Below are 93,387 nucleotides of genomic sequence, written 5' to 3' on the forward strand. Positions count from 1 at the left end.
GTTGACGAGCCTCAGGACTCGTCAACCGCGCACGGGCAGCGGAGCTGCCTACTTCAGTGCCTGCTCCACATCGGCGATGAGGTCCGCGGCGTCCTCGATGCCGACCGAGAGCCGGACCAGGTCGTCCGGCACCTCGAGCGCGGAGCCCGCGGTCGACGCGTGGGTCATGGCGCCGGGGTGCTCGATCAGCGACTCGACGCCGCCGAGGGACTCTGCGAGCGTGAAGATCTCGGTCCGCGAGCAGAAGTCGAGCGCGGCCTGCTTGCCGCCCTTGAGGCGCACCGAGATCATGCCGCCGAAGCGACGCATCTGCTTGGCCGCGACCTGGTGACCCGGGTGCGACTCGAGCCCGGGGTAGATCACCTGCGAGACCGCGGCGTGGCCGGTGAGCAGGTCGACGATCTTCTCGGCGTTCTCGCTGTGCCGCTCCATCCGCAGCGCGAGGGTCTTGATGCCGCGCATGGTCAGGTACGCGTCGAAGGGACCGGGCACCGCGCCCGCGCCGTTCTGCAGGAATGCGAAGGCGGTGTCGAGTTCCTCGTCGTCGGTGACGAGGGCGCCGCCGACGACGTCGGAGTGCCCGCCGATGTACTTGGTGGTCGAGTGCAGCGCGATGTCGGCGCCGAGGCCGAGCGGCTGCTGCAGGTACGGCGACGCGAAGGTGTTGTCCACCACAAGCTTTGCCCCGGCCTCGTGCGCGACCCCGGCCAGTGCCTCGATGTCGCCGATGTTGAGCAGCGGGTTGGTCGGGGTCTCCACCCACACCAGCTTGGTGTTCGGGCGGATAGCGGCCCGGACCGCGTCCACATCGGACACCGCGGCGGGGGTGTGCTCGATGCCCCACTGGGTGAACACCTTGTCGATCAGCCGGAAGGTGCCGCCGTAGGCGTCGTTCGGGATCACCAGGTGATCGCCTGGACGCAGGACCGAGCGCAGCAGGCAGTCCGTGGCCGCCATGCCGGACGCGAACGCGCGACCATAGGTGCCCGACTCGAGGGCGGCGAGGTTGGCCTCGAGCGGACGCCGGGTCGGATTCCCGGTGCGCGCGTACTCGAACCCGCTCCGCATGCCGCCGACGCCGTCCTGGGCGAAGGTCGAGCTGGCGTAGATCGGCACGTTCACCGCGCCGGTCAGCGGATCCGGCTCGTACCCGGCGTGAACGGCCCTGGTGGAGAACCCCTGCTCTGCGTTGCTGTGCTCGCTCATGCCGGTAAGCCTAGCGAGCCGCTATTCGGTCAGTAATCGGGCAACCGACACCAGCGCGTCGATGTACTCCGATTCCGTGTACCCCCGGCTGCCGTGACTGCCTGCATCGACACTGCGACCGGCCATCGTCAGCGTGTACACGGTGTCGTTGACCTTGATCACGAGCCCACCGAGCGCGTCGGCGCGCGGCTCGTCGACCACGCCCAGGCTCGTCTTCCCCCTTGAGGCCTCGAGCATCGCCTCGGTGAAACCGTTGGCCTTGACGCTGACGAAGAGATTGCGCTGGGCCCCGGTGAAGTCCCCCTCCGACCACAGGCAGAGTGGGTCGGTGGAGCCAGGCAGCGTGGTCTGGTTCGCCAGCGGCATGCCTGCCACCAGGCCGCCCAATGCCCCGGCCATCGTGGCGCAGTCCGGCGCCTCGCCCGCGGACAGCGCCACCGCCGCACCGCCGTCCGAACCCTCCGACTCCGCGACCGGTGTTCCGCTGGTCACCGTCGAACATCCGGACACCAGCACCGTGACCGCCGCGGCGACCAGCCCCACCCGAAATCTCATCTCCCCCATGCGTGGATCCTAACGGCAGCGGGCGGGGGGCCGCCCGGCTCGAGCTATCCCCCGGCGCTGAGGAATCCGAGCAGGTCGTGCCGGGTGATGACGCCGACGGGCTTGCCGTCGTCGACCACCATCAGCGCGTCCGAGTCTCCGAGTGCCTTGGTCGCGGCGCTCACCGGCTCGCCCGAGCCGATCAGCGGGAACGGCGGGCTCATGTGCTTGGCGACCGGATCGGCGAGCTGCGCCCGACCCTCGAACACCGCAGAGAGCAGGTCCCGCTCGGTGACGCTGCCCGCGACCTCGCCCGCCATCACCGGCGGCTCGGCGCCGACGACCGGCATCTGCGAGACGCCGTACTCGCGCAGGATCTCGATCGCGTCGCGCAGCGTCTCCGACGGGTGCGTGTGCACCAGATCGGGGAGCTCGCCCGACTTGCCCCGCAGCACGTCGCCGACGGTCGGCTCGTGGACCTTGCCGTCCAGCGGGGTGCGCAGGAAGCCGTACGAGGCCATCCACTTGTCATTGAAGATCTTCGACAGGTAGCCGCGGCCGCCGTCGGGCAGCAGCACCACGATCACCGCGTCGGGCTCACGCTCGGCGACCCGAAGCGCGGCCACCACGGCCATGCCGCAGGAGCCGCCGACCAGCAGGCCCTCCTCGCGGGCCAGGCGCCGCGTCATGTCGAACGAGTCCGCATCGGAGACCGCGATGATCTCGTCGGGGATCGAGGGGTCGTAGGCGGTGGGCCAGAAGTCCTCGCCGACGCCCTCGACCAGGTACGGCCGACCGGTGCCGCCCGAGTAGACCGAGCCCTCCGGGTCCGCGCCGATGACCTTGACCTTGCCGCCGGAGACCTCCTTGAGGTAGCGGCCGGTGCCGGTGATCGTGCCGCCGGTGCCGACGCCCGCAACGAAGTGCGTGATCTTGCCCTCGGTGTCCCGCCAGATCTCGGGACCCGTGGTCTCGTAGTGGCTCGCCGGGCCGCCCGGGTTGGAGTACTGGTTGGGCTTCCAGCCGCCGGGCAGCTCCCGCGCCAGCCGGTCGGAGACGTTGTAGTAGCTGTCCGGGTGCTCCGGTGCCACCGCGGTCGGGCACACCACGACCTCGGCGCCGTACGCCTTGAGGACGTTGCGCTTGTCCTCGCTGACCTTGTCCGGGCAGACGAAGACGCACTTGTAGCCGCGCTGCTGCGCGACGAGCGCCAGCCCGATGCCGGTGTTGCCCGACGTCGGCTCGACGATGGTCCCGCCCGGCTTCAGCTCGCCCGACGCCTCGGCGGCGTCGATCATCTTGACCGCGATCCGGTCCTTGGAGCTGCCGCCCGGGTTGAGGTACTCGATCTTGGCGGCCACCAGTCCCGAGCCGGGCTCGACCACCGAGTTCAGCTTGACCAGCGGAGTATTTCCGATGAGGTCGACGACATGATCCGCGATGCGCATGCCTACATGGTCCCAGAGCGCGCGACGGGGGCAACACCAGGTCCCTTCTCGAGGGTCGCTCCGCCCGCTCCGATCTTGATGTCGGGTCCCCCGGCACAGACCCAACGCCGCGCGGGCTTTCGCACTAGATTTGTGGCCGGTAGCACTCGCGACGAGCGGAGGGTGGATCCGGTGCCCACCAGCGGATGGAAAACGGCCGCGAAAGCAAGCGCGGCCGCGGTCGTCGCGGGGTCCTCGGCAGGCACCGCTTCGTGGGCGCTCTACAACTACCTGATGGGCCAGGCCACCGCCGCGCGCGGCGTGATCGGCCGCAACGTCGCCAAACCACCCGAGGCCGACGGCATCTACACCGCCGGGTGCGGGGCCCCCGAGCGCTGGCGGCTGGGCGCGGAGTTCGACATCCACCTGATGATCTTCGGCGACTCGACCGCGGCCGGGGTCGGCTGCGCGGTGCCCGACGAGGTGCCGGGGGTGCTGATCGCGCGCGGCCTCGCCGAGGAGACGGGCAAGCGGATCTGGCTGTCCACCAAGGCGATCGGTGGCGCCACCTCGAAGGGACTCAAGGGTCAGGTCGATGCCATGTTCATCGCGGGCCCGCCGCCGGACGCGGCGGTGATCCTGGTGGGCGCCAACGACGTCACGGCCAAGAACTCGATCCACTCGTCCGCCCGCCGGCTCGGCGACGCGGTGGCGCGGCTCCGTCAGGCAGGCGCGGTGGTTGTCGTCGGCACCTGTCCGGACCTGGGGGTGGTCACGGCGATCCCGCAGCCGCTGCGGTCGGTGGTGCGCGAGTGGGGCCACCGGCTGGCCCGCGCACAGGCGGCGGCGGTGCTGCGGGCGGGCGGCCATCCCGTCGCCCTCGCAGACCTGCTCGCGCCGGAGTTCCTGGCCGCCCCTGACACCATGTTCTCCGCCGACCACTTCCATCCCTCGGCCGCCGGGTACGAGCTCGCGGCGCACCAGTTGCTGCCCGTCCTCGCCACCGCGCTCGGGGAATGGGAGGGCGGTCCGCTGCCCGATCTGCCAGAGGTCTCCGAGGCCGCCGAGTCGCGCCGGATCGTCGCCCGGATCACCGAGGCCGCGAACCGGTTCCTGTGGCGCCGGGACACCGAGCGCCGGGCCAGCAGGGGCGAGCCGGGGACCGATCAGGTGGCCCCGGAGCCGACCTCGGGAGTGCTCAAGATCGTCGATGACCGACGGCGCCGTCAGCGCGCCGCGAGCGCCACGTAACGTCTGAGACAAATCGTCAATCACGCGTCGACCACGACGCACCGAAATCACAAGGAGTTCTCCATGCCTGAGGCAGTCATTGTCTCCGCCGTGCGCTCGCCCATCGGCCGCGCCGGAAAGGGTTCCCTCAAGGACATCCGTCCGGACGATCTGGCCGCCCAGATGGTCGCCGCGGCCCTCGCGAAGATCCCGGAGCTCGACCCCACCGAGATCGACGACCTGATGATGGGTTGTGGCCAGCCGGGCGGACAGTCCGGCTACAACATCGCCAAGGTCGTCGCCACCGCGATCGGCTACGACTTCCTGCCCGGTGTCACCGTCAACCGCTACTGCTCCTCCTCGCTGCAGACCACCCGGATGGCGATGCACGCCATCCGCGCGGGCGAGGGCGACGTCTTCATCTCGGCGGGCGTCGAGTCCGTCTCGTCCTTCCCCAGCGGCACCGCCGACGGCTGGCCGAACACGAAGAACGCCCTGTACGCCGACGCGCAGGCCCGCACCGAGCTGGCCACCCAGGGCGGCATCGCGTGGAAGGACCCCCGCGAGGACGGCCTGACCCCCGACATCTACATCTCGATGGGCCAGACCGCGGAGAACGTCGCCTCGCTGACCGGCATCAGCCGCGAGGACCAGGACCGCTGGGGCGTCCGCAGCCAGAACCGCGCGGAGGAGGCCATCAACCGCGGCTTCTTCGCCAACGAGATCACCCCGGTCACCCTCGCCGACGGCACCGTCGTGTCCACGGACGACGGCCCGCGCGCCGGCACCAGCTACGACAAGATCAGCCAGCTCAAGCCGGTCTTCCGTCCCGACGGCACCGTCACCGCCGGTAACGCCTGCCCGCTCAACGACGGCGCGGCCGCGCTCGTCATCATGAGCGACACCAAGGCGAAGGCCCTCGGCCTGACCCCGCTAGCGCGCGTCGTCGCCACCGCCGCGAGCGGCCTGTCCCCCGAGATCATGGGCCTCGGCCCGATCGAGGCCGTCAAGAAGGCCCTCGGCTACGCGAAGATGACCACCTCGGACATCGACCTGTACGAGATCAACGAGGCGTTCGCGGTGCAGGTCCTCGGCTCCGCCCGCGCGCTCAACCTCGACGAGGACAAGATCAACATCTCCGGTGGCGCGATTGCCCTCGGCCACCCGTTCGGCATGACCGGCGCCCGCATCACCAACACCCTGCTCAACAACCTGCGTGAGCAGGACAAGACCTTCGGCGTCGAGACCATGTGCGTCGGCGGCGGCCAGGGCATGGCGATGGTGCTCGAGCGCCTGAGCTAGTCCTTCTGCACCACCGCGAACGGGCGGTTACCGGGACAACGGCCGTGAGGCCAACCCGGTAACCGCCCGTTCTGGTCAGGCGTGCGGTGACTAGTCGCTGTTGAAGTAGCTCAGCAGTCGGAGGATCTCGACGTACAGCCACACCAGGGTGACGGTGAGACCGAACGCGACGCCCCAGGCCGCCTTCTCCGGCGCCTGGGCGCGGATCAACTGGTCGGCGGCATCGAAGTCCAGCAGGAAGCTGAACGCGGCGATACCGATGCAGACGAGGCTGAAGATGATCGCGAGTCCGCCGCCGTCGCGGAGGCCGAGGCCACCCGGGGTGAAGAAGCTGGCGATCAGGTTGCCGAGCGACAGCACCACGACACCGATCAGTGCGCCGATGATCATCCGGGTCAGCCGCGGGGTGACGCGGATGGCGCCGGTCTTGTAGACCACGAGCATGCCGAAGAACACACCGAAGGTGCCGAGCACCGCCTGGGCGATGAGGGTGGAGCCGCCGGTGCCGCCGAACGTGATGTCGGTGAACATGAACGACAGCGCGCCGAGGAAGACGCCCTCAGCCGCTGCGTAGGCCAGCACGATCGCCGGGTTGTCCATCTTGCGGCCGAAGGTGGCTACCAGGACCAGGACCAGCCCGATGAGTCCGCCGCCGATCACGAACGGCGTCGCGAGGTCGACGTTCGAGTTGACGAGAACGTACGAGATGATCGCCGAGACCGTCAGCACGCCGAGCGTGATGCCCGTCTTGGTGACGACGTCGTCGATGGTCATGGCCCGCTGGGCAGGACCTGTCGTGTACGGCTCAGCCTGCGTGTACTGGGGCTGACCGAACTGCTGTGTCATCTGCCCCGCGCCTGCCGCGGCAGAACCGAACGAGGCGTATCCGCTGCCCTCCTGCTTGGGGAGGTTGCGGAACACCGGGTTGCTGGTGGTGCGCACCGTGCGTGTCCCTTCTATAGGTGGATCCCTGGGGATCCTGCCGTGCCGCTGTGGCCCGACCGCGACGGGATATCCCGTTCTGTTGGTAAAACGTCTCACATGTGTCCGTAAGTTCCCAGCGCTTCGAAGCAAACGAGTCGTCAGCCGGAATAGTGGGGACTCTACCGGGCCGAGATCGCGCCCGCCTCGCACGAAAACGAGGTTCACCTGGCACGACAATGCACCGAACGGTGGCATCATTGACACATGAGCACCGAGGACGGTCCCGGCCAGACCCTCAACGCCAGCGAGTCGCTCGACTCGGACGAGGTTCGCAACGACGACGGTGACGATGTCGTGGACGCCCCCGATCACTGGAGCGAGGCCGATCGCTTCGGTACCACGGCGGCCGAGGCCGCCGCGGGCGAGACCCTCGACGAGCGACTCGCCGAGGAAGAGCCCGACACCCCGCTCGACGACGACGGTCCGCAGCCGGGCGATCCCGAGTCCGTTCAGGCCGAGATGGTCGACGGCATCATCATCGAGGACCTCGGCATCAACCGCGACCAGTTCGACGGCGACCCGATCGGCGGCGGGCCCGTCAAGTAGCGAGCCGAGCCGTCACACCCCTCTGACCGACCGGGCGACGGTGAACTTCGGGTTCCGTCCGATCAGTTCGGTGGGGCCGACCGACTTCCTGAGCGCACCGCGATACCCCAGGTGTGAGTTGTAGACGGTCCACAGCTCACCCCCCTCGCGCAACACCCGGCCTGCGCCGCGGAACATCGACAGTGCCGCCCCGGTGTGGACGGCCGCGCCCACGTGAAACGGCGGATTGCAGAGGATCAGGTCGGCGGTGGCATCGCCGAGGGTGGACATGACGTCGTCCCGCAGCGCGGTCACCCGCTCGCCGACCCCGTTCGCGCGCGCGGTCGCCGCCGTCGACGCGACCGCCGCGGCGGACTGATCGGTCGCGATCACCCGCAGGTCGGCGCGGGAACGCGCCAACGCCACGGCGAGAATCCCTGTGCCGCAACCGAGGTCGACCGCCGAGCGCGCATCCGGGTTCATCCGGGGCAGGTAGTCGAGCAGGAACCGGGTTCCGATGTCGAGCTTGGTGCCCGCGAAGGCGGCCCCGTGCGCGACCACCTCCATGTCGAGCTCGGCCAGGTGCTCGCGCAGCGGGTAGGTCGGCTCGGCGGGCGGCTCGAGGGGGCCGCGGGCGACGAGCACCCGGGACTTCTGCCTGCCACGGGTGGCGTGCACGTCACCGAAGCTGCGGGCGAGCACCTCGTTCATCGCGGGGGTGATGTGCTTGTCGCGGCCGCCCGCGTAGATCACCACCTCCGGGTCGGCGTGCCGGGCGACGACCTCGGCGATCTCGGCGAGGGCGGCCAGGGAGCGCGGCAGCTGGACCAGCACCACTCGCGCTCCCGAGAGCAGCGACTCGTCCAGTCCGCAGGATCGGTAGGCCTCGCCCAGTCCGGCGCGCGCGGCGTTGTGCGACAGCGCGAGTTCGCCGGTGAGCGGGTCCTGGTGAACTCGGACGTCGGTGACGCCGAAGCCCGCGATCGCCCCGAGGGTGAGGGCGCCGTAGTGGTCGCCGATCACCGCGACCGACGCGGTCGCCGCGCCCTGCAGGGACGGGCCCGCCTCGTCGAGGATCAGCCGATCCGCGCCGTCGACGGCGAACAGGTTCGGCGCCTCCACGTCGGGGAACCGACGCAGTCGGGACAGGACTTCTTCGGGGACCGGCACCGCTCGATTGTTCCAGGTCCCGGCCCCGACATGGACGAGCGACCACCTCGACCGTCCTCCCCGTGACTGGACAAGTGACAAGTAGCGGAGCGATACACGAACGGGTACAACAAGTTCGACAGAATCCACAACCCGACCGGGGCAGCGGTCGAGAATCCAGGAGGGCCGCCCATGCCGCTGTCTATGTCTCCCGCCGACTCGATGTGGCTGATGGCAGAATCGCGCGAACACCCCATGCACGTCGGCGGTCTGCAGCTGTTCGAGCCGCCGGAGGGCTCTACCGCCTCCGACGTCCGCGCGGCGTTCGATGCCGCTCTTGCGAATGACACTGCTGCACAACGATTCCGACAGCGACCGACGCGGTCGTGGTCCTCGCTCGGGCAGTGGGGCTGGGAGGAGGACGACGGGTTCGACCTCGGCTATCACGTGCGCCACGATGCCCTGCCGCAACCAGGTGGCATGCGCGAACTGCTCGACCTGTGCTCACAGCTGCACGCGGCGCCCCTGGATCGCCACCGTCCGCTGTGGGAGATGCACCTGATCGAGGGCCTGAGCGATGGCCGATTCGCGGTGTACACGAAGTTTCACCACGCGTTCGCCGACGGGGTCTCGGCGATGCGGCTGTTGGCACGGTCGCTGAGCGAGGACCCGACGGACCGGGCGATGCCCGCAGTCTGGGACATGGCGGCGGCCCCGGAGCCGGAGCGCCCCGCCTCGGAGGACCCGGCCGCCGAGACCGGCGACAGTGGCGGCGTCCTCGGGCTGCCCGCCGCCGCGGTCCGCGGGGCCGCGACCTTGCTGGGAGAGGCGGCCGGGCTCGGCTCGGCGCTGGCGGGCACCGTGGTCCGCGCACTCCGCGAACAGGGCGGCTCACTGTCCTTCGTGGCCCCGAACACGATCCTCAACGTGCCGATCGCCGGGGCACGGCGCTACGCCGCGCGGTCCTGGCCGATCGAGCGACTCCGCCTGATCGCCAAGGCGTCCGACACCACCGTCAACGACGTGGTGCTCGCGATGTGCTCCGGCGGCTTGCGCACGTATCTGCAGTCTCAGGAGGCCCTGCCCGAGCTCCCGCTGGTCGCCGCCGTGCCGGTGTCGCTGCGCGGCGGCCCCGACGAAAGCCAGGCGGGCAACTCGTTCGGCGTGCTGATGTGCAACCTCGCGACCCACTCCGCCGACCCGGCGCAGCGGCTCGAGACCGTGCGAGCGTCGATGCTCGAGGGCAAGGAATCGCTGACCGGCAAGCGTCCGTCGCAGATCCTCGCGATGAGCGCGATCGGCATGGTGCCGGCGGCGCTGCACGTGGTCGCGGGCAGCAGCGGGGCAGTCCGGCCGCCGTTCAACATCGTGATTTCCAACGTTCCCGGCCCCCGCACACCGTTGTACTGGAACGGGGCCCGTCTCGACGGGCTGTATCCGATCGCGTTCCCGCAGGATGGACAGGCCCTGAACATCACCTGCACCAGCTCCGACGACGCGATCGCGTTCGGACTGACGGGCTGCAGGCGGGCATTGCCGGACCTCGAGGCGATCCTCGGCCACCTCGACGCCGAGCTGCAAGCACTCGAGACGGCCGTCGGCATCTGAGACGCCGAACGCGCGGGGGCGTGAGCATCGCTGTCTTCCGACAGCGTGCTCACGCCCCGCGCGTGGTGGTCCTCAGCCTCGTGGGCGCCTAGCCTGCCGCGGCGCTGCCCCAGGTCACCGCGACACCGTTGGCCGCCAGCCACTCGCTCGGGTCCTGCTGGACACCGTTCGCGTCCCACACCTCGAAGTGCAGGTGCGGCCCGGTGGACTGGCCGCGGTTGCCGACGGTCGCGATCTGCTGACCGGCCTCGACGCGCTGGCCGACGTTGACGGTGTACTCGTTGACGTGTCCGTAGACGGTGACGGTGCCGTCGTCGTGACGCACGCGGACCCACAGCCCGAAGCCGGAGGCCGGGCCCGCGGAGATGATCTCGCCGTTGGCCGCGGACAGGATCGGGGTACCGAGGTTCGCGCCGATGTCGATTCCGCCGTGATGCGAGCCCCAGCGAGCGCCGTAGCCGGAGGTCATGTGGCCGTTGACGGGCTGAACGGTGCGCGCCTTGAGCGGTGCGACAGACCCGCCGGGGTTGAGCGCGCGGAGCTGGTCGTTGACCCACTGCTGCGCGCCGGTGATCTCGGGCAGCGGGGCCGGTGCGGCGGGGGCTCCCTGCGGCAGCAGCTCCTGCGGAAGCTGGAAGGGCACGGCGGCGAAGGCCTGGTGATCGATCGGCGCAGCGGTCGCGGTGGCGGATCCGAGCTGCATGCCGCCGACCAGGATCGCGCCGGTCGCGACGGCGACCGTGGCGCCCTTGAGGCGGCGCGCGGTGGTGATCGAGCTGGAACGATTGAACGTCCTGCGGAGAGTTCCCACAGTCTTTACCTCATCTTCGTTGGCTTCTTCGTCGCACCTTTTGGGCCGTGCAACCTCGGACCCCCACAACGAAGGTAACGAAACGATATCGATACGTCCAACGTGATCGAATCTTTATCTAAATACGATCTTGATCCGGCAAACCGCGGTTGCCGCACCGCGACGGTCACCCGATCCGCGGGACGCGACGCACCGTCCCACCTGCGGCAAGTCGTCGACGCCGACAGGCGGACGAGCAAAAATAGGTGGTCAGGCACAGAAACCCACTCGAGACGGTTTGAGTAACGACGAGATAACAAACCGGCCGGTTTTGCGTCAACCAGGGACAGATCCGGCCCGGATCCGAACATCGAGCGGCCACAGAATCACAGTGACCGACGTCACCGAATCCGCCTGGCCCGCTTTGCCCGGATCGGGCCATCGGGGTGCTAGGCACCCCCGTCGCCGAAGAGACCGATATCGGAGGCCGACCGATCTGGGCGGTACGTTCATCGCCCGGGAGGACGTTTCGGTCCGAAGGGGGAGGCACCATGCAGGTCGATCCGCGGGACGCGGTGTTCGCGTACGTCGAGACAGCGTCGGCGAATCAGACCACCGTCTCGACATACGCCTTCGACTCGGGTGAGCGCCCCCGACCGAGCAGGGACGAGCTGCTGCGGTGGATCACGGAACGGGCCGGCCGGATCGGCATCCTGCGCCAGCGCATGATCAGAGTTCCCTTCGACCTCGACCACCCGTACTGGGCCGAGGATCCCGCATTTGCGGCCGAGGATCACGTCGTCTTCCACGACGGGCGCGACTGGGAGGAACTGCGGACCCTGCTCGCGGACATCCAGCGGCGGCCACTGAACCCGTCGCGGCCCCTGTGGGAGATCCACGTCGTCACCGGGGTCGCCGGGGTCGCCGAGATCCCAGGCGACGCCACCGTGGTGGCCATCAAGATGCACCATTCGATGGCGGACGGCGGGCTCGGCGCCCGGATCTCCCGACAGTTGTTCACCGAGAACCTGCCGACCGATGAGCGCCCTGCCACCGTGGCCGCGATTCCTTCCCAGTACTCGATGGCCGCCGCCGCGCTTTCTTCCCTGCCCCGGAATCTCTACCTGCTCGCAGGCGTCATACCCCGGGCGCGACGGGTCCAGCGACTGATGCGGGCGGAGCGGGCGCAGGGGATGTACGAGGGCCCAGCCGCGCTGCGCCCGCGCACCGTGCTGAATCAACCCCTGGGCCAGGAGCGCGTCTTCGACGCCGTGTTTTTCTCTGTCCCCGAGCTGCGCGCCATGCGGAGCGCGATCGGCGGCGTGACCGTCAACGACCTGATGCTCACGATCGTCGGCTCGACCATGCACAGATATCTGTGCGAGGTCGGCACCGCGCCGGACGGATCGCTGGCTGCCGGGGTCCCGCACTCGACCCGCGACACCGCCGAGGCGACCTCCCGAAACCGGTTCGTCACCCTCTCCGTTGACCTACACACAGACCTCCCCGACCTCGTCGAGCGCGCTCGGGCGATCCATCGCTCGGTGCTGATGGACACGGTGCGCAAGACCGGCCCCGGCGAGACCCAGTTCGACGCGCTCGCCAATTCGATCCCGGGATTCGTGGTGCGGAACGGTCTCCGCGTCCTCGGCGCGCTCCCCGCCCGGCAGTCGTCGACCATCCGGCTCGCCAACACCTTGGTCACCAACGTGCCCAAGGGCCCAGCCGACATGGTGCTCTGTGGATCCACCGTCGCCGCCAACTTCGGGGTCGCCCCGCTGGTCGGCCTCGGCGGCGTGGTGCACTCGGTGAGCTCGATCGGCGATTCCCTGGCGATCAACATCACCGCGGACCCGCAGCAACTGCGCGATGACCGCCGCTACGTCGAGTTGCTGCGCGAATCGTTCGAGGACCTGAAGGCCGCCGTCGACTCGTGACCCGGCCGCCCGGCGGATTTCTTCCGGACACGTCGAACCCGTGAAAGTCAGCCGAGCATCGCCCTGTACTGCGGCACTTGCCAGCTCGTTCACGCGTCGCCACAATGGCCGCCGTGCGCGCAAGAATCGCTGACCCCGCCTACCAGTGGGCTGCCCTCAAGCCCTGGATCCTCGACTGGGATGTGTCGGCGGAACCCGACGCGGTCGTGCTCGGACAGTGGGAGGCCGGCCTCGCCGAGTCGGCGACCCGCATCGACGCGGGCGTGGTGTGGTGTCCGCGCAGGGGCGTCGTGATCACGCCCACCGGATACTCGGACCGACGGGTCACCGATCTGCTGCGCCAGTCCACCGCCGCCTTCGCCGGCATCGACGAATCCTGATCTGGTCGCCCACTGCCGCTCGCCCTCACAGCGACGCGGCGAGTCGAGCACGCCACCCCCGCACGCGGGACCTTTTGTGCCAACTCATGTAGCGGGAGAACACGTTTCACCTCGGTGGATACCAAGCGTTCTATTGGTGGTCAACGTGTGTGACGTGGAATACGGTTGCCTCCGCCGCCTCATCCAGGTGGCTCGCCAACCAGGGAGAACCGTCGCCAATGGCATCGCAAGTAACACCCCACATCAGGTCGGCCGCAATTCGCGCAGTGGCGGTAGTCGCCCTCGCGACCGGCCTGGCCGCAGCCGCGCTCAAGAGATACGGCCTGCCCGCCATGCGCTGATTTTCCACAGCGGTTCTCCACAGCCTGCCCAGGACGGCGTCGATACGATCGAACGGTGCTCGGGATACCCATGGCGGTGGCCCGATTCAACTACCGGTTCGCGCGTCTACCGTTTCAGCTGATCGAGGACATCGGCGCGACAAGGCTCAACGAAGGCGCGACGGTGAGACTGGGGTACGAGCGAATGCTCATTTGTTGCGACCGGGCCGCCGCATATCTACTGCATGACGAGTCCGCTGCCATGCGGGCCCGCGATCTGCGCGAACAAACCAACCCGGCCCGGATCGCCCTGGCGCAAGAGCAACGTCAGGCCGAACAGCAGGAGCAGGGCAAGGACGTGGCCGATGCGCAGCTCCTCCGCGGGCACCGCGCCAAGTTCGTGCACCGCCACCAGGCCTACCACGGCGAGACTCCGCCGGGCTCCTGACGGGCGATGCCTCAGCCTGCTTCTTCGATCTCGCCGGGTTGCCAGGCCTTGTCGAACCATGGCTGGAGCGGGCCGTAGAGGCGGAGTAGTGGGAACCAGCTCTTATGGGCGACGGTCTGTATCCAGTTCGATTCCCTGCCTTCCGGCGCATTCGGCCCGAACCACAGCACGATCGACCCGTCCCGCTCCTCCTGGACGGTGCCGCTGAGGCTCATCAGGCTCGGGTAAGGGTTGTCCGTCTGTAGCAGCGACCGGGTCTGGGTGTCGTACACATCGACCGACCAGAAGTTCTTCGCCGGCGGATTCGGAGGGAGTACGAGCCGGTAGGTCTTGGCGCCGTCGAGCAGGCGTCCCTGCGAGTCCTCGGCCGTGTAGGCATAGGCGGAGCCGGCACCCACCTGGGCATGGGCCATCGCCGGCGTGATGACGGTAGCGAAGTAGTGGAACTGGGTTCGGGCGTCGAGCAACCGGGCCTGCCCGCGGAGGAACTCGTAGCTGCCCCCTACGAATCCCTCTTTCCAGGATGCTCCGTCGAATACGAAACTCTCCGCGCCGCGGGGGAAGTAGACGAGCGCGCGGCTCATACCTGCGCCCGTTTTCGCCGCCGCATCGAGGATTGCCGTCAGACGCTCGTCCGGTGCGAACGGACGTCCGCGCTCGATGCCGATCGCGGCGAGCTGACCCGCTCGCTCGGGGTCGAGTGAGCCGGGTGGCTCCTCCTGGATCAGCTCGTTGACCTCACCGAAGAAGGAGATGTCGTTGGAGTGGATGGTGTTGAACGTCTCATCCGCAATGTTGACGAAAGTCATCTCCGGCGGATTGGCCGCCTCGGAGAGCCGGTAGACGCGGGTCTGCTTGACCGCATCCACACCGCCGAGTGCCCGAAACACCACCCAGTTGGTGAAGGTGGGAGTCCGATAGACGTAGTAGCCGTCATCGGGCACATCGCCGTCGTAGCCGGGCGGAAGGAACAGGTACTTCCCACCCTGGCCCTTGTCGGGCCCGGCGATGCCCATATCCGCGACGTACCGGAACCAGAAGTCGTCGACGACGCACAGGGAGTTCGTCGGCGGTTCGATGACCACCGGCCCGTCGTTGAGGTCGATGAACATCGTCCCGTACGCGGTCTCGGTGTTGGGGGTCAGGAAGTAGCTTCCCGAGTTCGCTCGGGGATCGGTGATGCCGAGGACGTTGAGGCCATCGACCCCGATGCTGCGGAATCCGCGCCTCATCGCCACCAGGGACGCTCCGGGTACGGCGTTGAGAAACGCGTCGATGCCTCGGACGAAGTCCAAGCCGTCGTACAACGTGCGGGTCGACTCGGGTAGAGGTACGCCGTCGAAGAACTCGAAGGTGCCGAGCGGTGTCTCGACCCGGTCCGGGACACCGATCCCGGTCAGCGCTGCGGTCAGATCAACGGTGCCAGAACCATCCATGCCGTTTCTCTCCTCAATTCGACCGATCGACGAATTCAGGTTTTCTCGGTCGCGCCACCGACACCTCATCCGACATGGGTGAAACCGACTAGGACGCCGAGGAGGCCAACGTGGTCGAGCGCGATCGGACCGGAGTGACTTTCGTGTCGAACATCCGTTCCGCCCATCGGCCGCACCTGGCGGACCGTCCAGTTTTGTACGCGCGAGTAACGACCTGCGCCATCTACGGTGAGCTCGCGCCGGCATCCCTCGATGACGGCGTAGGCCCCGTCGACAAAGCCCCCTGCGTCGGCGGGGCCGCCTTGGTAATCCCGCCAGAACTCCCATCACTGACGGGCGCACGCAGTCCTGAGGAGAAGGCGCATGAAGATTCCGGTGTGGATCGGCACACCCCTGGTGCTCGCATTGGCGACGACCGACGCAGTCTTGGACCTCCAGACTCGCGCCGTAGGCGCGTTGACGCGAGCCGTGATGCGCCGAATGTTCATCGCCATCTCCATCGAAGCGCCCCACCAAACGAGCGCGACGGACGACATCCGCCGGTCGGCATAGCACTACGCCCGACGGGGAGGGGCTCACCTGTTCGGCTTACCCATGACCAGTGCCCCCAGTCGGACTCGAACTATCCGCGGACCACTGGTCAGGCGACCGAACCAGCGTTGACCTGCTATTTCTATCCGAACGACTCCGCTTCTTTCCGGCCCTTTGTGAGTCATTTGTGGGCAAAGTGTGGGCACAGGCGAGACCCCAGATTGGTCCGCCCGGCCTGAAGAACACCGCGATTGGAGCGAAGATATGACCATCCAGAGGCCGCTCAATACCAAAGATGTTGCCGAAGTATCTCGGCGCGGCGTGAATCGGGTGCGGAATGCCGCGAACACCGGTGCACTCAAATCGCTCCCCCGAGCGGCAGTCGGTGCCCCGCACTACTTCACCGAGGCGGCCGTGCAGGACTGGATCGACCGAGGGTCACCCGAGTTCCCATCTAGTAATCGGAGGGCCCGTTGAAGTTGGAGGCGCCCAATCATGCCAGGCGTGTCTGGTATGGATACCGAATGAAGAAGACAATCATCGTTGCAGCGGCGGCAGGCGTAATCGCGCTCAGCGGATGTGGATCCGAGTCGAGCGTCGCCGATTCGTCATCGACTCCGGTGGCCTCAGCAACTGCGATCCAGACCTCTGTCGCGAAGGCCGTATCCGAGAGCGCCCCGACTGAAGCAGCCGATCCCCAGTCGACTCGAGTCGCTGAGTCTGGCCGCGCCCTCTACATGAAGATGTGCGCAGACATGTCGGAATTCTTCTCGTCCTTCGAGGAGCTCGGCACCGAGGTCGGTCCAACAGATCGGGCCAAGGCGGCCGAGGAGTTCGCCAAGGAGATGCAGGCGTCACCCGAATGGGATCTGTACAACGAAGCTGACCAGAAAGTGATGCTGGACGGCTTGGCCGCCGCTTCGGCGGGCGACTGTTAGCCATAGGAGAATGTCATGTACCAGCCGAACCAAATGCGACCATCGTTCGCGGCGCGGCACCCGATCTGGACGACGTTCGGCGGGCTTGCCGCTATCGGTCTCGTCGCGAAGATCTGGCCACTGCTGGTCCTCGCTGGTGTTGCGTGGGTGGGGTGGAAGCTGTGGAAGCGACACCTCGGGGCGGTGGAACGGCAACGCGCGGTCGACGTTCTCGTGGCGGCGCGCGCCGACTACGAACACCAGGAGTACCTAGCCGGCAACCGCGTCGGTATCTACGGGCAGTACCCGCCCGCCGCATAGGCATCCGAGCTACTTGTTGTCCGCCTCGCCCTTTTCGGACTTTCCGTTCTCGGGTGGGAAAAGGTAGTTCGCGATGATGTAGGCGATGCCAAGGACTTCCACCACAGTGGCGCTGATCCACGCGATCATGACCGGATCAGAGACGCTGCCCCACTGCGAAATGATGTACGTGACGAAGATGCCGAAGTTGCCGACCAAGCTTCCGATGACTGTGAGCCCGGCCCATTTGAAGTAGCGCTTCCGGAGCTTGTTCTGCTGCTTCGCCTTCTTCAGCTCGGCGGCCTGCAGCTTCTCAATGTGTGTCTTGCCGTCTTCGGCCGAGCGCATGAACCGCGCAGGTTCCTTCGCGAGCTCCGCGAACTCGACGTCGTCAAACGGCCACTGGTAGTCGTCGTTTGGTGGAGTGTCTGGCCTCTGACTGAGCCATTCCTCGATGTCCTCATCAGCCTCGTCTGGCCGAGCGGCATTCTCGTCAAGCACTAGGTCGGCCCGAGACGCCTCAGGCGCGTCTGCATGGCCGGCAGGGAAACGTCGAACCGCTTCGCCATCTCGATCACGCTGAGTCCACGCTCGCGGAGCTGCTTGACCGCGCCGGCCGGCATCAGCAGGTTGCCCGCAAACTCGTCCGCGTAGAACTCGTGGAGGTCTCGGGACGCGGTCGTGTCGCGGTAATCCGTGAATGAGAATGACCCTTCCGGGTCACGCTTGACTCGCTCAACGAAATGGCCGATCTCGTGTGCGCAGGTGAAGTTCTGGCGCACACGCGAGTCGTTCTCATCGAGGATGATCTCGGGGTCGCTCCCCTTCTCCCTGATGAGCATTCCGGACACGCCGGGGTCGAGGGACATGAACCGCACGTCAATGCCCATTTCCTCAGCGATAGCAAATGGATCGATTGGCAGTTGAGTCCCCCAGTGCGCGCGTCGAGCTTCTTCAGCGTTCTTCTTCGCGACGTCCTTGACGAGTGGCATACCTCCCCCTTCCAGCGTTTCGTTTATCCACAGTTGTAGCTAAGTTATCCACAGGGTTGCGGCCGTTGTCCCCAGGCTAGTCCACAGCGCAGATTGCACTGTACCGGCAGGCCACGACAGATCAGTCGCGTCGCTCCCGAACGGCGAGATCCTGCGCTCTCCCTATAGTTCGACGGATCACGTCGTACTGCCAGGGATCGAGGGGCACCTTGTAGTTCTCCACCTGCTTCGCGAACGCGGCTTCGTAATTCGCGGGTGCGTTGCCCGGTGCGAGCGGCCACACCTCCGGGTCGTACACGGGCGGCTTAGGCGGATTCGACTCGGTCACCACTATTTCCAGGTGTGTTGTAGGCGGTCGGGGTCGATGCCGGCGTGGCCGCGGCGGGATGTCGGCTTCACGGTGACGTGGTCCAGGAGCACCGACACGACGTCCCGCTGGCGGCGCTTCGACGCTTCCTCCCACCACTGCACAACCTGCGCCACTGTCGGTTCGGGTAGGTCGTCGAGGACCTCGCGGCGCTGCACCTGGAGCTCGATGGTCGCCTTCTTCGCTCGGATGCGCTCGGTCCCGGCGCGCATCGTCTCCCGCTCGATCAGCCCATCGGCGAAATCCTCACCCAGCGTGGTGAACCGGGCTTCGAGGTCGGCCAGCTGCTTCGCCGCGTCCTCACCGGTGGCGAGCGCGTTGATCTCCTTGGTCAGCTTGCGGCGGAACTTCGCGTCGGACAGGCGGGCGAGGACCCGCTCGATGGTGTCGGCCTCGAGGTCCTCGGCCTTCACGGAGATGCGGCCGCAGCCCCCGGTTCGGATGGAGCAGGCGTAGCTGTCGGCGCGGGTGCTGCTGGTGTTCGCGTAGAGGGCGCTACCGCACACGCCGCAGCGGGCGATGCCGCCCCCGAGCAGGTGGATTCGGGTGCGGTCGCCGGTGAACCTGGAGCGCTCCGGCGCCTGCAGGAGCTTGATGAGCCGGTTGTACGTTCGCACGTCGAGGATCGGGGCGGCCTCCGCGCGGACGAGCTTGTCGCCGCTCTGCCGCTTCCCGATGATGCGGGGGTTCGTCAGGGACCGCTTGATGGTGATCGGCTGCCATGTCTTCCCTGTGGCGGTCGCAATCCCCTGCTCGGAAAGTCGAGCCACGAGACCGCGGAGAGTACCGCCGTCGAGGAGCTCGGCGGCCATCTCGCGGAGCACCTCGGCTTCGCTGTCGACGATGGCGATTCCGTCGTCAGCCCATCCGTACGCTCGGCTCACACTGTCTCCTCCGCTGGTCTGTATCCACAGTCACTCTAGCGGAGCGGGGCAGCGCCAGGAGGCCAGATCACCAGTCGCGGCGGTTGAGCCGGTCCGCGCCCGCCCATGCATACGTCATGCTCGTGCCAGGGAATAGCTGAGAGGCGTACGACACGTGCGGTCCATATGGGGCTGGCGCGCAGTACCAGAACACGTCATCGGCGGCCTCGGCGTACCGCTGCCAGAACCGGGGATTCCAGAACTGCCAGTACTTCTCGCGGGACTTCCGCTCGGCGAGCTGCTGGTCCAGGTTCACGGTGCCGAGGCGTGCGCCTTCGACGAGCGAGAACGACGAGATGACGGGCGACAGATCGCGGACCGGTGAGTCCCAGGCCGCGGCCGTGATCATGTCGTGCGGGTTCGCCAACTCGAGCACCGGGATGTGCGCCGGGCCGAGGCCGCGCTGCCCGTGGATGCCGAACCCGGCAGCGACGTTCCCGATGCTCTCGCCTTCACGGCGGCCCGGGTTCGCGATGTTCAGGACGAACGAGATCTCAAGATCCGCGTGCTGGCCCGCGCGCATCTCGGTGAGGAGCTGGTTCGCGACCAGGCTGCCGAGCGAGTAGGTGATCAGGCCGGCCTTGTTGGGCGTGCGGCGCAACGCGGCAACGCTGTTCGTGACCCCGACCCGAACCGAGGTGTCGAGTGAGGCACCGAGGAGGTGCGGGACGGGGCCGATGCTGGCCGGGTAGTCCACGCTGATCGGCCGGAATCGAGGGTCGAGCAGCCGGGTGACCGAGCTGATGACGCCCGACGGGACCGGGGTGAATGGTTCCCCGGTCCCGCGCAGGCAGAAGACGTCGATCGTCATCAGCGGTCGAGGGTGACCAGGGTCGGCAACCCGACCGTGCCGAAGTTCTTCGACACCAGCGACGTGATCACCGACAGCAGCGCGGCGGTCGCGGCGAGGGAGAACGCTGCACCCCAGTCGACGTCGGTGAACCCGCCCGTTGCGGGGATGGCGCCGACGAGTGTCCCCGCGAACGTTCGCGCGCCCCGGTCCGCGAGGTCGACGAGGAAGTTGCCCGACGTGATCGCGGTGGCGGTCGACACGGCAAGGAGGAACGACACCAGTGCGGCCAGCCCCGCGGCCTGCAACAGGGTCGGCCAGGACACCGTGGTGATGGTCGCTCCGACGGTGAAGAACAGGGCGACGTTCTGGAGGAATGTCTTCCCCGTGCGCTCGGCGACATCGAGCCAGAACGCGCGACTGTCGATCGAGCCGAGTTCTACAGAGACATCAAACGATTCGGTCATGATCTCTTGCCTTTCTTCGAGGGTGAGGTATCGAGCGAGACCGGCCGCGCCCACCCACAGGGAGGTGAGGAAGGCGAGGCCGGTGAGCATTAGGCGCTCTTTGGTCCTTCGGGTGATGTGTCTCGTGTGCGTGGCACATCGGAGTTCGCGGCGATCGCGGAGGTGAGGTCATAGAGGGTGCGGCCGCCGCCCTGGGAGAAGCCCTGGAAGGGACCGCCCGCGACGTCCTTGCCGAGGAGCGCGTCCGCGGTCCCGAGTCCGGCCAGCTGGTCGAGGGCCGCGGCGAGCAGCAGCTGGTTCTGGCGCAGGATCTCGGTGTGCGCGTTGACGGTCTTCTCGATGCGATCCGAGCGGCCGTCGATCCACGACAGCATCTCCCACGCCTTCGTGGTGCTGCCGAACTGGTTGGGTAGCGGGGTATCCCAGACAGACACGGGTGCCTCCGGTTTCGGTGCGGGGGGTGCGGTCGGGCCGCCGGTCGGCGGTCCGTAGATGCCGAGATGGCCGGCGTTGAGCTTGTCGGCGAACGCCTTGAGCCGATCCGCGTTGACGCCGATCTGGTAGTGCATCTCGTCGACGCGGGCCCAGTCGCGGCCCCAGAAGATGCACCCCTCGAAGAGGCGCAGGCCCTCGCGGACCTTCGCCACTCGCGCGGCCGGCATGGTGAGGCGGGTCCAGGGGTACTGGGTGGCGTTGATGTCGACCGCGGTCCCGGACAGGTGGTTCGAATTGGGGACGTCGTTGTCCCAGGAGAAGCCCCAGTCATCGCGCGGCTTGAACCGGTCGATGGGTTCGACGTTGCGGTGGTACCAGATCATCCAGCCGACCAGCACGGTGGCGACGTCGCCGCGGCGCAGTTCGATCTGCTGGGTGGTGCCAGGCACGGTGACCGAAACGATCTCGGCCGTATCGACTATCGGCCAGCCGTTCTCGGATTGGGTGTATCCAGCGTAGGAACGGAATCCCATGGTTGGGCCACCTCAGCGTGTTTGCATGATGTGTGCCCGGCCCACAGCCAGCAGCAGTTGTTCCCAGGATATACGCGGCTACTGTTAGGTGGACTCATGCTAGGGGTCGGGAGATCCAACTGCCTGTTGGTTTGGATCAGCTGGCGCCTCCCAGATTTCGCCGCGAAACTCGGCAGCTTCCTTGTTCACGAGGTCTCGCCAGTACGGGTCTTCGAGTGCTCGCTCTCGGGCCGCGGCGTTGCGTAGCGCGGCGATCAGCGGCGCCGGGTCGACGTCGGGCACGCGTGCCTCTGCGATGAGTTCGTGTGCGTGAGCGACGATCTCGTCATCGCCCATGGTCGAGACGTCGATATTCCTGATCGGGGCTTCTTTGCTCATGACGTCTCCGTGCTTCGCTTCTCGACGGACATGCCGTTCCAGACGTTTCCACCGCGGCTGCCGCGACCGAAGGCTGCATTGCCCCACAGTTCGACGTAGTAGCCCGCGGACGGAACCACGAACGGCACATGGACTAGCAGGGACTCTCGGCTAGTTGTGTCGGCCTCCGCGATCCGCTGCGCATGGAGCGTCCCTGACGGGGAGTAGACGCGGATCTGGATGTTCATGTAGGTCGAGCCGAGGGCGGTATATCCCTCGGCCGACAGCTGCGCATCCGCAACCCAGAGGCCCTTGCTACTCAGGTAGATCGCGCCATTCGCGATCGTGGCACCGACGATCGGGCCGATCTGGGCGTCGATCGGAATGCGAATATCGCCAGCGATCGAGTTCGATGAGCCGCCGAGCGAATAGGTGTGGCAGTACCCGACGACGCCTTCAAGCTTCTGCGTCTTGTCCTGCAGGTCGATGACCGCCGGTGAGCCGGCGACCCCGGCGAAGAGGTTCGTAAACCCGTTGAGCAGGTTCGCAATCAGTTTGTTCCGCACAGCCTCCCCCCACCCATGCAGGTCGCCGTTCTTCGCATGCGCCTGAGCCTGCGGGTCGATGTTCTGCATCTGCGCGACCGTCGACATCTTGTACGCGACCGAAGGCGTGTACTCCGGAACGAACGACGGATCGTCGGAGACAGGCATCAGAGCTCCCCGTTCTCGCGAACGTGCGGGTCGGCCTGCTCGAGCAGCTTGTCGGCGATTTCCCGCTGCCGAATCTGCGCCTTCATCGCCGCGATCTGATTCGCGTCGTACCCCGAAATATCTGCGACGATCACGGTCTCGTGCTCCCCCGGCGCCGACCGCCTCGCGCCCTTCTTGATCGGAACCCACAACACGCCGGCGGTGCCTGTCGACGCGCGCTGTTCTGGGTTGTCGATCGGCTCGTACAGCGGATGGGGTGGCGCCAACGGAAAGCCGAGGTTGTCGAAGAAGTGGATTGCGAGGATGTGCTCAGCCTCAACGGGAAGGTTCATCCCCGGCAGGCCCTCACCCATCGGCACCGATCGGAACATGTCCGCGCCCGGATGACGGTTCTCTCGGGCGATCACGATCCCGGTGTCCGGGTCCCGGACGATGCCGTCGACTGCTCTACGTCGTCGCACCACCACAAACTCCTCTATTTCGCGGGTACTGAGTGACAGTATCCACCGATACTGGGATCACGACGAGACCCCGATCGCCTGAATGATGCTCTTCACCTGCGCGACCTGCCGCGCGAGCATCGCGCCTGGCATGTCCTCGGCGCCGTCGTTGCCGATGGAGATGTCGAACCGCGGGTCGTGCTGGCGGTCCCACGAAACCTTGAGCGCGTACACGTGGTCGATGTAGTAGCTGCCGCGCTTCCCGACCTCGACCGCGGTGCGGTCCCCGAGGTCGAAGTGGCGGCCGACCCACCAGGGCGCACCGTTTCGGACGGAGATCTTGTAGCTGCGGTATGCCTTGGTGCGGTCGAAGCCGGTCCGGATCGCCTGCAGCGCACTGAGACTGAACCCGGTGCCGCCAGTCGATTCCCAGTACTCGCCGTAGCCTGGGCCGCGGATCCCCATCTTGTGTTGTCGGATTGGGTTCGGGACGCGGTGGAACGCCAGCACAACGTCTTCGATCTGGGAGTCGAAGATCCCGAGCGCGAGCCCGGCGTTGCCGAACATGGCGCCGATGTACCCCAGGATCGCGTTCGCGATGAGCTTCAGGCCAGCGTTCACCCAGTCCGGCGAATGGCCGCCAGTCACGATCGCGCCGGCCAGCGCCTTGTGCACGGTCGCCTGCCAGGCGCCGATCCCGGTCAGGCCGGTGCGCTGCGCGTTGCGCCAGGTCACGAACGGGTGCGACGGCTTCGTCCCGAGGAACCCGGACAGCGAGTACTCCTCGGGGTTCGGGACGTTCGTGAGCTCGGTGACGACCTCGTTGATCAGGTCGTCCGCGATGTTCGTGACCAGGTGCATGAGCCCGTCGAGGACGGTGCCCGTCAGGCCGCGGTACCCGGACTTGTCGACGACGTCGATCACGAGGGTCGTCTTCGTCAGGATGAAGTGCTGCGGTGCCGGCTGCGGCATGCCGGGGAACCAGCGCTTCACCACGACCTGCAGGCCCGCATCCGAAAGGGTCGGTGCGATGACGTCGTGCAGGTTTCCGAATCGGGTCGAGAGCACCGACCACATCGAGGTGTCCGTCAGGAACTTGCCCGGCATCACGACGATCGGCCAGTTCGCCGGGTTCAGGTTCCCCGCCCACGACGCCGGGTCGAAGATGTTCTCCGGCAGCGCCCACAGCGGCCCGAATCGGCGCATCAGGTTCAGGAACATCAGCGTCTTGATGCCGAAGATGCTCGGGCCCGCGAACGCCCACAGCTTCGGGTACTGCAGCTCCGCAGGGAGCAGCGGGTTCGAGTAGCAGATGATCTTCTTCACGTGCTCGTACTCGTGCAGGAACTTGATCTCGATGAACTCGAAGCCGCGCTCGTCGCCGCGGTTGGTGATCGTCGACGCCTTGCCGGTCCACTCCTTGCCGTGCATCTCGACGCGGATGTGGACGTCTTCTTCGTCGTCGAGTTCCTCGATCAGCCACTCGCGCGTCGCGTGGTTGCCGAACAGGGTGAGGTTGCCCTCGCCGGTGTCGTTCAGCTTCTCCTCGAACGACGCCTGAATCTCCCCGACGAGCGGGACCGGGTTCTCCCAGTTCTTGTCGTAGAGGGTGAGCTTCGGCCGGGATCGCATGATCGCGACCCGGTCGATGGTCCGCTGGGTGATCGTCGCGCGGACCTCGTCGCAGGACATCAACGGAGGCACAGGGCACCGCCTTCGTATACGTGGACACGGCTATCCGTGCCCCAAGGCACTCGGCGCACGGTCACAGCGCTTCACCGCCCCACATGCGGTCCCACCGTTGCACCGCGTACACGGCGAGCTGGGTCTGTGCGGTGCCGCCGACGAGCTTGACGGGCAGCTGCGCGGCGACGGTGTGCGGCGGCAGGGCGTGCTCGAACTCGGTGCCTCGCAGGTTCGCGACCTCCTGGGAGTCGTCCATCGTCTCCAGGGAGATCTGCATCGGGTTGGTCTGCACGAGGAACGACTTCCCGGCGCCGAGGGGCGGCAGGGTCCGCAGGATCCGCTGGCCGGCCTGTGGATGCCCGGTCGGGTACAGGCCGAGCCCGTCAGGGATCGTGAACGTCGACGTGGTGGTGAGCTCGTTCGATGCGAACTCGAGCCAGGACTCCTGATCGGCGGGGTTGTCGACGACGAGGGTGCGGTTGCTGACTCGAGTGGAGCCTGAACCGGTGCCGGTGTCGAAGGTGACGGTGTCCTGCAGGGTTTGGCTGTACCAGAACGGATCACATGCGAGGGCGGTGATGTCCCATGCCTGCCGGCGCATGTGGCCGGGCGCCCACTTCCAGTAGTCCTTCGGTGCGCGTTCGAGCCGGATTTTGATCTCGCGCCAGTCGTCGGCGCCGGGCCCGTAGTACAGGCGGAGGAAGAAGTCGCGCGGCTTCCCTTTTGCGGGCTTCATCACGTACCAGAGCAGGGTTTCGACCTGCATAAACTCGGTCCAGTTGCTGCCCTGGGTGCCGATCCGGAAGTCGAGGATTCGCTCCTCGACCCGCGGGTAGTCCGACGGTGTTGAGCCCTCTTGATAGGCGTAGTTCTCGCGGATCTGGGTGATCGGGGTGTGGTAGAAGCCCGAGAGCCCCTCGAGCAGCGCGATGCCCTGCCCCTCCATGTCTGGTCCGTGGATCGGGAGGGTGATCAGGTCCTGCCCGAACGTCGGGCTCTTGGCGTCGAGGTCCCGGCAGATCAGTTGGATCGGGAACCCGCTGTTGAATGCCGAATCGCAGGGAGCAGTCATGGGCTATCCGTTCCTGAACGTGTCTGCGACAGGGGCCATTCGCTGCATCAGCGAGCGCTCCCATTCGGCGATCATTTGCTGCGGAGTGCCCTGGTAGCCGACGAAGGTGTTGTTGATGGTCGTGTCCCCCCGAGGAGCTGGAGGCGCTGCTAGCGATGCGGCTGAGCGGTCCACGAGGCCGCCCCACGCACTGTCGAGGCCAACCGGCTCAGCGAACTGACCGCCGACCTCCTTGAGCGCGTTGAGGCCCCACTCGTTGGCCTGCGATTGGAAGTCCTGCCGCGCGAGCCACGCGTTCGCGCCGTCGACACCGCCGCGAGCGATCTGATCGTCGTAGTAGGAGTCGTCGTAGCCGGTGTTGTTCGGGTCGAATGCGGTGGACGGGACCCCTGCCGCAGCCGCGGACACGACCACCGGCGGTGGAATAGAGGCTCCGCTCGCGAATGCGGCGGTCGACGCCGCGGAGGTGACCGCCGAGCCCGTCGCCCCGAGCCCGCTGGGCCAGTTCGTGACGCGCACATCCTGCGTGCCAGCGGCACCCGGTGACGCGGCCGGGCTACTCGCCGACGCCGCCGCTCCCTCGGCTTGGCGGCGATCCGAATCTGCATACAGGTCAGCCGCCTCGGTCATCTTGGCCTGGTAGTTCGAGCCGTCCGCGAACGCCGAGCGCTGCACAGCCTGGGCCGCTGCCGCGGGGTCCATGTTCTCGTAGTCATGCTTCGCGAGCTGGTCGTAGAACATCCCCGCGGAACGAGCCGGATCCATCCGATCGGCCGCGGTGCCCCAAGCGCCGTTGTTGCGCTGCTGGAACAGCCCCGAGCTGTCGTAGTCCGTGCTGACCGCATCGTGCGCGTACTGCATCGAGTCCGCGTCAGACTCGTTCGCGTACATGACGCCGTCCGATTCGGCGAGCATCGCCGCGATCGCGGTCTTGATGCCCTTGTCGGAGATCCCCCGGCGGCGCCCCTCCGCGACGATCTCGTCGACGTACCGCTGCTTGTTGGTCCGCGTGTCAGGCGCCCCGGCTTGACCGGACTCATCGGGCCCGGGTGCGGCATCAGACGGCGCACCCAACGGGGAGGTCGCGGCGGCGTGCACGTGATTCTCGTGCTGGGCCATGATGTCGGCACCGTAGAACGAAGCAGCGACGATCTTGCCGTCCTTGATATTCCGGGTGAAGCGCGGATCGCTGTAGATCAGCTCGGCGAGCTGCGATTGGTAGTTGTCGGCGAGGAAGTTCGCCCAGGCCAGCTGCTCGTCGGAGTTCCCGGAACCGTTCGAGTAGTCCACCGCCATGCCCTGGCCGTGGTAGTCGTTCGTGGACCGCTCTGCGGACGTGAGGGTCAGCCCCGGCGCGTACTGGGCGGCGAGGTCCTGGAACGACCCGACGACGCCACCGCTGGCGTACCCGGGGAGCCCGCCGCCGAACACCATCGCGCGCAGGAAGTCCGAGGATGGCACCCAGCCGCGGCGGAGCGCCTCGAGGACCGGGAGTGTCTTGGCATTGACGGCGGCCTCTGGAGTGACCCACTCCCCGGCAGACACGCGCGCGGTCGGCATCCCGTCGGCGCCAAGCGCGAGAATCGAATCCGAGATCCCAGTGCCCGGGCCGTAGAGCAGACCGTTCGCTCGGCGGCCAGCCGAAACCGCGCCGCCAGTTGCGCGCGTTGGTGTGTTGCTCCAGTCGACGAGGCTCTTTCCGGTCCGTTCAAGGTCCTCGCCATGTCGCCCTGGTGCCCACTTGATAGCGGAGCCAGCGCCTTTGATGATGTTGCCGATCACGCCGACGGAACGCTTGATCGCGTTGACGATTCCATCCCAAATGATGCTCACCGCAGATCCGAGCCCCTCGAAGAAGCCCCTCATCCCATCGACTGCTCCGCCGATGAAGTCCTTGGCGTCTTGGAGGACGGTTTTGATAGTGGTGAAGCGGTCCCCGAGGGTGTCCGCCATGATGCGGATAGCGTCGACGACAAGCGGGAAGACGTTCCTCGCGAGCCACTCGAATGCGGTCACCAGCGGCGGCAGCACGTTGTCGACCACGTAGATGAACAGTTCGATGAGTTTCGGCAGGTAGTCGGCCCAGATCGTTAGGAGCTGGGGCAGGAATGGTGCGATCGCGGCGATGATCCGCGAGAACCCGTCGATCAGCGTCGGGAAGATGGGCGTCAGCTGGGTGATTGCGGCTGCGAGGACCGTGCCGATCTGCATCGCCACATCGGCCAGGATCGGCGCCAGCTGATCGAACACTGGACGCAGCTGCTCCACCAGCTGCGTGATGACCGGCGCGAAGGCGTTGAAAATGGTGGTCAGCGCCGGCGCGAGGGAGGTGACGAGCATGCCGATGACTTCGGCGACGAGCGGCAGGATCGGCGCCAGCGCGGAGACGAGCGCCGCGAAGGCCTCGCCAAGCGGACCGATCGCGGGCGCAAGGGCATTCACCGCGTCCACGAGGGCGATGCCGACAACCTGGAGAATTTCAGACAGCGGCGGAATCAGCGGCATCAGTGCGTTGCCCACCGCGACGAGCAGGTCCGCCAGGATCGGCATGATCGGCGTCAGCCCGTCCGCGATCATGGAAATGAACTGCGACAGAACCGGCAGAACCTCGATCAGTCCCTCGCCGAAGGCGACACCAAGCTGCCCCAGCGACGGACCGAGCGCCGCAAGCGACTCGCCGAGGGTCTCGAACAACGGGCCGAGGACCGGACCAACAACGTTGCCGAGATCGATCAGTGCAGTCAGGAGCGGCCCGAGACCTTCGGCCAATCCGTCGATGACAGTGGAGAACGTCTCGAAAAGTTGAGTGAGGGCGCCCGATTCGAAGGCGTCAGTGAAGACTTGCCCGATCGTGCCGACGAGCCCGCCAAGGGATTCGCCGATCATGCCCATGGCAGGTGCAGCGGCCTGACCAAGGTCGAGTAGACCGGCGGTGAGCTGTGCGAGACCCGGCTGCATCGAGGTGATCAGGTCCGCGGTCCCGGCGAAGATCGCGTTCAGCGCCTTGATCGCCTCAGGCTGGGAGAAGAAGGCTGCGAAGTCCTTGGCGGCGCCGTTGATCGCGCCGCCCACCCCTGTCAGCCCGTCTTTCAGCTGCGGCAGCACGGTTTTCGCGAGGTCGGAGTACACGGCGCCTAGGTCCGCGAACACTGCGTCCTGCACCGCGTTCTTCAGATCGTCGAACACGGGCTTGGTGGCCATCATCGCCAGCACGAAGTCGCGGGCGTTCGGAGACAGCTTCGCGAGGGCCTGCGCCGCCTTGTCCGCACCCGACGACGTGCCCGTCAACGCGTCCTGCAGCTCCTTCTCCGCATCGGTGACAGCCCGATGCGCGTCCGCGACATCACGCTGGGCGTCCGTCACATCGCGCTGTGCATCGCGCACTCCGCGTTCGGCCACCGCGACCTGGTCGTTCGCATCAACGAGTCGTTCCTTCGCCGCGACTACCTGATCCGAACCTGCGACCCCCTTCGTGTTCGCTTCCGCGGCCTCGTTCTGAAGGTCGGTGTTGCGGCGCAGGGTTTCTTCCTGCCGGCGCAGCGCCTTGTCGACCCCGAGGGCGGCCTCCGCGCGATCGAGCGCAGACGCCTTGGGGTCGGAGAACGCCTTGTCGTACGCCTCCCGAGCGCGCGCGACTGCCAGCTCGGCGTCGCGCTCGTCGATCGCGGTGCCCTTGAGTGCGAAGTTCAGGTCCTCGATCTGGCGTGTCGCGTCCTTGCGTGCGGTGGTGAGATCACGCTCGGCGGACAGGACGTCCTTCTTCGCATCGAGCACGTCCTTCTCGGAGTCTCGAAGTCCCTGGTTGGAATCGTCGAGTCTGCGGTTCGCGGTCTCCACGCCGCGGTGCGCCTGCTCAAGTCCACGTTCTGCCGCGGTGACCGCTTTCGCCTGTGCGGCTGCGTCCGGGCCCGCGGACGTCGCAGCGTCGCCCAGTGCGGAGAACGCATCGCCGACGCCCTGCAACGCGAGGACCGTGGTGCCGATGCCGACAGTTCCTGCGGCCGCGACCCCCGCCAATCCGACGCCCAGAACTCCGACCGCGCCGGCTGCCAACCCGGCGGCGCCGCCGATCGCGCCAATCAGCGACGCGATGCCCGCGGTCTTCAGCCCGGCGCTGGCGACCTTCCCGAGGGACAGTGAGAGGCGGTCGGGACCGAAGCTGCCGCCGCCTCCTCCCCCACCTCCACCTCCGTGGGTCTGGATAATCACGTGCTGCGTGACCGGCTGAGTCAGCTGCGCGATATGCGCACGGAACTGCGCCTCGTTCGCGACCTCCAAGAACACCGGTGCCGTGATCTTCGCGGCCCGCAGCCGGTTCTCGATATCGGCGACGAACGGCTGAATCGCCCCAGAGTCGAGAGTGACCTTGACTTTCGCGTCCGCTAGACCTTTCACCGCATTGCGCACATCAGCGTGAAAGAGTCCGGTATCCGCCCGCAGTCGCACATCCGCAGTCAGTGATGCTCTGTCAAGGATCGACTGCGTGACCTGCCGGAACTTGCCGGTGTCCGCATCGAGGTGAACATCTGCTGCGAGCTTGATGCGATCTAGATGCTTCTGCGCCGCCTTGACTGCCCGCTCCGTGGCGCGAACAACATTCCGCTCGAACTCGGCGTCGATGTCATCCCATTTGAGGGTCGCCTGGACGACAGCGTTCGCGTACGGGGCAGTCACCGCGCAGGGCCTCCAGGCTCACACATCCTCGTGTGCCCGGCCCACAGCCAGCGGCGATCTACTAGAAGGGTATCGGGCTTAGCCCCGATCAGCCGCCGCCGCTGGCCTGTGTTGCCGTGACCAGAGCCAGCGCCTGGTTCCAGTCGAACGCGGCTTCCTCCGCCTCAACCTCGCGGTGCTGTTCGCCGCGGGCCACCCGAGGCGGCGCAGTCTCGAGGTCGTGGCGTAGCTGCTCGCGCCGATTGTCGTCGCCGGCCACCCATTTCTGGAGCAGCGCCCGAACGGTGCTCGTCGCGCGCTGCGGCGACATCTGCAGGATGTCAACGCCTCGCAAGGCGAGGTTGCCATCGACATCGGCCCACTGACCGATCGCGCGCCACCACAGCTCCTGGACTGTCCAGCGGGGCAGGCCGAACCACTCGAGCACCAGCGCGTCCGCGACGTCGTCGAGGAGGTCGTTGTCGACTTCGGAGGACTTGTCCATGACCTGGGCGTAGAGGTACTGCCGGTCGTCTGGGTCGCGGAGCGTTCCGAAGACGACGTGGATCGGGGTGTACCCCATCACCAGGCCGATGAGTTGGATGAGCGGCGGCCGGGTCACATGCATGACCCGGCCGTCGAGCGTCCAAGCGGTGGGGTCGCGGCCCCACGGTGTGGCCACTGGCTATCGGCGGGCCCGGGCGGACGCGCGGCGCTGCGCCCGGTTCAGGTCGGGAGTCCACCTTTTGATCAGACTGACGACAATCTTCTCGAGGAACGCCTGATCGAAGGAGTCGCCGCGGGCCATGAGTCGCTCCTTGATGTACATCAGGGAGGCGTCGTCGAAAACGTGGTTGACCAGGTCCATGACCGCGTAAGCCTTGTCGGATGCGGTGGCGGACTTCGACATCGCACCGATCAGCAGGTTCCATGCTGCCGGCTCAGGCTTGAATGCGATCAGCTCGTGGCCGTCGACGGACAAGACCTCGGCCTCGGCCTCGCTGCGGTCCACGGTTGGGGTACTGCCGGTGGTGAACTGGAGCTCGTCGGGAATCGGGTTCTCGTCGTCGTCGACAAGCGCGAGGGCCTCGAGTTCGGCGTCGGTCTTGTCGAGAACATCGAGTGCCGCAGTGACCTCAGCCTCGGTCGGTTCGCCGGTGGCCTGAGACGGCTTCGTGGTGGCGGGCTTGCGGGTACGTGGGGGCATGGTGGTCCTTCCGGAGGGCTACTGGGGGTTGCGGGTGGTGACGCGCGCGGTGCCGAAGACGTCCTTGAGGGCGTCGGTGAGGAACGGATTCGGCGGGGAGCCCTTCACAGACTTCGCGAACACGAAGCCGCGCTTCCCTTTCGGCGCATGCTTCACGCCGGCGGGGAGCGGGCCGATCATCTTCGGCGTCTGGAACTTCAGCGCCTTCGCCGAGACCGGGACGATCGGCTTCTTCTTCGGCCCGTAGATGCCGGTGCCCTCATGGACGTAGCGGGCGTAGTTGAGGGGGGAACCGACACGGAAGCTCACACTCGACGGACCCATCCGCACGGTGTGCGAGATCGACGACCGGAGACGCCCCTCGTCGACAGGGCTGCGGGCCTTCGCCCGGTTGACGACCTGCCGGCCAACGCTGTTCGCCCACCTTCCGGCGTCAGTCGTGAGTGCCGCGCGCATCCGCGCGTGGTGCACCTCAACGTGGCTAGGCATCATCTTGTTCCTGCGCACCTCGCCGTCGAGCAGGCGTGCTCACGGGCTTGATCGGCGCGGCCTCCCCGTCGGCTCCGGGCGCCGGCTCCCCCTCGTCTCCGGCGTCGACCGTCTCGCCGTCGCTGTCCAAATCGCCGACCTCCTCGAGGACAGTGAGTCGTCCGTCGGCGATCAGCATGTCGAGGAACGGAGTCCGCTCCACTGCGAACTCGGCGCCCTGCTCCCAGTCGACGGTCGTCTGCTCTGCACGAACTCGCACTGTGGCCATTGCCCGAGGATACAGTGAACACACCCCACAGCCAGTGATGCTAGGCAGGGAACCTCGGATCCCCGAACACTGGCGGGACCATCGCGTCGAGCTGCGGCGGCTCACTGTCGCAGCCGCACGCCACGTCCACGAGGACTGTCACCGCCATGACGCCGCCATGGATTCCACCAGAGGGTCCGCGCGGCTCCCACATCCCCGGCACCGCCTGAACACTGCGATCGAACGCACACATCGCGGCGCGACGCATCGCCGCCGCGTCGTCCATCGCGTCCCGGGCCGCCGAGTCGAGCTCGCCCGGTGTCGGCATCTCGTTCTGCTCGGGCGACGGATAGCAGCGGTCGACGCCCATCTCAAGGGTGACCGCCCAGACGATCGGCGCGCCAGGCTGCGGGATCACGTACGGCTCAGGGAAGTTCACCGACGGATACATACCCACCACCCGGACCCACGCCTGCCCCTCCCCCGTGCCGCAGCCGCACCCGTACGCGGGGACCGTGTCCCCGGGGTGGACCGTCGCGAAACGCACCGCGCCCGCCCTCGTGTCCTCGAGCTGCGCCGACAACTCCCCGACCAGCGTCGCCGCCAACTGATACACACCGACATCCATCAGCGGAGCCTCTCCACACGACGAGCGTCCGGCGAGAACACAGCCGGCCGGGACCGAACCTTGTGCGGGTTCACCGTGGCGATCCATTGATCGACCGACGCGACCCCGGTCAGGCCCTGCTCGAACAGGACCTGCGCGTCGACCATCTGGATATCGATGCCCTGCCGGGACACGGAGATTGCGCGGTCTGGAAGCTTGCAGCGGCCACCCTTCCGCGCGCGGAGCAGCTCCACGGCGAGATCCCCGGCTGCGAGGCGCCCGGCGAGCGGTACCGCGATTCCCTGCTTGTAGGTCACGGTGAACGCACCGTCGGCGTCGTCGGCCGCGGTGAGGTCCTGCGACTGGGGCCATGCCTGTCCGTCGACGCGGATCAGCCAGCGACTGTTTCGGATCTGGTAGGCCGATGGCGGCACCACCTGGCCGTCGACGGTGACCTTCACAATCGAGTGCACCGGCCCGGGGAGCGCGACCTCTGATGGGCCAACGCAGTCACATGACCGGGAGCAGCCGCACCCACCGACCGCCCATGTCTGGCTGATGAGGCCGGGCCACCAGTAGGCGTCGCGCCCGACTCCGGATTTCCCCTGGTACGTCGAGCCGTGCTCACGTGGCCCGAAGCATGGCCGCACTGTTGCCTCGCACGGCCCGAACACGCGCCCGGTCAACGACCACAGGATCGTCGTCGCGAGCTCGGTTGCGACAGCCCGCTCGTCAGGCTCGGCGGCTTCCCATTCTGGGCTGCTCGATTCGATGGTCCACTCGCATGGTCCGCTCACGGCGCCTCTTTCGATCGTGACGTGGCGGGCACCAGCACAGTGCCCGCCACGTCAGCTGGAATCGTCACGCAGTCAGTGCGACCGCACCGGCCGTCGGCGCCGGCGGAGCGACTGCGGTCGGCTCCATGTGCAGGTGCTGATCCGCGGCGATCACGGACAGCAGCTTCCCCGCTGCGGGCTCGGTGGCCGGAGGGACGATCGCGTTCAGGACGACGTTGTACGGGCCCTTTGCCCACGGCGAGTTCGCCTCGGTGCGACCGGAGATGGTGAAGTTCGCGAGCGCGTTCTCGAAGGAGAAGTCACCGAGCCGGCCGCCCTTGAGGTACGGCAGGAGCGCATACCCGTACAGCTTCCCGTCCGGGCCGCACGAGGTACCGGGGACGTCGGTCCACGTCTCAACCGCGACGTTCGTGTCGATGGTGGCGCCGAGCCGGATACCGGTGGCGGCTCCGGAGTGATCGAGGACGATCGGCTGCCCGGTCACGATGTTGAAGATGTCCGGGTCGACCTTCGCGAACACGATCTCGACGTTGATGTACTTGAGCTGATCGGAGGCCTTGTCGACGACGATGAGCTTTCCGCCCGCGTTCTTCTGGTTCGTCTCCTCGCCGTCCTCGTACTGGGGGGACAGCTTGATGGAGATGTGGCCGTCGGACACGGCAGTGGACTTGGGGCCGATGGCGGGGGCGCCGCAGGCGTCGAGCTTCGTGGTGCGGACGACGTGGGAGCGGATGCTGGGCCAGATGGTGGTGGGCATGGGGACCTCCGAATGGAGCGGGGTGCCCGGCCCACAGCCAGCAGCTCTCACCGGTCAGGATAGTCCGTGACAACATTGAGGCGGGGTCACGGAAACAAATCGACACGACCGATGTCGTGATTGGATCCTGAGCATGGGAATCGTTCGTACCTCCACCACGCGCACTTTGGCCCCGTTCGATCAGACATTCAGCGCTATTGGCGCCGGCATGCATGCGGCTGGGCTGGAGGTCTCGGCCTCTAGCAACCCGATCACGGGCACCGCGAAACGCTCGATCATGAAGAACCGGTGGGCAGCCACGGTCACTGCTGGCGTGCGGCAAGAGTCCGCCTCGACGACGCTCATCGAGTGGTCGGTTGACATGCAGGGGGACAAGCACAGCGCCGTCCTGTCCGAGATTATGGAAGCGATGCCGGGAATCGCGATCGACGACCTGGGTGTAACCGATGCGCTGGGCCGACTCGGCAAAGTGGGGCGCTTCTTCGGTTTCCGCGAGGCCGCAGCACTGACCCAGTTCATCCACGTCGATGAGCGTGTCGTCGAACTGGCTCAGGGTATCTACGACGGTAACCAGGGAATGCTGGTCCTAACCACGCAGCGACTCTTCTTCTTCAACAAGTCCATGCTCGGCGCGCAGGTCGAGGAGTTCGACATCTCAGCGATCGGCTCACTCGGTCACGCACAGAAGCTGGGAGGTGAGGTCATCAGCATCTCGATTTCCGGCCGTGCCGCGGAGATCAAGCAGGTCGCCCCAGGGCGAGGTGAGACATTCATCCAGGCGTTCCGGCAGGTAAAGGCGAATCTGGGTGGCGCGTCGGCCACGGTTGCTGCGGCTGCCTCTTCGGCGGCGCCGGATCTGGCGGATCAGATTCGGAAGCTCGCCGAGCTCCGCGATCTGGGAGTGCTGAGCGAAGAGGAATTCGCAGCGAAGAAGGCCGAGCTCCTCGCTCGAATGTAGGCCCGTCACGTCGTCCACCGCGCGCCCAGCGGCCGCGGCCCGGCGCACGGCTGGCACCAAAGCCCGCTCTACGGGCGAGGCCGTCGGCGTCCTGACACACCGGCGGCCTCTCGCGTGCATGCACGGCTGTAGGGAGTGCGGCTCACGCCGTGCACGCGTGGTCCAGCAACCAGGCTTCACCGACGCCTCTTCCGACGCAAGAGGTGGAACGAATTCCACAACGGTTATCCACAGCCTGCATCACGGCGCCGCCGATACGGTAGGACCGTGCTCGGCCTCCCGATGGCGATGGCCCGATTCAACTACCGGCTCGCACGCCTTCCGTTCCAGCTGATCGAGGACGTCGCTGTCGTGCGGCTCCCCGAGGAGTCCGCGGTGCGCCTGAGGTTCGAGCGAATTCTCATCGATTGCGACCGCGCGGCCGCCGACCTGCTGAATGACGAGTCGGCCGCGGCTCGCGCCTGCCGACTCCACGAGCAGACTGCCCCGGCGCGCGTCACCCGCGCACTCGAACTACGCAGGGTCGAGCAACACGAAGAGGCCGTGCATGCGGCAGAGGCGGAGCTCCTCCACGGGCATCGCGAGAGATTTCTACGCCGCCTGCGCGAACACATCTCCCAGAGCCCGCCGAGGTGACGACGAGGCATTCAACCGGCTACCAGGCCCGGATCCGGCTACGGTGTGATACGCCGCTCCCGAGGCGGCGAAGGCCCCGCCTGGCACTCCCCCCGGTGCGCCTTGCGGGGCCGACCCCATCGATCAGCAATCGTCAACCAGCGCTAACCAGGACGGCGACCCCATCCGGCGACATTCCTCGACCGCCAGCCGGAGGGAACCGAATGTGCGAAACCGCCGCCGAGTGCCGGTGACGTCCAATGCGCGGTCGACGCAGTGAGGACCTCCGACCAGGAGCAGGTCCACGCCTTCGCATCCGGCACGCCAGCGCGCTGCCGCGAGCGCCTCGACCCCAGAAACGGACAGGAAAGTCACCTTGGACAGGTCCACCACAAGACAGGGTCTCGCCTTGCGAATCCCGGCGTCGAGCTGGGCGACGAACTCCGGCAGCGATGCCGCATCTACCGGACCCACGATCCATATGACGCTCGCATCGATGCTGTGGTCCCTCGTGCGGGTCTCACGAACCGTTGAATTTCTGGATCCTGGGCGTTCGGACCGAGTGGGCGAGCTGCGCATGGTGAACCTCCGGGCGCCGACGAACCCCCGCACAAGAGGGCGATCTGAGGCTGTGGACTCAACCGATTCTCGTTCTATCACCGCCGATGGGTGCTGTACAGAGCTGCGGGTCCAACGCCAATGAGGGCGGGGTTACCCATTGGCCGCCCACCGGTCCCGCTGCGGCGCGGCCCCGGCACACGGCGGCGTGCGGATCGTGATGCCGCACTCGCGGCAGTAGTGCGTTCGGTGCCCGCCGCGCCAGGCGTTGGCGCACGCGCATTGCTCCCAGCCGACGAGGCATCGACGCGGGCCGAGCAGGTGGCCATTCGCGCAGTGAGTCGGCCTGGGCTCGACATGCACAGCCATGCCCCCAGCTTAGAACTATTCGCACAGCCGTTCGATAGTTGCTAGGGTCGATGGCGCGGGCCGGTGGAGCAGCAGCTCGGGAAGCACCGGCCCGCATCAGCCTTCCTGACGGCACTGCTGCCACCACTGCGACCTTCAAGGAGGCCGTATGAGCACCGACATCACCGCCGAGAAGTACCGCGCATACGCCCAAGTGTTGGACGCCTGCCCTGACGTGCCTGACGCTCAGGAGGCTCGAGCGATCGCCAACAGTCTCGACGCCGCCCAGGCCCGCGACGCCCTCGTCGAAGAGCTGTTCGCCGTGTACCGCAACGAGGTAGCCGGCCACGAGATGGACCCGGCGACCGCAACACGGGACGGCATCTACGCCATCCTCGACCACCTCGTCGCGCAGGGCCACCTGATCCCCGATGGCGCGGACCTTGCCACTCAGGCCAAGTAGACGCAGAGCCCGACTTTGAGGAGACTTTGGGGATGCCTACAATCTTTTACTTGACTCAAACTAGACTCAAAGCATGACACCACTTACAGCGTTCCTCGATCGCATCAACAGCGGAACGTCGGCAGACAAGTGCGAGTCAAGCACCCTAGATTTCAAAACCGAGAAGGGCAGCCTGAAGGAAACCGCTGTTGACATTGCGGAGGCGGCAGTCTGCTTTGCGAACGCTGGTGGCGGAACGGTCGTACTCGGCGTCAGGGACACTCCGGGTGGGCCCGATGCACTCATTGGCACTTCCATCGACGCCGATCTGCTCCGGACCAGACTCTATGACCTAACGACGCCGCACCTCCTCGTGTCCGTCGAAGCGGTCGACTACAACGGCGCCCGCCTGCTGGCGATCACGGTCCCGGAGGGGGTTGAGGTCTACGCGACATCTAAGGGCGCCTACACCCAACGTCAAGGCGACAAATGCCGACCTATGAATCCGTCCGAAGTCAGCCGGCTCGCGGACGAACGCCGAGGGCGCGACTGGTCTTCGGGCCCGTCTGATAGCCGGATTGACGACATCGATCCTGGTGCACTTGACCGCGCCCGCGAACTTCTCCGCGAATCGGGCGATGAAGCCAAGCAACGGTTGGCTGTCGCTCCACCCGCCGAGCTTCTCAATCGCCTGGGTTTGGTCTGTGACGATCAGCGGCTAACTCGCGCAGGTGAACTTCTATTTGTATCGCGAGCCCCAAGTGGCCCACAAGAAGTTCTTGTGTACCAGCACCGAAAAACGAAGTCGGGCGAAGCTGACTACAGTCGTCGATGGACGACACCATTGATCACATGCTTCGCGGAAGCGTACGACGTAATCACGGCGAGGCTAACGATAACGCCTGTGAATCTCGCAAGTGGACATCAACTTCGAATCGAGGACTATCCCTCCGTTGCCCTGCGTGAGGCGCTAACTAACGCACTGACCCACCGCGACTACCGCGAAAACCGACCAGTTCTAATTCGTCACTCTCCATTTATCCTTGAAATCGATTCGCCCGGCCCCCTGGTGGCCGGAGTAACACCAGAAAACATCCTGACCCGTGGAACGAAACCTCGATACCCCCTCCTCGCTACTGCATTCAACACCTTCGGCTGGGGTGAGTATCTAGGTCAAGGCGTCAACCGCATGTTTCGCGAGATGGCACGCAGTGGGAGGCCATTGCCTGCAATTTCCAGCGACTCAGAACAGGTCGAGGTCGTCTTCAGGGGCGATCCACCCAATGCGAACATTGCCCGACTTGTCGCTGAGCTCCCCATTGGACTCAAGGACGATACGGACACGCTGATCATTCTTCTAACGCTATGCACCAAGAGGAGTGTCACTGCTTCCCAGATCGCCCCATTAATTCAGCGAGATACCGCCGATGCCGAAGAGTCGCTACGCCATCTGTCGAACTCAGACATCGAACTTATTGAACCGACATCCGGAACGCGGAACCGCCGAAACCCAAACTATCGTTTCCGCGGTGAAGTTCTCGCGCGTCTTGGTCCTGCTGTTACGTATCACACGCGCAGCAGTGGCGAGGTAGAGAAGAAGGTAATCGACCATGTCCGCGAGTATGAATCTGTCAACAATGCAACGATCCAGCGATTGTTCGACCTCGACGTATATGCTGCTCGAGACATTTTGCGCGAGCTTGTTGGTAGAGAGATAATTACCCGAACGTCGACGCAGAAGCGGGGTAGCGCTGTTCGCTACGGCAAAGGGCCGCGGTTTCCGGAAAATAGCCCGAGGCGCAAACGGAGCGAAGTCGTTGTCGAACATCCCGAAACCCTGTTCTGATTCTCCTTAGATCAACGACATCATTTCGTTCCGAGCTGGCGCAGGTCCCACGCGACGAGATCGAGCGCAGCCAGCACCCGAGCGCACTCGGGATCCTGCCGGGCCGCGGCGAGCACCGCGGGGCGGCCGTCGGCGTGCAGCTCCGCGAGCAGGACGAGCTCGGCTGGACTCATGCAGGGTTGGACGCGCCGGAACGCGGCGCGGTTCCCCGGCTAGGCGGGAGTCGCTGTCAGGTAGGTGGATTCAGGGTCCGAGAGAACGGTCCGTGTCGCCGAGGGAAACAGGATCTTCATCGTGAGGATGTCCCCATCGGCGAAGGTCACGCCGGATTCAGTGCCGGACAAGGTGAGGACGGACGATCCTCCCGAGCTGGCCCCGGAGCCGACCCACACCCCGTTGCGATAGAGCTTGATCTGTACAGCCGCGCTGGACCCGGTGGACTGCTTGTAGGCCAGGTTGTAGGTCCCGGCCCGCATCACAATGCCGTCCGACCCCTGAACGGTTCCAGGGAACCCCTCTCTGGAGTACCAGCCGATGAGCAGGGTCTCCACACCGCTGGGGATCGTCTGGTCGCCATACTTGTCCAGGCCCATCTTCTTGGGGCCGGGCTCGGACGGAGTGGCCACGAGGTAAGTTCCAGCGCCGCCGAGGATGCTGTTGCTCGTCGCGGTCATGGACTGGAGGGTGAGGAGGTTGTCCGGGTCGGTCACGTTGTAGTTCGGGAGCGAGACCCGGAAGACCGACACGGACTTCCCGGAGGAGGACTCGGCCACCATCGTCGACCCGAGGTAAAGACGCTGACCCATCACGCGGTTTGACCCGCGAGTGACTTTGCCCTCGATGTCGTACTGCCCCGACTGTATTCGGATGCCGTTGCTCTCCTGCACGGTCTCGCCGAACCCGGACTTGGTACCCCATCCGGTGACCAGCACCCAGGCCCCGGAGCCTGAACTCTGGTCGCCGATCTTCTCCAGGCCCATCGCGATGGCATTGGCCCAAATCTGCACGCAGGCCGAGCCTGTGCCGACCATGATTCTACGGACGGCCGCGACAGCCGAGCCGGTGCCGACCATGACCTTCTTGAGCGGGTTCGACGCCGACCCGCTTCCGATCCTGACCCCGGCCATCAGTAGATATGCCCGATGAAGCCGAGCGCGTTCTTGACCCCGGATGAGAGCGCGTCGAATGCCGCCTGCGTGCCGACCCACACCATGTTCGTCTGGCCGGACGCATTCGCCGCGCGGCCGCCGATCGCGGCGGCGTTGGCTGCCTGGGCGCGGGCATCGGTGTAGTACTTGTTCGTTGCGCCCTCAGTAACCGAGTCCGTCGAGCCCGGAGAGGGACTGATCTCGACGTACGCCGAACCCGACCACCGGTAGATCTTGCCGGTGTCAAGGACGACGAAGATCTTGCCCGTGACGCCGGTCCCGGGCAGTGCGCCGAGGTTGGCGTACTCGAGGACGTCGTCGACGTACGACGGGAGGTTCGCGGGCGGGACGAAGCCATTCGCGTCCAGCGGCGCGTAACCGTTTGCGGCCCCCTTCGCGTTCTTGTCCTCCTTGTTGCCCAGCGTCGCGACCAGACCGGTGACGTCTGCTTGGGGATGGGTGTGACCTGGCTGCGATGCACTTTCCGCCTTGGCGAGGCTGGATTGCACTGCGCTTGCCAGCTTGGGCCCCGTGACGGCACCGTCGACAATCTTCGGTGTCGTGACCCCTCCGTCAGGCACAACACCGGCGGCGGCGTCGGCGACGATCTGCTCCGCCTGATCTCGGAACTCCAGCGTCTCGCCACGTGCCGTGACCGCAACATCCTTCGCAGCGACAGTGTCGACCCGAGCGGTGTCGATCTCGCCCTTTATGGTGTCGATCTGGGCCTTCGTAGTGTCGACCTGACCCTTCGCGGTCGCGGCCGCACCGGCAGACTGGCCCGCCGCGTCGGCGTGCCCCCCGGCCAGTGTCGCGGATTCTGCCGCGTCGTCGGCCTCGTCCCGAGCCCGGTTCGCCTCGGTGGTCGCCGTACCTTGCGCGCCGAGCGCCGCATCCCGCGCGCCTTCGGAGACGCCTTGCGCAGTCACGGCAGCGGCCGCCGCCCCCTCAGCGGCAGCCCGGTCTCCCTCGACCTCAGGCGCCACGGTGGTCTGGAGAAACTGGACAAACTGCTCGACCTGGTCTCGCCAAGCCTGTGCGTCCTCCAGTGCGGGGACTGCACGGGTGATGTCCGGGCCGGCGGTCATGTCGAACACGAGATTGGTTCCGGAGACGGTGATGTTGGCTATGCCCACACCGCCCGGTCCGGTCGGGCCGGTAATCGAGATCCCGGATGCCTGCGCGGGCCACGCAGTCCCGTTCCACACGTAGGCGCGGCCATTCTCCTGCACGACGTAGACCATGCCCGGCGTGAGCCCAGTCGTCGGCAGCGATGCGTAGGTGGCGGCGGTGCCGTCGACCTTGAGCGCGACTACGACCCCGGGCTCCATTGGGTCGTAGATGTCGGCGTACCCGTGCTCGACGAGCTGCTGAAAGTAGGCGGACCAGGTGAACCAGCGGACCTGCCCAATCGCGAGGACGGATGTGTTGATTCGGCCGATCAGCGGGACCAGTGAGCCGTACGCGGGAATAGCCATGGTCAGTGTCCCTTCGGATGTCGGCGCTGCGGGATGTCAGGCAGGGTGATCCCCTGCGCGGCCGCCTCGACCCTCGCGTCGTGCCCCCACGCGGCCATCGCGGTGGAAAACTCGCGTTCGATCTCGAGTTCGTCTTCGACTGTGTCGAGGCGCTGCTCGAGGGTCCTCACGTTGGTGGTGGCTACGGACTTCCACACGGTGATGAGGCCGCCGACCATGATGCCGACGCCGTTGATCGCTGCGAGGACGATCCCGACGGTCTCATTCATTTCACCCCTAGGTCGGACCAAACGCGGATCATCGCGAGGTGCAAAGCGGAGGCGCCGATCGCAATGCCGCCGGTCAGGATCGGGGCGGGCGGTTCGGCGTACACGGCGGACAGGAGCACCGCGGATCCGTAGAAGCCCCACACGCCGGCCACGATCGCGTGTGCGTATCCGACGAACCGGCGCGTGTGTGCTGATGCAGCGAGAACGATTGCGGCGGCGAAGAACACGATCGGCCATACCGGGCCCCATGATTCGATCGCGACGACGATGGACAGCTGCCCGTCAGGCATCGGCCGACGCACCCAGAAGCTGGGGCCGACGTACAGCAGGCCGGTGAACGCGGCGATGACCGCCAGGGTTTTCGAAACCCTGGCGGCCCCCACCATCGGCTGTCCCTCGCCCATCAGGCGTCCTTCGGTGCAGCTCCGGCCGCGGTCGTCGCGAGGTCCCACTTGGCGATGAGCTCGTCGCGCTTGTCCGAATCGTCGTAGGCGAAGCCCTTGACGTCGAGGAACTCGCGCCACGCCTTCAGTCCGGACCCGGCTCCGTCGCGCGGCGGCTCGTCGGCCACGGTCTCGGTCTCGGGCTCGGTCTCGGGCTCGGGCTCGGTCTCGGGCTCGGGCTCGGTCTCGGGCTCGGGCTCGGTCTCGGTCTCCTCAACGCCCGCAGACGGACCGCCGAACCCGGCCTTGGCCGCGAGTTCGTCGGACACGGTGAATGCGACTGTGCGTCCGGAGGTGTCGGTGATGACCTCGTCCGGGGAGTCCGCGGCGTCGAGGAGTCGGCGGGCGATCTCGCCGGCCTGCTCGGTGGAGGTGGGGATGATCGAAGGCATCGTGGTTCTCCTAGGTGAGAGTGACGAGGGCGGCGGCCTGGACGCATTCCCAGGACACGACGTAGGTGCGTTCGGCAATCGCGAACACCTCGTTGGTGCGCCGGTTCACGGCTTCGGCGAACGTGACTGGCCGCTGGGCGATCTCGCTGCGGCGGATGGCGACCGCGCTGGTCGCGACGAGCCACGCGGTGTCCGCGGCTGCCGAGGCACCGTTGGGGCCGGTGTTTGGGTAGCTGCCGAACGACCAGCGGGTTCCGAGGTTGGTGACCTTGCGGCCGTTCTCGGTGTCGACCTGCCGGTCCTTCGCGGCGAACCCTGCGACTGCGCGGGGTGCGTGGATGACCCCGACGCCGCCGTACTGGTCGGCGAGGAGGTCCTCGAGCAGCCCGACGCCCTTCGTAAGCGAAACCGCCTGGGTGGTGAGTACTTCCGTCTCGGCGCCGTCGACGTCGCCGTTGTTCATCAAGCGGAGCGGGTCGGCGGAGGCCCACACCGCGCGCTCCACGGCTGCCCACTCACCACCGGTGAGCGCCAGTCGGGCGCGGGACAGCATGTCGTCCTCGGTGAGGCCGACGGCGCGGCAGGTGAAGCCGTTGTAGACGATGATCGGCCCGGACTCGACGGTCGGGATTCCGTCGTCCACGGTGCGGGTCGCACTCGGGGCTTCGGCGCATTCGGCCGCCGAGAGTTTCGCTGGCCCCGACGGATTCTGCTCGTGCTCGATGCCGTTGCGGAAGTGCAGGTCGGACTCGATGACGAGGTCTCCGGCGGTTGCGAGACCGTAGCGCGAAGGGGTGATCGTCGGCGCTGCGACGTAGATGGGCGGGGCGACAGCCACCGGAGCCTCCAAAGAGTGTGCTGGTCAGTGGAAACCACCGGGCACACCTGCGAGGGGGTCAGGTGTGCCCGGCGGTCGACTACGGGGTGACCGGCGCGATCTTGCCGTCAGCGTCCAGGATCTGCGAGGCGCCGACGGTGCCGTTCAGCGACAGCGCGATCCGCAGCAGGCGGGCCTTCCAGCGCCGCTTGATGACCAGCAGCTTCTCCTCGACGAACAGGCGGTGGAAGTCGTTCACCTTGATGTTCGTCGAGTCGTAGATCGCATCGAGGCTGATCACCTCACCGCGGGACCGGACGAAGGTGCCGGCCTTGTAGATGAGGATGTCGACGGTGTCGGGCCACGACGTGATCGCGGTAACGGCACCGAAGCCACCGGCGACGCCGGAGAACGCGTCCTGCCAGTCGTACAGCCACTGCGGGACGGCGTTGCGCGCCTTGAACCACGCCTCGATCTTCTGGTCGGTGACCTCGTACGACTCGGTGACCGTCGAGCCGTTGCGCACCGCCTGGTCGCTGCGGATGACGGCCTTGAGCCACAGGGGCAGCTTGACCTCGAGCTCCGCGCCGTCGCTCATCCGGTTCGCGTAGCGGTAGTCCATGAGCTGGATGTCGACCGCGTTGAGGATCGCCGTGGTCGCGGACGGTCCGAGCGCCAACGTGATCGCGCTGCCCGACTCGGTGACCATCCGGTTGATGGTGCGGGTGTTCACCTTGTGGGCGTGCGCGATCAGCGCGTGCTCGACAATCTCCGCAGTCATCTCCGGGTAAGCGTCGTTCTGCAGGATCCCGGCCTTGATCCCGAGACCGACCGCCTCTGCACGCACCTCGGTGAAGCTGGGGCACGGCACGCGGTAGAACGGCTTCTCCGTCCCGGCGACGGTGCCGCCGGTGGGGGTAGTGAAGCCGCTGCCAGCGATGGCCTGGGCCTCGGTCTGGATGAAGCCCAGGTCCGATGCGCCGTAGATCGCCGCGTAGTCGGGGCCTTCGGTGAACCGGAGACCGCCGCGCTTGGCCTGCACCTCGGGCAGGTCAATGAGGCCGGCGTTCGCGTCGGCGAGGATGCCGCCGAGCTCGTACAGGGTCTCGGACGGTGCGCACCAGCCGCCGGCCGCGACGAGCGAGCCGCCGCTCAAGCGCGAGGTGTCGGCTGCGTGGTCGATCACGTCCTGGTCGTTGGTGCCATCCGCGACAAGGTCGTCCGAGAACGGCATGTTGATCCGCGCGACCGATGCCCGCATCTGTGCACCCTCGACGGGGCCGGACGGGAATGCCTGCAGCTTGGTGTTCGCCGCGGCGGCGAGCTCCGCGGTGGACAGTCGCTGCCCGGGGGCGAAGCCTGAAACGTCGGCGGCGGCGGTGATCACGGCGCCGGCCCGGTTGCGGGTGGGCATCGCGACCGTCTTTCGTTCGATGTCGGAGAGGCGGACCTTGCGGACCGGCTTGCGGGCGGACGCGGTGACGGCCTCGAGCTGCGGCTCGGCCGTGGCCTCGGTGTCGGCGGCGGTGTCAGGCGTCTCCGCGACGGTCTCGGAGTCGGACATCTCCTCCGTCGACGCGTCGGCGTCGCCGTCTCCCTCCTCGCTGGTGGCGTCGGCGTTCACGCGCTGCGCGAGGGCGTCGAGGCGGGCCTGGTGCTCCTGCGAGGCGGTGTCGCGGCGCTCCTGCTCGAGGCGGGTGCCGTCGACGACGTCGGCCAGGGCTTCGACGGCGGCGATGGAATCTTCGGAGTCGGCGCCACTTTCGCGGAGCTCGTTGAACGTGGCGACTGCTTTGGCCTGGAGCGCGGCGACGTCCAGCTCGGGGTCGGCGGCGTGCTCTGCGAGGAGCGCGGCGACGGCGTCGGCGGCCGTGGTCCCTTCGGCGGGGGCCTGGGCTGCGTTGATCAGATCCTGGAGTTCGATACCCACCGGGGGCCTCCTGTGGTCAAACGGGCACTGTGTGCCCGGCCCACAGCCAGCGGCGATCTATGCGGACACTCTATCCCCTGTTCTGGGGTTCAGCCGTGAACCTCAATGGTCACCGCTGAATCTGGGTGTACTCGCCGTTGGTCGCGTCCGCGGCGGCCCGGGCCTCCGCTTCGGTGGCGTACCGCTTCACGGTGCCGTCAGGGCGGCGCACCTGGTGGATCGTCTTCTTCGCGCCACCACCGCAATTGCATGCCATGTTGGTCTCCTACTGTCCGGCGGCCGCGAGGTACGCGAGGGCGTCGATGGTGTCGGGTTTGTAGCCGTACCAGTGGTCTTGGCCGTCGTCGAGGTCAACGGTGACAACAGGCGCACCGATGTATCCGAGGGCGCGGACGGTGTCGGCGGCTTCTGGTGTGTCGGCGAGGTTCACCTCGGCGAACGGGATACCAAGCTTCTTCAGATGCCGCTTCGTCGCCTGGCAGGGCATGCAATTCGGCTTCGTGTAGACGGTGACGGCCATCAGGCGCCCTCCACCTTCACGCGTCGAGCAGCGGCCGCCAGGCGGCTCTGCCGGACACGTTCGGCAGCCGCTTCGCGACGGCCCTCTCGCATCTCAGTCGCACGGAGCTCCACCGCAACGTGTTTCGCGACTTCACGGACGTCGATACCTGCTGCAAGAGTGCTCCCAGATGTGGTTGGAGTTGGCGTTCGCGATGGCATCACACCGGCCGCGACGAGCGAGCGCATGCCCGAGGCGGCGAGCGCTCGGGTCCGCGGCACCGGGAACCCGGGCACGTTCACGGCGAGCACCGCGACCAGCTCGAGGTCGTGGCTGCCGCGCTGAACGGTGCGCCAGTCGCCGGACACTCCGGAGCGGCGAAGCTCAGCGACGCGGTCGTCGTCGACGCCGGGGAGGATGCGGCCGGAAAGCCATGGCCCCCAGAGTCCGTCGGAGCAGCGCACGATCGCGACTGCGGATCCGGTGTTGTCGTAGTGCTCGGCGGCTGCGCGAGCGGAGGCTCGCATTCCTGCGTGTCCGGTGCCGAGGGTGAGTTTCCCGACCGCAAGAGGACCATCGGAGGTCGATACTTCGCCCTGGTGGAAGTAGGCGTAGTCGGTGGCGCTGGCCGGCGGGGTCACACACACGTCCGCGAACCCGATGTGGCAGGAGTCCGCCTGCGCGAGGTGCCCGAACACGCGGCCGTCGTCGGTGATGGTGAGCGCGGTGAGTTCGTCGGCCTCGGGCTGGAAGAAGTCGGCCCGGTCGTAGACGACGGCGCCGGCGACCAGGGCCGCGGTAACCGATTCGAGGGGGATGTCGCGGACGTCGTCGTCAGCGAAGGACAGGCGGACCCGGTCGAACCGTACCGGCCCGGTCTCGACGAGCTGGGCCGGGTCCAGCCCATACCCGGCGGTCACGTGCGGTACGAAGCACTCGTGCTGCTCGGGGACAAGCCCGTAGGTGCCGGACTCCTCGAGTGCGCCGAGCACCGCTGACCGCAGCGACGTGATTCCCTCGGCCTCCACGAGGTAGACGGCACACGGATCGTCACCGGACGGGTTGAACGCAGCGTGGCCCCACACACGACCGGTCATCGGAACAACACCAACCTCGGAGACTGCGGCTTCGAGTGCGTCGCGCTGCTCCGGGGTCCACGCTGCCGCATCGCCGAGGAAGACGAGGGTGGTGTGGAGGACGTCGACAGGCTCGTATCCGTCGATGGCGAGGCGTTCCGCATCCTCTGCGGCTGGGACGAGCGCGACCATCGCGCCCGAGTGCTGCGCGGCCGCCGCGGTGAGCGCCTCCTGAGCGGGGACCGGAGTGAACTCCTCGCCGTACATCGGCTGGATTCGTGCGTCCTCGAACGCGGGCCCGGAGACGAGGGTGGCGCCCATCAGCTTCCACTCGTTGACGCGCAGGATCACGTTCTCGATCTGCGGCGGCTCGGGCACTTCGGTCCCTGCTCGCGAGGCCTCGTTGTAGGCCCGATCGTAGGTCGCGAAGACTTCCGGCGGGATCTCCTCCCCCGCGGCGTCGATCGGCACTTCCTCGACCGCGACGTCGGACAGGTCCGCGGACACCCAGCCGGCGAATCCGTCGCGGAGCTTCCGGGCGATCTTCGCGCCGTGCTCGTCGTCGAGGTCGAGGGGGCCTTCGCCCCACACCATCCCGTCCTGCAGCCAGACGCGGGTGATGAGGCCGACGACGCGCGAACCGTCGTGGCCGTCCCACATCTCGTCCTGCGCGGAGAGAGCGATCGGCAGCGGCCGAACAGCGGGCTCGGCACCCTCCAAGAGAACCATCTCGCGCATGTCCCCGGACCGGCGGTTCACCGGCATCAGGGGGCCGCGCCATCCGGTCGGGAGCCCAAGCTCGTCCGGGGGCGCGGCAGCGGGCTCGGGTGCAGTCGGTGCAGTCATCGCAGGCTCCTGGTCATCGGTGGACACCGACAACAGTATCCACCGCTACCGCAGGGAGGCGATGCAGTTGGGCACTGATGGAGCGAAGTCAGTCCGACGAGCGCGCAGCGAGGTCGGCGGCGATCAGGTCGTCCTCGACTGCCGCCTTGACGTGAAGCTCATCTGTCACCGCATCGCGGATTGTGACCGCGGCCTTGCGCACGATGTCGGCGCCACGGGGGTTCAGGTCGTTGACGTGGAGGTCGACTGCGACGACGTAGCCGGCATACTCGCCTGCGGTGTCGTCGACATCGACGTTCACCTCCGACCCGTCGAGGATGCGGGCAGCGATGTCCGCGAGCTGGGAGTTATCTACTCCCGGCTCGACGTACACCGCGGTATCAGCCATTTGCCCATGATACGACAGCGGCTTCTTCTGTGTCCGCACTGTTCGCATTCGCAGCGGAGATAAGTACGGCGATCTCGGCGAGGCGCGCGCCGCGAACCCGAACGTTGCTGCGGATCGCTGCGATCGCGACCTCGGCGGTCATGCCGGGCGCATCAACAGCATCAACGACGATGCGGCTGGACTGCTTCGCACCGCGGCGAATCTGCACGGTGATCGCGTTCTCGGTCGCGGCGGTCGTGTACTTGAGCTCGACCGTCTCGCCCGCGACGACCGCGATGGAGTCGGGGGTCTTCTCACCCTTGCCGACGCGCTCCTTCACGGAGACGAGGTCCAACCCGAGCGCTCGCAGCCGCTCGGCCGTCACCTTCTCGAACTCGTTGAAGTGCCGATCGGGGTCGTCATCGGGCGCGACGAGGTCCGCAGCGCGCAGCTCGTCGACGGACACCCACGTCGATGCAGGCTCCGGGTCGCCGCCCGGCGCCACGTCGTCGATCACGATGCCCTGAGGCAGGATCGGTGCGGCGGCCGCAGCAGCGTCCTCGGCCGGAGTCTCGTCCGGCTTCGCGGGATTCGGGGGTGCGGACTTCTTCTCGTCACCCTTGGGTGCGTCAGCGTCCGTTTTGCCGTCCCCATCCGGCTGGGACGGGCCCGTCTTGCGTCCCCACTTCCCATCCTTGCTGCGTGGGTGCTTGTCCTCCTCAAACTTGCGGCCGAGCGTCTCCGCGTCGTCCTGGGCGGCGACGTTTACCGCGGCCGGCGCGTCGTCGACGACCTCGCCGTTCTGCTCGCGCTTCAACCGGTCGATCGCGGCCGCGACATCGGCTTCGTCGTCGGGGCCGAGGCGGGCGTTCATCGGGCCGACGCCGCGGCCACCCCACATCCCCTGCAGCTCGGCCTGCATCTCGTTCCAGTCGAGGATCGCGAGGGTGCACCTGCAGTTGATCGTCTCGCGTGCGGCGCCGGCAGGGTCGGCGGGGTGCTGGACGGGCGTGCCGCCGACGATGAATGGTTCAGCGAGCCGGACCATCTGGCCGTCGGCGACCGAGTGCGACAGGCGGGTGCGTTCGTCGTGGGTGGAGAGCCACCGCTTGTACATCTTGTCGCCGGTGATCTCCTCGGATGCTTGGGCCGCGGCGAGGGCCCCGGCTTCCATCGCGGCCTGGATCTCGGTGCGGGCGATGCGGCGGGCGAGCCACTGCCACTCGAGGTTCCGCTCGTCGTGCTGGTTCCACAGCTCGCGGCGCTTCCCCTTCAGGATGGGGAGCTGGGCAGGCGGGGTGGTCGGGTCGGCGATCTTCCGGTCGATCGCGGAGATGTCCGCGCGGATGCGGCGGGCCGGGGCGTCGATGCCGAGGATCCGTCCGATTCGGTCTTGCACCTGGTCGATGTCCTCGTTGTTCGCCATCGCTTCGAGCAACTCGGGGCGGAGTTCTTCGAAGGCGCCTTCGGGCCAGATCTTCAGTCTGTCGACGACGGTGGCCATGGCGAGTTCTTGCCAGTGCACGACGGAGATGTCGGCGGTGCGCTGGTTCTGGGCGAATGCTTCGCCGAATGCCTCGGCGAGTACGGGTTCGACGTGCTGTTCGAGCGCGCGGGCCCAGACGCCGAATGAGGCTTGGGCGGCGTCGAGGTCGGGGTGTGGAGTGTTGCCGTCGGCGAGGAGCGCGGCTGCGTTGTCGGGGAGTTGCTGTCCGAGGATCAGTGCGCGGGCGGTGTCGAGCCAGATGGTCATTGCGGTGACGATGGCGGCGTGGAGGCGGTGCTCGCCGCGGCGCAGCTGCGCGTCCGCGCGCATCCGGGCGCCGAGCCACGGATCGGTCCTACCCACGGCGCACCAGCGCAGCGACGGTCATCCACACGAATGACACGGCGCTGCCGACGACCAACCCGACCGCGGTGCCTATCAAGGTCGCGAGAGCGTGTTTATCGAACCGATTACTCATGGGCCACCGCCAGCACAGCCTCGAGGTCGGCGCGGTGGTGCGGGCGCCGCTTCACGATCAGCTCGCGGACATACCAGTCCACCGCGGCGTACAGCTTCGGCTGGCCCGGCAGCACCAACTCGAGGTGCTCCCACGCGCCAGCGAGGAGGCGGTCGCAGTCCTGATGGGCAACGGCGATTCGCAGGTGGGTGTGCAGCAGGTACGCGGGGACCTGTGGCGCGGTGCCGCGGGTGCGCCGACCGAGGGATCGCTTCGCGGCGACCTCGAGCGCGCGGAGCACGGCAACCTCACACGCGAGGATCTCGTTGGTGGTGGCGGGCGCGGTCACTGGCTGGGCCCCGTCTCGGTCGTGGCGTCAGGCTCAGCGGTGGGCCGCGATGGCGGCTCCTGCTGGCCGCCACCTTCATCTGCTCCCGGGGCGGCGTCTGCTGGCGCTGTCTGCTGTGTCGTGGCGTCAGCCTCCGGTAGGTCGATGTCGATGCCCAGGTGTGGGAGGAGTTGTGGCGCGAGGTTCGGTGCCGCGAGGAGCAGCTTCGTGAGCAGAGTCCGCTCACGTTCGGCGGGCTCCGGGGCGTCGGTCTCGCTGAAGCCGTTCTCCCGCAACATCGCTGCTTCCGACAGTGCGCCCTTCTCGTGGAGGTCGCGGGAGTCGGTGGACTTGTCAGGGCGCAGCTCGAGCTCGGAGGCGTCGAACCACACGAAGTAGTCGTCCGCGTCGACGGCGCCGGCCGCTTCGAGCATCGGTTGCAGCCACCCCACAGTCAGTGCGTGGCAGATTGTGGCGACGGTCGGCGACAGGACGAGGGTGACCTCTTCGGACGAGATCAGCCACCCGGTCCAGTGATTCGCGGTCGACATGCCGAGCAGAGTCTCGGGCGGCGAGTCCATACCGAGGGCGACGCGGCGGATCGCACCGTCCTCCATGTCCTTGACCTTCGAGTCCAGCGGCGAGGCAAAGGTGACGTGCTTGATCTTGTCGACTACCTCGGCTGGGACTTTCGCGATGAGCGGGACGACGGCAGCGGCAGAGTCCGGGTCCTGGATCGGGATGGTCATCGCCTCGACGAGGGCCTCGACGAACGGAGAGGAGTTGGGATCGTCCTCGACGTCGCCATCACCACCCTGCCCGGGAAGGACTTCGATCTCCTGGGGGACGAGGAGGACACCGTTGCCAGCGAGGCGGGAGTCGATCTCGGCGGCGGTGCGCTTCCCGAGGCCCCGGAGGGTTCGTGCAACTGGGAGGACCGCGCGGGCGGGGCAATCCGCGAGGCCCTCGAACTCGGGATCGGGCCGGTAGCAGCGGATCACGAGGTCGTCGTCTTCGCTGAGGTTGCGGGTCTCGACGCCGTTGTTCAGCTTCCACGACTTCCCTTGGCCGGTGAGCTCGCTGACCGAGTGGGCCGCGGAACTGAATCGGCCGTCTTCGCCTTCGGAGACGACGATCAGGGACTCGCCGTTGAAGGTGAGCTGCTGGCCCGCTCGGTGCAGAAACTGCTGGGTCCGGGCGATGTCGCCGAACATCTCCTGGCACAGGTCGAACGCGTCGCCTTCGGTGACCAGCTCCGGGGCGCCGTTCGGGGTGCTTGGGCGCTTCGCCGCGTACAGCTTGTACTGGGAGGCGCCGCGCGCTACGCGGTCGCCGGCGAACCGGAACTCGGGGATCTCGCCGCGCAGCTCCCACGCTTCCTTCTGCCAGGACGCGACGGGCGGGCGTTTCTTCTTCCGCGACACGGCCTTTCCGAACACGACCTCGGCGGCCGCGGTGACGGCCTGCGGTGGCAGCTTCGTCGAGGTCGACGGGGAGGTGAAGCGGGCGACCATGGTCCCAGCCGGGACGGGTTGGTCGCGGAGGCGACGTCGGGCGACGTGGGCGCGGGCCGCACGCTGTTCGGCGGCCATGGTGTCCGCGAGCTGGTGCGCGGTGGATTCGCGGCGGCGGTGGCGGATGCGCATCAGTCCAGCTCCTCGCTGTCGAAGATGCTCGCCGCGAGGCCGACGAGGTAGGAGGCGGTGAGCGCGGCCGCGGGGATGATGAACCCGGGGTGCTCGCCGTAGAACCAGGCCACGGTCATCGCGGCGCCGGCCACCCAGATGGATAGGCACCAGGGGCAGGCGATGCCGTACGCGAGGTCGTGGTCGGGGCCGAGGCGGCGGATGAGGAGCGCGCGGATGCCGCGGGCGAGGTAGTCGCTGTTGAAGAACCGGGTGACGCGCGCGGTCGCGCCGAGCGTCAGCAGGAAGATCGTCAGGGTCACGCGGAACAACTCCTCAGTCGGTGGACAGAGATAACTGTATCCAGATACATCCCTCCGATTCGCCACTCACACGGTCCCAACTTGTCTGCAGGCGCACTTAGACTGCCGCGAGTCGTCGAACTGCACCCAATCCGAAAGGCCCGTGGCATGGCGCGTATCCAGCAGACTGACACCCCGACACAGGTTCTGGAAGCATTCGTTCTCCGGGCCCGGCGAATTCTCGAGCACTCCCTGATCCGTGACCACCAGTCCCTGATGCGAGACCTCTACTCAGGGAAGTTGACGTTGGACATCACCGAGAACCGGCGAACTGGTGAAGTCACCCAGGTCCTGCGGCAGACCTTCCCTCCCGAGGAACTAATCGAGTCCTTTGCTGCTCGGCTTCGCCCGTTGATCCTGCCGAGTGAGCGGCTCCACTTTCAGAAGGTATTCGACGCGATCGAAGCACTATTGCCCGAGCAGCTTCTCGCGAATCTGGAGAATCCGATCTCGTGGTGGCGTGACCAATGGGCGAGTGTCGTTGACCGTTCACCCGACGCGGACGCGCAGGCCTTTCTCGTGATCACCGATCGTGGGTCCATCACTGACGGCCACTTGATGTATGCGTGGCTGTACAGCGACCTCGTCCACGCTGATGACGCCGAGGGTGCGGCACTGGGGTTGAGTATCGATGAACGATTCAGGGGTGCGGCTGGTGTGCTCGCCCGCATCGGTTCGCGGCTGAACGACACATATGGCCTGGTCAAGTGGCTATACGAGGAAGGTGTGCTGCGACTCGACCCTGGAGTGTTCGAGCGGGCCGTCGTTGTGTCGTCCGAGATCTTTGAGCAGGAGATCAAGATGCACCGCGCGGAGGTAGACACTCCGATCCCTACCGACCTGTCGGAGTTGGATCCTGCGGTGTGGACGTCCGGCCCTGAGGCCTTCCGGCCTACTGAGCCCGCGGGCCAGGTCGCTTCTCAGCCCGATGGGGACACCCCCACGCCGGACGCAACGTGATCGCAGCACGAAGCCAGCATTCACATTGACTCCTGGTTTCGGATGAAATCGCCCGGGTTCATCGACTGGCGGCAGGTGCCGCAGCGGTTGGTCCAGCCCGGTCGGATCTGGGCCTCGAGCGCGATGTGTCCGGCGCGGTGGTGGTCGCAGAGTGCGACGCGGGGCATGTCGGCGAGGTGCATGTGGATGTTGGCGATCCACCGCGCTGGTCGCTCGCATGGCACTCCCCGGTCGGTCAGCTCGCAGGCGGGCGCGAAGTCGAGGTGGGCGAGGTTGTCGGGGCCGAGGGCAGGGTGCTCGCTCACTTCACCCTCCGGTGGTTGCGGGTCTTGCGGGTGCGGCGCTGCTGGGTGGGGTTGTTCGCCCACATCGGCGGCGTGTGGGACGGCCGCGGGAGCGCCTGGCTCTGCGGGATCACTGGTTCAGGTTCGAGTCCGACGCTCACGGTCCACGATGGGACCTTCTCGCCGAGCCGCGCGAGGCCGCGAAATCCGCGCGCAGGCTCGACCAGGAGGACCAGTTCGTCGACTTCGTTCCAGTTCTCGTCGTACAGGCGGACACCGTCGGCGCGGCGGATGACGAGGTGGTCTACTCGGTCTTCGAGCGGCTCGAGGAACGGGTTGGGCCACAGAGTGTGTCGACGCTGCCACAGATTCCACAGCGCGTAGTACACGACAACCCACCGGGCAGGTCCCAGCAGGTGCCCGCCCAGCACCATGGACGCATACCGCTGGAACGCCGTGTCGTCCCGACCTGGCAGCGACTCCAAGAAGTCGTAGTCGCGGCCGTGCAGCATCGGTTCGCCGTCGTGGATCTCGGTCACTTTGCCTCCCTGGGGTCGTGCGTCAACTGGGGCAGGAAGACGTCGCGGATCTGCTCTCCCGCGGTAGCGGCGGCGCGGCTGAGCTCGACGAACACCGCGGCGAACGAATGGGTCACGGCCGACAGTTGTTTGAGCGCGGCCGCAGCCTCCCGGCGGGCTCGCTCTCGCTCGACCTCACGCTTCACGTCGGGCAGGCCGAGGATGGCGCGCATGGTGTCGTACGGGATGGGTTCGCCGGGCAGCCACCGGTGGACGTCGATGGTGAGACTGTTGGTTCCGTCAGGCATTGGGCACCCACTCCCCGAGGTACTGGCGGATCACGGTGGTCTCGAACTCGTCGGCGTACCGGCGGCAGTCGTCGAGCGGTTCACCGACAAAGCGGGCCTCGGTCTGGTGCACGGGGTGGCGGACGCCGTACCGGATCTCGGTCGGCAGGAGGTCCCCGAGCGCGTCGACGATCGAGGCCGCCACCTCCCGCCACGTTTCGGCGGTCTCGTCGAACGGCGGAAGCGGCTCGGGCTCGCCGTGCATCCACCTCGCCTGCGGTGTCTGGAAGCTGTTCTCGAAGTCCCGCATCTGCGAAGCCAGCTCGTGCAGTACTCGTGCGACGCGGTCGACCGCGGTGACTCGGATCTCGCTCTGGGGCATCAGATCACTCCTTCTCTGGTCATGTGCGGGCGATCTCCAGGCGGTAGCTGCTGGGGTCGGGGTTGGCGCGTTCGAGGTCGCGGGTGGCGGTGGTTTCGTTGGGGTACGCCTGGGCGGATTCGGCGATGGTCCGGCCGCCAGGCGCGCGGCGGATCCAGCGGTACTCCCCCAGGCTGTCCTGGTAGAGGCGGACGGTGTCGAGTTGGATCGTCACGTGGGGGGCTCGAGGTTGAGGGCCGCGGTGAGGCCGGCAGCGATGACGGCGAACGGTTCGTTGGTCGCGTGCTGGATGGTGGCGGTGTGGTGGCTGTTGTCGGTGAAGTCGCGGACGTGGATGTCCCATACACCGGGTGTGGTTTCGGTGGCGTCGATGGTGCCGACGACCTCGGGGGTCGTGACCTCGGTGTAAATGCGCGTCATCGGGACTCACCACCCCGACTGAACGCCCGCTCGCGGAGTCCGTCGAGGTCCAGGTCCCCGCTCACCGCGACACCGCCTTCACTGCGCGGATGTGCATAATGTCGGAATCGCGCTGATCCATCGCCCGCGACAAGTCGAAGTGGACGCGGGTGTCGTCGGGCCACTCCTCCATTGCATCGAGGATCTCTCGCAGCAGCGCCTTGTCGATGCTCCGCGGCGAGACGTGCAGTTCGAGTGCGGTCTGCACCAATGGCTTACGGGGTTCAGGCATGGCTTCTCCTGGTGGTGTCGGGGGCGTGCAGCTTCCGTTCGCGGTGCCGGCCGAAGCTGTACGCGAGGCCGAGCAGGCCGGGGATAGCCGCGGATACGGACCAGAGCGCGTCGCTGGCGCTCATCACGGCCGGTCCACGTCGGGCACGATGACTTCCGGCTTGAAGATCACCCGGTAGTGGTCCGCGCTCACGGAGGCGCCCTCCAGCTGCTCTGCGACGTAGGACACGTTGTCACTCAAGCCGAGGAAGTGCTTCTTGTACTCCCCGCCCTGGGTCTTGCAGGTGACCTCGAGCTGGTTGCCGTCGTCGTCGATGGCGCAGCGGCCCTCGATGGTGAGCAGGTAGGTGTCGGTGATGCCGTTGAAGAAGACGATCCGCCGGTTGATCTCGAACTGGTCGGCTGCCTTGGATAGGTTCTCGGACACCACGTCGGCGTCGGTTGCGCAGCCGGTCAATGCGATCCCGGCTAGTGCGATTGCTGCGATCAGCGTCTTGGGATGGGCCTTCGGGTTCACTGGGTCTCCTTCGGGGTGGCGGTGGTGAGGGGGTGGGTCAGTGGGTCTGGAGTGCAGGTCGCGAAGCCTGTGTCGGTGTGCTTCCAGCGAGCACGCCAGGTGTACGGGGTCGGCTCGATCGGCTGGTCGCAGTACCTACAGGGCATCGGTCTGCCCTCGCCTTCGCGTATCCGAGCGCCCGCGCGACAGCGAGAGCTTCCACGGCCAGTTCCCGCATCTGCCAGCGGTTGAGCACCTTCGCGGCGGGCTTCGGCATCACGCGGGTGAGCATCTGCGCCATGACGTCCTCGTCGGTGGGGGTGTCCTGTCCACAGTGGCCGCAGCGCGCGCTCATGCCTTCCCTTCCGTCTCGGCGGCAGCAGCGGACCATCGTCGGGCCTGCGCGGCACCGGCGAGGAGTGCGAGGCCCAGCTGCTCCATCTCCTCGATCGCCGCTTCATGCTCGAAGTCGTCGGCGAGGATGTTGAGCCCGTGGTTGTAGATGCGAACGTCGTAGAACGGCGTGTCCCAGCGGGCACATCGGCCGTCTCGAAGGGCGATGCGGTCGGTCGGCTCGGGCAGGGTGACGACGGCGTGCCCGGTGTTCGTGAGGGCGTCGAGGACATGGGCGGCGTGCAGGACGGAGGCCTCCGCTCGACCTACGCCTTCAGCCCCCCACCTGCACCCGCACACATGCGAGTGGATCGGCCGGTGTGCGGCGAGCACCTCCGACGGCGTCACTCGGCGCCGTCCAGAACCTCGACGAACGGGGCTAGCTCCTGCGTGGTTGTGCCACCCCAGAGCGGGCTCCACGCGGGACCAATTCCGTGGTAGCGCCAGCCTCCGTCCACCCACTCCCAGACTTCGCCGTCCGCGCCGCGCACCTCGGTCACACCGTGGGGCACCTGGTCGAGGCTGGGCCACGAACGACCCCAGCGGCGACGCACGCGGCCGCCGGTCGTCAGGGCCTCGTGCGCGCAGTTGTGCTCAGCGGGGAGCGTGCACGCCCACGGGCGGGCCGGGTCGGCGGTGTCGATCTCGCCGCAGGTCCCCGGCGGGGGCGGCTCATCGAGGGCGATGCTCACCCGGTAGCCGTCGTCGCCGAGCAGCTTGTTCAGCCGGCCCTCGATCGCCGCCACGATCGACCGCACCGGGCCGCAGGCGATCCCGAGGGGGGCGATGGACCACGGCGAATCGTCGCCAGGGAGAACGTCGACCGGACGGGCGAGACGGGTCGCCTCCCAGACCTTCTCGGCGGCCAGCCACTCGGTGATCGGCTGGAGATGGTCGATCGCGGCCCGGGCCTCGCGCCGGTAGAACCTGTGCATGTCGTTGGCCACGGGAACCGCCGCGGCGGTCAGCACGTGCGCCAGCTCCTCCACGAACCGTTCGCGGGCAGCGTCAGCCTCGAGGCGGTCGGCGGCCTCGTCGAGGTACCCCACCAACGTCGGGACCGTCATGTCCTCGACGAAGGTCTCGTTCGGGTCCAGGATGCCGAGGACGCGCACGAGTTCGCCTCGCGCTGAACGGCACTCGTCCGCGGTGATGTCGGTGGTCATGCAGTCTCTCCGGTCGCTTGAAGGGTCGGGCAGGGGTGTTGTGCGCCGCAGGTGTGGCAGATGCCGCAGCGGACCGCGCACTCGCCGTGCAGCGCCCGGACGCGCCCGAGGGCCGCGGTCAGTTCGTCGATCTGCGTGACAGCGGAGGCGATGCTGCGGCCCTGCACCTCGTCGTGGTGCGGGTATCCGTGCTGGGCGCGCTTCCGTTCGAGGCCGGCGCTCACCGTGCGCCGCCGAGGGTTTCGAGGCGTCGGAGCGCGGCATCGCGTTCGTCCCGCGCGATGCGCGCGTCGGCCTCGGCGACCACCGCGCGGCCCAGATAGCCGGCCGCGAGCCGTGACTCGCTGGCGGCGAGCTGGAGGGCCAACTGGAGTTCGCCGCGCAGCTTGTCGACGTCGGACTCGAGCAGCAGTTCGGCGATAGACGGGATGGTCTGGGGCATACCGCGACAGTACAGTTCCCCGGATACAGTGACTACTGTATCCGGGTTTCTAGCGTGTCTTGCGGGCCGCGACTCCCCGCGCGGTGGCGCTGTCGCGCTTCCGCTTCGCCACGGACGTGACCGACGCACCCGCCTGAATCGGCGGCAACAGGTCCGTTGCGAGATGCACTGCAGCATCCAATGCGCCTGGAGACCAGGTGGATCCGGGCTCCCACATCTGCCACTCCGTCTTCAGGTTGGCGAGCGATGGGTCGACGTCGAAGAACGCGCGGCCGGTGAGCACTGCCTGCGCGATCGGCTCGGCACGCAGCAGCTTCGACTTCCTCGAGTGCACCGTCACGATCCGTGGGCAGAGCGCGCGGCCGCCGATCACGCCCTCGCGTTGCAGGGCGTCCCAGGCCTGCCGAATGAGGGTGGTCGCCTGGTCGCCGCCGTAGTTCGTTTCGACGACGATGCGGTCGGCGTCGATGTCGTGGGCGAGTTCGCATGCGGCGCGGGACCATCGGTCCGACGTCATGCGGGCGGTGCGGTCGCGGGTCCAGTAGAACTTCCCATCGGTACCGAGGTGGCCGGCGACGATGCCGGCAGTGTCGCGGCCGCCGCCGGACGGATCGACACCTACTCCCGCGATCTTCGCCGCTGCGGATCCGCGCGTGGCGGCGCGAATGTGCTCTTCGGTGAGGAGGGTGCCTTCCGAGTCGAACGGCATGCCCTGGTCGAGTGCGTTCCAGTCGCGGGTGGTCGATGCCTTCTTGATGCGCGTCCAGTGGGCGTTCAGCGCGGCACTGTCGCCATCCTGGATCCGCGGGTGAGAGAGCGGTTCGCCGGGCGCGCGCCCGAGGGGGTCGTCGTACACGCCCTTCGCCGGGTCGGGTGACATCGCGAGCGCGGGCAGGTGCAGCACACGCCATTCGCCGCCGTCCTCGACGCGACCGTCCCGGGCGAGGAGCTTCCCGGCGAGGTCCTGTTGGTGCCAGCGGGTCATGACGATGACCTGGCGGGCTTCGGGGGCCATGCGGGAGATGAACGCGGAGCTGTACCAGTCCCATACGCCTTCGCGGATGGTCGGGCTGTCGGCGGCGGCGCGGTCGGCGAGTGGGTCGTCGATGATGCCGAGGTCCATCTGGTTGCCGGTGAGGCCTCCGCGGGTTCCTCGGGCGCGCATGCCGCCGCCGGTCGTGAGTGTCCAGTCGGAGCGTGTGGATTCGTCGTCGCGGAGGCGTAGGCCGTACCCGGCGCCGTGGGCGTTGATGAGGTCGCGGCATGCGGCGCTGTGGGTGTTGGCGAGCTGCGCGGCGTAGGAGCCGAGGATGACGCGGTCCTGCGGTCGGTGGGTGAGCCACCAGAACGGGAACCAGCGTGACACCCGCGAGGACTTCCCGACCTGAGGTGGGGTGAAGATCATCAGCTTGCCGTTGGGGGTGGCGAGCAGGTTGGTCAGCTCGCGGTCGATGAGCTCGAGGTGTGGGCGCTGCACGGTGAGCGTTGGTTCGTGCCGCATCGCGAGGATGCCGGGGCTGGTGGCGTCGTTGATGGGGATCCCGTTGCGGGCGCATTCCTCGGCGAGGCGGTCGCGGAGGTACTGCTTCTCGCGGATAGGTAGTTCACGCCAGGCCCCGGTCTCGAGCGCGGTCACGTCGATCCTCCTTGGTACTCGGTGGCGGGCTCGATCACCGGGAAGGTCGGCCGGCCATCGAGTTTGCCGAGGAGCTTCTCGACTTCGGCGTCGAGTTCGCTGCGTGTGGAGATGGTGACGTCGGATCGGATTGGCGCGGTCAGGCCGAGGAGTTTCATCTGGCGGTCGATGATGCGGAGGCAGGTGTCGGCGGCGCTGGCGTCGCCTCGGACGGCCTTCACGTACTGCGGCCGCCAGAGCGCGTCGAGACGGGCGAGGGTGATGGTGAGGGCTTGATCGGCGAGTGCGGCGCGGCGTTCGGCGTGCTCGGCGAGGGCCTTGGTGACGGCGTTGTGGGCGGCGCCGCGGCTGGCGTAGCCGATCTGGTCGGCGATCTGCTGGTTGGTGGCGCCGCCGATGAGCAGCTGCAGGGCGCGTTCATGCCGGTCGCCTGCTTTGGCGCGGGCGCGGCGGGAGTTGTGGGTCTGCATGGTCACGCCGCCAGTTCGGCTGGCTGGCCGGAGATCGCTTCCCACCGGTCGAGGATGACCTCGGCGTAGCAGGGGTCGAGCTCGACGAGCGCGGCGCGGTGGCCGGCGAGGAAGGCGGCGGCGAGGGTGGAGCCGCTGCCAGCGAATAGGTCGAGCACGATTCCGCCCGGTGGGCAGGAATTGCTGATCAGCGGGACGATCAGGTCGACAGGCTTCATCGTGGGGTGGGTCTGGTTGGCAGTCGGTTTGTCGACGTGCAGGACGGTGCTCGCGGCGTTGTCGCCGTGCCAGTAGTCGCCGCCGCGGCCGAGACGCCCGACGCCGGGCCCGGTGGCAGTGAAGCCGTACAAGATCGGTTCGTGCTGCCAGTGGTAGTCGCTGCGACCCATGACGAGCTGGTTCTTCACCCAGATGAGGTTCTGCCGCACAGTGATCCCCGCGGCACGCAGCGCGGTGTCGAAGGTGACGCGTTCAGTGTCGGCGTGCGCGACGTACACAGGGGCGCCGGGGCGCGCGACCGCAGCGGCGGTGGCGAATGCGTCGGCGAGGAGCTGGTCGAGGCCGTTGGTGGTGTCGTTCGAGATGGTCAGGGCCTGCTTCGTCTTGCCGATGTAGTCGACGCCGTAGGGCGGGTCGGTCCAGATGCAGTCCGCGGTGTCTCCGGCGAGCATCGCGCGGACGGCGTCGGTGTCGGTGCAGGAGCCGACGTAGAGGCGGTGGGGGCCGAGGTGCCATACCTGTCCGACGGCGGCACGGGTTGGGCTGTCGGGGCGCGGTGGCGCGTCGTCGGGGTCGGTGAGCGGTTGGGGTGGGTTCTGTTGCCGGTCGAGCAGCGCGAGGTCCTCGTCGCTGTACCCGGTGCCTTCGAGGATGTCGAGGTCGTTGAGGACTGCGAGGAGCAGGTTGGGGTCGACGCCGGGGCCGAGGTCGGCGAGGCGGTTGTCGGCGACGAGGATCCGGCGGGCGGTCTGTTCGTCGCAGTCGATGAATTCGACGCGGATGGTGGTGTGACCCTTCGCCCGTGCGGCTTCCCAGAGGTGGTGGCCGGCGAGGATGGTGCCGTCGATGTGGGCGACGATCGCGCGGTATTGGCCGAAGGTGTCGAGGGATTGGGCGAGGGCGTCGACGTCGCCGCGGTTCGGATTCTGGGGGTGCGCGTGTAGTTCGTCGACGCTGACTTCGCGGGTTCCGTGAACGGTGACGACGGGCGTACTGACGGGCATGCGGGGCCTCCCTGTGTTGTGCCGCTATGGGTTTCCTGCTCGGGGCCGCGTCAGGGAAGGGTTCCGCGGGGGCGTCGGGGGTCAGGTCAGCTGGCCACCTGCCTCCTGGGGTTGCGGTGCGGGGACTCCGGATCGAAGTGCCTCGGTGAGCTTCTCGATCTCGTCGTCGATCGCCGAACGGGTGTGCACGGTCAGCTCCGACTTCTGCGGCGCCGCGAGCCCGAGAAGCTTCGCCTGCGAATCGAGGACACCGCGCGCCGCTGCGACGAGCTGCGATTTCCCGACGAGCTGACCCTTCGCTTCGGCGGCCTCGATCGCCTCCCACGCCTTCGCGTACAGCGCCTCGTAGCGGGCGTTGACGACTTCGCGGTAGTCGTCGACGGTTTCGCCTTCGACGCGGTCGAGGACGCCCTTCACGGCGCGGTGCGCGGTGCTCTTGTCGTGGTACCCCCAGGCTTCGGCGACCTCGGCCCATTGCATGCCGTCGCGGCGGTCGCGCATGGCGCCGAGGGCGCGTTCGCGGTCGCTGATGCCCTCGGGTTTGAGGCTTGGCATTGGGTGTCTCCGGGGTCGTGTTGGCCTGGCATGGGTTGGCGGTATCGGTGGTGTCGGTGTGAGTGTATCCGCGTTAGTCGGGCCACACGATTTTCGCCACGGCGAGCTTGTGTCGTTCGAGGACTGGGTAGGGCATGGGGCGGCCGAGGTGTTGGGCGGCGATGGTGGCGAAGCAGAGTGCGTCGGCTTGGTCGTCGCCGCGGATTTCGGTGTTGGGCCAGAGTTTCGCGATGGCCATGGCGACGTCGGCTTTGCCTGCGTTGCCTTTGTCGGTGGCCCATTTGGCGCGGGTGGTGGGTGGGCAGACGGCGGTGGGGATGCCGAGGGCGGTGAGGGCTTGGAAGAGCATCCACCAGTAGCCGGCGCGGTCGTGGATGCCGGCGCCTTGGGCGGCGTAGGCGGGGCCTTCGATGATGGCGAGCGTGGTGTTGCGTGGGACGAGGCCCATGGTGTGGTTGCGGAGGTTGGTGAGGCGGGTGGCGCGTTGTTGCCAGGTGTCGGATTTGCGGCCGGTGCTGGCGATGGTGTGGAGCTCGGGGGTGGTGTCGGGTCGGATGATCGCGAGTCCGGTGCCGGTGAGGCTGGGGTCGATCCCGACGACGGGACCGATGGTCACGCGGGCTCCGGTGCGGTCGTCGAGGAGGCGTTGGTGGCGTTGGGCGCGGGTGATGCGTCCGAGGTGGGCGGGGAGGTTCTGGAGTTCGTGTGTGCCGGTGCGGTCGGTGACGGTGCAGGGTTGGCCGGCGTGGGCGCGGCAGTGTTGGCAGGCGACGGTGAGGGCGAGGTCTCGGTCGGTGAGTTGCTGGAGGTCGGGGTTTCGCATTCGGGCTCCTGGGGCTTGGTGAGGGCTGCTCGGGCGAGTGCGGCGCCGCGGCGGTTGATTTCGGCTTGGGCGGGGTTGTGGTTGCACACCTGGGTGCCGAGGTACCCGTCGGCGTCGCAGAGGTCGCAGGCTTCGATCTGGCGGCGGACGAGTGCTGCTTGCTGCTCGCGTTCGGCTCGGGCGGTCTCGACGCGGTGGCGGGCCTGCTCGGTGTCCCAGGCTTCGCGGGCGGTCCGTGCGTCGCCGCAGGCGCGGCACGGGGCGTCGGTTCCGTCGGGGTGCTTGGGGCAGCGGGGGCTCGGTGCGGAGGCTTCGCGGGCGGGCTCGTGAGCGTGCTCGCGCGTCCCCCCAACGTAACCACCTCTGGAAGGTGACCCTGCAACCTCAACCTCAACCACAACCGGGGGTTTCGACAACCCTTTGGCAAAGGGTTTCGGTAGGGGTTCCATTTCCCCAGGTCGCGGTAACCCTTCCTCAAACCCTTCGGGAAAGTCTTCTGCAAAGGGTTCCGCAAAGGGTTTCGACAACCCTTCCGAAAGGGTCTCGAGGTGAGCCACGGCCTCACCGAACAGCCGAGGCAGGTCCTTCCTCAGTCGGACTGCCTTGAGCGACTCACCGTTGACCGTAGGCAGGGTGAGCCGCGCGAGCTCAGAGCGCAGAACAGCGGCCAACTTCGGCGACTCAAGCTGAGCGGCCGCCCGCAGTCCGCTGACCAACACGTTCGGCTGCTTGTCGACCTCGTCGCGGCGCATGAACGACCGGATGAGGACCTCGCCGGTGTCGTCGTCGGTGAAGACGTAGTCGTTGCGCTCGAGCCGGACCAAGGCGGCCTTGGCCTCCAGTTCAGTCGGCATGGCGTCGCCTTCGCGGATGGCCTTGCGCCACCGCTTGAGGTTGATCGGGGTGACGCCGGCGTAGTTCAACGACGGCTGGCCGAGCAGCGTCATGTACAGGAACTTGTCGACGTTCGGCTGGGTGGTGAAGTGGTCGTCGGTGAACATGGAGAACCATGCCTTGCCATACTCACGTGGCATTGTGGGCCTCCTCCTTGGGGTCGATGATGTCGGCGAGGGCGGTGCATACGATCACCCCCGCGGCCAGCGCCCCCGCCGCCGCGAGTGCGGCGACGGAGGCGATGGTTCGGGGGTTGGAGCAGGTCACGCGTTGCCCGAGAACGAGGGCAGCGGGTGCACATTGCTGCCGCTCTCGGACTCGTCGTCGGCGTCTTCCTGCTTGGCGATCTCCAGCCGCGCTGCTGCCGCCTGCTCGTCGGCTTCGCGTTCGGAGTCGGTGCGCTCGTCCGCCCCGGACCCGTTGTAGTCGCCGTAGTCGTCGCCCTCCCCTGACCCGTATGGCAGCTCAGGCTCGTCGGGCTTCTCCGGTGCCCGCTTCGCCATGGAGCCGATCTCGGCCTCGACGACCTTCCACTTCACGTGCTTGCGGACGCCCTCGTCGACCTTCTCGTCCATAACGGCCTTGCATTCGACGGTGACACTCATGACGCGCTGCTCGCCCGGCGTCGGGACGTGCTCGAACTGCTCGGGCGGCGACGACATGAACGAGTACTTCGCCATGCCCTCGACGGTTCCCTTGTCGCCGTTCGGGTTCTCCTTGACGATGGCCATCTACTTCTCCTTCTCGGGTTGGGTGGTGCGATTGATCTCGGCCCATTCGGTGAGCTGATCGGTGTCGCCGAACTGGGCGGTGGTGACGCCCAGCGCGGTCGCGGCGGCGAGCGCGAGGGTGGCGTGCACCTGGGCGCGAGCGAGGATGGTGTCGGCGAACCGATGCGCACGGTCGCGGGTCGCCTGGCTGTCCCCGTTCAGGCGACGCGAATCGGAGAGGTACTCGCCCGCGACCTCGATCAGACGCTCCGCTTCGCGGTAGTTCTCAGGGCCAGTCCAGTGCCGCTCGGCCGCGTTCGCCTCGCGGTACGACTCGGCCCGCTCGAGGGCGTGCTCGACGCCCTCGGAGTAGCCACGCAGCGCGACCGGGTCGTCGTAGTACCCCGACTGCTGCGCGTCGCGAACCATGAGGCCGTGGGCACGCTCGCGGTCTGCGGCGTTCACTGCTGCGCTTTGGCGGCGTCGGCGGCCTGGGCCTTCTCGAGGAAGTCGATGATCTGCCCGGCCTCGGTCTTGGTCAGGTCCTTGGTTGACGTGATCAGCCGACGCAGTTCGGTCGACAGCCAGTCGTGCTTCGCGGTGTCGGTGGTGAGGCCTTCTTTCCCGAGCACCACGTGCAGCTTCTTGAGCTGCGGCGGGGTGATCAATGGATCGCTGACCTGCTCGGTGTCTGGTTTTGCACCCGAATCCGAGGGGGCTTCCGTAGGCGCCGAGTCCGGCTCCGGATCGACTTCCACCATCTCGGTGACGTCGATCGGCTCCGGCTCCCCCGCCGGCACAATGCCGAGCGAGTCCGCGATGCCAGTCGGCAAGTCGAGCCGCTCGACGGTCGCGCGGATCGGTCGCGTGTCCTCCATCTCCTCGCGGGAGTAGGGCATGCCGAGGAGGCAGTCCGGCGCGGTGCGCCGCGAGCACTCGGCAGTCGCGCGCGCGTACAGCATGTTCTCGAGCTCGGTGTCGTACTTCCTGTTCGAGAAGTACCCAGCCTTCCGCGCCCGGTCCGCGGTCCACTCGGAGCGCTCGATCTTGTCGCTACCGCTCCGGCGGCCGCAGACGACGACCCGGCCCGGTTCCACTGTCTCGGTCCAGATCTCGTGACCGTTAGCCTGCACGACGGCCTTCATGACCTTCGCGAACGTCGACGGGGTTCCATGGACGATGAAGATGTTCTGCAACGCGGCGATCGCGTCGAGGCCCCACTTCGCGCCGGCCATGATGGCGACCGCCCCGTCCTCGGGCTTGCCGCGGAAGTGCTGCGGGACGAGGGCGGTCTTGCAGATCGACTTCGCGAGCGTGTAGGCGTGATCCAGCTGCTGGACCTGCTCGGCGAGGGCGCTGCTGATGGAGATTGGGCTCGGCGCCGCGACCACACCACTCGGGTTGTTGATCGCGATCTCGGTGCTGCTCATGTCGTCAGTACTCCTCTTCGGTGAATGCCCACTTGGGCAGGGTGATCGGGAAGATGTCGTGCTCCCAGCCGGGCCAGCGGCCGGTCCGGGTGCAGTCGGCGAACGTGTTGATCGCGCGGCGGTTTCGCTTCCGGCCCTCGTCGACGGAGCTGGGATCGAACCTCGTGACCGACACGAGGTACGGAGGTTCCTTCGACTGCGCGACGAACAGGAACTCGGGGTCGTCATCGAGGCCTGCGACGATGACCTGGTCGACGTACCAGGCGTCCTGGCAGTGGTAGCCGAAGTCCGCGGCGTGCCGCGCGAACACCCGCGGGTCGGCGTCGACGGTGGACTTGTAGTCCACGATCAGCAGCCGCAGCCCGGGCCGGGTCATCAGATCCGGTCGGGTCCGGAGCCGGACGCCGGTGTCCGGGTCAGTGGTGTAGATCGACTGCTCAGCCTGCCCGCCGGCCGCGAACAGGACGCTCGCGATCGGGTGGGCGTTGATCGCCGCGGCCATGTCGCGGACCTTCTGCATCTCGTCCGGCTTGAGCGCAACGGCACCGTCGGTGCGGGCCTTGGCCACGAACGCCTTCGCGTCCTTGGTGCTGACCGCGCCGTTCGACGCCAGGTACTCCGTGGGGATCTCCCGAAGCTCGGACCCGACACCGAGGATCATCGAGTGCGCGGCGTGCCCGAAGTCGAACTCCTTCTTCGGCGGACGCGGGTGATCCTGCTCGTATCGAAAGCGCGCCGGCGACTTCAGGATCGCCCGCGCACCCGAAGACGACAGCGAGTCATGGTCGCCGTGGTAGACGTGGTCCGGGATCCCGTCGAACACACCGTTCTCGGTGGGTGCGCTCACCAGCTCCGCGGTCATGCTGCACCTCGGATCGGCCAGTCGCCCACGACCGTGGCGGCGCGCGCGAGAAGCTCAGCGGCCTTCTCCTCGTCGGGTTCCTGGCCAGCCGTACGCCGCAGGTACTTCACGTAGTCGTCCTGCCGGGCCCGGTGCCACTCGGCCTGCTGCGCCATCAGCTCGGCGGAGGTGAGCTTCATCAACCCGGGGTTGTTGTGGCCCAGGACCCAGGCCAGTCGAGCGGCGGCCAGCGCGTCTGCGTCCGCGGTGTGCGCGTTGTCGAGTCGGATCCCGTAGTGCGCACACGTCACGTCGAGCGTGCGCTTCCCCTTCCGGTATTTGTCGACCTCGCGGTCGATGACGAACGGATCGACGATCGGACCGAAGTCGAGCGCCGGATATCCGAGGCGCGCGCCCTCGCGATCGACGATGGTGAAGTCGAAGGAGGCGTTGTACGCGGCGATCACGCGACCCTCGAGCCAGGCCCGCTCCACCGCGGTCCTGATCTCCTCGTACCCGTCGGCGTATGGGGCACCCTCGGCGCGGGCCCGGTCGGTGGTGATGCCGTGCACCGCTGAGGCACCGTCGGGGATCTCGATTCCCGGATCGAGCAGCCACGTCTGCGTGCGGGTCTCCTTGCCATCGATGACGGTGAGGCAGGCGGTGACGATCTGGGCGGTGAGCGGGTCGGGGCCGGTGGTTTCGAGGTCGAACGCTGCGAGTGGTGATTCGGTCCAGCTGGTCACAGTGCACCTCCGAGGGTGAGGATGGCGCCGACTGCGAGGCAGGCGGCGAGGTAGATGACGCGGGCTCGAGTGAGCGCGGCGCCCTGGGGGTAACGGGGAGTCATCGGCGTCTCCTGTTCGTGGTGGTGGCTTTCGCGCGGGCGCGGCGCCGGTACTCGTCGGCGTTGGGGCACTGCGCGAAATGGCTTCGGTAGAGCTGGAGGCCGGCGGCGCGCATGCCTGCCGCCTGGCCGGGGGTGACCACCACCGCGGTGGGTAGTGGGGCGGTGAAGGTGACGGAGAGGTTCCCGTCGCGGCTGGGTAGGTGGTCGATCGGCATCCGCTCGGACGTGGCGGTGGCTGCGAAGAAGATTCGGGCGCCGCAGGCCTTGCAGCTGGTCGGTTTCACCGGGCACCGTCCTTGAACGACAGGTTGTCGGGGTGGGTCGGGATCGGGTCGGGGCTGGACCTGTAGCGCACGAGCACCATTCGGCCCGCCACGCCCGCGATGCGGCCGTGCTCGGTGACCTCGCGGGTGGCCGGGCTGCTGTACGCGACCAGTTCGCCGCGGTTGGCGCGGGCTTCGGCGAGGGTGATGGGCATCAGGACACCACCCCGCGAGTGCGCAGGACGTTCGCGACCTTGATCTGGGCGATCCGCTCAACGCGAGCGGTGCGCGCACTGAGCGGCTCGCCCGGGTCCACCCATACGGCGAGCGCCATGATGACCTGCGCCATCTGCGCAGGACTGCGCATGCACTGGTCGGTCAGGTGGTCGTGCAGTGCACGGGTGTCGCTCTCGCGGACCTCCTCGCACACGTTGTGCGCGAAGTCGGCGATCTCGTCCGTGTCGGCCCAGTAGCCGAGCGACGCCTTGACGGTGCAGTTCTTCGGCCGGGGCATCACAGCACCCCGTTCGCTTCGTCCACCGCGGCGTCGTGCGCCCGGTCCGCTGCGGCGCCGTCGTCGAACGCGGGCGGATCCTGCTGCGGCAGCGGATGGGCGACCGCGTAGGCCTGCACGGTGTCCTCGGGCAGCACCACCTCGACATAGATGGTGGGACGTCCATCGCGGCCGGCGCGGGCATGGCGCTCGGCGCTCGCCACCGTCCACTTGCGATGCCCCGCAGGCGCGCCCAGCTCTTCGACCAGATCGGCCAGGTACTCGCGCACGAGTTCCTCGAGGGCGCTCATCGGCCACCTGCCGCGAAGTAGAGGACGGGACCGAAGAATCCGCCTGTGGCGTAGGCGATCCACATCTCGACCGAGAAAAGCCGCGTGCGGAGCCAGGCCCAGTACTCGCGGGCGTTCACAGGGCACCACCGGCGATCTCGTTGCGCTGCGCCTGCATTCGGCGGAGCGCGATCGTTGTCTCCGTGTACTCGCGCGCCATCTTGAGGTCCTCGGCACGCAGCTCCCACGAGCTGTCTTCGGCTTCGACCGCCGCTTCGGCGTGCTCGCGTGCCGCGACCTCCATGCGATCAGCGAGCTCAGTCAGGGGCATATCGAGTGCCGCCGGCACCGCGACGAGAATCGGCCCCTGGGCGGCCCGGTACTGCTCGGCCGAGAACGTCGGCGCAGCCAGAACCTCTTGGTCACTCGAGACCTCGACGCGGACTCGGCCGCCGGTCTCGAGGCTGGTCGTGATCGAGATGTGGCCGTCGATCATGCGGCTGGACGGAACTGCCCTCGCGTCGGTACTCATGCCTTCACCGACCCGTCCTCGATGACCACGCCGACGGTCCCGGACTCGTCGACCCGCTCGATCCACACCTGGAAACCGCCCGCGGTGGCCATCTCCTCGATCAGCGCGAGGTTCTCGGAGTCGAGGAGCGACCCGTCGGTGATGCGGATGACGCGGATCCGCGGGTTCAGCGCCATCGCCATGGCGACCGACACCCGCAGCCGCTCAGCGGCCGACGCCTGCGCGAACGGCACACCGCCGTACGTGACGCCCTCGTCGTCGAAACCCAGCCCGGGCACAGGGAACTCGGCAGCAGCAAGGCCCGCCGACCTCACGCCGTCGAGTTCGGCGATCTTCGCCGTCAACGCGTCGTACTCGGCCTTCGTGTCCGCGAGCTGCGCGGCTACACGGTCGCGTTCCTGCCGCTGCCGCACCGTCGCATTGGTCGACTCCGCGCTGTCGATCTTCAATCGGATCGCCTCTACGTCCGGGAGGTCACCGACCTTCGACTGCTGACCGAGCGCGATGGCGAGGTTCCCGCGGTTGTTCTCGAGGAGCTGCCGCGCCCGCTCGACCTCCTGCTCGGCGTAGTCGACCGCGTCCTGCGCTGTGCGCACCGCGCCGGCCGCGCGCTCCGCGGCGAGCTGCATCGCCGTAGCCGCGTCCAGCTCAGCCATCAGCTCGGACACCGACACCAGCTCGTCAGGGGTATCGACAGGGAACGCAAGGTACCCGTCGAGTTGGCCCTGCAGCTGCTTCACCGTGCGGCCGAGATCGGTGCGGTCCTCGAATACCGAGGCGCGGCGCGCGGCGAGGTCGGCTGGGTTGAACGGCAACTCGACCAGCTGCAGCAGCTCAGCCTGCTGCGCCTTCGCGGACAGCGATGCGAAAGCGAGCGGATCGAAGGACAGTCGACCAATCAGCTCGTCCAGCATCTTCTGCGGCGAGCCGTACCGCGCACCCTCGACGGACTCGACTTTCAGCGCGGTCTTCTCCCCAGACCACGTACGCGTCACGACGATGTCGCCCAGATCGACGGTGACCCGGGCGCTCTCCTCGCCATCCCGGATCGGGCGGGTCGTCGTCGTGCCCTTCGCTGCGGCCGAACCCGCGAGGGCGGCCCAGATCGCGTCGATGACCGAGCTCTTCCCCTGCGCGTTACGGCCGGCGATCGTTACCGTCGCGGCGGCGGGGTCCGGGGTGATCTCCACCGCGGTCAGCCGCTTGTAGTTCTCAGCGACCAGTCTCACCACACGCAATCCCGTGTCGGCGCTGGTCGTTGTCGTATCGTTTGGCATGTTCATCTCCTTGGATGGATGGGTTAGGGAGCCGTCACGGGCGCAATCCGTGGCGGCTTCGCCTGTTATCGGGTGAGGATTCGGCGGAGGCCCGGCGCGGTGATCCGCGCGAGCCGCCGCATCTGGGCGGTGGAGGGATCCGGGTAGATGACGCCGGACACCTGATCGATCTCGGCGCGCGCCTCGACGCGTTCGAGCAACGTCATCGACGGACGGTTCTCCGCCAGAAGCGCTTCCAGCTCCACCGCGGTGTTTGTCAACTTCGGCTCCCTCATCGATCGTGGATTCTTTCGGTGGACACGGTGTTCTGTGTCCAGGTTCATTGGAAATCGGTGGCGGCGGATGCCCGCCATCTGGACGGGCCAGGACTCCACATCTCAGCCCGCCGCCACCGGAGTTCATGGGTGACCGCGGGAGCGGCCTATGGAGTGGGACCCAACAGGTAGCCGTAGGCGGCGCAGCCCACCGCATACACCGTGAACAACACGGCAGGCAGCGCACACAAAAGCGCGCGGCAGATCATGCGGCACCACCATCGACTAGGCGCGAGCTCTTCGGCATCTCGAAGACGACACTCATCGATGTCCCGTCACTGAGCGGTACAACCATCCGCGTCCTCTCAATCCCGGGATCCGAACTTTCGGCGTCGTCATCCGGCCAGGTGATACGACTGGATCGCTGCACCTCACACTCGGCTCCGTAGCGGCGGATCAGCGCGGCCCGCTTGTTTGCGGTCGACCGGGACTTGTACTCCTTGTTCGTCACCGGCCACACGAAGTCAGTGGTTCCCATGATCTCGACGTAGTTGCCCTCGAGCTTCCAGCCTGCCGGCGCCCAGTTGGGGTCCGGGTACATGTAGTCGTCCTCGGGGTCATCTCGATGGAGTGCGCCCTCGGGGTAGCGGGTGATGACGACGCGGTAGAGGTAGTCACTCATGCTGCATCTCCTCCGTTGATCTCACGCGGCAGCTGGAGCGAGCCGTTCTTGTCGACGTACTTGGTGATCCACTTCCACGCGATGTCCTGGCCCCGCGGATGCAGGTAGGTAGTGAACGAGGTTCGGCCCGACTTCTCATCGGTCCGCTTGACGTTCTCTGCCCATCCATTCCGGATCGCTGTGGCGGTTGCCTGACCGGCGTCGGAGCGTTCACCGTGGATGGTCATGCCCTTGTGGGTGAGGAATGCCATCACGTTGGCCTGCAAGATCCAGATGCCATGCACCTTCTTCCCCCAGGTCTGCACCTCGCGAGCGAAGTCCTGGCGGTGAATCGAGGTCGTCGAACCGGAATGGGCTTCAGCCTTCGCGACCTTCGGGGCGTCATGCTCAACCTTCGCTTCGAGCTGCCGCTGCGCCTCCGTCGCGACAACCAGCTGCCGCGCGGTCGCCGTGAACTGCTCTGCCATCGCGAGGACACCAGCCGGGGTCGAGAGGTCGAGCGCCGGGCGAATCTCCGCCTCACGGGTGCGGATCGCGAAGTAGGCCTGCGCGGCGGCAACTTCAGGCTTGCGAGGGTCGCCGTTCATCGCCACGAGGTAACAGGCGAAGCGAGAGAGGTGGCAGTCCTCCCGCGGGCGGCCACCCTGCTGACCTGAGTTTTCGGTGACGCCAACGAAATGGTCTGCGACGTCGTAGCCCTGGTTCGAGGCTGCGATTTTCGCCTTCTCGATGACGGCAACGAAGTTGCGCCAGTCCGCGCCATAACCGAGCGAAGCCATGTACTCGCGAGCAGACCAGCACTCGGCGCCGTCTGGCCCGGCCCGCTTGATCTCGTCGAAGGGAGACTCCCCACCCTCGGGCTCGTTAGGTATCGTCAGATCCGACATTCGGATCTCCTTTCATGCGGATTGATGTCGTGGCCGTCAGCAGGTGCAACTGCTGGCGGCATTTTCATGCAGATCGGAGGCGCTTCGTGCGGCTGGCAGCGGGACGCTCTCCGGCTAGCCAGCGGTCGATGGCTTCGCGATGGATCGACCACTTTCCCTTGGGCGCCTTCGTCTGATGGCCAGCTAGTTCGCCGACCTGAAGTGCGGTGTAGACGGAATCCGTCGATCGGCGCGCGTACTCCGCGACTTCTCGGACCGTCATCCAAGGCGACTCAATGCCTGCGGTCATGCCGCATGCTCCGGGCCTACACGGGGCCGGTACTGGGTATCGATTGCTCCCACCGGAAGTCCGTACACAACCTCAAGGGCCTCGATCAGCCCAGAGCTCGCACCACGGTGGCCGTTCTCGATGGCACTTATTGCGCCACGGCTATACCGACGACCGGTTTCTTCCTCGATCCGCCCAATGAGCTCGTCGAGGGTCTGGCCTGAGACAAGACGCAGGTACTTGATTGAGATATGGGGCGGAGTCCGAGACTCCCGCTGACCGTCGTAGCGCGATCGCGCTTTAGTTGAAGGAGGCATGTCTTCAAGTTACTGGCAAACTACAGCGCAAATCAAGACCGAATCTTGGAAAACTTCCACTTGACCTGCAGAACGACAGAGCTGTAACTATCGCCAGGTCGTAGGTCATCTGTAGCTCCAGATCGATCACGCTTTAGTTTGCCGAAGTTTTAGGGCAGGCTAGAGACATGGCAAACGACATCGCACGTCTTGGACGCTTCGTCGAGCGACGACGAAAGGAACTCGGCCTCAGCCAAATCGAGCTCTGGCAAGCAGGCGGCCCGTCCAACAGCACACTCACAGGTCTCGAAACTGGGGCTGCGACGACGGTCGGACGGGTGACACTCCGCAAACTCGACAAGAGCCTTCGGTGGGTCGACGGAAGCGCGAATGCCGTTCTCGAAGGAGGCGAACCTGAGCCAGAACTCAGCGAGCGAGAGCGCTATCAGAAGCACCAAGCGGACTACTTGAAGCAACAGGGGCTCACCTATGAGGAGGCCTATGCCGACAAGGTGTCAATTCCCGCCCCGCCGTGGGCGGACGAGCCCCGCGGCGAAGGTGAGGTACTCAGCAAGCTACGACGAGCCCTCGTCGCAATGCTCATCCAGGCTGATTTCTTGAACGACACCGCGGTCGGGATAGATCTCACCCCGGATCCAGATCGGATTGACACCTTGGTATCCGAGATCGAAGACCTCTTCGTTGACATCGATGAGTTGCTCGACAGGGTCCGCCACGCGGCTGTCATCGCTTACGGCAGCGAAGCTGACCTTCTGCGCGCGAAGAATTCGCAGGTTGCCCGCATGCGCAAGACAGTCGAAGCCGCCAACAGGACGGGTGGCCGCATCGCCACTGCAGATTCTCTGCTCAATGGGCCGCTCGGCGCCCGGGTCAAGGACAGCGCCATGACTGAGCGGGATCAAGGACTCACGGTTGATCCAGGCGCCGACCCTGCTCACCAGTCCGACTATGCCCTTGCTCGCCAAGCGGGCGAAACGGAGGAGAAGCGTCGCCGGCGGATGCAGCCTGAGCCGGAGGACATCGCAGATCCGGATGGCCCTGAGGGGGGCGCATGACCGTAGTTGGTTCCCAGACAGGGAATGCCAACGATGTAGTTGTCGGTGGTAACGATCGCAGTGCGTCCATGACCGTCTGGCATCCGTGGCGTCACCTCCGCGACCATCATCCCGACCTCGAGGCGCATTACCTCCAGGAGCTGCCGAACGGGGAACGCGGTCGATGGGACGAGCGTGGCGTCCACGTCTGCGCCAGCAGCAACCAGCGTGAGCGTCGCTGCACCCTTACCCACGAGCTCGTACACGTCGAGCGCGGCCCGGTCCCCGACGAACCTCACCTCGCCGCACGTGAAGAGCGATGCGTCGACCGCATCACCGCGCGACGCCTCATCACCCTCGACGACCTTGTCGACGCCCTGATCTGGAACCGGCGCCGCGTCGATGACGACACCGCCGAGGAACTGTGGGTTGACCTCCGAACGCTGCAGATCCGCATCCGCGAGCTGACCGACCGCGAACGAGCCCACATCGACGAAGAACTGGAGAGGAGGCTGTCATGAACGCAATCGGGCAGGCGGAGGTATTCAGGGCCGAGACTGTTCTCGGACTACGGCTCCGACAGATTCACGATGACTGGTCAACGCACGGGCGCGCCGCCTGATGGCCACGGTCAAGTCGTACGAGACCGCGAAGGGCAAGAGGTACCGAGTCCGGTACCGCAAACCCGACGGACGACAAACCGATAAACGCGGATTCACAACGAAGAAGGCAGCAGAGGCATACGCCAACACCGTCGAGGTTGACAAGCTAACTGGCAGCTATGTTGCCCCGTCGGCTGGGCGGTACACGATCGGCGAACTCGGCCCGGATTGGCTTGCGAGGCAGCGGGCCCATCTGAAGCCAGCGGCACTGCACTCGATCGACAGCGCATGGAAGGTTCACGTCGAGCCGAGGTGGGCCACTACCCAGATCGTGAAGGTCACGTTTACCGAGGTTCAAACCTGGGTCGTGGAGCTATCAGCGCGGCGCGGCGCAACCATCGTCATCACAGCGCACAGCGTGCTGAAGCGGATCCTCGACGACGCCGTCCGAGACAACCGACTGGCCAAGAATCCTGCCGAGAAGGTCAAGCTGCCACGCAGGACCCGGAAGGTCAGCCGGTACCTCACACACCGCCAGGTGCATCAGCTCGCAGAAGAATCAGGGAGGTACCGAGCGCTGGTCCTACTCCTTGCGTACGTCGGCTTGCGGTGGGGTGAAGCCGCCGGCCTTCGCGTACGTGATATCGATTTCCTCCGTCGGCGCGCGTTGCTTCACGAGAACGCGGTTCATGTTGGCGCCGAGTCACACGTCGGCACCCTGAAAGGGCACAAGAACCGATCGGTAGCGCTGCCGAAGTTCGTGGTAGACGAGCTCGCACAACACTGCCGCGGCAAGGGACCCGGCGATCTGCTCTGGGAATCTCAAAGTGGCGGCCACCTACGGTCGCCGTCGAGCCATGATTCGTGGCTGTCCGGCGCGGTAGCTCGCTGCCAGCGCACTGCGGATCTCGCGCGAGAGGCAGAAGGCGACGATCCGACGACGCCCGAGTTTCCACGCGTGACCGCACACGACCTTCGGCATACGGCGGCGTCGCTCGCGGTCTCGTCGGGCGCCAACGTCAAGGCCGTGCAGCGGATGCTCGGGCACTCGTCGGCGGCCATGACGCTGGACGTATACGCAGATTTGTTCGATGACGACCTCGAAGATGTGGCGAAACGCCTCGACGAAAGTGTGGGCAGGATGTGGGCAAATGCGCAGTAGATACCCGACAACCGAAGCAGAAACGAGGCTGACCAGTATGTTCACCGAGTCAGATGAAGTGCCCCCAGTCGGACTCGAACCGACACTCGGCGGATTTTAAGTCCGCTGCCTCTGCCAATTGGGCTATGGGGGCTCGACTGCCGACGCCACGACAGCCGCATCCAGTCCGACCGCGGGAAATGGTCGAACTGGACACGTGGATGCTAGCTGCCCGGCATCCGGGGCGGCGCATTTCGCGTGCGCCATCTCAAAGCCGGAGTTCAGCCTCACGAACAGCCGAGGCTACTGAGACCAGGTCGGCGAAACCCCACGATCCAGGAGCCACTGGGCGGGGTCGATCTTCTCCCCATCGGGATTGTGCACCTCGAAGTGCAGGTGCGGTCCGGTCGACTGACCACGATTTCCAACGGTTGCAATCTGCTGACCGGCCGCCACCTGCTGGCCGATGTCGACCAGGAACTCGTTGATGTGGCCGTACACCGTGGTCGTTCCATCATCTTCCTGAACGCGCACCCACAGCCCGAAGCCGGAGGCCGGACCCGCGGAAATGACCGTGCCATCGGTGGCCGACTGAATCGGGGTACCGATCGGCGCCGCGATGTCGATTCCACCGTGCAGCGTCCCCCAGCGCTGCCCGAAAGGAGATGTCAGCGTGCCCGATGCCGGCTGCACAGTTCGCGCCAAAATCGGATGGTTCGACGGAAGCGTGCCGAGCTGGTCTTGTGCCCATTGCTGAACGCCCGCGACGTCGGGCACCTCGATCGACGGCGCCGGGGAATCCTGCGGCTCCGGGGCGACTTGTGGCACCACAGCGGCCGGCGGCGCCTGGAACGCCGGGGGTACCGGGACGACGAGAGGCGCCTGGTTGACAGGGGGAAGCTGGACTCCCGCCGGCACCAGCGCATCGGGAATCTCGATCGGCGGCAATCCGGGAACCCGAATCGGCACTGCCGCCGCGCTACCGACACCGAGCTGCATGCTTCCGATCAGCATCACGCTCGTCGCAGCTGCAACCGTGACGATCTTGATCGGACCCGTACCCGCAGGCGCGCGGTGGCGACCCTGGGCAGATTCCTTGGCTTGCGCGACATCCTTGCCCTGCACAGCGACCTTGGTTTTGGTGGCGACTTCGACGGAAACCACGACGTTCCGCAAACAATGGCGGCCGTACGGGGCGTCTACATCGGGGCCGTTGCCAACCGGCGCGCGGTGCCGACCTGACGTGGAATGTGGATCAATGGTGCAGCTCGAACGAGTGTCCGTCCCGTGGTGATTGCCCACAGCACTACCTTCTTTTCGTTGGCTGGGCCGCTCCTGTGGCGCGACCCTCGGGCCCCCGTGACGAAGGTAACAAAACTGCATCAATCTTGGATACCGTTATTGAATCTTTATCAAGATCATCTTCCAGACATGGCCAGACTGAGGTAGCACCATCGCCAGTCCGTCAACGGAACGGCGCAGCCTTCGACGGCACTCGCCGTCGGGCGATCCCAAGGGTTTGTCAAGACCGATCCGACCTCGGAACAGCCGGAGCCGGACAGGGCTGCCGGCGATGGCAGAGCGCTAGAGGATCGAAAGCGCGATTCCGTCGAGGATGTCGTGCTCGCTGACCACCAGTTCGGTGATCCCCGCGCGGCGCGCGAGCTCCTCGGCCAGGACGTCGGAGACGATCGCTCCCCCACCGATGACGTCGACCCGACCCGGGTGCATCGGCCCGAGGGCCGCGCGCTGGTCGTGGGTCATGTGTACGAGCGAATCGTTCACCTCGTGCAGCCGCGGCAACGACATCCGCGACAGGTGCACCTTCTCGGCGTCGTAGTGCGGCAGCTCCAGTGAGACCGCGGCGATGGTCGTCATCGTGCCCGCCACGCCGACCCAGGTGTGCGCCTGCTCCACCGGCACCACATCGAAGGCCTCGGTGAGCTTCGCCAACGCGAACTCGCGCGCCTGCGCGATCTGCTCGGCCGTCGGCGGGTCGTCGTGCAGGCAGCGCTCGGTGATCCGCACACAGCCGATATCGGTCGAGTGCGCCGCGTGCACCCCGCCGCCGTCACCGAGGACCACCTCGGTGGATCCGCCGCCGAGATCGACGACAACGAAAGGTCCTGCGGCAGGGTCGAGTTCGCCGACGGCGCCCGCGAAGGAGAGCCGTGCCTCCTCGTCACCGGAGATCACCTCCGCCTCCGCTCCCTCGATCACGGCACCGAGGACCTCCCTGGTCATCGCGAAGAAGTCCTCGCGGTTGGAGGCGTCCCTTGTCGCCGACGTCGCGACCATCCGAACCGCGGTGGCGCCGGCCTCGCGGATCATGTCCGCGTACTCCTGCAGCGCGACCCTGGTGCGTTCGATGGCCTCGGGTGCGAACGCACCGGTCGCGTCGACACCCTGTCCGAGGCGCACGACCCGCATCTCACGCCGGACGTCGTGCAGGCGTCCCTCCGCATCGGCGTCAGCGATCAGCAGGCGGATCGAGTTGGTGCCACAGTCGACGCCTGCGACCCTGGTCATTCGTCGGTCCCGGTCTCACCGGGTCCCCGGTAGACGGGCCAGTCCGCCGGGATGGCGGTGCCGCGCAGCTTGCCCTGCGCGGCCAGCGCGACCGACTCGTCGCCGAGCGGGTTGAGACCCGGCCCCTTCGCCAGCGAATGCGCCATCAGCACGTGCAGGCACTTGACCCGGTCGGGCATGCCGCCGCCGGTGAAATCTGTTCCGAGCGAATCGATCTCGTTCCGCTCGGCCAGGTAGGACTCGTGCGCGCGCCGGTAGGCCTGTGCCAGCTCCGGATCGTGCTCCAGGCGTTCGGTCATCTCGCGCATCACCCCAGCCGACTCCTGCCTGCTCGCCTCAGCGGTGAGACGCGGATCGGTCAGGTAGTACAGCGTGGGGAACGGCGTGCCGTCGGGCAGCCGGGGCGCGGTCTTGACCACGCCGGGCGTGCCGTCCGGGGCCCGGTAGGCGATGGCGAGAACGCCGCGCGGATCGCGGCCGAGCTGCGCGGCCACCGCGGCCAGGTCGTCCTGGGACACCGCGGGGCGGGAAGTGCTGTCAGCCGGATCGGTCACCCGACGGGCCCTCCTTGATCGTGAGGAATGGTCATCGAACCCGCGCCGGTCGAATCCGGTGCGGGCGGTGGCGGTCCCGGGGCAGGCGGCGTGGGCGTCGCGCTCGGTTCCGGCTGCGGCTCCACGATCGGCCGCCACAGGTCTGTGTACCAGGGATCCCCGGTGCGCTTGCGCTCACTGAGCTGCTCGGGCCTGGTCGCCACCTCGCCCGGCAGCTGCACCTGGAACGGCGTCTCGCCGGGTTTGACGTACTGCAACCGCTCCCTGGCCTCGGCGGAGATGTACGCCGGGTCGTCGTTCTGCTGCTTCTGCCGGGTCAGCTGCTTGAGGTCGTCCTCGAGTTCCTTCTGCTGCGCGGCAACCCGATCCGCCTCGCTGCGCTGGGTGAGGTAGTTGCGCAGCGGGACGGCCAGGGTGAGCGCGAGGGCGCAGACCACCACCGCCAGGATCACCGCCTTGCCGGTGGAGAGCCCGAGGATGGTGCGTTCGGGCTTGTCCTCGCCTGAGGAGCCGGCCCGCGAACCCCGTGCGCGGATGGGCTTCTCGCTGGACGACTCGGGCTCGAACTCCGGAGCGGGCTTTCCGCCCGCCGCGGGGCCGGAGCCTGGAGCCGACGCGGTAGGTCCGGTCGTACGGCCGCGCGACGGACGCCGCGCAGCCGACTCGTCGCGGGTGCGACGGGAGTCCCGACCGGCCGGGCTGCCGCCCGGACGTGACCTACCGCGTTGGCTCATAGGCTCAGTACCGCTTCCGTTCTCAGCTCGCCGAGCCGTCGAAGGAGAAGCGCGGGAACGCGAGCTCGCCTGCGTAGCGGGCCGCGTCGCCGAGGGCCTCCTCGATGCGGAGGAGCTGGTTGTACTTCGCGACGCGCTCGCTGCGGGCGGGGGCGCCGGTCTTGATCTGGCCGCTGCCGACGGCGACGGCGAGGTCGGCGATGGTGGTGTCCTCGGTCTCGCCCGAGCGGTGGCTCATCATCGTCTTGTAGCCGTTGCGGTGCGCCAGGTCGACGGCGTCCAAGGTCTCGGTCAGCGTGCCGATCTGGTTCACCTTCACCAGCAGCGCGTTCGCGGCGCCCTTGACGATGCCCTCTTCGAGGCGATCCGGGTTGGTGACGAACAGGTCGTCGCCGACGAGCTGGACCTTGTCACCGACCTGCTCGGTGAGCGCGACCCAGCCCTCCCAGTCGTCCTCGTCCAGCGGGTCCTCGATGGAGACCAGCGGGTACGCGGCGATCAGCTCGGCGTAGAAGGCCGACATCTCGGCGGCGGTGCGGATCTTGCCCTCGAACTTGTAGCCGGAGCCCTTGGTGTAGAACTCGGTGGCCGCGACGTCCAGCGCCAGCGCGACGTCGGTGCCCAGGTTCAGACCGGTCTTGGCGATGGCCTCGATGATCAGGTCGAGCGCTTCCTTGGTGCCCGCGACGTCGGGGGCGAAGCCGCCCTCGTCACCGAGGCCGGTGGACAGGCCCTTGGCCTTGAGCACCGACTTGAGCGAGTGGTACACCTCGGTGCCCCAGCGCAGCGACTCCTTGAAGGTGGCGGCGCCGATCGGCGCGACCATGAACTCCTGGACGTCGACGCCGGTGTCCGCGTGCGCGCCGCCGTTGAGGATGTTCATCATCGGGACGGGCAGCACGTGCGCGTTCGGGCCGCCGACATAGCGGAAGAGCTCGAGGCCGGAGGACTCGGCGCCCGCGCGGGCGACGGCCAGCGACGCGCCGAGCAGGGCGTTGGCGCCGAGGCGGGACTTGTCCGGGGTGCCGTCGAGGTCCAGCAGGGCCTGGTCGACCACGCGCTGCTCGGTGGCGTCGATGCCGATGATGGCCGGGGCGATCTCACCGAGCACGGCCTCGACGGCCTTCTCGACGCCCTTGCCGCCGTAGCGGTCGCCGCCGTCACGCAGCTCCACGGCCTCGTGCTCGCCGGTGGAGGCACCCGAGGGCACCGCGGCGCGCGCGAAGCTGCCGTCGTCGAGCAGCACCTCGACCTCCACCGTGGGGTTTCCCCGGGAATCGAGGATCTCGCGAGCTCCGACCTGCTCAATGATGGCCACGGATGGTTCTCCTTTTGGCGGCGTTTCCAGTAGACGATTTCGCTACATAGTGCCAGGTCTGAGCCTAACGGCAGCAACCGGCCGTGTCGTCGCGCCGCGCGGTCACGGCCGGGTCCCCACCGAATACGCGGCCGCGCGGTCACGAACGTCGTTCAGGTACTCGCCGGACAGGTTGTATGCCATCAGGGACCGGCGCCAGCCCTCCTCGGAGGTCAGGTCACCGCCCCTGGCGCAGAGGTACCGAGCCGCCGTCAGCGCCGCATCGTCGATGTTGTCCGGATTCGCCACCCCGTCGCCGTTGGCGTCGACGCCCCACCGCTTCCAGGTCTCGGGGATGAACTGCAGGGGACCCATCGCGCGGTCGTGCACGGGGTCGCCATCCATCGCGCCGCCGTCGGTGTCCGGGATCTCGGCGACCCCCGGCCCCCCGTCGAGCGGAATGCCCCGGATCTGCGGGCTGACGTCTCCGGTCGGCGCGACGGAGGAACCGCGGTAGGTGCCGTGCCTGCTCTCGACGCTCGCGATACCCGCCAGCGTCGTCCATCCGATGCCGCACTCGGGCCGCGACTGCGCCATCACCGCGGCCGCGTAGCCGTAGGCCTCGAGCGCGGTGACCGAGAACCCGAGGGCGTCGGTCTGGCCGGCGGCCCAGTCCCGCAACTGATCGGCGGTCCGACCGGGAGCATCGATGTCGATCGGGGGCACGGGTGCACCGGGGCCCGGCGGAATGCCCTGCGGGATGGCAATCTTCGGCTCACCCGCACATCCGGCGAGGATCGCGACGCCGAGCACGGCCCCGACAACGCACCCGAGCAGTCGTCGATGTCGTGTGGTCACCGCGTCCATGATCCACGTGAATCACTGACGGGCGGCAACCCGGGCAATTCGGACGGGCCGCCATCGCGGCCCGGGCCCGCATCTGGTAAGTGCTACCTTAGTTCGGTTCAAGAGAAGGTTCGCCTTGCCTATGTATGGGCTGCGACATGCACAGATGAGGAGCCGCCGTGCTCACACTCGCCGCAGGCGCGAGCGCGCCGAGCGTCGCGACGCAACTGGTCGGCAGCGGACTCATCGGACTCCGCGAGGGACTCGAGACCGGCATCGTCGTGATGATCCTGGTCGCGTTCCTGGTCAAGTCCGACCGGCGCGACGCCCTCAAATGGGTGTGGCTCGGCGTCGCCGCGGCAGTCGCCATGGTCGCGATCATCTTCGTCGCAATCCATTTCGGCACCTCGACGGTCACCGGACTGGCGGCCGAGCTCATCAGCGGACTCGCGTCCCTGGTCGCCGTGGTCATCGTGACCGCGATGATCCTGTGGATGCGCAAGGCCGCCGCCTCGATCTCGGGGCACCTGCGCGCAGGGCTGTCCAAGGCACTCGCGGTCGGACCGTTCGCGGTCGCCTCGATGGCCTTCTTCGCCGTCGGCCGTGAGGGGGTGGAGACGGCGCTGCTGCTCGTCGGCTACGCGGAGAACACCGCGGGCAGCATCTGGCCGCTCGTCGGCCTGCTCCTCGGGATCGCCGTCGCCGCGGCCCTGACCGTCGGCCTGTACTTCGGTGCGGTCCGGATCGACTTCGCGGCCTTCTTCCGCTACACCGGGGTGTTCCTGGTCGTCGTCGCGGCCGGGATCCTGGCGTATGGCGTCCGCGCCCTGCAGATCGCCGGCTGGCTCCCGGGCGGATCGAACCTGGCATTCGATGTGTCGGCCCACTTCGACACCTCAACCTGGTACGGCACCGTCCTGCAGGGCATCTTCAACTTCCGGCCGGACCCGACGGTCCTCCAGGTGGTCGCCTGGGCGGTGTACCTGGTCGTCGTGCTCACCGTGTTCCTGCGCCCGCTGCCTGCCAAGCCCGGGCCCGAGCGGGCTCCGCTCCCCGAACCCTCCAACATCCCCGCATCCTGAAAGGCTCCACCGTGCGTCGCACCGTTCCCGCCATTGCACTGCTGGCCCTCGCGCCGGTGGCGCTGGCCGCCTGCACCTCCAAGTCCGAGAGCGCCGAGGGCGCGATCGCGGTCACCGCGACCGACACCAGCTGCGAGGTCGCGCGCGACACCGGAGAGACCGGCAACAACACCTTCGAGATCACCAACAACGGTTCGAAGGTCACCGAGTTCTACGTCTACGGCGAGGGCGATCGCGTCATGGGCGAGGTGGAGAACGTCGGTCCGGGCCTGACCCGCACCCTGATCGTGAACTTCGCGGAGGCAGGCACCTACCACACCGCCTGCAAGCCGGGCATGGTCGGCGACGGCATCCGTTCCGAGTTCACGGTGACCGGCGACTCCTCCACGGCCGCCGACGAGAGCGGCCAGCTGGCCGATGCCGCTGCCGAGTACAAGCGCTACGTCACGAGCCAGGTCACCGCCCTCCAGGAGACGGCGGCGGCATTCGTCGCCGCGGTCAAGTCCGGCGACATCGAGGCCGCCAAGGCGAAGTTCCCGACCACCCGCACCTACTACGAGCGCATCGAGCCGATCGCCGAGTCGTTCCCCGACGACCTCGACCCGCGACTGGACCTGCGCGAGGTCGACCTCGAGCCGGGCCAGAAATGGACCGGCTTCCACCGGCTCGAGAAGGATCTGTGGGCACAGGGCCTGCAGCCCGACACGAACGCCATCGCCGACCAGCTCCTCGCCGACCTCCAGGAACTGTCCGACGGCATCAACTCCCCCGACTTCACCGTCGACCCGATCCAGGTCGCCGGCGGCGCCCAGACGCTGCTCGACGAGGTCTCCCGCACCAAGATCACCGGTGAGGAGGACATCTTCAGCGGCACCGACCTGTGGGACTTCCAGGCCAACGTGGACGGATCCCAGGCCGCGGTCGCGACGCTCCGCCCGATCGTCGACGAGAAGGACCCCGCGCTGGGCACCCGGATCGATCAGCGCTTCGCCGAGCTCGACGCGGAGCTCGCCCTCTACCGCAGCGGCGACGGCTTCGTGCTGTACAGCACAGTGACCGAGCCTCAGCGGCAGGCACTTTCGCAGAAGATCGACGCGCTGTCCGCAGAGGTGAGCCAGGTGCAGGGTGTCGTCGCCGGGCAGTGACGGCGCCGGCCGTCCCGGGCTCTCGCGGCGCAGACTCTTCGGCGCCGTTGGTGCGGGGGCGCTCGCGGTCGGCGCGGGCGCAGCGGTCGGTCGCCTGACCGCGCCGGAGCCAGCATCGGTAGACACCCAGGTGGTCGCCTTCCGCGGCGCCCACCAGGCCGGGATCGTCACCCCGGCGCAGGACCGCATGCACTTCGTCGCGTTCGATGTCACCACCGACTCCCGGGACGACCTGGTCGCCCTGCTGAAGAAGTGGACCCAGATGGCGGAACGGATGACGGCGGGAGAGGAGGCCGTGCCCGACGGCGCCATCGGCGCGGGCGACTACTCCCCGCCGACCGACACCGGCGAGGCACTCGACCTGCACGCGAGCCGGCTGACGCTGACCATCGGGTTCGGGCCGTCGCTGTTCGAGCGGTTCGACCTGGCGGACAGGCGACCCGCGGCGCTCGCCGAGTTGCCCAAGTTCACCGGCGACTCCCTCGACCCGGCCCGCAGCGGCGGGGACATCTGCATCCAGGCCTGCGCGGACGACCCCCAGGTGGCCGTGCACGCCATCCGCAACCTCGCCCGGGTCGGCTTCGGCACCGTGGCGGTGAAGTGGTCACAGCTCGGGTTCGGCCGGACCTCCTCGACCTCGACGACCCAGTCGACGCCGCGGAACCTGTTCGGGTTCAAGGACGGAACGCGCAACATCAAGGCCGAGGACCAGGGCGCCGTGGACGAGCAGGTCTGGGTGACCGGGGCCGACGACCAGGAGTGGATGGCGGGCGGTTCGTACCTGGTGGCCCGGCGCATCCGGATGCTGATCGAATCGTGGGACCGCACCGCACTCAACGAACAGGAGCGGGTGATCGGGCGCAGCAAGGGCACCGGTGCACCGCTCGGCGAGAAGAACGAGTTCGATCCGCTGAACCTCGATGCGAAGGGCGCGGGCGGACAGCCCGTCATCGACACCGACGCGCACGTCCGGCTCGCCTCCGCCGAGGAGCTCGGCGGCATCCAGATCTTGCGGCGCGGCTACAACTTCACCGATGGGTCCGACGGCTTCGGGCACCTCGACGCCGGACTGTTCTTCATCGCCTACTGCCGTGATCCGCAGAAGCAGTTCGTGCCGATGCAGTTGTCGCTCTCACGCAACGACGCGCTCAACGAGTACATCAAGCACGTCGGGTCCGCGGTGTTCGCCGTGCCGCCCGGCATCCAGGACGACGGCGGGTACTGGGGTTCGACGCTGTTCGAGGGGCAGGCGTCTCCGACGGAACCGATGGCCGAGCCGGGGCACTGACCTCGGCGGACCGGATCCGCTAGGCCCAGTGCGCCTTCCAGTCCTCGTCGGCGAGGGCGCCGGGGGCGATCCCGGCCGCGGCGGCGGCGCTCTCGGCGGCCCGGATCCGGTCCGCGAAGGCCAGCACGGCCCGCCGCAGGGTCACCTCCGCGTTGCCGTTCTCCCCGATCCGCACCGTCGTGAGGTCCTCGGGCACCAGCTCGGCGGGCAACCCGGCCTTGCGGGCCCGGCCGATCACCTTCTCCGCCAACGCCAGGGCGGGCAGGCTGGTGGCGATGCCGTCGATGCACGAGGCGCGCGACTTCTCCGCGAGCTTGCGGCGCTCCCACGCCGCCTCCTGCTCGGCGATGTCGATCGGGCCGACGGCGTCCTCGGCCAGGTGCGGGCTGCGGTGCGCCAGCTTGGCGACCAGTGTGGCCGCCACGTCGTCGACGTCGAAGTGCCCGGCAGCCTGAGCGATCCGGGATTGGAAGAGCACCTGTAGCAACAGATCCCCGAGCTCCTCACGGATCTCGGCCGGGTCGCCCGCGGCGATCGCGTCGAGCAGCTCGTAGGTCTCCTCGACGAGGTAGACCGTCAGCGAGTCGTGGGTCTGGGTGACTTCCCAGCCGCCGTAGCCCCACAGCTTGTCCATCACGTCGATGGCCTCGACGACACTGTCGCCTGGCCGTGGCGGCTCCGTCACACTGTCGCGTTGCCGCTGCTCCTGACGTCCGGGCTCGCTCGTCACCGCCTCACACCCTCGCGGGCAGGCTGACGTCGACGGCGCCTGCGGCGCGGCCGTCGAGGGCGAGCAGGAAGTCCGCGATGTACTGCAACAGCGCGACATCGCGCACCCGGTCCGCGCCGACCCCGCCGGAACCGGTGCGCGGCAACGGTAGCTGCACCATCCCGGTCGTCGCGCGGTACTGCGCGCTCGGGTACAGGCGCTTGAGGCGCAGCTGCTTCGAGTCCGGCAGGTGCATCGGCGCGATCTTGAGCTGGGTGCCGGCCACCGACACCTCCTCGAGCCCGAACTCCCGGCAGAGCAGGCGCAGCTTGGCTACCGAGACCAGCCGGCCCACCTCCTCCGGCACGGGGCCGTACCGGTCGACGAGCTCCTCGATCACCGCGACGATGGCCTCGGAGTCGGTGGCGGCGGCCAGCTTCCGATATGCCTCGAGCCTGAGCCGGTCGCTGGTCACGTAGTCGGGCGGGATGTGCGCATCCACCGGCAGGTCGATACGGACCTCTTTCGGTGCCTCGTCGGTGGTGACCGGCCTGCCGTCGGCGACCGCGCGGAACGCCTCGACGGCCTCGCCGACCAGCCGCACGTACAGATCGAACCCGACGCCTGCGACGTGTCCGGACTGCTCCGCCCCCAACACGTTTCCCGCGCCGCGGATCTCGAGGTCCTTCATGGCGACGGCCATGCCCGCGCCGAGATCGGAGTTCTGCGAGATGGTGGCGAGGCGGTCGTACGCGGTCTCGGTGAGCGGCTTCTCCGGCGGGTACAGGAAGTACGCGTACCCGCGCTCACGACTGCGGCCGACGCGCCCACGGAGCTGGTGCAACTGCGACAGACCGAGCGAGTCGGCCCGCTCGACGAGCAGGGTGTTGGCGTTGGAGATGTCCAGGCCGGTCTCGATGATCGTGGTGCACACGAGCACGTCGAACTCGCGCTCCCAGAATCCCTGCACGGTCTTCTCGAGCGTCTCCTCGTTCATCTGGCCGTGCGCGACCACTACCCGCGCCTCGGGCACCAGGTCACGAAGTCGCTTGGCGGCCTTGTCGATCGAGCTGACCCGGTTGTGCACGTAGAACACCTGGCCGTCGCGCAGCAGCTCGCGCCGGATCGCGGCGGCCACCTGCTTGTCGGCGTACGCGCCGACATAGGTGAGCACCGGGTGCCGCTCCTCCGGCGGGGTGAGGATGGTCGACATCTCGCGGATGCCGGCCATGCTCATCTCGAGGGTTCGCGGAATCGGGGTGGCGGACATGGTCAGCACGTCGACGTGGGTGCGCAGCGCCTTGATGTGTTCCTTGTGCTCGACGCCGAACCGCTGTTCCTCGTCGACGATCACCAGGCCGAGGTCCTTCCAGCGGACCGCGGTCTGCAAGAGCCGGTGCGTGCCGACGACGACGTCGACCTCGCCGTCCGCCATACCGGCGATGATCTCCTTCGACTCCCCCGCATCGGTGAACCGGGACAGGCCCCGGACCTTGACCGGGAAGGCGGCCATCCGCTCGGTGAAGGTCTGCAGATGCTGTTGCGCGAGAAGGGTGGTCGGCACCAGCACCGCCACCTGCTTGCCGTCCTGGACGGCCTTGAAGGCGGCCCGGACCGCGACCTCCGTCTTGCCGTAGCCGACGTCGCCGATCACCACGCGGTCCATCGGGACCGGCTTCTCCATGTCGGCCTTGACCTCGTCGATGACCGTCAGCTGGTCGTGGGTCTCGGTGAACGCGAACGCGTCCTCCATCTCCTTCTGCCACGGGGTGTCCGGGCCGAAGGCGTGCCCCGGCGCGGCCTGCCGGGCGGCGTACAGCTGCACCAGTTCCCCGGCGATCTCCCGAACCGCCTTGCGGGCCTTGCGCTTGGTGTTGGTCCAGTCGGAGCCGCCGAGCTTCGAGAGCGCGGGCAGCTCGCCGCCGACGTAGCGGGAGAGCTGGTCGAGGGACTCCATCGGCACGAACAGCCGGTCGCCGGGGTGACCCCGCTTGCTGGCCGCGTATTCGATCACCAGGTACTCGCGGCGCGCGCCGCCGACGGTCCGCTCGACCATCTCGACGAAGCGGCCGATGCCGTGCTGGTCGTGCACCACCATGTCGCCCGCGGTCAGCGCGAGCGGATCGACCTGATTGCGCCGCTTGGCGGGCAGCCGCTTGCCGTCCCCGACCGCCGCGACGCGGTTGCCGGTGAGGTCGGACTCGGTGATCAGGACCAGGCCGGCATCGCTGCCGGGGAACATCAGTCCGTCGTGCAGGCTGCCGCAGAGCACGCCGACCACGCCAGGCCCTGGCGCCGCGCCGGGCGCCAGCTCGGTCGCCGGGACCTCCGCCTCGGCGAGCCGTTCCAGCACCCGGTGCGCGGTGCCGGAGCCTGCCACCACGATCGCGGCCCGACCGCCCGCGCTCACGTGCGCCCGCAGCGTCACGAACAGCTCGGCCAGCAGCTCGTCGGAACCGCGGACCTCGGGCACCGCCCGCAGTTCGAGGGCCAGTTCCTCGCCGCTGCCCGAGGCCAGCGGACTGACCGTCCACCAGGGCCGGCCGGACGCCTCGACGCTCTCGCGTACCTGCCGCAGCGACCGGTAGGCGGAGGCCGCGAGGTCGAGGCCCTTGCCGCCGACGCTCGAGGTGTCGATCGCGGACGCGTCCAGCGGCGCCGCCCCGCCAAGCGAGGCCGCCGTCCAGGACGCCTCGAGGAACTCCTGCCCGGTGCGCACCAGGTCGGTCGCGCGGGTACGGATCTTCTCCGGGTCGCAGAGCAGCACGTGCGTGTTCGCTGGCAGCGCATCGGTGAGCAGCGCCAGCTCGCCGTTCTGCAGCACGGGCAGCAGTGCCTCCATGCCCTCGACCGGGATGCCTGCGGACAGCTTGTCGAGCATCTCCACCAGCGCCGCATCGGCCTGGTTGTCGGCGGCCAGCGCCGCCGCGCGATCGCGCACCGCGGCGGTGAGCAGCAGCTCGCGACAGGGCGGCGCGATCAGGGTGGCGATCTCGAGCTCGGGCAGTGACCGCTGATCGGCCACCGAGAACGCGCGCAGCTCGGTGACCTCGTCGCCCCAGAACTCCACCCGCACCGGGTGGTCGGCGGTCGGCGAGAAGATGTCGAGGATGCCGCCGCGGACCGCGAACTCGCCGCGCTTACCGACCATGTCGACGCGCTCGTAGGCCAGTTCGACGAGGCGGTGTGTCAGCGCGTCGAAGTCGTGTTCGGATCCGACCCGCAGCGTGATCGGTTCGATCTCGCCGAGCCCGGGCGCCATCGGCTGCACCAGCGAGCGGACGGTGGTGACGATGACCCGCAGCGGCGGGCCGTAGTCGGCGTCGTCCGGGCGGGCCAGCCTGCGCAGCACCTCGAGCCTGCGGCCGACCGTGTCCGCGCCGGGCGAGAGCCGCTCGTGCGGCAGCGTCTCCCAGGACGGGAACTGCGCGACCGCGTCGCCGAGCACCTCGCGCAGCTCACCGGTCAGGTCGTCGGCCTCGCGGCCGGTCGCGGTGACGAGCAGCAGCTGCGTCTCCTCCGCGATGGCGGAGGCGATGAAGGGCCGGGCCGGGGTGGGCGCGACGATGTCGAGCGAGGCCGAGCCGACGGCCTCGCGCACGCCGCCGAAGGCGGGGTCGGCGAGGGCCACCGAGAACACTCCGGCGAGAGGAAACGCAGCGGAGTCGACGGCCACCGGGTTCGAAGAACGGGAAGACAACGTCGATGCTCCTGGGCTCGCCGAACGGGTGAAGCCGCCGCTGGGGACGACCACAGAAGAGTCTAGGCGCGGCCACCGACGTTTTCCGATGGGCCCGCCGCGGTGGCGCGACCCCTGCCGCCGCTACTCGCGCCGAGTTTCGGGTCGGCCTCCAGGTTGGTCAGGCCGTTCCAGCACAGGTTCACCACGTGCGCGGCCACCACCTCCTTGGGTGGTGTGCGTTCGTCGAGCCACCACTGCGCGGTCATCGACACCATCCCGACCAACGCCTGGGCGTAGAGCGGGGCGAGCTCCGGGTCGAAGCCTCGCTTGGAGAAGTCCGAAGCCAGGATGTGGCCGACCTGACTGACCGCGTCGTTGAGCAGGGACGAATAGGTACCGTCGGCAGCCGTCACCGAGGAGTCGCGCACCAGGATGCGGAAGCCGTCGGTGCGCTCCTCGACGTAGGTGAGCAGGGCCAATGCCACTCGCTCGACCCGGACGCGGGACCGATTCTGCGAGAGCGAGGCGGTGATCATGTTGAGCAGGGTCGACATCTCGCGGTCCACGACCACGGCATAGAGGCCCTCCTTGCCGCCGAAGTGCTCGTAGACGACGGGCTTGGAGACGCTCGCGCGGGCGGAGATCTCCTCGATGGAGGTGGCCTCGTACCCGCGTTCGGCGAACAGGGAGCGGGCGATCTCGATCAGCTGCTCGCGACGCTGGGTGCCGGTCATCCGCGTCCGCGGAGGTCGTTCGCCGGGGGCCTGCGGGGGTCGGGACATGCCGCCAGCCTATCCGGCACGCGAATCGATTCAGTCGAGGCGGTTCGACCAAATCCGCGCCAGCATGCGAGGATCGTGGGCGCACAGGCGGGGCCGGGCCGAGCCTCCGGTTTCTGACGCGTTTCCGCAGGTGCGGCAATCCGCCGTAGTGTAATGGCAGCACCTCTGATTTTGGTTCAGATAGTTCAGGTTCGAGTCCTGGCGGCGGAGCGAGTTCTTCTGAGCGACCATTGGCTCAGTGGCGCGAATTGCTGGGTCGGCCAGCAGCTGTAGAGACCGGTTCGAGTTCGAGGGAGCGTCATGCCAGCCGAGACCGCAGTGGTCGTCCTCGCCGCAGGGGCAGGAACTCGGATGCGGTCCAAGACCCCCAAGGTGCTGCACGCGATCGCAGGCCGGACGATGCTCGCGCATTCCCTGCACGCGGCCTCCGAGCTCGATCCCGCGCACCTGGTCACCGTCGTCGGCCACGAGCGCGAGGCCGTCGGCGCCGCGACCGCGCAGGTCGCAGGGGACCTGGGCCGCAAGATCCTCACCGCGGTGCAGGACGAGCAGAAGGGCACCGGGCACGCGGTGGCGTGCGGCCTGAGCGCGCTGCCCGACGACTTCGACGGCACCGTCCTGGTCACCTCCGCCGATGTCCCGTTGCTCGACGGGGAGGCGCTGCACGCGCTGCTCGCCACCCACACCGCGGCACCGGCGGCCGCCGTGACCGTTCTCACCTCCACCGCCGCCGACCCCACCGGCTACGGGCGCATCCTGCGCACCACGGACGGCGAGGTGAACGCGATCGTCGAGCAGGCCGACGCGACCGACTCGCAGCGCGCCATCACCGAGGTGAACTCCGGGGTCTACGCCTTCGATGTCGCCACCCTGCGTTCCGCGCTCGCCTCGCTCAGCGCGAACAACGCGCAGGGCGAGCTCTACCTGACGGACGTCATCGCCATCGCCCGCCGCGCCGGCAAGACGGTGCGCGCGAAGCACCTCGCCGACTCGCTGCTCGTCGCCGGGGCCAACGACCGGGTCCAGCTCGCGACCCTCGCGCACGAGCTCAACCGTCGGATCCTGGTGCGGCACATGCGCGCAGGGGTCACCGTCGTCGACCCGTCGAGTACGTGGATCGACGTCGAGGTGGAGCTCGGGCCGGACGTGACCATCGAGCCCGGCGTGCAGCTGCGCGGCCGCACCACCGTGGGCGAGGACGCCGTCATCGGCCCGGACTCGACCCTCAGCGACGTCACCGTCGGCGAGGGAGCCACCGTGATCCGCACCCATGCCGACCGCTCGGCGATCGGCGCGGGCGCCACCGTCGGCCCGTTCACCTACCTGCGCCCCGGCACCGTGCTCGGCGAGGCGGGCAAGCTGGGCGCCTTCGTCGAGGTGAAGAACTCCGACATCGGGGCGCACTCGAAGGTGCCGCACCTGACCTATGTCGGCGACGCCACCGTCGGTGAGCACAGCAACATCGGGGCGTCGAGCGTCTTCGTCAACTACGACGGCGTCAGCAAGAGCCGTACGGTGGTGGGGTCGCACGTCCGCACCGGGTCCGACACGATGTTCGTCGCCCCGGTGCAGGTGGGCGACGGTGCGTACACCGGTGCGGGTACGGTGCTGCGGTTCGACGTTCCGCCCGGCGCGCTCGCCGTGTCCGGGGGTAAGCAGCGCAACATCGAAGGTTGGGTCGAGCGGAACCGACCCGGCACCGCGGCGGCCGAAGCGGCGGCGCGGGCACAGCAGCAACAAGCCGAAAACACGAACAAGGATGGCGAAGATCAGTGACTAGCGCGAATTGGATCGACAACCAGAAGAACCTGATGCTCTTCTCTGGTCGCGCCCATCCCGAGTTGGCCGAACAGGTCGCGAAAGAGCTGGACATCCAGGTCACCCCGCAGACCGCCCGCGACTTCGCCAACGGCGAGATCTTCGTCCGATTCGAGGAGTCGGTGCGTGGATCCGACGCGTTCGTGCTGCAGAGCCACCCGGCCCCGCTGAACCAGTGGGTCATGGAGCAGCTGATCATGATCGACGCGCTCAAGCGTGGATCCGCCAAGCGCATCACCGCGGTGCTGCCGTTCTACCCGTACGCCCGCCAGGACAAGAAGCACCGCGGCCGCGAGCCCATCTCGGCCCGCCTCATCGCGGACCTGCTCAAGACCGCCGGCGCCGACCGGATCATCACGGTCGACCTGCACACCGATCAGATCCAGGGCTTCTTCGACGGCCCCGTCGATCACATGCACGCGCAGGGCCAGCTCGCCGAGTACGTGCGGGAGAACTACGGCACCGACAACATCTGCGTCGTCTCCCCGGACGCCGGCCGCGTCAAGGTCGCCGAGAAGTGGGCTGACGCCCTCGACGGCGCGCCGCTGGCGTTCGTGCACAAGACCCGTGACCCGCTGGTCCCGAACCAGGTCAAGTCCAACCGCGTGGTCGGTGACGTCAACGGCCGCACCTGCGTGCTGATCGACGACATGATCGACACCGGCGGCACCATCGCGGGCGCCGTCAAGGTGCTCAAGGACGCCGGTGCCGGTGACGTCATCATCGCCACCACCCACGGCATCTTCTCGCACCCGGCCGCCGAGCGACTGGCGTCCTGCGGCGCCAAGGAGGTCATCGCGACCAACACGCTGCCGATCCCCGAGGAGAAGCGTTTCCCGACGCTGACCGTGCTCTCCATCGCGCCGCTGCTCGCGCGCACCATCAAGGAGGTCTTCGAGAACGGCTCGGTGACCTCGCTCTTCGACGGCAGCGCGTAGGCGCTTCGCGCCTGTGCGCGGTTGACGAGTCCCTGGAC

111 protein-coding genes and 2 tRNA genes are annotated in these 93,387 nt (G+C 67.5%); 24 read left to right on the forward strand and 89 right to left on the reverse strand.

Annotated elements, in window-relative coordinates:
* Positions 1 to 48: 48 nt before the first annotated feature.
* From ACWFRB_RS09030 to ACWFRB_RS09040, 3 genes are read right to left on the reverse strand one after another with little or no spacing between them, the layout of a single operon-like run.
* Positions 49 to 1,206, reverse strand: a complete 1,158-nt coding sequence (locus ACWFRB_RS09030) for a cystathionine gamma-synthase (protein WP_452640410.1) — start codon at positions 1,204 to 1,206, stop codon at positions 49 to 51.
* A gap of 21 nt (positions 1,207 to 1,227) precedes the next feature.
* Positions 1,228 to 1,770: a hypothetical protein gene (locus tag ACWFRB_RS09035; protein WP_452640411.1), complete on the reverse strand. Its 543-nt coding sequence runs from the start codon at positions 1,768 to 1,770 to the stop codon at positions 1,228 to 1,230.
* Between the two features lie 44 nt (positions 1,771 to 1,814).
* Positions 1,815 to 3,197, reverse strand: a complete 1,383-nt coding sequence (locus ACWFRB_RS09040; RefSeq protein ID WP_452640412.1) for a cystathionine beta-synthase — start codon at positions 3,195 to 3,197, stop codon at positions 1,815 to 1,817.
* Positions 3,198 to 3,368: 171 nt separating this feature from the next.
* Here ACWFRB_RS09040 and ACWFRB_RS09045 point away from each other — a divergent pair, with 171 nt between their 5' ends.
* Entirely contained in the window at positions 3,369 to 4,427 is a 1,059-nt protein-coding gene (locus ACWFRB_RS09045) for an SGNH/GDSL hydrolase family protein (protein ID WP_452640413.1), read from the forward strand.
* Positions 4,428 to 4,490: 63 nt separating this feature from the next.
* The gene (locus tag ACWFRB_RS09050) at positions 4,491 to 5,708 is read left to right on the forward strand and encodes an acetyl-CoA C-acetyltransferase (protein WP_452640414.1); all 1,218 of its coding nucleotides are present in this window, start codon (positions 4,491 to 4,493) and stop codon (positions 5,706 to 5,708) included.
* A 90-nt stretch (positions 5,709 to 5,798) separates the two neighbouring features.
* On the opposite strand, the gene ACWFRB_RS09055 is transcribed toward ACWFRB_RS09050, so the two are convergent.
* The gene (locus ACWFRB_RS09055) at positions 5,799 to 6,650 is read right to left on the reverse strand and encodes a Bax inhibitor-1/YccA family protein (RefSeq protein ID WP_452640415.1); all 852 of its coding nucleotides are present in this window, start codon (positions 6,648 to 6,650) and stop codon (positions 5,799 to 5,801) included.
* Positions 6,651 to 6,896: 246 nt separating this feature from the next.
* On the opposite strand from ACWFRB_RS09055, the gene ACWFRB_RS09060 reads away from it, so the two are divergent.
* Positions 6,897 to 7,238, forward strand: a complete 342-nt coding sequence (locus ACWFRB_RS09060; protein WP_452640417.1) for a hypothetical protein — start codon at positions 6,897 to 6,899, stop codon at positions 7,236 to 7,238.
* A gap of 12 nt (positions 7,239 to 7,250) precedes the next feature.
* Here the strand turns inward: ACWFRB_RS09060 and ACWFRB_RS09065 are convergent, their stop codons facing one another.
* Positions 7,251 to 8,387: a class I SAM-dependent methyltransferase gene (locus ACWFRB_RS09065; protein ID WP_452640419.1), complete on the reverse strand. Its 1,137-nt coding sequence runs from the start codon at positions 8,385 to 8,387 to the stop codon at positions 7,251 to 7,253.
* Positions 8,388 to 8,558: 171 nt separating this feature from the next.
* On the opposite strand from ACWFRB_RS09065, the gene ACWFRB_RS09070 reads away from it, so the two are divergent.
* The gene (locus ACWFRB_RS09070) at positions 8,559 to 9,974 is read left to right on the forward strand and encodes a WS/DGAT/MGAT family O-acyltransferase (protein ID WP_452640420.1); all 1,416 of its coding nucleotides are present in this window, start codon (positions 8,559 to 8,561) and stop codon (positions 9,972 to 9,974) included.
* Positions 9,975 to 10,062: 88 nt separating this feature from the next.
* On the opposite strand, the gene ACWFRB_RS09075 is transcribed toward ACWFRB_RS09070, so the two are convergent.
* Positions 10,063 to 10,785, reverse strand: coding sequence for a M23 family metallopeptidase (locus ACWFRB_RS09075; RefSeq protein ID WP_452640421.1), 723 nt, complete (start codon positions 10,783 to 10,785; stop codon positions 10,063 to 10,065).
* A 530-nt stretch (positions 10,786 to 11,315) separates the two neighbouring features.
* Between ACWFRB_RS09075 and ACWFRB_RS09080 the strand changes: the two genes are divergently transcribed.
* The 3 genes from ACWFRB_RS09080 (at position 11,316) to ACWFRB_RS09090 (ending at position 13,849) form a co-directional block, all read left to right on the forward strand.
* Complete coding sequence (locus tag ACWFRB_RS09080) at positions 11,316 to 12,701, forward strand: wax ester/triacylglycerol synthase domain-containing protein (RefSeq protein ID WP_452640423.1); 1,386 nt, start codon at positions 11,316 to 11,318, stop codon at positions 12,699 to 12,701.
* A gap of 113 nt (positions 12,702 to 12,814) precedes the next feature.
* The gene (locus tag ACWFRB_RS09085; RefSeq protein WP_452640424.1) at positions 12,815 to 13,081 is read left to right on the forward strand and encodes a hypothetical protein; all 267 of its coding nucleotides are present in this window, start codon (positions 12,815 to 12,817) and stop codon (positions 13,079 to 13,081) included.
* Positions 13,082 to 13,477: 396 nt separating this feature from the next.
* Entirely contained in the window at positions 13,478 to 13,849 is a 372-nt protein-coding gene (locus ACWFRB_RS09090) for a hypothetical protein (protein WP_452640426.1), read from the forward strand.
* Between the two features lie 11 nt (positions 13,850 to 13,860).
* Here the strand turns inward: ACWFRB_RS09090 and ACWFRB_RS09095 are convergent, their stop codons facing one another.
* A complete protein-coding gene (locus ACWFRB_RS09095) occupies positions 13,861 to 15,285 on the reverse strand; it encodes a DUF1254 domain-containing protein (RefSeq protein ID WP_452640427.1) in 1,425 nt (474 codons plus the stop codon).
* Between the two features lie 363 nt (positions 15,286 to 15,648).
* On the opposite strand from ACWFRB_RS09095, the gene ACWFRB_RS09100 reads away from it, so the two are divergent.
* From ACWFRB_RS09100 to ACWFRB_RS09110, 3 genes are all read left to right on the forward strand, one after another.
* The gene (locus tag ACWFRB_RS09100; protein ID WP_452640428.1) at positions 15,649 to 15,837 is read left to right on the forward strand and encodes a hypothetical protein; all 189 of its coding nucleotides are present in this window, start codon (positions 15,649 to 15,651) and stop codon (positions 15,835 to 15,837) included.
* 503 nt (positions 15,838 to 16,340) lie between these two features.
* Complete coding sequence (locus ACWFRB_RS09105) at positions 16,341 to 16,754, forward strand: hypothetical protein (RefSeq protein WP_452640429.1); 414 nt, start codon at positions 16,341 to 16,343, stop codon at positions 16,752 to 16,754.
* 15 nt (positions 16,755 to 16,769) lie between these two features.
* Positions 16,770 to 17,054 (forward strand): hypothetical protein, encoded by a 285-nt coding sequence (locus ACWFRB_RS09110; RefSeq protein WP_452640431.1) that lies wholly within the window; start codon positions 16,770 to 16,772, stop codon positions 17,052 to 17,054.
* 9 nt (positions 17,055 to 17,063) lie between these two features.
* Here ACWFRB_RS09110 and ACWFRB_RS09115 read toward each other — a convergent pair whose 3' ends face one another.
* The 20 genes from ACWFRB_RS09115 to ACWFRB_RS09210 all read right to left on the reverse strand — a co-directional run bounded on the left by ACWFRB_RS09115 (position 17,064) and on the right by ACWFRB_RS09210 (position 34,565).
* On the reverse strand, positions 17,064 to 17,534 hold the full coding sequence (locus ACWFRB_RS09115; protein ID WP_452640432.1) for a hypothetical protein: 471 nt from the start codon (positions 17,532 to 17,534) through the stop codon (positions 17,064 to 17,066).
* Positions 17,534 to 18,025 (reverse strand): ImmA/IrrE family metallo-endopeptidase, encoded by a 492-nt coding sequence (locus ACWFRB_RS09120; protein ID WP_452640433.1) that lies wholly within the window; start codon positions 18,023 to 18,025, stop codon positions 17,534 to 17,536. Before ACWFRB_RS09120 ends, ACWFRB_RS09115 begins: the two co-directional genes overlap by 1 nt.
* Positions 18,026 to 18,146: 121 nt before the next feature.
* Complete coding sequence (locus tag ACWFRB_RS09125; RefSeq protein WP_452640435.1) at positions 18,147 to 18,353, reverse strand: hypothetical protein; 207 nt, start codon at positions 18,351 to 18,353, stop codon at positions 18,147 to 18,149.
* Between the two features lie 2 nt (positions 18,354 to 18,355).
* Complete coding sequence (locus ACWFRB_RS09130; protein WP_452640436.1) at positions 18,356 to 19,276, reverse strand: recombinase family protein; 921 nt, start codon at positions 19,274 to 19,276, stop codon at positions 18,356 to 18,358.
* A 67-nt stretch (positions 19,277 to 19,343) separates the two neighbouring features.
* Positions 19,344 to 20,126, reverse strand: a complete 783-nt coding sequence (locus ACWFRB_RS09135; protein ID WP_452640438.1) for a hypothetical protein — start codon at positions 20,124 to 20,126, stop codon at positions 19,344 to 19,346.
* Positions 20,126 to 20,662: a holin gene (locus ACWFRB_RS09140; protein ID WP_452640440.1), complete on the reverse strand. Its 537-nt coding sequence runs from the start codon at positions 20,660 to 20,662 to the stop codon at positions 20,126 to 20,128. The genes ACWFRB_RS09135 and ACWFRB_RS09140 overlap by 1 nt, the downstream gene beginning before the upstream one ends.
* Positions 20,662 to 21,540: a M15 family metallopeptidase gene (locus ACWFRB_RS09145; RefSeq protein WP_452640441.1), complete on the reverse strand. Its 879-nt coding sequence runs from the start codon at positions 21,538 to 21,540 to the stop codon at positions 20,662 to 20,664. The genes ACWFRB_RS09140 and ACWFRB_RS09145 overlap by 1 nt, the downstream gene beginning before the upstream one ends.
* Positions 21,541 to 21,639: 99 nt before the next feature.
* Positions 21,640 to 21,918, reverse strand: a complete 279-nt coding sequence (locus ACWFRB_RS09150) for a hypothetical protein (protein WP_452640442.1) — start codon at positions 21,916 to 21,918, stop codon at positions 21,640 to 21,642.
* Positions 21,915 to 22,610, reverse strand: coding sequence for a hypothetical protein (locus ACWFRB_RS09155; protein ID WP_452640444.1), 696 nt, complete (start codon positions 22,608 to 22,610; stop codon positions 21,915 to 21,917). Before ACWFRB_RS09155 ends, ACWFRB_RS09150 begins: the two co-directional genes overlap by 4 nt.
* Positions 22,610 to 22,963 (reverse strand): hypothetical protein, encoded by a 354-nt coding sequence (locus ACWFRB_RS09160; RefSeq protein ID WP_452640445.1) that lies wholly within the window; start codon positions 22,961 to 22,963, stop codon positions 22,610 to 22,612. The genes ACWFRB_RS09155 and ACWFRB_RS09160 overlap by 1 nt, the downstream gene beginning before the upstream one ends.
* 165 nt (positions 22,964 to 23,128) lie before the next feature.
* Positions 23,129 to 24,754, reverse strand: coding sequence for a Gp37-like protein (locus tag ACWFRB_RS09165; protein WP_452640447.1), 1,626 nt, complete (start codon positions 24,752 to 24,754; stop codon positions 23,129 to 23,131).
* A 61-nt stretch (positions 24,755 to 24,815) separates the two neighbouring features.
* Positions 24,816 to 25,808 carry a hypothetical protein gene (locus ACWFRB_RS09170; RefSeq protein WP_452640448.1) on the reverse strand — a complete coding sequence of 331 codons (993 nt, stop codon included), beginning with the start codon at positions 25,806 to 25,808 and terminating at the stop codon, positions 24,816 to 24,818.
* A 3-nt stretch (positions 25,809 to 25,811) separates the two neighbouring features.
* A complete protein-coding gene (locus ACWFRB_RS09175) occupies positions 25,812 to 30,482 on the reverse strand; it encodes a phage tail protein (RefSeq protein ID WP_452640449.1) in 4,671 nt (1,556 codons plus the stop codon).
* Positions 30,483 to 30,570: 88 nt separating this feature from the next.
* Positions 30,571 to 31,143, reverse strand: coding sequence for a hypothetical protein (locus ACWFRB_RS09180; RefSeq protein ID WP_452640450.1), 573 nt, complete (start codon positions 31,141 to 31,143; stop codon positions 30,571 to 30,573).
* Between the two features lie 3 nt (positions 31,144 to 31,146).
* Positions 31,147 to 31,668, reverse strand: a complete 522-nt coding sequence (locus ACWFRB_RS09185) for a hypothetical protein (protein ID WP_452640452.1) — start codon at positions 31,666 to 31,668, stop codon at positions 31,147 to 31,149.
* An 18-nt stretch (positions 31,669 to 31,686) separates the two neighbouring features.
* A complete protein-coding gene (locus ACWFRB_RS09190) occupies positions 31,687 to 32,157 on the reverse strand; it encodes an HK97 gp10 family phage protein (RefSeq protein ID WP_452640453.1) in 471 nt (156 codons plus the stop codon).
* A complete protein-coding gene (locus tag ACWFRB_RS09195; protein WP_452640455.1) occupies positions 32,150 to 32,425 on the reverse strand; it encodes a hypothetical protein in 276 nt (91 codons plus the stop codon). The genes ACWFRB_RS09190 and ACWFRB_RS09195 overlap by 8 nt, the downstream gene beginning before the upstream one ends.
* 40 nt (positions 32,426 to 32,465) lie before the next feature.
* Positions 32,466 to 33,032, reverse strand: a complete 567-nt coding sequence (locus tag ACWFRB_RS09200; RefSeq protein WP_452640456.1) for a hypothetical protein — start codon at positions 33,030 to 33,032, stop codon at positions 32,466 to 32,468.
* Positions 33,032 to 33,484, reverse strand: coding sequence for a hypothetical protein (locus ACWFRB_RS09205; RefSeq protein WP_452640457.1), 453 nt, complete (start codon positions 33,482 to 33,484; stop codon positions 33,032 to 33,034). Before ACWFRB_RS09205 ends, ACWFRB_RS09200 begins: the two co-directional genes overlap by 1 nt.
* 388 nt (positions 33,485 to 33,872) lie before the next feature.
* Positions 33,873 to 34,565 carry a hypothetical protein gene (locus tag ACWFRB_RS09210; RefSeq protein ID WP_452640458.1) on the reverse strand — a complete coding sequence of 231 codons (693 nt, stop codon included), beginning with the start codon at positions 34,563 to 34,565 and terminating at the stop codon, positions 33,873 to 33,875.
* Positions 34,566 to 34,698: 133 nt separating this feature from the next.
* Between ACWFRB_RS09210 and ACWFRB_RS09215 the strand changes: the two genes are divergently transcribed.
* Both ACWFRB_RS09215 and ACWFRB_RS09220 read left to right on the forward strand, forming a co-directional pair.
* On the forward strand, positions 34,699 to 35,523 hold the full coding sequence (locus tag ACWFRB_RS09215) for an SHOCT domain-containing protein (protein WP_452640460.1): 825 nt from the start codon (positions 34,699 to 34,701) through the stop codon (positions 35,521 to 35,523).
* A 267-nt stretch (positions 35,524 to 35,790) separates the two neighbouring features.
* Positions 35,791 to 36,159 carry a hypothetical protein gene (locus ACWFRB_RS09220; protein WP_452640461.1) on the forward strand — a complete coding sequence of 123 codons (369 nt, stop codon included), beginning with the start codon at positions 35,791 to 35,793 and terminating at the stop codon, positions 36,157 to 36,159.
* Between the two features lie 123 nt (positions 36,160 to 36,282).
* Here ACWFRB_RS09220 and ACWFRB_RS09225 read toward each other — a convergent pair whose 3' ends face one another.
* Positions 36,283 to 36,717 (reverse strand): STAS domain-containing protein, encoded by a 435-nt coding sequence (locus ACWFRB_RS09225; RefSeq protein WP_452640462.1) that lies wholly within the window; start codon positions 36,715 to 36,717, stop codon positions 36,283 to 36,285.
* Between the two features lie 496 nt (positions 36,718 to 37,213).
* On the opposite strand from ACWFRB_RS09225, the gene ACWFRB_RS09230 reads away from it, so the two are divergent.
* A complete protein-coding gene (locus ACWFRB_RS09230; RefSeq protein WP_452640464.1) occupies positions 37,214 to 37,507 on the forward strand; it encodes a hypothetical protein in 294 nt (97 codons plus the stop codon).
* Between the two features lie 73 nt (positions 37,508 to 37,580).
* Positions 37,581 to 39,332: an RNA-binding domain-containing protein gene (locus ACWFRB_RS09235; RefSeq protein ID WP_452640465.1), complete on the forward strand. Its 1,752-nt coding sequence runs from the start codon at positions 37,581 to 37,583 to the stop codon at positions 39,330 to 39,332.
* Between the two features lie 20 nt (positions 39,333 to 39,352).
* Here ACWFRB_RS09235 and ACWFRB_RS09240 read toward each other — a convergent pair whose 3' ends face one another.
* The 16 genes from ACWFRB_RS09240 to ACWFRB_RS09315 form a co-directional block, all read right to left on the reverse strand.
* Complete coding sequence (locus tag ACWFRB_RS09240) at positions 39,353 to 39,505, reverse strand: hypothetical protein (protein WP_452640466.1); 153 nt, start codon at positions 39,503 to 39,505, stop codon at positions 39,353 to 39,355.
* 39 nt (positions 39,506 to 39,544) lie between these two features.
* On the reverse strand, positions 39,545 to 40,459 hold the full coding sequence (locus ACWFRB_RS09245) for a hypothetical protein (RefSeq protein ID WP_452640467.1): 915 nt from the start codon (positions 40,457 to 40,459) through the stop codon (positions 39,545 to 39,547).
* A complete protein-coding gene (locus tag ACWFRB_RS09250; RefSeq protein ID WP_452640468.1) occupies positions 40,459 to 41,958 on the reverse strand; it encodes a hypothetical protein in 1,500 nt (499 codons plus the stop codon). Before ACWFRB_RS09250 ends, ACWFRB_RS09245 begins: the two co-directional genes overlap by 1 nt.
* Positions 41,959 to 41,960: 2 nt before the next feature.
* On the reverse strand, positions 41,961 to 42,227 hold the full coding sequence (locus tag ACWFRB_RS09255) for a hypothetical protein (RefSeq protein WP_452640469.1): 267 nt from the start codon (positions 42,225 to 42,227) through the stop codon (positions 41,961 to 41,963).
* Positions 42,224 to 42,631, reverse strand: a complete 408-nt coding sequence (locus tag ACWFRB_RS09260) for a hypothetical protein (RefSeq protein ID WP_452640470.1) — start codon at positions 42,629 to 42,631, stop codon at positions 42,224 to 42,226. Before ACWFRB_RS09260 ends, ACWFRB_RS09255 begins: the two co-directional genes overlap by 4 nt.
* Positions 42,631 to 43,062, reverse strand: coding sequence for a hypothetical protein (locus ACWFRB_RS09265; RefSeq protein WP_452640471.1), 432 nt, complete (start codon positions 43,060 to 43,062; stop codon positions 42,631 to 42,633). Before ACWFRB_RS09265 ends, ACWFRB_RS09260 begins: the two co-directional genes overlap by 1 nt.
* Positions 43,063 to 43,072: 10 nt before the next feature.
* A complete protein-coding gene (locus tag ACWFRB_RS09270; protein ID WP_452640473.1) occupies positions 43,073 to 43,900 on the reverse strand; it encodes a hypothetical protein in 828 nt (275 codons plus the stop codon).
* A 79-nt stretch (positions 43,901 to 43,979) separates the two neighbouring features.
* A complete protein-coding gene (locus tag ACWFRB_RS09275; protein WP_452640475.1) occupies positions 43,980 to 45,809 on the reverse strand; it encodes a major capsid protein in 1,830 nt (609 codons plus the stop codon).
* Between the two features lie 109 nt (positions 45,810 to 45,918).
* A complete protein-coding gene (locus tag ACWFRB_RS09280) occupies positions 45,919 to 46,065 on the reverse strand; it encodes a hypothetical protein (protein WP_452640476.1) in 147 nt (48 codons plus the stop codon).
* 9 nt (positions 46,066 to 46,074) lie between these two features.
* On the reverse strand, positions 46,075 to 46,329 hold the full coding sequence (locus tag ACWFRB_RS09285; RefSeq protein WP_452640477.1) for a glutaredoxin domain-containing protein: 255 nt from the start codon (positions 46,327 to 46,329) through the stop codon (positions 46,075 to 46,077).
* Positions 46,329 to 48,230 (reverse strand): 2'-5' RNA ligase family protein, encoded by a 1,902-nt coding sequence (locus tag ACWFRB_RS09290; RefSeq protein ID WP_452640479.1) that lies wholly within the window; start codon positions 48,228 to 48,230, stop codon positions 46,329 to 46,331. Before ACWFRB_RS09290 ends, ACWFRB_RS09285 begins: the two co-directional genes overlap by 1 nt.
* Positions 48,231 to 48,318: 88 nt before the next feature.
* Positions 48,319 to 48,618: a hypothetical protein gene (locus tag ACWFRB_RS09295; protein ID WP_452640480.1), complete on the reverse strand. Its 300-nt coding sequence runs from the start codon at positions 48,616 to 48,618 to the stop codon at positions 48,319 to 48,321.
* Entirely contained in the window at positions 48,611 to 50,446 is a 1,836-nt protein-coding gene (locus tag ACWFRB_RS09300) for a phage minor head protein (RefSeq protein WP_452640481.1), read from the reverse strand. The genes ACWFRB_RS09295 and ACWFRB_RS09300 overlap by 8 nt, the downstream gene beginning before the upstream one ends.
* 107 nt (positions 50,447 to 50,553) lie before the next feature.
* The gene (locus tag ACWFRB_RS09305) at positions 50,554 to 50,889 is read right to left on the reverse strand and encodes a hypothetical protein (RefSeq protein WP_452640482.1); all 336 of its coding nucleotides are present in this window, start codon (positions 50,887 to 50,889) and stop codon (positions 50,554 to 50,556) included.
* On the reverse strand, positions 50,886 to 52,514 hold the full coding sequence (locus tag ACWFRB_RS09310) for a hypothetical protein (RefSeq protein ID WP_452640483.1): 1,629 nt from the start codon (positions 52,512 to 52,514) through the stop codon (positions 50,886 to 50,888). The genes ACWFRB_RS09305 and ACWFRB_RS09310 overlap by 4 nt, the downstream gene beginning before the upstream one ends.
* Positions 52,514 to 52,816 (reverse strand): hypothetical protein, encoded by a 303-nt coding sequence (locus tag ACWFRB_RS09315; RefSeq protein WP_452640485.1) that lies wholly within the window; start codon positions 52,814 to 52,816, stop codon positions 52,514 to 52,516. Before ACWFRB_RS09315 ends, ACWFRB_RS09310 begins: the two co-directional genes overlap by 1 nt.
* 147 nt (positions 52,817 to 52,963) lie before the next feature.
* On the opposite strand from ACWFRB_RS09315, the gene ACWFRB_RS09320 reads away from it, so the two are divergent.
* Positions 52,964 to 53,815 (forward strand): hypothetical protein, encoded by an 852-nt coding sequence (locus tag ACWFRB_RS09320; RefSeq protein WP_452640487.1) that lies wholly within the window; start codon positions 52,964 to 52,966, stop codon positions 53,813 to 53,815.
* 20 nt (positions 53,816 to 53,835) lie between these two features.
* Here ACWFRB_RS09320 and ACWFRB_RS09325 read toward each other — a convergent pair whose 3' ends face one another.
* From ACWFRB_RS09325 to ACWFRB_RS09495, 35 genes are all read right to left on the reverse strand, one after another.
* On the reverse strand, positions 53,836 to 54,120 hold the full coding sequence (locus ACWFRB_RS09325; RefSeq protein WP_452640489.1) for a hypothetical protein: 285 nt from the start codon (positions 54,118 to 54,120) through the stop codon (positions 53,836 to 53,838).
* The gene (locus ACWFRB_RS09330; protein ID WP_452640491.1) at positions 54,117 to 54,638 is read right to left on the reverse strand and encodes a hypothetical protein; all 522 of its coding nucleotides are present in this window, start codon (positions 54,636 to 54,638) and stop codon (positions 54,117 to 54,119) included. The genes ACWFRB_RS09325 and ACWFRB_RS09330 overlap by 4 nt, the downstream gene beginning before the upstream one ends.
* Positions 54,635 to 54,925: a hypothetical protein gene (locus ACWFRB_RS09335; RefSeq protein WP_452640492.1), complete on the reverse strand. Its 291-nt coding sequence runs from the start codon at positions 54,923 to 54,925 to the stop codon at positions 54,635 to 54,637. Before ACWFRB_RS09335 ends, ACWFRB_RS09330 begins: the two co-directional genes overlap by 4 nt.
* Entirely contained in the window at positions 54,918 to 55,286 is a 369-nt protein-coding gene (locus ACWFRB_RS09340) for a hypothetical protein (RefSeq protein ID WP_452640494.1), read from the reverse strand. Before ACWFRB_RS09340 ends, ACWFRB_RS09335 begins: the two co-directional genes overlap by 8 nt.
* Before the next feature lie 19 nt (positions 55,287 to 55,305).
* Positions 55,306 to 55,500 carry a hypothetical protein gene (locus tag ACWFRB_RS09345; RefSeq protein ID WP_452640495.1) on the reverse strand — a complete coding sequence of 65 codons (195 nt, stop codon included), beginning with the start codon at positions 55,498 to 55,500 and terminating at the stop codon, positions 55,306 to 55,308.
* Complete coding sequence (locus tag ACWFRB_RS09350) at positions 55,497 to 55,706, reverse strand: hypothetical protein (RefSeq protein ID WP_452640496.1); 210 nt, start codon at positions 55,704 to 55,706, stop codon at positions 55,497 to 55,499. Before ACWFRB_RS09350 ends, ACWFRB_RS09345 begins: the two co-directional genes overlap by 4 nt.
* Positions 55,707 to 55,767: 61 nt before the next feature.
* Positions 55,768 to 55,977 (reverse strand): hypothetical protein, encoded by a 210-nt coding sequence (locus tag ACWFRB_RS09355; protein ID WP_452640498.1) that lies wholly within the window; start codon positions 55,975 to 55,977, stop codon positions 55,768 to 55,770.
* Positions 55,970 to 56,101: a hypothetical protein gene (locus ACWFRB_RS09360; RefSeq protein WP_452640500.1), complete on the reverse strand. Its 132-nt coding sequence runs from the start codon at positions 56,099 to 56,101 to the stop codon at positions 55,970 to 55,972. Before ACWFRB_RS09360 ends, ACWFRB_RS09355 begins: the two co-directional genes overlap by 8 nt.
* A complete protein-coding gene (locus ACWFRB_RS09365; protein ID WP_452640501.1) occupies positions 56,101 to 56,493 on the reverse strand; it encodes a beta-sandwich lipoprotein in 393 nt (130 codons plus the stop codon). The genes ACWFRB_RS09360 and ACWFRB_RS09365 overlap by 1 nt, the downstream gene beginning before the upstream one ends.
* Before the next feature lie 330 nt (positions 56,494 to 56,823).
* Complete coding sequence (locus ACWFRB_RS09370) at positions 56,824 to 57,213, reverse strand: hypothetical protein (RefSeq protein ID WP_452640502.1); 390 nt, start codon at positions 57,211 to 57,213, stop codon at positions 56,824 to 56,826.
* Positions 57,210 to 58,031 carry a hypothetical protein gene (locus ACWFRB_RS09375; RefSeq protein WP_452640504.1) on the reverse strand — a complete coding sequence of 274 codons (822 nt, stop codon included), beginning with the start codon at positions 58,029 to 58,031 and terminating at the stop codon, positions 57,210 to 57,212. Before ACWFRB_RS09375 ends, ACWFRB_RS09370 begins: the two co-directional genes overlap by 4 nt.
* The gene (locus ACWFRB_RS09380; RefSeq protein WP_452640506.1) at positions 58,028 to 58,255 is read right to left on the reverse strand and encodes a hypothetical protein; all 228 of its coding nucleotides are present in this window, start codon (positions 58,253 to 58,255) and stop codon (positions 58,028 to 58,030) included. Before ACWFRB_RS09380 ends, ACWFRB_RS09375 begins: the two co-directional genes overlap by 4 nt.
* On the reverse strand, positions 58,252 to 58,473 hold the full coding sequence (locus ACWFRB_RS09385; protein WP_452640507.1) for a hypothetical protein: 222 nt from the start codon (positions 58,471 to 58,473) through the stop codon (positions 58,252 to 58,254). Before ACWFRB_RS09385 ends, ACWFRB_RS09380 begins: the two co-directional genes overlap by 4 nt.
* A gap of 49 nt (positions 58,474 to 58,522) precedes the next feature.
* Positions 58,523 to 60,109 carry a terminase large subunit domain-containing protein gene (locus ACWFRB_RS09390; RefSeq protein ID WP_452640509.1) on the reverse strand — a complete coding sequence of 529 codons (1,587 nt, stop codon included), beginning with the start codon at positions 60,107 to 60,109 and terminating at the stop codon, positions 58,523 to 58,525.
* Complete coding sequence (locus ACWFRB_RS09395) at positions 60,106 to 60,585, reverse strand: hypothetical protein (protein WP_452640510.1); 480 nt, start codon at positions 60,583 to 60,585, stop codon at positions 60,106 to 60,108. The genes ACWFRB_RS09390 and ACWFRB_RS09395 overlap by 4 nt, the downstream gene beginning before the upstream one ends.
* Positions 60,582 to 61,802: a DNA modification methylase gene (locus tag ACWFRB_RS09400; protein WP_452640511.1), complete on the reverse strand. Its 1,221-nt coding sequence runs from the start codon at positions 61,800 to 61,802 to the stop codon at positions 60,582 to 60,584. Before ACWFRB_RS09400 ends, ACWFRB_RS09395 begins: the two co-directional genes overlap by 4 nt.
* Before the next feature lie 81 nt (positions 61,803 to 61,883).
* A complete protein-coding gene (locus ACWFRB_RS09405; RefSeq protein WP_452640513.1) occupies positions 61,884 to 62,357 on the reverse strand; it encodes a hypothetical protein in 474 nt (157 codons plus the stop codon).
* Positions 62,358 to 62,430: 73 nt separating this feature from the next.
* Complete coding sequence (locus ACWFRB_RS09410) at positions 62,431 to 62,973, reverse strand: hypothetical protein (RefSeq protein WP_452640514.1); 543 nt, start codon at positions 62,971 to 62,973, stop codon at positions 62,431 to 62,433.
* Positions 62,970 to 64,214 (reverse strand): hypothetical protein, encoded by a 1,245-nt coding sequence (locus tag ACWFRB_RS09415; protein WP_452640515.1) that lies wholly within the window; start codon positions 64,212 to 64,214, stop codon positions 62,970 to 62,972. The genes ACWFRB_RS09410 and ACWFRB_RS09415 overlap by 4 nt, the downstream gene beginning before the upstream one ends.
* A complete protein-coding gene (locus tag ACWFRB_RS09420) occupies positions 64,204 to 64,341 on the reverse strand; it encodes a hypothetical protein (RefSeq protein ID WP_452640517.1) in 138 nt (45 codons plus the stop codon). The genes ACWFRB_RS09415 and ACWFRB_RS09420 overlap by 11 nt, the downstream gene beginning before the upstream one ends.
* Positions 64,338 to 64,805, reverse strand: a complete 468-nt coding sequence (locus tag ACWFRB_RS09425; protein WP_452640518.1) for a DUF7171 family protein — start codon at positions 64,803 to 64,805, stop codon at positions 64,338 to 64,340. The genes ACWFRB_RS09420 and ACWFRB_RS09425 overlap by 4 nt, the downstream gene beginning before the upstream one ends.
* On the reverse strand, positions 64,806 to 65,249 hold the full coding sequence (locus ACWFRB_RS09430; RefSeq protein ID WP_452640519.1) for a hypothetical protein: 444 nt from the start codon (positions 65,247 to 65,249) through the stop codon (positions 64,806 to 64,808). It lies immediately after the preceding gene.
* Positions 65,246 to 66,214: a hypothetical protein gene (locus tag ACWFRB_RS09435; protein WP_452640521.1), complete on the reverse strand. Its 969-nt coding sequence runs from the start codon at positions 66,212 to 66,214 to the stop codon at positions 65,246 to 65,248. The genes ACWFRB_RS09430 and ACWFRB_RS09435 overlap by 4 nt, the downstream gene beginning before the upstream one ends.
* 4 nt (positions 66,215 to 66,218) lie before the next feature.
* Positions 66,219 to 67,076 (reverse strand): PD-(D/E)XK nuclease-like domain-containing protein, encoded by an 858-nt coding sequence (locus ACWFRB_RS09440; protein ID WP_452640522.1) that lies wholly within the window; start codon positions 67,074 to 67,076, stop codon positions 66,219 to 66,221.
* Positions 67,073 to 67,801 carry an exonuclease domain-containing protein gene (locus ACWFRB_RS09445; protein WP_452640523.1) on the reverse strand — a complete coding sequence of 243 codons (729 nt, stop codon included), beginning with the start codon at positions 67,799 to 67,801 and terminating at the stop codon, positions 67,073 to 67,075. Before ACWFRB_RS09445 ends, ACWFRB_RS09440 begins: the two co-directional genes overlap by 4 nt.
* 100 nt (positions 67,802 to 67,901) lie before the next feature.
* Complete coding sequence (locus ACWFRB_RS09450; protein WP_452640524.1) at positions 67,902 to 68,189, reverse strand: hypothetical protein; 288 nt, start codon at positions 68,187 to 68,189, stop codon at positions 67,902 to 67,904.
* Positions 68,186 to 68,383, reverse strand: coding sequence for a hypothetical protein (locus ACWFRB_RS09455; protein WP_452640526.1), 198 nt, complete (start codon positions 68,381 to 68,383; stop codon positions 68,186 to 68,188). The genes ACWFRB_RS09450 and ACWFRB_RS09455 overlap by 4 nt, the downstream gene beginning before the upstream one ends.
* Entirely contained in the window at positions 68,383 to 68,682 is a 300-nt protein-coding gene (locus ACWFRB_RS09460; RefSeq protein ID WP_452640527.1) for a hypothetical protein, read from the reverse strand. The genes ACWFRB_RS09455 and ACWFRB_RS09460 overlap by 1 nt, the downstream gene beginning before the upstream one ends.
* Positions 68,682 to 68,972 (reverse strand): hypothetical protein, encoded by a 291-nt coding sequence (locus ACWFRB_RS09465; protein WP_452640528.1) that lies wholly within the window; start codon positions 68,970 to 68,972, stop codon positions 68,682 to 68,684. Before ACWFRB_RS09465 ends, ACWFRB_RS09460 begins: the two co-directional genes overlap by 1 nt.
* A gap of 115 nt (positions 68,973 to 69,087) precedes the next feature.
* On the reverse strand, positions 69,088 to 69,447 hold the full coding sequence (locus ACWFRB_RS09470; protein ID WP_452640529.1) for a hypothetical protein: 360 nt from the start codon (positions 69,445 to 69,447) through the stop codon (positions 69,088 to 69,090).
* Between the two features lie 32 nt (positions 69,448 to 69,479).
* Positions 69,480 to 70,712, reverse strand: coding sequence for a hypothetical protein (locus ACWFRB_RS09475; RefSeq protein WP_452640530.1), 1,233 nt, complete (start codon positions 70,710 to 70,712; stop codon positions 69,480 to 69,482).
* Between the two features lie 113 nt (positions 70,713 to 70,825).
* Positions 70,826 to 71,020, reverse strand: a complete 195-nt coding sequence (locus ACWFRB_RS09480) for a hypothetical protein (RefSeq protein WP_452640532.1) — start codon at positions 71,018 to 71,020, stop codon at positions 70,826 to 70,828.
* A 259-nt stretch (positions 71,021 to 71,279) separates the two neighbouring features.
* On the reverse strand, positions 71,280 to 71,696 hold the full coding sequence (locus ACWFRB_RS09485) for a hypothetical protein (protein ID WP_452640533.1): 417 nt from the start codon (positions 71,694 to 71,696) through the stop codon (positions 71,280 to 71,282).
* The gene (locus ACWFRB_RS09490; RefSeq protein WP_452640534.1) at positions 71,693 to 72,583 is read right to left on the reverse strand and encodes a phage antirepressor KilAC domain-containing protein; all 891 of its coding nucleotides are present in this window, start codon (positions 72,581 to 72,583) and stop codon (positions 71,693 to 71,695) included. Before ACWFRB_RS09490 ends, ACWFRB_RS09485 begins: the two co-directional genes overlap by 4 nt.
* 64 nt (positions 72,584 to 72,647) lie before the next feature.
* On the reverse strand, positions 72,648 to 72,872 hold the full coding sequence (locus tag ACWFRB_RS09495; RefSeq protein ID WP_452640535.1) for a helix-turn-helix domain-containing protein: 225 nt from the start codon (positions 72,870 to 72,872) through the stop codon (positions 72,648 to 72,650).
* Positions 72,873 to 73,335: 463 nt separating this feature from the next.
* Between ACWFRB_RS09495 and ACWFRB_RS09500 the strand changes: the two genes are divergently transcribed.
* The 3 genes from ACWFRB_RS09500 to ACWFRB_RS09510 all read left to right on the forward strand — a co-directional run bounded on the left by ACWFRB_RS09500 (position 73,336) and on the right by ACWFRB_RS09510 (position 75,966).
* Positions 73,336 to 74,223, forward strand: coding sequence for a hypothetical protein (locus ACWFRB_RS09500; RefSeq protein ID WP_452640537.1), 888 nt, complete (start codon positions 73,336 to 73,338; stop codon positions 74,221 to 74,223).
* A gap of 68 nt (positions 74,224 to 74,291) precedes the next feature.
* The gene (locus ACWFRB_RS09505) at positions 74,292 to 74,723 is read left to right on the forward strand and encodes a hypothetical protein (RefSeq protein ID WP_452640538.1); all 432 of its coding nucleotides are present in this window, start codon (positions 74,292 to 74,294) and stop codon (positions 74,721 to 74,723) included.
* 100 nt (positions 74,724 to 74,823) lie between these two features.
* The gene (locus ACWFRB_RS09510; protein WP_452640540.1) at positions 74,824 to 75,966 is read left to right on the forward strand and encodes a tyrosine-type recombinase/integrase; all 1,143 of its coding nucleotides are present in this window, start codon (positions 74,824 to 74,826) and stop codon (positions 75,964 to 75,966) included.
* A gap of 59 nt (positions 75,967 to 76,025) precedes the next feature.
* Here the strand turns inward: ACWFRB_RS09510 and ACWFRB_RS09515 are convergent.
* The 7 genes from ACWFRB_RS09515 to ACWFRB_RS09545 all read right to left on the reverse strand — a co-directional run bounded on the left by ACWFRB_RS09515 (position 76,026) and on the right by ACWFRB_RS09545 (position 81,926).
* Positions 76,026 to 76,099 (reverse strand) — tRNA-Leu (locus ACWFRB_RS09515).
* Between the two features lie 149 nt (positions 76,100 to 76,248).
* Complete coding sequence (locus ACWFRB_RS09520) at positions 76,249 to 77,070, reverse strand: M23 family metallopeptidase (protein WP_452640561.1); 822 nt, start codon at positions 77,068 to 77,070, stop codon at positions 76,249 to 76,251.
* 459 nt (positions 77,071 to 77,529) lie between these two features.
* Entirely contained in the window at positions 77,530 to 78,474 is a 945-nt protein-coding gene (locus ACWFRB_RS09525; RefSeq protein WP_452640542.1) for a Ppx/GppA phosphatase family protein, read from the reverse strand.
* A complete protein-coding gene (locus ACWFRB_RS09530) occupies positions 78,471 to 79,028 on the reverse strand; it encodes a DUF501 domain-containing protein (protein WP_452640543.1) in 558 nt (185 codons plus the stop codon). Before ACWFRB_RS09530 ends, ACWFRB_RS09525 begins: the two co-directional genes overlap by 4 nt.
* Complete coding sequence (locus tag ACWFRB_RS09535; protein WP_452640545.1) at positions 79,025 to 79,762, reverse strand: septum formation initiator family protein; 738 nt, start codon at positions 79,760 to 79,762, stop codon at positions 79,025 to 79,027. The genes ACWFRB_RS09530 and ACWFRB_RS09535 overlap by 4 nt, the downstream gene beginning before the upstream one ends.
* A 22-nt stretch (positions 79,763 to 79,784) precedes the next feature.
* Positions 79,785 to 81,080, reverse strand: a complete 1,296-nt coding sequence (eno, locus tag ACWFRB_RS09540; protein ID WP_452640547.1) for a phosphopyruvate hydratase — start codon at positions 81,078 to 81,080, stop codon at positions 79,785 to 79,787.
* 102 nt (positions 81,081 to 81,182) lie between these two features.
* Complete coding sequence (locus tag ACWFRB_RS09545; protein WP_452640549.1) at positions 81,183 to 81,926, reverse strand: lytic transglycosylase domain-containing protein; 744 nt, start codon at positions 81,924 to 81,926, stop codon at positions 81,183 to 81,185.
* 158 nt (positions 81,927 to 82,084) lie between these two features.
* Between ACWFRB_RS09545 and efeU the strand changes: the two genes are divergently transcribed.
* The 3 genes from efeU to efeB are packed head-to-tail and all read left to right on the forward strand — an operon-like array spanning position 82,085 to position 85,420.
* On the forward strand, positions 82,085 to 82,987 hold the full coding sequence (efeU, locus tag ACWFRB_RS09550; protein ID WP_452640550.1) for an iron uptake transporter permease EfeU: 903 nt from the start codon (positions 82,085 to 82,087) through the stop codon (positions 82,985 to 82,987).
* Between the two features lie 11 nt (positions 82,988 to 82,998).
* Positions 82,999 to 84,132 carry an iron uptake system protein EfeO gene (gene efeO / locus ACWFRB_RS09555; protein ID WP_452640551.1) on the forward strand — a complete coding sequence of 378 codons (1,134 nt, stop codon included), beginning with the start codon at positions 82,999 to 83,001 and terminating at the stop codon, positions 84,130 to 84,132.
* Positions 84,113 to 85,420, forward strand: coding sequence for an iron uptake transporter deferrochelatase/peroxidase subunit (efeB, locus tag ACWFRB_RS09560; protein ID WP_452640552.1), 1,308 nt, complete (start codon positions 84,113 to 84,115; stop codon positions 85,418 to 85,420). The genes efeO and efeB overlap by 20 nt, the downstream gene beginning before the upstream one ends.
* 19 nt (positions 85,421 to 85,439) lie before the next feature.
* On the opposite strand, the gene ACWFRB_RS09565 is transcribed toward efeB, so the two are convergent.
* From ACWFRB_RS09565 to ACWFRB_RS09575, 3 genes are all read right to left on the reverse strand, one after another.
* Positions 85,440 to 86,150 (reverse strand): MazG family protein, encoded by a 711-nt coding sequence (locus tag ACWFRB_RS09565; protein ID WP_452640554.1) that lies wholly within the window; start codon positions 86,148 to 86,150, stop codon positions 85,440 to 85,442.
* Between the two features lie 4 nt (positions 86,151 to 86,154).
* Positions 86,155 to 89,805, reverse strand: a complete 3,651-nt coding sequence (mfd, locus tag ACWFRB_RS09570) for a transcription-repair coupling factor (protein ID WP_452640563.1) — start codon at positions 89,803 to 89,805, stop codon at positions 86,155 to 86,157.
* Between the two features lie 86 nt (positions 89,806 to 89,891).
* Complete coding sequence (locus ACWFRB_RS09575; protein ID WP_452640556.1) at positions 89,892 to 90,593, reverse strand: TetR/AcrR family transcriptional regulator; 702 nt, start codon at positions 90,591 to 90,593, stop codon at positions 89,892 to 89,894.
* Positions 90,594 to 90,732: 139 nt separating this feature from the next.
* On the opposite strand from ACWFRB_RS09575, the gene ACWFRB_RS09580 reads away from it, so the two are divergent.
* From ACWFRB_RS09580 to ACWFRB_RS09590, 3 genes are all read left to right on the forward strand, one after another.
* Positions 90,733 to 90,803: transfer RNA gene (locus ACWFRB_RS09580), tRNA-Gln, on the forward strand.
* A gap of 90 nt (positions 90,804 to 90,893) precedes the next feature.
* Complete coding sequence (glmU, locus tag ACWFRB_RS09585; protein ID WP_452640557.1) at positions 90,894 to 92,369, forward strand: bifunctional UDP-N-acetylglucosamine diphosphorylase/glucosamine-1-phosphate N-acetyltransferase GlmU; 1,476 nt, start codon at positions 90,894 to 90,896, stop codon at positions 92,367 to 92,369.
* Positions 92,366 to 93,349 carry a ribose-phosphate diphosphokinase gene (locus ACWFRB_RS09590; RefSeq protein WP_452640558.1) on the forward strand — a complete coding sequence of 328 codons (984 nt, stop codon included), beginning with the start codon at positions 92,366 to 92,368 and terminating at the stop codon, positions 93,347 to 93,349. The genes glmU and ACWFRB_RS09590 overlap by 4 nt, the downstream gene beginning before the upstream one ends.
* The last annotated feature ends 38 nt before the right edge of the window (positions 93,350 to 93,387 follow it).

The organism is Rhodococcus sp. NPDC055112 (assembly GCF_053607505.1).

Bases quoted from the DNA above. Each gene is read 5' to 3' on its own strand.
- ACWFRB_RS09030 (WP_452640410.1), bottom strand. From the start codon at position 1,206: ATGAGCGAGCACAGCAACGCAGAGCAGGGGTTCTCCACCAGGGCCGTT.
- ACWFRB_RS09035 (WP_452640411.1), bottom strand. From the start codon at position 1,770: ATGGGGGAGATGAGATTTCGGGTGGGGCTGGTCGCCGCGGCGGTCACG.
- ACWFRB_RS09040 (WP_452640412.1), bottom strand. From the start codon at position 3,197: ATGCGCATCGCGGATCATGTCGTCGACCTCATCGGAAATACTCCGCTG.
- ACWFRB_RS09050 (WP_452640414.1), top strand. From the start codon at position 4,491: ATGCCTGAGGCAGTCATTGTCTCCGCCGTGCGCTCGCCCATCGGCCGC.
- ACWFRB_RS09060 (WP_452640417.1), top strand. From the start codon at position 6,897: ATGAGCACCGAGGACGGTCCCGGCCAGACCCTCAACGCCAGCGAGTCG.
- ACWFRB_RS09070 (WP_452640420.1), top strand. From the start codon at position 8,559: ATGCCGCTGTCTATGTCTCCCGCCGACTCGATGTGGCTGATGGCAGAA.
- ACWFRB_RS09080 (WP_452640423.1), top strand. From the start codon at position 11,316: ATGCAGGTCGATCCGCGGGACGCGGTGTTCGCGTACGTCGAGACAGCG.
- ACWFRB_RS09095 (WP_452640427.1), bottom strand. From the start codon at position 15,285: ATGGATGGTTCTGGCACCGTTGATCTGACCGCAGCGCTGACCGGGATC.
- ACWFRB_RS09100 (WP_452640428.1), top strand. From the start codon at position 15,649: ATGAAGATTCCGGTGTGGATCGGCACACCCCTGGTGCTCGCATTGGCG.
- ACWFRB_RS09105 (WP_452640429.1), top strand. From the start codon at position 16,341: ATGAAGAAGACAATCATCGTTGCAGCGGCGGCAGGCGTAATCGCGCTC.
- ACWFRB_RS09110 (WP_452640431.1), top strand. From the start codon at position 16,770: ATGTACCAGCCGAACCAAATGCGACCATCGTTCGCGGCGCGGCACCCG.
- ACWFRB_RS09120 (WP_452640433.1), bottom strand. From the start codon at position 18,025: ATGCCACTCGTCAAGGACGTCGCGAAGAAGAACGCTGAAGAAGCTCGA.
- ACWFRB_RS09135 (WP_452640438.1), bottom strand. From the start codon at position 20,126: ATGACGATCGACGTCTTCTGCCTGCGCGGGACCGGGGAACCATTCACC.
- ACWFRB_RS09140 (WP_452640440.1), bottom strand. From the start codon at position 20,662: ATGCTCACCGGCCTCGCCTTCCTCACCTCCCTGTGGGTGGGCGCGGCC.
- ACWFRB_RS09145 (WP_452640441.1), bottom strand. From the start codon at position 21,540: ATGGGATTCCGTTCCTACGCTGGATACACCCAATCCGAGAACGGCTGG.
- ACWFRB_RS09150 (WP_452640442.1), bottom strand. From the start codon at position 21,918: ATGAGCAAAGAAGCCCCGATCAGGAATATCGACGTCTCGACCATGGGC.
- ACWFRB_RS09155 (WP_452640444.1), bottom strand. From the start codon at position 22,610: ATGCCTGTCTCCGACGATCCGTCGTTCGTTCCGGAGTACACGCCTTCG.
- ACWFRB_RS09160 (WP_452640445.1), bottom strand. From the start codon at position 22,963: ATGGGTGAGGGCCTGCCGGGGATGAACCTTCCCGTTGAGGCTGAGCAC.
- ACWFRB_RS09170 (WP_452640448.1), bottom strand. From the start codon at position 25,808: ATGACTGCTCCCTGCGATTCGGCATTCAACAGCGGGTTCCCGATCCAA.
- ACWFRB_RS09185 (WP_452640452.1), bottom strand. From the start codon at position 31,668: ATGCCCCCACGTACCCGCAAGCCCGCCACCACGAAGCCGTCTCAGGCC.
- ACWFRB_RS09190 (WP_452640453.1), bottom strand. From the start codon at position 32,157: ATGCCTAGCCACGTTGAGGTGCACCACGCGCGGATGCGCGCGGCACTC.
- ACWFRB_RS09195 (WP_452640455.1), bottom strand. From the start codon at position 32,425: ATGGCCACAGTGCGAGTTCGTGCAGAGCAGACGACCGTCGACTGGGAG.
- ACWFRB_RS09200 (WP_452640456.1), bottom strand. From the start codon at position 33,032: ATGGATGTCGGTGTGTATCAGTTGGCGGCGACGCTGGTCGGGGAGTTG.
- ACWFRB_RS09210 (WP_452640458.1), bottom strand. From the start codon at position 34,565: ATGCCCACCACCATCTGGCCCAGCATCCGCTCCCACGTCGTCCGCACC.
- ACWFRB_RS09215 (WP_452640460.1), top strand. From the start codon at position 34,699: ATGGGAATCGTTCGTACCTCCACCACGCGCACTTTGGCCCCGTTCGAT.
- ACWFRB_RS09225 (WP_452640462.1), bottom strand. From the start codon at position 36,717: ATGCGCAGCTCGCCCACTCGGTCCGAACGCCCAGGATCCAGAAATTCA.
- ACWFRB_RS09230 (WP_452640464.1), top strand. From the start codon at position 37,214: ATGAGCACCGACATCACCGCCGAGAAGTACCGCGCATACGCCCAAGTG.
- ACWFRB_RS09235 (WP_452640465.1), top strand. From the start codon at position 37,581: ATGACACCACTTACAGCGTTCCTCGATCGCATCAACAGCGGAACGTCG.
- ACWFRB_RS09240 (WP_452640466.1), bottom strand. From the start codon at position 39,505: ATGAGTCCAGCCGAGCTCGTCCTGCTCGCGGAGCTGCACGCCGACGGC.
- ACWFRB_RS09245 (WP_452640467.1), bottom strand. From the start codon at position 40,459: ATGGCCGGGGTCAGGATCGGAAGCGGGTCGGCGTCGAACCCGCTCAAG.
- ACWFRB_RS09250 (WP_452640468.1), bottom strand. From the start codon at position 41,958: ATGGCTATTCCCGCGTACGGCTCACTGGTCCCGCTGATCGGCCGAATC.
- ACWFRB_RS09255 (WP_452640469.1), bottom strand. From the start codon at position 42,227: ATGAATGAGACCGTCGGGATCGTCCTCGCAGCGATCAACGGCGTCGGC.
- ACWFRB_RS09260 (WP_452640470.1), bottom strand. From the start codon at position 42,631: ATGGGCGAGGGACAGCCGATGGTGGGGGCCGCCAGGGTTTCGAAAACC.
- ACWFRB_RS09265 (WP_452640471.1), bottom strand. From the start codon at position 43,062: ATGCCTTCGATCATCCCCACCTCCACCGAGCAGGCCGGCGAGATCGCC.
- ACWFRB_RS09280 (WP_452640476.1), bottom strand. From the start codon at position 46,065: ATGGCATGCAATTGCGGTGGTGGCGCGAAGAAGACGATCCACCAGGTG.
- ACWFRB_RS09285 (WP_452640477.1), bottom strand. From the start codon at position 46,329: ATGGCCGTCACCGTCTACACGAAGCCGAATTGCATGCCCTGCCAGGCG.
- ACWFRB_RS09290 (WP_452640479.1), bottom strand. From the start codon at position 48,230: ATGACTGCACCGACTGCACCCGAGCCCGCTGCCGCGCCCCCGGACGAG.
- ACWFRB_RS09295 (WP_452640480.1), bottom strand. From the start codon at position 48,618: ATGGCTGATACCGCGGTGTACGTCGAGCCGGGAGTAGATAACTCCCAG.
- ACWFRB_RS09310 (WP_452640483.1), bottom strand. From the start codon at position 52,514: ATGCGCATCCGCCACCGCCGCCGCGAATCCACCGCGCACCAGCTCGCG.
- ACWFRB_RS09320 (WP_452640487.1), top strand. From the start codon at position 52,964: ATGGCGCGTATCCAGCAGACTGACACCCCGACACAGGTTCTGGAAGCA.
- ACWFRB_RS09335 (WP_452640492.1), bottom strand. From the start codon at position 54,925: ATGCCTGACGGAACCAACAGTCTCACCATCGACGTCCACCGGTGGCTG.
- ACWFRB_RS09340 (WP_452640494.1), bottom strand. From the start codon at position 55,286: ATGCCCCAGAGCGAGATCCGAGTCACCGCGGTCGACCGCGTCGCACGA.
- ACWFRB_RS09350 (WP_452640496.1), bottom strand. From the start codon at position 55,706: ATGACGCGCATTTACACCGAGGTCACGACCCCCGAGGTCGTCGGCACC.
- ACWFRB_RS09355 (WP_452640498.1), bottom strand. From the start codon at position 55,977: ATGCCTGAACCCCGTAAGCCATTGGTGCAGACCGCACTCGAACTGCAC.
- ACWFRB_RS09360 (WP_452640500.1), bottom strand. From the start codon at position 56,101: ATGAGCGCCAGCGACGCGCTCTGGTCCGTATCCGCGGCTATCCCCGGC.
- ACWFRB_RS09375 (WP_452640504.1), bottom strand. From the start codon at position 58,031: ATGACCACCGACATCACCGCGGACGAGTGCCGTTCAGCGCGAGGCGAA.
- ACWFRB_RS09385 (WP_452640507.1), bottom strand. From the start codon at position 58,473: ATGCCCCAGACCATCCCGTCTATCGCCGAACTGCTGCTCGAGTCCGAC.
- ACWFRB_RS09400 (WP_452640511.1), bottom strand. From the start codon at position 61,802: ATGCCCGTCAGTACGCCCGTCGTCACCGTTCACGGAACCCGCGAAGTC.
- ACWFRB_RS09405 (WP_452640513.1), bottom strand. From the start codon at position 62,357: ATGCCAAGCCTCAAACCCGAGGGCATCAGCGACCGCGAACGCGCCCTC.
- ACWFRB_RS09415 (WP_452640515.1), bottom strand. From the start codon at position 64,214: ATGCCACGTGAGTATGGCAAGGCATGGTTCTCCATGTTCACCGACGAC.
- ACWFRB_RS09425 (WP_452640518.1), bottom strand. From the start codon at position 64,805: ATGGCCATCGTCAAGGAGAACCCGAACGGCGACAAGGGAACCGTCGAG.
- ACWFRB_RS09435 (WP_452640521.1), bottom strand. From the start codon at position 66,214: ATGAGCAGCACCGAGATCGCGATCAACAACCCGAGTGGTGTGGTCGCG.
- ACWFRB_RS09440 (WP_452640522.1), bottom strand. From the start codon at position 67,076: ATGACCGCGGAGCTGGTGAGCGCACCCACCGAGAACGGTGTGTTCGAC.
- ACWFRB_RS09455 (WP_452640526.1), bottom strand. From the start codon at position 68,383: ATGCCCATCACCCTCGCCGAAGCCCGCGCCAACCGCGGCGAACTGGTC.
- ACWFRB_RS09460 (WP_452640527.1), bottom strand. From the start codon at position 68,682: ATGCCCCGGCCGAAGAACTGCACCGTCAAGGCGTCGCTCGGCTACTGG.
- ACWFRB_RS09465 (WP_452640528.1), bottom strand. From the start codon at position 68,972: ATGAGCGCCCTCGAGGAACTCGTGCGCGAGTACCTGGCCGATCTGGTC.
- ACWFRB_RS09470 (WP_452640529.1), bottom strand. From the start codon at position 69,447: ATGATCGACGGCCACATCTCGATCACGACCAGCCTCGAGACCGGCGGC.
- ACWFRB_RS09485 (WP_452640533.1), bottom strand. From the start codon at position 71,696: ATGAGTGACTACCTCTACCGCGTCGTCATCACCCGCTACCCCGAGGGC.
- ACWFRB_RS09490 (WP_452640534.1), bottom strand. From the start codon at position 72,583: ATGTCGGATCTGACGATACCTAACGAGCCCGAGGGTGGGGAGTCTCCC.
- ACWFRB_RS09495 (WP_452640535.1), bottom strand. From the start codon at position 72,872: ATGACCGCAGGCATTGAGTCGCCTTGGATGACGGTCCGAGAAGTCGCG.
- ACWFRB_RS09500 (WP_452640537.1), top strand. From the start codon at position 73,336: ATGGCAAACGACATCGCACGTCTTGGACGCTTCGTCGAGCGACGACGA.
- ACWFRB_RS09505 (WP_452640538.1), top strand. From the start codon at position 74,292: ATGACCGTCTGGCATCCGTGGCGTCACCTCCGCGACCATCATCCCGAC.
- ACWFRB_RS09510 (WP_452640540.1), top strand. From the start codon at position 74,824: ATGGCCACGGTCAAGTCGTACGAGACCGCGAAGGGCAAGAGGTACCGA.
- ACWFRB_RS09525 (WP_452640542.1), bottom strand. From the start codon at position 78,474: ATGACCAGGGTCGCAGGCGTCGACTGTGGCACCAACTCGATCCGCCTG.
- ACWFRB_RS09535 (WP_452640545.1), bottom strand. From the start codon at position 79,762: ATGAGCCAACGCGGTAGGTCACGTCCGGGCGGCAGCCCGGCCGGTCGG.
- ACWFRB_RS09545 (WP_452640549.1), bottom strand. From the start codon at position 81,926: ATGGACGCGGTGACCACACGACATCGACGACTGCTCGGGTGCGTTGTC.
- ACWFRB_RS09575 (WP_452640556.1), bottom strand. From the start codon at position 90,593: ATGTCCCGACCCCCGCAGGCCCCCGGCGAACGACCTCCGCGGACGCGG.
- glmU (WP_452640557.1), top strand. From the start codon at position 90,894: ATGCCAGCCGAGACCGCAGTGGTCGTCCTCGCCGCAGGGGCAGGAACT.